The 115,343-nt window shown below is 43.5% G+C and carries 95 protein-coding genes, 4 tRNA genes and 1 pseudogene (2 of these 100 only partly in view); 59 read left to right on the top strand and 41 right to left on the bottom strand.

The genetic code is table 11. The features are described from left to right. From MUCPA_RS22610 to MUCPA_RS22550, 13 genes are all read right to left on the bottom strand, one after another. A protein-coding gene (locus MUCPA_RS22610; RefSeq protein WP_008509543.1) for a RagB/SusD family nutrient uptake outer membrane protein crosses the window boundary here: on the bottom strand, positions 1–625 show its beginning. It extends 791 nt beyond the left edge of the window; only the first 625 of its 1,416 coding nucleotides appear in the window; the start codon lies at positions 623–625; its stop codon lies beyond the left edge, outside the window. A 10-nt stretch (positions 626–635) separates the two neighbouring features. Further along, positions 636–4,073, bottom strand: coding sequence for a SusC/RagA family TonB-linked outer membrane protein (locus MUCPA_RS22605; protein WP_008509542.1), 3,438 nt, complete (start codon positions 4,071–4,073; stop codon positions 636–638). A gap of 168 nt (positions 4,074–4,241) precedes the next feature. Continuing rightward, positions 4,242–5,366, bottom strand: coding sequence for a FecR family protein (locus tag MUCPA_RS22600; protein ID WP_008509541.1), 1,125 nt, complete (start codon positions 5,364–5,366; stop codon positions 4,242–4,244). Positions 5,367–5,486: 120 nt separating this feature from the next. Next, positions 5,487–6,059, bottom strand: coding sequence for an RNA polymerase sigma factor (locus tag MUCPA_RS22595; RefSeq protein WP_008509540.1), 573 nt, complete (start codon positions 6,057–6,059; stop codon positions 5,487–5,489). A 255-nt stretch (positions 6,060–6,314) separates the two neighbouring features. After that, positions 6,315–7,370: a glycosyl hydrolase family 18 protein gene (locus tag MUCPA_RS22590; protein WP_008509539.1), complete on the bottom strand. Its 1,056-nt coding sequence runs from the start codon at positions 7,368–7,370 to the stop codon at positions 6,315–6,317. Between the two features lie 585 nt (positions 7,371–7,955). Next, positions 7,956–8,768: an N-acetylmuramic acid 6-phosphate etherase gene (gene murQ, locus MUCPA_RS22585; RefSeq protein ID WP_008509538.1), complete on the bottom strand. Its 813-nt coding sequence runs from the start codon at positions 8,766–8,768 to the stop codon at positions 7,956–7,958. 95 nt (positions 8,769–8,863) lie between these two features. Continuing rightward, positions 8,864–10,681, bottom strand: a complete 1,818-nt coding sequence (locus MUCPA_RS22580) for a serine hydrolase domain-containing protein (protein WP_040626282.1) — start codon at positions 10,679–10,681, stop codon at positions 8,864–8,866. Positions 10,682–10,739: 58 nt separating this feature from the next. Further along, positions 10,740–12,050, bottom strand: a complete 1,311-nt coding sequence (locus tag MUCPA_RS22575) for a RagB/SusD family nutrient uptake outer membrane protein (RefSeq protein ID WP_008509536.1) — start codon at positions 12,048–12,050, stop codon at positions 10,740–10,742. A gap of 19 nt (positions 12,051–12,069) precedes the next feature. Continuing rightward, positions 12,070–15,072, bottom strand: a complete 3,003-nt coding sequence (locus tag MUCPA_RS22570) for a SusC/RagA family TonB-linked outer membrane protein (RefSeq protein WP_008509535.1) — start codon at positions 15,070–15,072, stop codon at positions 12,070–12,072. 49 nt (positions 15,073–15,121) lie between these two features. After that, positions 15,122–16,315 carry an anhydro-N-acetylmuramic acid kinase gene (locus tag MUCPA_RS22565; RefSeq protein WP_008509534.1) on the bottom strand — a complete coding sequence of 398 codons (1,194 nt, stop codon included), beginning with the start codon at positions 16,313–16,315 and terminating at the stop codon, positions 15,122–15,124. A 539-nt stretch (positions 16,316–16,854) separates the two neighbouring features. Then, the gene (locus MUCPA_RS22560; protein ID WP_008509533.1) at positions 16,855–18,354 is read right to left on the bottom strand and encodes a S10 family peptidase; all 1,500 of its coding nucleotides are present in this window, start codon (positions 18,352–18,354) and stop codon (positions 16,855–16,857) included. Positions 18,355–18,438: 84 nt separating this feature from the next. Further along, positions 18,439–19,245 (bottom strand): phytanoyl-CoA dioxygenase family protein, encoded by an 807-nt coding sequence (locus MUCPA_RS22555; RefSeq protein ID WP_008509532.1) that lies wholly within the window; start codon positions 19,243–19,245, stop codon positions 18,439–18,441. A 241-nt stretch (positions 19,246–19,486) separates the two neighbouring features. Then, positions 19,487–20,269 carry an SDR family NAD(P)-dependent oxidoreductase gene (locus tag MUCPA_RS22550; protein WP_008509531.1) on the bottom strand — a complete coding sequence of 261 codons (783 nt, stop codon included), beginning with the start codon at positions 20,267–20,269 and terminating at the stop codon, positions 19,487–19,489. 209 nt (positions 20,270–20,478) lie between these two features. On the opposite strand from MUCPA_RS22550, the gene MUCPA_RS22545 reads away from it, so the two are divergent. The 10 genes from MUCPA_RS22545 (at position 20,479) to MUCPA_RS22495 (ending at position 34,457) form a co-directional block, all read left to right on the top strand. After that, positions 20,479–21,669, top strand: coding sequence for a hypothetical protein (locus MUCPA_RS22545; protein WP_008509530.1), 1,191 nt, complete (start codon positions 20,479–20,481; stop codon positions 21,667–21,669). A 562-nt stretch (positions 21,670–22,231) separates the two neighbouring features. Beyond that, entirely contained in the window at positions 22,232–25,519 is a 3,288-nt protein-coding gene (locus MUCPA_RS22535) for a SusC/RagA family TonB-linked outer membrane protein (RefSeq protein ID WP_008509529.1), read from the top strand. Positions 25,520–25,530: 11 nt separating this feature from the next. Further along, positions 25,531–27,021: a RagB/SusD family nutrient uptake outer membrane protein gene (locus tag MUCPA_RS22530; RefSeq protein WP_008509528.1), complete on the top strand. Its 1,491-nt coding sequence runs from the start codon at positions 25,531–25,533 to the stop codon at positions 27,019–27,021. 26 nt (positions 27,022–27,047) lie between these two features. Continuing rightward, positions 27,048–28,427 (top strand): arylsulfatase, encoded by a 1,380-nt coding sequence (locus tag MUCPA_RS22525; protein ID WP_157543966.1) that lies wholly within the window; start codon positions 27,048–27,050, stop codon positions 28,425–28,427. A 200-nt stretch (positions 28,428–28,627) separates the two neighbouring features. Beyond that, positions 28,628–29,548 carry a family 2A encapsulin nanocompartment shell protein gene (locus tag MUCPA_RS22520; RefSeq protein WP_008509526.1) on the top strand — a complete coding sequence of 307 codons (921 nt, stop codon included), beginning with the start codon at positions 28,628–28,630 and terminating at the stop codon, positions 29,546–29,548. Next, positions 29,532–31,289: a family 2A encapsulin nanocompartment cargo protein cysteine desulfurase gene (locus tag MUCPA_RS22515; protein ID WP_008509525.1), complete on the top strand. Its 1,758-nt coding sequence runs from the start codon at positions 29,532–29,534 to the stop codon at positions 31,287–31,289. Before MUCPA_RS22520 ends, MUCPA_RS22515 begins: the two co-directional genes overlap by 17 nt. A 1-nt stretch (position 31,290) precedes the next feature. After that, the gene (locus tag MUCPA_RS22510) at positions 31,291–32,106 is read left to right on the top strand and encodes a serine O-acetyltransferase (protein WP_008509524.1); all 816 of its coding nucleotides are present in this window, start codon (positions 31,291–31,293) and stop codon (positions 32,104–32,106) included. Between the two features lie 19 nt (positions 32,107–32,125). After that, positions 32,126–33,406, top strand: coding sequence for a cation:proton antiporter (locus MUCPA_RS22505; protein WP_008509523.1), 1,281 nt, complete (start codon positions 32,126–32,128; stop codon positions 33,404–33,406). A 36-nt stretch (positions 33,407–33,442) separates the two neighbouring features. Continuing rightward, the gene (locus MUCPA_RS22500; RefSeq protein ID WP_008509522.1) at positions 33,443–34,000 is read left to right on the top strand and encodes a TlpA family protein disulfide reductase; all 558 of its coding nucleotides are present in this window, start codon (positions 33,443–33,445) and stop codon (positions 33,998–34,000) included. Between the two features lie 13 nt (positions 34,001–34,013). Next, positions 34,014–34,457, top strand: coding sequence for a hypothetical protein (locus MUCPA_RS22495; protein WP_008509521.1), 444 nt, complete (start codon positions 34,014–34,016; stop codon positions 34,455–34,457). A gap of 166 nt (positions 34,458–34,623) precedes the next feature. On the opposite strand, the gene MUCPA_RS36335 is transcribed toward MUCPA_RS22495, so the two are convergent. Further along, a complete protein-coding gene (locus MUCPA_RS36335; RefSeq protein WP_008509520.1) occupies positions 34,624–35,370 on the bottom strand; it encodes a tail fiber protein in 747 nt (248 codons plus the stop codon). A 318-nt stretch (positions 35,371–35,688) separates the two neighbouring features. On the opposite strand from MUCPA_RS36335, the gene MUCPA_RS22485 reads away from it, so the two are divergent. The 3 genes from MUCPA_RS22485 (at position 35,689) to MUCPA_RS22480 (ending at position 36,984) form a co-directional block, all read left to right on the top strand. Next, positions 35,689–35,925 (top strand): hypothetical protein, encoded by a 237-nt coding sequence (locus tag MUCPA_RS22485; protein WP_040626278.1) that lies wholly within the window; start codon positions 35,689–35,691, stop codon positions 35,923–35,925. Next, positions 35,856–36,008, top strand: coding sequence for a putative polyvalent protein kinase domain-containing protein (locus MUCPA_RS39595; RefSeq protein ID WP_169316228.1), 153 nt, complete (start codon positions 35,856–35,858; stop codon positions 36,006–36,008). The genes MUCPA_RS22485 and MUCPA_RS39595 overlap by 70 nt, the downstream gene beginning before the upstream one ends. Before the next feature lie 454 nt (positions 36,009–36,462). After that, positions 36,463–36,984, top strand: a complete 522-nt coding sequence (locus MUCPA_RS22480) for a hypothetical protein (protein WP_008509518.1) — start codon at positions 36,463–36,465, stop codon at positions 36,982–36,984. A 150-nt stretch (positions 36,985–37,134) separates the two neighbouring features. On the opposite strand, the gene MUCPA_RS22475 is transcribed toward MUCPA_RS22480, so the two are convergent. Together MUCPA_RS22475 and MUCPA_RS22470 are read right to left on the bottom strand one after the other, a co-directional pair. Further along, positions 37,135–37,208 (bottom strand) — tRNA-Arg (locus MUCPA_RS22475). 95 nt (positions 37,209–37,303) lie between these two features. Further along, positions 37,304–38,101: a DUF4350 domain-containing protein gene (locus MUCPA_RS22470; protein WP_008509516.1), complete on the bottom strand. Its 798-nt coding sequence runs from the start codon at positions 38,099–38,101 to the stop codon at positions 37,304–37,306. Between the two features lie 320 nt (positions 38,102–38,421). Between MUCPA_RS22470 and MUCPA_RS22465 the strand changes: the two genes are divergently transcribed. From MUCPA_RS22465 to MUCPA_RS22420, 9 genes and pseudogenes are all read left to right on the top strand, one after another. After that, positions 38,422–39,153 carry a polyprenol monophosphomannose synthase gene (locus MUCPA_RS22465; protein WP_008509514.1) on the top strand — a complete coding sequence of 244 codons (732 nt, stop codon included), beginning with the start codon at positions 38,422–38,424 and terminating at the stop codon, positions 39,151–39,153. Between the two features lie 274 nt (positions 39,154–39,427). Beyond that, entirely contained in the window at positions 39,428–40,450 is a 1,023-nt protein-coding gene (gene ruvB, locus MUCPA_RS22455; RefSeq protein WP_008509513.1) for a Holliday junction branch migration DNA helicase RuvB, read from the top strand. 31 nt (positions 40,451–40,481) lie between these two features. Next, positions 40,482–42,769: pseudogene (locus MUCPA_RS22450) on the top strand (GH92 family glycosyl hydrolase). 346 nt (positions 42,770–43,115) lie between these two features. Beyond that, a complete protein-coding gene (locus MUCPA_RS22445) occupies positions 43,116–43,661 on the top strand; it encodes a transposase (protein WP_008509510.1) in 546 nt (181 codons plus the stop codon). A gap of 234 nt (positions 43,662–43,895) precedes the next feature. After that, positions 43,896–45,128, top strand: coding sequence for an IS256 family transposase (locus MUCPA_RS22440; protein ID WP_008504193.1), 1,233 nt, complete (start codon positions 43,896–43,898; stop codon positions 45,126–45,128). Between the two features lie 317 nt (positions 45,129–45,445). Next, positions 45,446–45,874, top strand: coding sequence for an OsmC family protein (locus MUCPA_RS22435; RefSeq protein ID WP_008509509.1), 429 nt, complete (start codon positions 45,446–45,448; stop codon positions 45,872–45,874). A gap of 34 nt (positions 45,875–45,908) precedes the next feature. Beyond that, positions 45,909–47,087, top strand: a complete 1,179-nt coding sequence (locus tag MUCPA_RS22430) for a trans-sulfuration enzyme family protein (RefSeq protein WP_008509508.1) — start codon at positions 45,909–45,911, stop codon at positions 47,085–47,087. 12 nt (positions 47,088–47,099) lie between these two features. After that, positions 47,100–47,633, top strand: a complete 534-nt coding sequence (locus tag MUCPA_RS22425) for a hypothetical protein (RefSeq protein WP_008509507.1) — start codon at positions 47,100–47,102, stop codon at positions 47,631–47,633. Positions 47,634–48,075: 442 nt separating this feature from the next. Beyond that, positions 48,076–49,458, top strand: a complete 1,383-nt coding sequence (locus MUCPA_RS22420) for an OmpA family protein (protein ID WP_008509505.1) — start codon at positions 48,076–48,078, stop codon at positions 49,456–49,458. Between the two features lie 112 nt (positions 49,459–49,570). Here MUCPA_RS22420 and MUCPA_RS22415 read toward each other — a convergent pair whose 3' ends face one another. Together MUCPA_RS22415 and MUCPA_RS22410 are read right to left on the bottom strand one after the other, a co-directional pair. Beyond that, the gene (locus MUCPA_RS22415) at positions 49,571–50,245 is read right to left on the bottom strand and encodes a uracil-DNA glycosylase family protein (RefSeq protein WP_008509504.1); all 675 of its coding nucleotides are present in this window, start codon (positions 50,243–50,245) and stop codon (positions 49,571–49,573) included. Positions 50,246–50,268: 23 nt separating this feature from the next. Further along, positions 50,269–50,856 carry an acetate uptake transporter gene (locus MUCPA_RS22410; protein WP_008509503.1) on the bottom strand — a complete coding sequence of 196 codons (588 nt, stop codon included), beginning with the start codon at positions 50,854–50,856 and terminating at the stop codon, positions 50,269–50,271. 136 nt (positions 50,857–50,992) lie between these two features. Between MUCPA_RS22410 and gpmA the strand changes: the two genes are divergently transcribed. Continuing rightward, positions 50,993–51,682, top strand: coding sequence for a 2,3-diphosphoglycerate-dependent phosphoglycerate mutase (gene gpmA, locus MUCPA_RS22405; protein ID WP_008509502.1), 690 nt, complete (start codon positions 50,993–50,995; stop codon positions 51,680–51,682). Between the two features lie 2 nt (positions 51,683–51,684). Here the strand turns inward: gpmA and MUCPA_RS22400 are convergent, their stop codons facing one another. The 4 genes from MUCPA_RS22400 to MUCPA_RS22385 form a co-directional block, all read right to left on the bottom strand. Beyond that, positions 51,685–52,068: a VOC family protein gene (locus tag MUCPA_RS22400; RefSeq protein WP_008509501.1), complete on the bottom strand. Its 384-nt coding sequence runs from the start codon at positions 52,066–52,068 to the stop codon at positions 51,685–51,687. Positions 52,069–52,124: 56 nt separating this feature from the next. Continuing rightward, positions 52,125–52,748, bottom strand: coding sequence for a DNA alkylation repair protein (locus MUCPA_RS22395; protein ID WP_008509499.1), 624 nt, complete (start codon positions 52,746–52,748; stop codon positions 52,125–52,127). Between the two features lie 101 nt (positions 52,749–52,849). Next, positions 52,850–53,263: a DUF3052 family protein gene (locus tag MUCPA_RS22390; RefSeq protein WP_008509498.1), complete on the bottom strand. Its 414-nt coding sequence runs from the start codon at positions 53,261–53,263 to the stop codon at positions 52,850–52,852. A gap of 11 nt (positions 53,264–53,274) precedes the next feature. After that, positions 53,275–53,745, bottom strand: coding sequence for a DinB family protein (locus MUCPA_RS22385; RefSeq protein WP_008509497.1), 471 nt, complete (start codon positions 53,743–53,745; stop codon positions 53,275–53,277). 95 nt (positions 53,746–53,840) lie between these two features. Here MUCPA_RS22385 and MUCPA_RS22380 point away from each other — a divergent pair, with 95 nt between their 5' ends. Together MUCPA_RS22380 and MUCPA_RS22375 are read left to right on the top strand one after the other, a co-directional pair. Further along, positions 53,841–55,130, top strand: coding sequence for a nucleoside recognition domain-containing protein (locus MUCPA_RS22380; RefSeq protein WP_233276781.1), 1,290 nt, complete (start codon positions 53,841–53,843; stop codon positions 55,128–55,130). A gap of 8 nt (positions 55,131–55,138) precedes the next feature. After that, the gene (locus MUCPA_RS22375) at positions 55,139–57,193 is read left to right on the top strand and encodes a S9 family peptidase (protein ID WP_008509495.1); all 2,055 of its coding nucleotides are present in this window, start codon (positions 55,139–55,141) and stop codon (positions 57,191–57,193) included. A gap of 333 nt (positions 57,194–57,526) precedes the next feature. Here MUCPA_RS22375 and MUCPA_RS22370 read toward each other — a convergent pair whose 3' ends face one another. Beyond that, entirely contained in the window at positions 57,527–58,366 is an 840-nt protein-coding gene (locus MUCPA_RS22370; RefSeq protein WP_008509494.1) for a DUF707 domain-containing protein, read from the bottom strand. 358 nt (positions 58,367–58,724) lie between these two features. Between MUCPA_RS22370 and MUCPA_RS22365 the strand changes: the two genes are divergently transcribed. Then, on the top strand, positions 58,725–59,258 hold the full coding sequence (locus tag MUCPA_RS22365) for a DinB family protein (protein WP_008509493.1): 534 nt from the start codon (positions 58,725–58,727) through the stop codon (positions 59,256–59,258). A 64-nt stretch (positions 59,259–59,322) separates the two neighbouring features. Further along, positions 59,323–59,724, top strand: a complete 402-nt coding sequence (locus tag MUCPA_RS22360; protein ID WP_008509492.1) for an OsmC family protein — start codon at positions 59,323–59,325, stop codon at positions 59,722–59,724. A gap of 77 nt (positions 59,725–59,801) precedes the next feature. On the opposite strand, the gene MUCPA_RS22355 is transcribed toward MUCPA_RS22360, so the two are convergent. Both MUCPA_RS22355 and MUCPA_RS22350 read right to left on the bottom strand, forming a co-directional pair. Beyond that, entirely contained in the window at positions 59,802–59,993 is a 192-nt protein-coding gene (locus tag MUCPA_RS22355) for a hypothetical protein (protein ID WP_040626272.1), read from the bottom strand. A 201-nt stretch (positions 59,994–60,194) separates the two neighbouring features. After that, positions 60,195–60,812, bottom strand: a complete 618-nt coding sequence (locus MUCPA_RS22350; protein WP_008509490.1) for a TetR/AcrR family transcriptional regulator — start codon at positions 60,810–60,812, stop codon at positions 60,195–60,197. An 885-nt stretch (positions 60,813–61,697) separates the two neighbouring features. On the opposite strand from MUCPA_RS22350, the gene MUCPA_RS22345 reads away from it, so the two are divergent. Beyond that, positions 61,698–62,558 (top strand): N-acetylglucosamine kinase, encoded by an 861-nt coding sequence (locus tag MUCPA_RS22345; protein ID WP_008509489.1) that lies wholly within the window; start codon positions 61,698–61,700, stop codon positions 62,556–62,558. 189 nt (positions 62,559–62,747) lie between these two features. Here the strand turns inward: MUCPA_RS22345 and MUCPA_RS22340 are convergent, their stop codons facing one another. Continuing rightward, positions 62,748–63,443 carry an NUDIX hydrolase gene (locus MUCPA_RS22340; RefSeq protein WP_008509488.1) on the bottom strand — a complete coding sequence of 232 codons (696 nt, stop codon included), beginning with the start codon at positions 63,441–63,443 and terminating at the stop codon, positions 62,748–62,750. Positions 63,444–63,571: 128 nt separating this feature from the next. Here MUCPA_RS22340 and pfkA point away from each other — a divergent pair, with 128 nt between their 5' ends. The 4 genes from pfkA to MUCPA_RS22320 all read left to right on the top strand — a co-directional run bounded on the left by pfkA (position 63,572) and on the right by MUCPA_RS22320 (position 67,307). Further along, positions 63,572–64,552: a 6-phosphofructokinase gene (gene pfkA, locus MUCPA_RS22335; protein ID WP_008509487.1), complete on the top strand. Its 981-nt coding sequence runs from the start codon at positions 63,572–63,574 to the stop codon at positions 64,550–64,552. Positions 64,553–64,556: 4 nt separating this feature from the next. Continuing rightward, a complete protein-coding gene (locus tag MUCPA_RS22330) occupies positions 64,557–65,405 on the top strand; it encodes a hypothetical protein (RefSeq protein WP_008509486.1) in 849 nt (282 codons plus the stop codon). Positions 65,406–65,413: 8 nt separating this feature from the next. Then, positions 65,414–66,409, top strand: a complete 996-nt coding sequence (gap, locus tag MUCPA_RS22325) for a type I glyceraldehyde-3-phosphate dehydrogenase (protein ID WP_008509485.1) — start codon at positions 65,414–65,416, stop codon at positions 66,407–66,409. 526 nt (positions 66,410–66,935) lie between these two features. Continuing rightward, the gene (locus tag MUCPA_RS22320; protein WP_217220316.1) at positions 66,936–67,307 is read left to right on the top strand and encodes a transposase; all 372 of its coding nucleotides are present in this window, start codon (positions 66,936–66,938) and stop codon (positions 67,305–67,307) included. Positions 67,308–67,479: 172 nt separating this feature from the next. Here MUCPA_RS22320 and MUCPA_RS22315 read toward each other — a convergent pair whose 3' ends face one another. The 5 genes from MUCPA_RS22315 to pgmB all read right to left on the bottom strand — a co-directional run bounded on the left by MUCPA_RS22315 (position 67,480) and on the right by pgmB (position 76,381). Further along, positions 67,480–68,553 (bottom strand): alpha/beta hydrolase family protein, encoded by a 1,074-nt coding sequence (locus tag MUCPA_RS22315; RefSeq protein ID WP_008509483.1) that lies wholly within the window; start codon positions 68,551–68,553, stop codon positions 67,480–67,482. 147 nt (positions 68,554–68,700) lie between these two features. Continuing rightward, positions 68,701–70,902, bottom strand: a complete 2,202-nt coding sequence (gene glgB / locus MUCPA_RS22310) for a 1,4-alpha-glucan branching protein GlgB (RefSeq protein WP_008509482.1) — start codon at positions 70,900–70,902, stop codon at positions 68,701–68,703. 336 nt (positions 70,903–71,238) lie between these two features. Then, complete coding sequence (locus tag MUCPA_RS22305) at positions 71,239–73,689, bottom strand: glycoside hydrolase family 31 protein (RefSeq protein ID WP_008509480.1); 2,451 nt, start codon at positions 73,687–73,689, stop codon at positions 71,239–71,241. Positions 73,690–73,834: 145 nt separating this feature from the next. Beyond that, a complete protein-coding gene (locus tag MUCPA_RS22300; RefSeq protein ID WP_008509478.1) occupies positions 73,835–75,559 on the bottom strand; it encodes an alpha-amylase family protein in 1,725 nt (574 codons plus the stop codon). A 165-nt stretch (positions 75,560–75,724) separates the two neighbouring features. Continuing rightward, positions 75,725–76,381 carry a beta-phosphoglucomutase gene (pgmB, locus tag MUCPA_RS22295; RefSeq protein WP_008509477.1) on the bottom strand — a complete coding sequence of 219 codons (657 nt, stop codon included), beginning with the start codon at positions 76,379–76,381 and terminating at the stop codon, positions 75,725–75,727. A gap of 138 nt (positions 76,382–76,519) precedes the next feature. Between pgmB and MUCPA_RS22290 the strand changes: the two genes are divergently transcribed. The 4 genes from MUCPA_RS22290 (at position 76,520) to MUCPA_RS22275 (ending at position 79,848) form a co-directional block, all read left to right on the top strand. After that, positions 76,520–78,970 (top strand): penicillin acylase family protein, encoded by a 2,451-nt coding sequence (locus MUCPA_RS22290; RefSeq protein WP_008509475.1) that lies wholly within the window; start codon positions 76,520–76,522, stop codon positions 78,968–78,970. Between the two features lie 2 nt (positions 78,971–78,972). Continuing rightward, the gene (locus MUCPA_RS22285) at positions 78,973–79,332 is read left to right on the top strand and encodes a hypothetical protein (RefSeq protein WP_008509474.1); all 360 of its coding nucleotides are present in this window, start codon (positions 78,973–78,975) and stop codon (positions 79,330–79,332) included. A 236-nt stretch (positions 79,333–79,568) separates the two neighbouring features. Further along, positions 79,569–79,639 (top strand) — tRNA-Cys (locus tag MUCPA_RS22280). 32 nt (positions 79,640–79,671) lie between these two features. Then, positions 79,672–79,848, top strand: a complete 177-nt coding sequence (locus MUCPA_RS22275) for a hypothetical protein (RefSeq protein ID WP_008509473.1) — start codon at positions 79,672–79,674, stop codon at positions 79,846–79,848. A 34-nt stretch (positions 79,849–79,882) separates the two neighbouring features. Here MUCPA_RS22275 and MUCPA_RS22270 read toward each other — a convergent pair whose 3' ends face one another. After that, positions 79,883–80,917, bottom strand: a complete 1,035-nt coding sequence (locus MUCPA_RS22270) for a quinone-dependent dihydroorotate dehydrogenase (protein WP_008509472.1) — start codon at positions 80,915–80,917, stop codon at positions 79,883–79,885. 86 nt (positions 80,918–81,003) lie between these two features. Between MUCPA_RS22270 and MUCPA_RS22265 the strand changes: the two genes are divergently transcribed. From MUCPA_RS22265 to MUCPA_RS22245, 5 genes are all read left to right on the top strand, one after another. Next, positions 81,004–81,765 carry an SGNH/GDSL hydrolase family protein gene (locus tag MUCPA_RS22265; RefSeq protein WP_008509471.1) on the top strand — a complete coding sequence of 254 codons (762 nt, stop codon included), beginning with the start codon at positions 81,004–81,006 and terminating at the stop codon, positions 81,763–81,765. A 33-nt stretch (positions 81,766–81,798) separates the two neighbouring features. Then, positions 81,799–82,782, top strand: a complete 984-nt coding sequence (locus tag MUCPA_RS22260; RefSeq protein WP_008509470.1) for an aldo/keto reductase — start codon at positions 81,799–81,801, stop codon at positions 82,780–82,782. 350 nt (positions 82,783–83,132) lie between these two features. Continuing rightward, positions 83,133–84,239: a DNA polymerase IV gene (gene dinB / locus MUCPA_RS22255; protein WP_008509469.1), complete on the top strand. Its 1,107-nt coding sequence runs from the start codon at positions 83,133–83,135 to the stop codon at positions 84,237–84,239. A 76-nt stretch (positions 84,240–84,315) separates the two neighbouring features. Next, a complete protein-coding gene (locus MUCPA_RS22250) occupies positions 84,316–84,711 on the top strand; it encodes a hypothetical protein (protein WP_008509468.1) in 396 nt (131 codons plus the stop codon). Positions 84,712–84,916: 205 nt separating this feature from the next. Then, positions 84,917–87,076 (top strand): TonB-dependent receptor, encoded by a 2,160-nt coding sequence (locus tag MUCPA_RS22245; protein WP_008509467.1) that lies wholly within the window; start codon positions 84,917–84,919, stop codon positions 87,074–87,076. A 79-nt stretch (positions 87,077–87,155) separates the two neighbouring features. Here the strand turns inward: MUCPA_RS22245 and MUCPA_RS22240 are convergent, their stop codons facing one another. Both MUCPA_RS22240 and MUCPA_RS22235 read right to left on the bottom strand, forming a co-directional pair. After that, the gene (locus MUCPA_RS22240) at positions 87,156–88,406 is read right to left on the bottom strand and encodes an ABC transporter permease (RefSeq protein ID WP_008509466.1); all 1,251 of its coding nucleotides are present in this window, start codon (positions 88,404–88,406) and stop codon (positions 87,156–87,158) included. 142 nt (positions 88,407–88,548) lie between these two features. After that, the gene (locus MUCPA_RS22235; protein ID WP_008509465.1) at positions 88,549–88,908 is read right to left on the bottom strand and encodes a glycine zipper domain-containing protein; all 360 of its coding nucleotides are present in this window, start codon (positions 88,906–88,908) and stop codon (positions 88,549–88,551) included. A 327-nt stretch (positions 88,909–89,235) separates the two neighbouring features. Between MUCPA_RS22235 and MUCPA_RS22230 the strand changes: the two genes are divergently transcribed. Next, complete coding sequence (locus MUCPA_RS22230; RefSeq protein ID WP_008509464.1) at positions 89,236–90,090, top strand: aldo/keto reductase; 855 nt, start codon at positions 89,236–89,238, stop codon at positions 90,088–90,090. A gap of 130 nt (positions 90,091–90,220) precedes the next feature. On the opposite strand, the gene MUCPA_RS22225 is transcribed toward MUCPA_RS22230, so the two are convergent. Then, on the bottom strand, positions 90,221–91,363 hold the full coding sequence (locus MUCPA_RS22225) for a putative sensor domain DACNV-containing protein (RefSeq protein ID WP_008509463.1): 1,143 nt from the start codon (positions 91,361–91,363) through the stop codon (positions 90,221–90,223). Positions 91,364–91,511: 148 nt separating this feature from the next. On the opposite strand from MUCPA_RS22225, the gene cls reads away from it, so the two are divergent. The 7 genes from cls (at position 91,512) to MUCPA_RS22195 (ending at position 97,656) form a co-directional block, all read left to right on the top strand. Continuing rightward, positions 91,512–92,963, top strand: coding sequence for a cardiolipin synthase (gene cls, locus MUCPA_RS22220; RefSeq protein ID WP_008509461.1), 1,452 nt, complete (start codon positions 91,512–91,514; stop codon positions 92,961–92,963). Between the two features lie 62 nt (positions 92,964–93,025). Further along, positions 93,026–93,096, top strand: a tRNA-Cys gene (locus MUCPA_RS37855). A 33-nt stretch (positions 93,097–93,129) separates the two neighbouring features. Further along, positions 93,130–93,591 (top strand): DUF4395 domain-containing protein, encoded by a 462-nt coding sequence (locus tag MUCPA_RS22215; protein WP_008509459.1) that lies wholly within the window; start codon positions 93,130–93,132, stop codon positions 93,589–93,591. 100 nt (positions 93,592–93,691) lie between these two features. After that, positions 93,692–94,498, top strand: coding sequence for a tRNA pseudouridine synthase A (locus MUCPA_RS22210; RefSeq protein ID WP_008509457.1), 807 nt, complete (start codon positions 93,692–93,694; stop codon positions 94,496–94,498). 232 nt (positions 94,499–94,730) lie between these two features. Beyond that, the gene (locus tag MUCPA_RS36330; RefSeq protein ID WP_157543965.1) at positions 94,731–95,333 is read left to right on the top strand and encodes a YdcF family protein; all 603 of its coding nucleotides are present in this window, start codon (positions 94,731–94,733) and stop codon (positions 95,331–95,333) included. Positions 95,334–95,378: 45 nt separating this feature from the next. Beyond that, a complete protein-coding gene (locus tag MUCPA_RS22200; protein WP_008509455.1) occupies positions 95,379–96,095 on the top strand; it encodes a glycosyltransferase family 2 protein in 717 nt (238 codons plus the stop codon). Continuing rightward, positions 96,076–97,656 (top strand): hypothetical protein, encoded by a 1,581-nt coding sequence (locus MUCPA_RS22195; protein WP_008509454.1) that lies wholly within the window; start codon positions 96,076–96,078, stop codon positions 97,654–97,656. Before MUCPA_RS22200 ends, MUCPA_RS22195 begins: the two co-directional genes overlap by 20 nt. Here the strand turns inward: MUCPA_RS22195 and obgE are convergent. From obgE to MUCPA_RS22175, 4 genes are all read right to left on the bottom strand, one after another. Next, complete coding sequence (gene obgE, locus MUCPA_RS22190; RefSeq protein WP_008509453.1) at positions 97,653–98,654, bottom strand: GTPase ObgE; 1,002 nt, start codon at positions 98,652–98,654, stop codon at positions 97,653–97,655. The two genes, MUCPA_RS22195 and obgE, sit on opposite strands and share 4 nt — an antisense overlap. 196 nt (positions 98,655–98,850) lie before the next feature. Further along, positions 98,851–99,426, bottom strand: coding sequence for an adenylate kinase (locus tag MUCPA_RS22185; protein WP_008509452.1), 576 nt, complete (start codon positions 99,424–99,426; stop codon positions 98,851–98,853). 54 nt (positions 99,427–99,480) lie between these two features. Then, positions 99,481–99,557, bottom strand: a tRNA-Arg gene (locus MUCPA_RS22180). 161 nt (positions 99,558–99,718) lie between these two features. Next, complete coding sequence (locus MUCPA_RS22175; RefSeq protein ID WP_008509451.1) at positions 99,719–100,180, bottom strand: redoxin domain-containing protein; 462 nt, start codon at positions 100,178–100,180, stop codon at positions 99,719–99,721. 299 nt (positions 100,181–100,479) lie between these two features. Between MUCPA_RS22175 and MUCPA_RS22170 the strand changes: the two genes are divergently transcribed. Together MUCPA_RS22170 and MUCPA_RS22165 are read left to right on the top strand one after the other, a co-directional pair. Then, positions 100,480–101,463 carry an NAD(P)H-quinone oxidoreductase gene (locus tag MUCPA_RS22170; protein ID WP_008509449.1) on the top strand — a complete coding sequence of 328 codons (984 nt, stop codon included), beginning with the start codon at positions 100,480–100,482 and terminating at the stop codon, positions 101,461–101,463. Between the two features lie 293 nt (positions 101,464–101,756). Next, the gene (locus MUCPA_RS22165; RefSeq protein ID WP_217220313.1) at positions 101,757–103,229 is read left to right on the top strand and encodes a serine hydrolase; all 1,473 of its coding nucleotides are present in this window, start codon (positions 101,757–101,759) and stop codon (positions 103,227–103,229) included. Between the two features lie 601 nt (positions 103,230–103,830). Here the strand turns inward: MUCPA_RS22165 and MUCPA_RS22160 are convergent. Both MUCPA_RS22160 and MUCPA_RS22155 read right to left on the bottom strand, forming a co-directional pair. Continuing rightward, entirely contained in the window at positions 103,831–105,171 is a 1,341-nt protein-coding gene (locus tag MUCPA_RS22160) for an SGNH/GDSL hydrolase family protein (RefSeq protein WP_008509444.1), read from the bottom strand. Between the two features lie 18 nt (positions 105,172–105,189). Then, the gene (locus tag MUCPA_RS22155) at positions 105,190–106,410 is read right to left on the bottom strand and encodes an OmpP1/FadL family transporter (protein ID WP_008509442.1); all 1,221 of its coding nucleotides are present in this window, start codon (positions 106,408–106,410) and stop codon (positions 105,190–105,192) included. Positions 106,411–106,734: 324 nt separating this feature from the next. On the opposite strand from MUCPA_RS22155, the gene atpD reads away from it, so the two are divergent. The 8 genes from atpD to MUCPA_RS22120 form a co-directional block, all read left to right on the top strand. Then, positions 106,735–108,240 carry a F0F1 ATP synthase subunit beta gene (atpD, locus tag MUCPA_RS22150; protein ID WP_008509441.1) on the top strand — a complete coding sequence of 502 codons (1,506 nt, stop codon included), beginning with the start codon at positions 106,735–106,737 and terminating at the stop codon, positions 108,238–108,240. A 116-nt stretch (positions 108,241–108,356) separates the two neighbouring features. Next, positions 108,357–108,605 (top strand): ATP synthase F1 subunit epsilon, encoded by a 249-nt coding sequence (atpC, locus tag MUCPA_RS22145; protein ID WP_008509440.1) that lies wholly within the window; start codon positions 108,357–108,359, stop codon positions 108,603–108,605. 331 nt (positions 108,606–108,936) lie between these two features. Beyond that, complete coding sequence (locus MUCPA_RS37850; RefSeq protein WP_008509439.1) at positions 108,937–109,083, top strand: hypothetical protein; 147 nt, start codon at positions 108,937–108,939, stop codon at positions 109,081–109,083. 89 nt (positions 109,084–109,172) lie between these two features. Then, on the top strand, positions 109,173–110,885 hold the full coding sequence (ilvD, locus tag MUCPA_RS22140; RefSeq protein WP_008509438.1) for a dihydroxy-acid dehydratase: 1,713 nt from the start codon (positions 109,173–109,175) through the stop codon (positions 110,883–110,885). Between the two features lie 115 nt (positions 110,886–111,000). Then, positions 111,001–112,740, top strand: a complete 1,740-nt coding sequence (gene ilvB, locus MUCPA_RS22135) for a biosynthetic-type acetolactate synthase large subunit (RefSeq protein WP_008509437.1) — start codon at positions 111,001–111,003, stop codon at positions 112,738–112,740. A gap of 45 nt (positions 112,741–112,785) precedes the next feature. Further along, a complete protein-coding gene (gene ilvN / locus MUCPA_RS22130; RefSeq protein ID WP_008509436.1) occupies positions 112,786–113,391 on the top strand; it encodes an acetolactate synthase small subunit in 606 nt (201 codons plus the stop codon). A 216-nt stretch (positions 113,392–113,607) separates the two neighbouring features. Continuing rightward, positions 113,608–114,666: a ketol-acid reductoisomerase gene (gene ilvC, locus MUCPA_RS22125; protein WP_008509435.1), complete on the top strand. Its 1,059-nt coding sequence runs from the start codon at positions 113,608–113,610 to the stop codon at positions 114,664–114,666. Positions 114,667–114,760: 94 nt separating this feature from the next. Further along, positions 114,761–115,343 carry the 5' portion of a class I SAM-dependent methyltransferase gene (locus MUCPA_RS22120; RefSeq protein ID WP_008509434.1) on the top strand. Its footprint extends 176 nt past the window's final position, so the window shows 583 of its 759 coding nt (coding positions 1–583); its start codon is at positions 114,761–114,763; the stop codon falls past the right edge of the window.

Raw genomic sequence — 115,343 nt, 5'->3', positions numbered from 1 at the left:
AGTAGTCTGCCAGTAATGAGGCTTTGGCATCGGTTAAATCACTAATAATTTGTTGGTATACCACGGCTTTTGCACTACGCGACAGCGAATTGTTAACCGCACGGTCGGGAGTTAGCGGCATGGGCACATCTCCCCATAAATTCACCAGGTAAAAATAACAAAGCGCCCTCATAAATTTCGCTTCACCCAGGGCTTCGGTTTTCATAGCATCGCTAATGCCACCTGTACTGTTATTGATACCGGCAATAATGGCATTGGCCTGGTAAACCGATGAATAGCAACTGGTCCACATAGAGGATACGGAGCTATTATCTGCCTGAACTGTATTCTGGATAAAGGCATCAAAACTGGAGCCCGAAGTAGCATATTGGGCTTCATCAGCAGAACAACCTGTTACAAATGACATGGAGAATTGCAAATCGTAAGAATTACCGATAGCAAAGGAATAGTACATACCTGCCAAAGCAGACTTTACCGTATTGTCGCTGGTGAAAACGGTAGCCGTAACTAATTGATTGCTGGGTGCATCAACATCTACGAATTTTTTGCATCCGCTGATTAACACGCACACTAACAAAACCAGTTGGCAAATGATTAGTTTATAGGTGATCTTTATAGTTTTCATATCGGATATTTTAGAATGAGAAGTTAACACCTGCAATAATTGTACGTAGTGGCGGGATATTACTTGCCGGAGTCTCAGGGTCATAACCCTTAAATTTGGTAAAAGTGAGCAGGTTTTGACCTTGCAGGTAGAAGCGCGCCGAACTCATTTTTAAACTCTTAACCCAGCTATCTTTAAAGGTGTACGAAAACGCCACATTCTTTAATCTCAAATAAGCGCCATCGCTAAGCACGGCGTCAGACTGGATATATTTAGTATAGCTGTTATAGGCGGTGCCATCTGTATTGATCCCGAAAGTGCGTGTGGCTATTTTTCCATTCGTTTGCTTAAATAAATCGTACATATAGCTCGACATATTTACCGCGTTATATCCCGGAGGGGCAGTTCCGGCATAATAATCTATACCGTATTGTGTGCTGTGCCCGGTAAATTGCAGCATTACATCCAACTGGAAGTTTTTATACCTGAAAGTATTGTTCATTCCGCCGTAATAATCCGGGTCTGTTTTACCAACCGCTACCTTATCGCCCAGGCCGTAGGCGGCCAGGCCGGTTTCGGAGGTACTTGTAATATTGGTTGAGCCACTCTTGTTGGCATCCTCAATGGTTGGCAAATTAGTAACGGGTGAAAGGCCTGTGTAATGATAAGCATAGATGGTGCTAAGCGATGACCCCACCACCAACGAACTGGTATACTGCGTACTTTCTATACCAGGGAAGGATAACAACTTACTTTGTACAAAGGAGATATTGAAATTGGTGGTCCAGTTGAAATTTTTGTTTTTGAAATTCTGGGTGGTTAAAGTAAATTCAAAACCTTTTTTCTGAATGGTTGCTGGCAAATTGCCGTAATAGGAGTTAAAACCTGTAACCGTGCTTTGGGGGATGCTCACCAGGGAATTATTCACCCTGTTGCGGAACCAGGCACCTGTTAAAAGTATCCTGTCTTTTAAAAACCCGAGGTCGAGGGCAAATTCCAGTTTTTTATTAACCTCCCATTGTAGGTCGGGGTTGGCGAGTGAGGTTGGCGCCAGGCCAGTTGTACCATTATAACCATACGATGTGGTTTTATAAGAGTCTAAATAAAGGTAATTAGGAATCTGGTCGTTACCGGTAGATCCGTAACTTGCCCTGAGTTTTCCGTAGCTCAAGGCCGGAAGCGTATTCTTAAATAGGTTCTCTTCGGTAAATATCCAGGCGCCGCCAACCGAACCGAAGTTTCCAAAACGTTTATTAGCACCAAACTTAGAAGAGCCATCGCGCCTGTAATTTACATTCAGGATGTACTTGTTTAACCAGTTGTAATTAGCACGCCCAAAAAAAGATTGATATTTATATTCGGAATTAAAATTGTAAACATTGACGGAACCGGCACCCGAAATGGAACCTAACAGTGCATCGGAGCTGTAATTAGTGGCCACCACATAGAACGGCTGGTCGTATTTATTATCCTGGAAAGTTGCGCCCGAAAGTAAATTCAGATCTCCGCGGCTTATCTTCAGCGTATAATCTACCTGTGGTTCCACATTCCATGTTTCTACGTTATTTTGCTGGCGTTTGGCCGATGGAAGCGTACCCGATAAAGGATTGATGCTTTGTGAGTAAGCAAGGTCCTGCGCATCGGCAACCAATTTATTATAAGATGTATTCAATTTAATATTCAAGCCCTTAACCGGTGTGTACTTCAGCAGGATGCCGCCGATAAGGTTATTATTTTTAGCTGAATATTTTTGGTACATGTATTTCAGCGGGTTTTCATACTGTAGCGAAAAAGTATTCAGGTTAAACCAATATAAACCTGTGCCCGCTGCATTGTATAATGGAAAATTAGGTGCCTGGCTAAAAGCCACAGCGCCCAGGTCTGTCGTATTTCCCTGCCTGGCCACGTTATTATTTTGGTCGAGCGCTAAAGTAGTAGTGATATTTGCGGTAAACTTCCTGTCTAACGAGCTGTGTTCAACCGCTAAGTGTACACTCCCCCTGCTGTAAGTATAGTCGCCGGGTATTACCGTTGTTTCGTTATGGTAAGTACCGCTCAAAAGGAAATTGGTTTGGCTGTTACCTCCGGTAAACGTGGTGGAAGCATCTGTGGCATGGGCGGTTTTCCCCATTAATAATTTTTGAAAATCGGTAGATTTGGTGGTATCCCATACCATCAGATCGGGCGCGTTGGTAGCCGTGGGCGTAGCACCCGAATTGGCAAATGCTTTGCGCCTGACTTCCAGATATTGCGCAAGCGTCATATCTGATACCTTGTGCAGGTTGGCTACATCCGATATACCGTTACTGAAATTAACGCTCAGTTTCGTTTTACCAGATTTTCCTTTTTTGGTCGTAATTAAGATCACACCGTTACCGCCCCGGCTGCCGTAAATAGAGGTAGCATCGGCATCTTTCAATATTTCGATACTTTCAATATCAGCCGGATTAATAATATTTAAAGGGTTGTTGCCAAAAGACGGCCGCAGGTAACCTACACTATTGCCACCAGCGGTGTAAATAGGTTCTGAAATAAAAGGAACACCATCAACAATATATAAGGGAGCTGTGCCCGTAGCAGGTATGGTGTTGCCATTATTATCCGAAACAGATGGCAAAGATTTAGCAGCCCTGATCTGCACATTGATGCCCGCTCCCGGTGAACCGCTGTTCTGGCTGATGAGCAAGCCCGGCACCTGGCCCTCTAAAGACTGCAACACATTGGTTACCGGTTGTTTAGCTATATCTTCGGCAGTTACCTTGGCTATAGCGCCGGTACTGATACGCTGGCTGGTTTTTTGCCCGTAGGCCACTACCTGTACTTCGTCCAGTTTGGAGTTACTTGGCTTCATCACAACGTTTACAAAAGATGTTTTACTTTCTTTTACAACCAGTTCGTACTTTTCATAACCGATGTAGTTAAAAACCAGCACATCGTTTTCATTTATACCGTTTAAATTAAACTCACCGTTCAGGTTGGTAACGGTTCCTTTCCCGGTGCGCTTATTAATGATGGTTACACCTGGTAAAGGCGCGCCTTCCCCCATTACAACACCATTGAGATGAAGAGGGGGCGCCAATAATTTGGTTACCTTTTCTATCAGCGACAATTCTTTTTTTGAAACGATGACTGATTTATTTTCGATTTTAAACTCGAGCGGCTGGTCTTTAAATATTTGCTCTAAAACATCGTTCAGCTCCATACCAGTTACATTTACAGTAACCGGCGCTGAACCTTTGAGCGTTGATGCTGTGAAAAAAAAGTCGTACCCGGTTTGCGCCCTGATCTGGTCAAAAACCACAACCAAAGGCAAATTCTTGGCCTTGAGCGTAATCCGCTGCGCATAGGAGCTCGCGCTTGCCTGTACGATAGCTGTTATTAAAATCAAGGTAGCTAACTTCATGATCAACAGTAATTTATTTACACGGCCAGGGGGCTGTATAAAATTATCGGGGTAAATTTTGTACATTTGTTATAGCAGGATTAATGCGTTGAGCCTATTTCATTGTCGAGATGGTGCAGGCGCTTCACGGTAATTTAATGATGTTAATTGTTAAGCAATCCAGCCTTAGTCATTCCGGGGTCGGATCCGGGATGACTTTTATTTGGGATTACGGCTTGTGGGGTAAGTATAAATTTATCCGGTTACAGTAATCCTCCTTCCTTCTATTGTAAAGTGTACGCCTTTGGTTTGTTGTATCATTTCTAAAACTTCGCCGATATTTTTATAGCGCGAAATAGTTCCGTAGAACCCCTCGTCTGTAACATCGCCATCATACTGAACATCAATATCATACCAGCGCGAAAGCTGCCGCATGATATTCCTTATTTTTTCGTTATTAAACCTGAAATAGCCATTTTTCCAGGCTGTGGCTTCTTCAACATTAGCGCTTTCTACACTGAGTGCGCTTCCGGATAAAGCAGCTTGCTGTCCGGGTTTCAGCAGTTTGCTTGTACCGTTGTTATTTGGCGTTACTTTAACACTCCCCTCTAACAAGGTAGTTTTAACCGCCATTTCGTCACTATAGGCGTTAATATTAAAATGGGTGCCTAATACCTCAACCACCTGTGCGTTTGATTTCACCCTGAACGGCCGGGCGGGATTGTGGGCTACCTCAAAATAAGCCTCGCCGCTTATTTCAACCTCGCGGTAGGCACCGGTAAAAGCTACAGGGTATTTAATAGAAGATGCCGCGTTTAACCAAACGCCGGTACCATCGGCCAGCGTGAGGTGGTATTGGCCGCTGCGCGGAGTTGATAAGGTGTTATATTCAGCCCGGATATCATGATGCCCGGTTTTTATAGCCTTATAAAGCACACTGCCATCTGCCGTTTTGTTAATTTCAGTATTTGCCTCGGTAAGCAACCTGCCATTTTTGGCCTGGGTTAAAATAATTTGTTTTCCGTTAGCCAGGGTTAATATCGCTTTGCTGCCGCCTGGCAAAATGCTTTTCGGCTGCGCAAGATTAGCTTTTCGGCTGTCGTCATTTTTATGAAGCAGGAAATAAGTACCCAACGATAATACCACCAGAATTGAGGCTGCGGCTACTAAGCGCGGCCATAACGGCCTGATGCCAGCGGGTTTTACCGGGAGCCTACCTTTTAAATATTCAAAACTTTCATCGAGCTTTTCGGCACTGAGCTGATGGCTGCTGTTTGCAGCTTGTCGCAAATACCAGGTTTCAAGCAGCCCTTTTTCTTCGGGGGTAAGCGCTCCCCGCTCATATTTTTTTAATAGCGCTGTGGCTTTGTCTTCTTTCATAGTATCAAGGCATCTTAACCCCTACTACTACATGACAGCTAAACCATGCTATCGTCATATACGAAATCAAAAAAAAATTAAATTAATGTTAATATAGTGTGCTTTTTAAATTAAAAGCCACTAAAAAAGCAACACAACGCTGATGAGGGAACCTAATTTTAATCTTAAGTTTTTTAATGCAATATATACTTGTTGTTTTGCGGTTTGATCTGTGATATTCAACCTAAGCGCAATCTCCTTATAAGATAGCTCATCCTCCTTATTTAAAAGAAATATTTCCCGCGTCCGCGGAGGCAGGGCGCTGATCTCTTGCTCAATTAAAGCAGATAATTCCTTTACGCGTACCTGCTCGTCGGCCAAAGCATATCCCGCCTGCATAAAATCAATAATGGAACCGGCATATTTTGCCACTACTTTTTGGTGCGACATTTTGTTGAAAACGCGGTTCCGGGTGGCCGTATAGAGATATGATGAGAATGACGCGCTTAAAGTAAGTTTAGCCCTGTTTTGCCATAACGTAACAAATACATCCTGAACAACATCGTTAGCGGCATCCTGATCGCCTAATAAACGAAAGGCATGCGCTACAAGTAAGCGGGTATAGCGCTCAAAAATATTAGTATAGGCATCATGGTCGCCTTCTTTGATCAAAGACACTAATTCGTTATCCGTAAATTTGCCATAATCCTTCATTTATACACTTCGGGATTGCAATTTAATAAATTATCCAAATATTACGGCATGTAGTTGTACCACTGACGTGGCGATTAGCCATATTGGTTAATAAAACAGCAGCATCGGCACGCGAAAAACATCGTTTTTCGACCCTCAGTGCATAAAAACTTTTAAAATCGGCAATTTATTATCTCCGACTCCCCAATCAGGATATAAAATACTTATATAAAATAAAAAAAAGTAATCCAAGCCTCCATCTGCCCAACAAATCTGTTACCTCCTCCTGGTTTCCTTCTTCAACACATCCCAAAAGGCCACATCTTCCTTACCTAAAACCCAAACGGATATACCGCGCAGTTTGTAGTTCTCTAAAATATCGAGTTTCGGCTTTAACGATTGCGCGTCCTCAATATAAATATACTCGTATACGCCATCGTTATCCCAAACCGCGTAATTGCAGCCTGCCTTTTGGTTCCATACGGGTTTTGCATCGTACTTGCCAAGCAGGTACTGTACGGCAGTATAACCAATTTGCTGCCCGTTTGAAAAACCGCCTTTTTCTTCGGTATAGTCAGGAAACCAATGCACCGAATAATTGGGAATACCGAGTGATAGTTTTTGCGACGGTACGCCCTCTGCTAAAAGGTATTTAACGATGCGCTCCATCCAGTCTACGCCAGCCACAGGTCCTGGCGGCGTGCGCCGGGTATGTTGGTCATAGGTCATGATGGAAAGAAAATCGCCTGCTTCTGCCAGTTCCTTAAAATTATACCCGGCACGCCAGTTTTCAAACAGGAAGCTGTGATATGCCGTGGGGCCACCTACATTTTCAATGGTATGCACCAACGCTGCCGAGAGTTGTAATTTTTGCTGGTGAAGGGCTGTTGCCGTTTCTTTAAAAAATGAGGTAAAGCTATCCCGGTCGGTAATATTAAGTCCTTCCATATCAAACTGCCAGCCATCAAGCCCGTATTGTTTGGCGTATAAAAGCATCATGCCGATGGCGCGTTTACGCGCCTCGGGGTTAGTTACAATATTGTGCAGCAAAACGCTGTTAAACCCCGTATTTACAATAAGAGGCATCACCTTGATATGATTGGCCTTCGCCATTTCGAGCAATCGGTGGTCGACAGAGCCTGATAAAACGCCCTCCTTACTAATTAAGAATACCTGTGGACAAACAATGGAGATCTGACTTAAGTTTTCACGAAAACTCCCGAAAGAATCCGGACTGTCCGTCATATAAAACAGGTTTTCGGAAGATACCTGCGCCGAGGCTTTAAACACCAACAAGTAAACGAATAAGACAGTTAAAATTTGCTTTTTCATGATAGGTTAAATTAGTTTTTTTAATCTGGAGTTCTGAGTCTTTGGGTTCCCTTTCGTATTGTACCAACGGGCTGCGAGAAAGGATGTTTTCGCGGATGAGCCTGTGGTCTACTTATCGCACGAAAAAGGTCCCTCGTACCTTCTAATGACGTGCCGTTAAGTCATTGACTGTCAATACTAAATTTCTTTCCATCATGTCATCCCGACGCGAGGAGGGATCTTTTAAAAGCAGTTTTCTCCGATAATCAGTATTCTTAATTTACAACATCGGCGCGCTCAATCGCCGCGCGAAAGGCTTTGTTCTTTTTGTCTTGACACAAAAAGAACCAAAAAAGTCAAGACTGCCCGATCCTTCCGCCCACAGGCCAACTCCCGGCCCGGCGTGCAGTCTGGCCTGTGCGCACTTTTCTTTTTGCGCAAAACAGCTTACAGGGGTCGAATGTCATCCCCGTTTTTTTTTCGGCTGGCCGGATCGGATACTCGGGATGACAAAATGTAAAGACATTACTGCTAACCAACTCTGAACAGACTCAAGACTCCCGACTCAGATCTCCTGACTCCCGGCTCAAGACTCAGAACTCCAGACTAACGAACACCGCTCGCCTCGTCTATCGCTTCGCGTATGTTTCCGTATTTTTCCAGCAGTTTTTTGGCGGTTTCTTCGTCAACGCCGGTTTCCTTCATAATCATACTCACCCCCCGCTTATATAACTTGGAATTATTCAGCTGCATATCAATCATTTTATTGCCCCGCACTTTGCCAAGGCTAATCATAACCGAGGTGGTTAGCATATTGAGCACCAGTTTTTGGGCGGTACCGGCTTTCATCCTGGTTGATCCGGTTAAAAACTCGGGGCCAACAACAACCTCAACCGGGTAACGTGCTTCGCGCGATATGGGTGACCCGGCGTTACAAACAATGCAGCCGGTAACAATCCCGCGGGCGTTGGCTTGCTGCAATCCGCCTAAAACATAAGGCGTAGTGCCCGATGCCGCTATGCCTACCACCACATCCTGGTTATTGATGGCATAAGCCTCCATATCTTTCCAGGCTTGTTCCATGTTATCTTCGGCATTTTCTACCGCTTTTCTGATCGCGGTATCACCACCGGCAATCAGCCCGATAACCAGGTCGGCACTTACGCCAAAGGTTGGCGGGCATTCTGAAGCATCTAACACTCCGAGCCGGCCGCTGGTTCCGGCGCCTATATAAAACAGCCGCCCTCCTGCTTTCATTTGTTTGCTAATGGCGGCGGCAAGCGCCTCAATTTGCCCGATACTTTTTTTAACCGCCAAAGGCACGGTCTGATCTTCTTCATTAATACTCTGTAATATATCACCAAGCGACAATTCGTGAAGGTTATGGTAATTAGAATCTTTCTCTGTTGTTAGTTCCATCCTGTTATATTATTCCGACTTTACCAAAACTTATGGCGCCCCCGACTGCCATAAAACGGGCAAAACGCCTTATTTGATTGTCTGTTAAACTATTTCTATTTTTTTTCCACAACTGCCCTACCGTCAACAATTGCTTTGTAGTACATATCCAGTACTTTGGGCCTTAAATTAATTTTTGATACGCCAAATGTTTTACCATCATCGGGATAGGTTTTGTTGGACAGGAAGATGTATACCAAATTGTATTGAGGATCAACCCATACATAAGTACCGGTATAGCCGCTATGCCCAAATGCCTGCTCAGAGCAGTAGTCGCCGGGCTCCCTTTTATCCGCCCTGCGATCATAGCCATAACCGCGATGACTAACCTTTGACTGGCGGGAGGTAAACGTTTTTACCGTACCCGGATTAAAATATGTTTTGCCTCCGTATACGCCCTGGTTTAACAGCATCTGGTAAAAAATAGCCAGATCATTCGCGTTAGCAAATAAGCCAGCATGCCCCTCTACCCCACCCGCCATAGCCGATCCGGGATCGTTCACATAGCCCTGTACCAACATATTTCTGAACCAGTTATCGTTTTCGGTTGTGGGTACTATCCTGATTTTATCAAAACGGTTACGCGGTAAAAACCCGGTAGCCTGCAAGCCTAAGGGGCGATAAAACTCAGCGTTTACAAAATCATTCAGTTTGGTATGAGTCACTTCCTCTACAACCTCCTTCATCATATACATGCTGATGTCGCTGTATACAAATTTACCCCTGGTATGGCCTTCTGATTTTAGCGTAACGGGCCACATCACCTCATTAAAATAATTGGCGCGCAAATAATAGCCATCGGCCACCTTGGTTGGATAAGCAGCCGACGAATCGCGGCTCATATCGGTTGGCTTAAGCTGTTCGTAAAATTTGATGTAGGGTGTAAATCCGGCCTCGTGCAGCAGCGCTTCCTTAATCTTAACATCACGCTTATCGGGCGCATCCCTCACCAGGGCTATGTATTTGCTGATCGGACTATCAATATTGATGGCCTTTTGATCATACAAGCGCATAATGGCCGGGGTTGTAGCGGTAACTTTGGTTACCGATGCCATATCAAAAATATCATCGGGCTGAGTTACCTCCGTACCATCGTAGGTATGCTTGCCATAAGCCTTTTGAAATATCACCTGCCCATCCTTAGCCAGCAGCACCACTACCGATGGGGCCGCATGCGCGGCTATCCCAGCCTTAATTAACGAATCAATACCCGCTAACCTATCGCTGTTAACAGCCACCGCTTCGGGGACTGAATAACCGAGACGTATTTTTGTGGTGGTGTAGCCGGATCCCTGCTTAAAACCGGGACTATAACCGGCGGCAAGTTTGGCTGTAGCGCCTACACCGCCGAATATGACCTGTGCGGCTATCGAGGCCCCTTCGCTTGTATTATTGGGATAATAAATTGCCGGTGCCTGGATTTTGTCCAAGCGGGTTAAATTCTTCCCATCTCCGGCAAGCACAAACACCACCTGGTGAAGAGCTGCCACATCATTTACAAAGGCTAAAAAAGCAGGTGTAAAGCGGGTATGGCCAGAGATGGTAAACACAATAAGGTTGTATAGCTTGAGCTTATCGTGCAGGGCGTTAAAGGCTTCGGTACCGGTAATACCATCGGTATTAAAACTGGTAACGGTGCTGTATTTATTGGCAATACTATCAAACACCGGGGCAAAATCAAAACCTGCATGAACGTTTGCAACCTTTAGGCCTTCCATATTTTTTACAGGCAAATACCCGCCGCTGTTATTTAAAACAACCACGCTTTGCTCCGCTTGCCTGATATTGGCTAACTTTTGCTGATTAATGGCATGGTTTTGCGCAAAAGCGGTTGCAAAACTACATACCCATAATACGACTATTAACTTTTTCATCGGCCAGAAGATTTTCAATCCGGGGGAGCAATTTACACGCTCCCCGGGATGATGATAATTAAATTGCAGGATCAACCGGTGTATTGGGATTAACATTTCTTTCCTGAGTTGGATAAGGATAGAATATGCGGTTCCGTTCGGTATTATTTGCCGGTGGCGCCGGGCGATTAAACCTGCGGGTATCCTCCCACTTTAAACCGCTTAAATACAGCTCCTCGCAACGTTGCTTGTAAATTTCGACCAGCAGAGCATCAGTTGTAGTAGCACCCGAATAGGCAGATAAACCGGCGTTAACACCAAAAGGATCGCCGGTGGTTTGTGTTCTAACGGCATTTATTAAATCAACTGCGGGGTTGGTGTCGCCACCTAAACGTACAATGGCTTCAGCCTTAATCAACTTGATCTCGTCTGTTAAATAAACCGGAATATATGCGGTTGGGGAAGTTGTAAAACCAGCCATGGAAACCACCGGATCGCCATTAATAACAGTTTTGGGTGTGGTGAAATAAAAATTATACCTTAAATCGCCAACATCATATAAACCTGCCGGAAGGCCGAAGTTATCACGAGCGCGATAGGAGATGGTTACGTTATAAAGGGTATACAAAGGATTAGGGCTAGCTGTGGTATAAGTAAACTTGGATGTTTTAGCCAGGTCGACCAAATTTGCATTATCTATTGCCTTTTGGTAATTACCCGCCATCAGGTTGATCCGCGCCTCCATTGCGTACAAAGTGTTTTTTAAATCAAAGTCAGTACCGGTAACCGAGGTGGTAAATGCCGTAGACGGCGGCGTAGCGGTAATTGTAGCAATACCCAGATCGAGCAACCTGATTGCCTCTGCAAAAACTTGCGCGCGGGGTACAAATTTAGCCGGATCTGTTATACTGGTGGCCAGGTTAGCCTGCTCAAAAGCAATAGCCAACTCTGCCAGCGACATGGCTTTAAATAAATAAGCCTGAGCCATAACTCCGCTTAACAATGCTGGCTCAACGCCAGATGCCGTAGGGGCGCTTTTTATGATACTCTCACACATCCCCATCTCGGTTTGCATGGCGGTCCAGTAAGCCAAAATAATACCATTAGTAGTGGATAAGGCTGTACCACCGGCTTCTAACTCTAAGGTATTGGTAAAGGTGGCCACACCCTTTAGCTCACGCGCGGTAACATCCGGGGCCAACATAACGTTTGATAAGCCGGTTGTTGAATAATATTGCCTTAAACCAATACTTAAAGCGATTATTCCTGACCTGGTATTTAATATCACCAGATCTGTTGCTGCATTAGGGTTAACCTGATCAAGCTTACAGGACGTAACTATAAAACTCAGCGTCAGGATAATATATTTATAGTTCAATTTTCTTTTCATAACATTAATTTTTTGATAATTAGAATGTATAATTTAAGCCAAGCGCAATAGTGCGGGGTATAGGTACCTCCGTAAAATCAAAACCACGTACAGAATTACTTTGGCCTGCCGCGTTAGTTTCAGGATCCCATCCGCTATAGTGGTCTATAGAAAGCAGATTTCTGCCCGATAATGAGATACGTAATGGCTTATTGTTTAACATTTTTAATTTCAAATCATAAGAAGCGGAAAGTTCACGTAGTTTTAAATAGGATCCATCTTCTATCCAGTTCTCAAAAATGCTGTAAAGTGCTGCCGACGTGCCTTTAGGCACTTTGCCTTCTAACTCGGGCATATAACCGGCCAGGCCTCCATAAATATCCCTGTCGCCTACACGCTTGGTAAAGTTAAATACCTTGTTGCCGTAAGAAGCATCCCATTGCATACGGAACGAAAAGTGTTTACCGATAGTAAACTCATTGGTGAATGATCCTGTCCATTTGGGGTTAGGGTCGCCAATCACCTTACTTAAAGTTGATCCTGTTGGCTGACCGGTTACAGGATCACGACCGGATTTTTCTGCTTGAGGCAGGCCCGCTGTTGTAAGTAAAAGAGAACCATCAGGCTTACGCGCAAAATACGTTGAATAAAACACGCCTAATGCATAACCATTTACCGCAGCAACCTGACCAAAACCATTAGCAAAAGAAAGTATGCCTCCAGGAACATTGGTTACCACATTTTTATTCGTTGAAAATATAACGATTGTATTCCATTTGAAATTTTGGTTTTGAACAGGAACCCCTCTTACCAGCAGTTCAACGCCTTTATTACTCATATTGCCAATATTTTGGTATTGATTTGAATAACCAGTTGAAGGGCGTAAACCAACGTACAATAGAAGATCTTTTACGGCCTTATTGTAATAGGAGAACTCAAAACCCAAGCGCCCGTTAAGAAAGCCTGCATCAAAACCAATTTCTTTTTCAATTTGGCGTTCCGGTTTAATACTGGCATTACCCAATTGTGAAGATGCAACCACTCCCGCAAGGCCAGCCAATGAAGCCGGATTGTAATTATTATACCGGTCATAAGCGCCGATGGCTGTTAAATTACCCGATTGACCGTAAGAAGCCCTTAACTTAAAGTCGGGAATAATTGATGCCAGCGACGACTTTTTCCAGAACTCCTCTTCGGACAAAAGATAGGTTCCACTTACTTTAGGATAGTACTGCCACCTGTTATTCGCTCCGAAAGAAGATGAAACATCATTCCTGATAGCGCCTGTCAAATAAATTTTATCCTTAAAGCCAATAGTTTCCTGTGCGTAAAATCCTAAAATATTTAATGTCGATCTGGCATCATTATAAACCACGGTGGCACCGCTCGAAGCAACCTGAGTTTCTGGGGGTAATTGTGTTCCGGTTATACTTGATGAGCTAATGCGTTCAGTTTGTGCAGTAGCCCCGGCGGAAGTTGTGGAGGTAAATAGTCCGAGAGTTGCCTTATAAGCTATATTTAAATCATTATTAAGTAATAGGTCGAGCTTATCAGCTCTTTTTGAGTAACCTGTATTATATGTTGGCGTTGTATTTCCTACAGGTATAAAGCCCGTGGCTAACTGGGTTGAATTGTCATAACCCAATGTGTAATTAACAGATAAATTTTTTAAAGGCGTAATGTTTAGCTGAATATCCCCAATAAAACGGCTTGTTTGCTGATGAAAATCAAACCTGTTTATCGCCTCCAGAGGATTAGTTCTGGTTACGGTGCTCGGGGAAAGCGCCGGATAAATACCCGAAGTTGGATCGGGATTAACAAAATTATTGGCAAAAATAAATCCTGTCAATGCGCCATAAGCTTCGTTGATGCCACCGTTCGGAATTTCGTCGCTACCGCTTAAAGTGTAGTTAAAACCCGCGCTCACTTTAATCCAATCGTTAAATCGTTGGTCAACACGCACGCGACCTGTCCCCCGCTGAAAATTCGATCCTTTAACAATACCCTGATTACCTAAATAGCCGCCGCTGATATAGTATTGTGTATTGTCGTTACCACCGCTCACAGAAATGTTATTTTCCGTTCCTTCTGCATTTCTAAAAATCATGCTCTGCAAATCGTAGCGTTGTACCGGTACCGTTGTTAAGTCATTGGCGTTTGTATTGGCAAAACGGAACGGCTCGGTGTTATAGGCCAGTTTTTTACGGATAGAGCTACTGCGAAACTGCGTAGAAACCGAAACTACAGGCGCTCCTGATTTACCTTTTTTGGTAAAGATCTGAACTACGCCGTTACTTGCTCTCGATCCGTATATGGCTGCACCAGCGGCACCCTTAATAATCTCAATATGATCGATATCAGCAGGATTAATATCCACTAACCTGTTTTGAGAATATCCTCCCAAATCAACCAGTTGATCATAACTATTATTAATAATAACACCATCGACAATATAAAGCGGATCGCTTGAGCCCACTATAGTTGAGTTGCCGCGCAGATGCACACTGATGCCACCAGCTGGATTACCCGAGTTTTGAGAGATTTGAGCACCGGCAATCTTTCCGGCCATAGCCTGATCTATTGAGGTAACCGGACTACCTTGTAAATCTTTGGCAGACAAGGTTGAAATGGCATTACCCAGTTGCTTTTTACTGGTTTCCACCATTGTACCGGTAACTACAACCTCACCGAGATTCAAAGCATTCTCAGAAAGTGAAGCATTTACGGTAAATACACTTTGGTCAGCCAGCGTAACCGTTTTGGTATAGGTGGTGTAACCTGTAAAGCTGACAGCCACTGTAATGGTGGGCCCTTTAACAGTTGCCGTAAATGAATAGGCTCCGTTAATATTGGTTGCGGCACCAAATTGCGTCCCCAGTATTTTGATAGAAGCGCCGGGGACGGGCTGTTTATCGCGCGCATCCGTTACCACCCCTTTGATAGTGACAGCACTTTGTGCCCGGGCACCCTGCCCATAACACATCACAACCAGTAATACCAACAGGCACCAACCTTGTTTAAACGTTTGTAACACTTTTTTCATATTGCTTGGGTTTTAAATTAATAATGCTCTTTCAAGTACTATGCCCTCATCATCTGGGGAAACAAACCTTCCCCATTGATACGGTGGGCAAGCCGGGATGATCTCCAAAGCTAATTTTACCACCTGCAACGGCCTCGTTGGCCAGCAAGGCAAACAGCACAGCTTCTTTAGCGTCGGGATGGATGCCCAGTTCTGCCGTCGATTTCAATTTACGGCCGAAATGCTTTTCAATGTATTTTACCAGTAAGGGGTTATACATGCCGCCGCCGCTCAAGTAAATCTCAAAGGGCTCATCTGCCAAAACGTTCCTTTCTATCGCCTCAATAATTCCCCTGGCAGAGAAAGCAGCCAGTGTTGCCATTACGTCAACATCGGCAATATCACCTTGCCCCGAATTCGTTATCGCGTTTTGCAAATAGCTCAAACTGAAAAGCTCGGGGCCTGTGGTTTTCGGGAAATCAGCTTTAAAAAATGGATGATTGAGCAAAGCACTGAGCAGTTGCTCATTCACCTTTCCGGCAGAAGCCATTTCGGCATTTTTATCGTAATAAGTTCCAGGCGATTTCAATTGGATGTATTGGTCCATCAGGGTATTGCCCGGCCCTACATCGGTAGAAAAAAAGCCGGTTGAATGCCCCGAAGGCAGAAACGTAAAATTGGCTATGCCGCCGATGTTCAACATAATTCGGCTTTCATCCGCGCTCGAAAAAATGAGGTAATCGCCATAAACAGCCAAAGGTGCACCTTCGCCACCCGCGGCAATGTGCTTTTGACGAAAATCACTCAATGTAATAATTCCTGTTTTCACGGCCAGGTGATCGCCATCCCCAATCTGCAAGGTTGCATTAGGATAGTTAGCTAAACGGTGCTGGTGCCTGGGCGCATGGAAAATAGTTTGCCCATGACTGGCTATCAAATCAATATCAGCGACGGCGATCCCCCATTTAGCCAGGCATTCTAAAATTAAATCGCCGTAGTAGGCGCCGATAACTTCGTTAAGAATGGTGATTTGTTCCAGGTTGGCTTGTTTTTTGGCGAAGATGGCTTTCAAATCTTCCTTAAAATCGTGCGCATATTCCACGGTGATGAAATGGGTTACTCTCACCTTGGTTTGCAGTCCCGAGCCGGTAAATTTGCATACAGCTATGTCCAAACCGTCAAAAGATGTGCCCGACATGAGTCCGATAATGGTTTTTTCGGGCTTATTGGCTATCTGGTAAAGTGCTTCAATATTTGAATTCATACTGTATATTACGAAAAACAAGATTAAATTGTTAAATCAATGAGCGCACACGCACAAAAACGCAATAAAAACAATAATTCTGAACAATGCGTTGATTAACGCGGGCGTTTCTATAAAAATAAACATTTATCTGCATCTTTTGCAAATAAAAAACGCAAATAAATGCAAATACATGCACTTATTAAGTAAAATGCGGGAACAGAGAAGCAAATCAGCGTGCCAATACACGAATAAAAGCACAAAAATTCTCGAATTCATGATGATATATGGCTAATGATCCAGCTAAATCAGTTCAATAACCTGTGCGCTGAATGGGTGCAGAGCATCCTGTATAGCCTAATGGGCCAATAAGAATGGGTTTATTTATCATAATTGGCTTTGAATGGTGGCCTATCCTCAAATAGGCAGCGGCTACTTGTTCGTCTCTTTAAAGTCTTACTCAAAGATCTTTTTAGATCATTCAGGCCACTTAACGCTGCAAAGGCCGGTAATACAATTCCTGACTTTGCTCTTCCGAAAGATGGCAGCAGCCGATAGAGTCATCGTAATTGAGCTAAAAATTTTGATCTTGCAGTTAAATCATTTAAGGCATCCTGGTAAAATTGCTTGCCATTGGCCTGTAGTTTTGTATTGGCAGCCTGGCTGATATAAACCATATGGCCCGAATCATAGCAATTGAGCTTGATGTTTTTTTGGAGGCCTTCCGGTAAACCGATATGGCTTAAAGCGCATTCGGTCGCGCTTAAAGGTGTAGCGAGGTCATAGTAACCACAAATCACATTTACTTTAAGCTCAGGGGCATTGGTGACAATAGTCTTTAGTGTTCCCAATACATTAAGATAGCCGTTAATTTGCGCTGTACCGTAGTTCCATGCTACGGTAATCGTAGCAAGATATGGAAGCGAATTATCATATTCCAGGCTCTGATGCATGTAGGTATCAAACGCTGGAATAAACAAACTCCTGATATTTACTTCACTTGGATCTATGTAGCGGCCGCCTTTCTCAGGCCCGGTAAAACGGCTGTCAAAGCATCCTACCCATTCATCTTTCGGGAGGAGTAATTCTTTCATAAAATCATTGTCCCTGATCATACCTTTATGGCGGATGATAACTTTACGCGACAGACCGGTAAAAGATGCCAATGAATCTAAGATCTTTTTTGGCAGTTCGGCAGTGGTTCGGCGGTGGCTTAAATACCGGGCATAGGTATGGGTAGCGAAAAAATATGCCTGCTTAAATAACTCCTCTTTAGTCAGGTTTTGAAGCGATGGGGCAAGCCGATGATGATATTGAGCCGTTACCGCATAAGTAGGCAGGTAATAGATGTACGGTTGATCATTTTGATGATCGAAATTGAGCAACTGATAGTTTAAGGCCGGCGATATGAGCGTTATGCCGCTTACCCGGACCTGCCGGTTTTGTAAAAATTGCGTTAATCCAACGGCGCGTGCAGCTCCATAGCTCTCTCCAACCATAAAAACCGAACTCCCGAGCCGGTTATTTTGGGTAAGATAGCTTTGAATAAAGTCGGCGATCGAGCGGATGTCCTGGTCATATCCGTAAAATTTATGGGGATCGATACCATCTCCGGCTCTGCTGTAACCTGTAGAAACCGGATCGATAAAAACAAGGTCGGTAAAACCCAGCCAGGAGTTGGAATTATCCTGATATGGGTAACCTGCCGCTGGCGGGTCGCCACGTTCGGTTTTAAATTTAACCCTGACCGGCGCAAAAGAGCCCATATGCAGCCATAGTGATGCAGAACCTGGCCCGCCGTTAAATACAAAGGTTAGTGGCCGTTGTCCTGTTTTAGCGTTCAGGCTCGTATAGGCCGTATAAAATATTTTCGCAACCAGTATGCCGTTTACGTCTGTTAAAGGTATATATCCGGCGGTAGCTTTGTAGTCAATTAGTTTACCATCGAGAAAGATGCTATGCCAGGTTACTGATTTTTGATCCGAAGGTTCAGTATGCCATGAACTGAACATAAAAAGGATCAAAAAAAGGGCAGCAATAACAAAAGTATTCCTTTTCATATCAAATTGTTGCAGTTCGGTTTCTTATAACGACTTGCCTTTTCTTCGGATCAGGTAGCCAATGAATAGCGCTATCAACATGACTTATTTAACTAAAGCGGCAAAGCGCTGATAAAAGGCTGTCGGACTATCGGCCGTCTTCGGTTCGTATTTACCGGCAATGATAGGCACGTAGATCACCCTGCGGCGGCTCTCCTCCCCTAACACCGATGACTGTGCAACGCGGTGCCATAAACGTCCGTCGTGAATAGTCAGGTCGCCTGCGGCCGGGATGATGGCCACCTCATTAGTGTCAGCTTCGTTGTCCAAAAAATATTTCTTCCTGAACAACATCTGATAAAGGCTCTGTTTATGGGTACCGGGCAGTATCCGCAAACCTCCGTTCTCGGGCTTGAGCGAGCTTAAATGAATACCTACGTTGAGCATCGGGTTCAACTTTTGACCGTGGAAGATATCCCGTAAACCATCGGTATGCCAGCCCATTTGCGTAAAGCTGCTTTGTTCGGCATTAACGTAATGATTGAAAACCATTCCATCTTTTTCATCAGTTCCAAGCCTTGCACCCGGACCGGTCAATTCCAGCAAAACCTTTAAGCGGGGGTCTAAAGTAAACTCGTGGAGTAAGTTGCTGTGTTGGTTAATAAAGGCAAAGCGTTGCACAATGGTTGAACCATCCAGGTCTTTGCCATATTTGATCGGTACCCCATTCACTTTGTCGATGGCATTGGCCAACCAGTTTTTTTGTACCTGTTCTGATGCGGCTATAATATCGCTTACTGTTTCGGGTTTGATGAAATCTTTAAAATGTATAAAGCCGTTACGGTTAAAAAAGAATTGTTGTTCTGGGGTAATAGATGACCCTAAGGTGAATTTTTGGTATTCGGTGTTCATGTTACGAGGTATAGAAATAGATAAAACAATACAAGCACCCACGGTTACGCGTTTAGCTCGAAATGAAAAGTAGAGCGGGAGATTAATAACAACAGCCACACATGACCCTTTGGGAAAGGGACATTCGCATACTGGATGCGCGTTGGGTATGTTGATTTTGGTTCAAAGTATATAAAGCCTATCTTTATAGTAGACAATACAAATGTAAAGAAATATTTACTATACAAAAATTTATTTAAAATTATTTTGAGTGCCGGTATAAACCCGCGCTTATCCGCTCTATCCAGGTTTTAAACAGGTGTTTGGCCGCGTAGGCGGATAATTTATTTAAAAAGCCAGGAACAATCTCGGCTTTCCCGTCAAAGAGGCCCTTTAAACCTATCCGGGCTACATCTTGTGGACGCATGTTAAACTTTTCCGCAAGATCTGCCAGTGCATCCAGGCCGGCGCGATGGGCAAAACCTGTGTCTGTGGGGCCGGGCGAAAGCACGCTGACAGAGACGGTGGTATCTTTCAATTCATATCGTAAGGCCCTGCTGAAGGACAGGATAAAAGCTTTACTGGCCGAGTAAAGTGCCAATGTGGGAAGTGCCTGGTAGGCTGCCGTACTGGATACATTCAACACATAGGCCTTCGGTTGTTTCTTAAGCAAGGGTAAAAGATGATAGGTGATTTCAATGGTTGCATCCAGGTTAAGCCTGAGCATATTCATTTGCCCGTCCAAACTCAATTCAGCAAAATTTCCCCATAAACCATAACCCGCGTTATTGATCAATACTGAAAGTTGAATATCCGATCTTCTTACCCATTCTGCAACCAAAACTCCCGCATTGTCCTGCGAAAGGTCTTTCACCAGATATGCCGCTTTGACGCCGTGCGCGGCAATAACATAGTTAGCCAGTTCCTGCAATTCAGTTTCTGAACGGGCAACCAAAAATAAGTTGTAGCCCGCTTGTGCCAATTGTATGGCTATGGCCCTGCCTATGCCCTTGCTTGCTCCTGTTATTAATGCGTATTTTCCCATAAAACAAATATGACTAATGATTTGCAAGGTTAAATAAAAAAGTCTACCAAATTTGTAGTCTTAATATAAAATATTATGTTTGTGCCATAATGAGATCACCTGAGCAACTTTACTATGCTATCTACGGCAGCCCCTGCTGCACTTATTGTTGTACTTAACAACATTTTTTTGCCTTAGTTCATTTTACCACACCTTATTCAATACCTTCCATGTTCCACCGTATTCAGCCCTTGCTTGGCGCAGCAATGATATGTGCAACACTATTTTTATATAGTTCGCCCGCCCAAAGCCAGTCTCTGGCATCTGTTCGTGTCAGGTCCTTATTAAAAGACTCTTCATTAAACCATTTAAATAGCGACCTGGCATTCGGTCAGGGTTATAAAGTAACTCCGTCTGCCTCAACAGGTATATCTGCTGAGGTAAACGACTATAAATTACTGGATAACCTGAACGAAAATATCAGTAAACCCCAGCAACGCAAACAACTGCTGGCCTATTTGAAATCGCTGAAAGTTGAGCATACAGCAAGTACCGCCCAGGCTAAAACAAAATTTTACTATAGCCTCGCCAATACTTTTGCGCGACTGCGGTTATATCCGCTCGCGATGAAATGCTTCCTGAAAACCATTCCAAAAACGCGAAAGGAACCTGCCAGTCAACGGGAAACATCAGGGGAAGAAACCGCTTATGCCGATACCGATCTGACGGACACTGCTGCCGAGCAATATCTGTCGATCAATAGTAAGGATGATTCGCTGATCAGCGAAAAAGCTCCTGCTATTGAAAAAAGTAATGCACCCGTTAAAAGCAAAGCAATTACCTACCAGCATATCCACCAAACCTTCGATGACGGAAAGGAAGCAGTGGCCTATGCGATGCTGTTCCATGTCAAGCAACCCCTTAGAGGTAAGCGTAAGATATTTGTTTTGAATAACGTAGGACATACCTTTATTACGCTTATCAAATACAATTCAGATTCTACCTATACCTCTGTTTCCTTTGGCTTTTATCCCAAAAAGAATAATATTTTGTCAGCTACACCCTTGATCCCATCTGCCCCCTCAGTATTTAAAGATGATTCGGGACATGAATGGGATGAAGTTTTAGGGAAGTTTATTTCAAAAAGAAAATTCGAAAAAATCCAGGGGTTAATCCTTAATTACAATGGTGTAAAGTACAACCTGAGCAAAAATAATTGCACCGACTTTGGCATTAAAGCTGCCGAACTTGCCGGCATCAGCATCCAGGAAACCTATGGTACCTGGCCACTGGGAAAGGGTAATAATCCGGCCATTACCGGACAGAGCATACTGGAAGGCAAATTTAATACGACTGAAGCAGACGGAAAAAAAGGCCTTTTTGTAGACTCTATTTCCAGCGTTCCTATAAAGAGGGATTAACAGATCTACCATTTTCATCCCATCCTGCACTATCCTGAAATCTGCTGTTTAGTGGGTCAATCACCGATTGTTTTTTATGAAGCTATTAAATTGATGTACAAAATCCAAGCGTTTTTTATAATATCTATAAAAACCATAGACATTATAGATATAATGAATTTTACCTTTAGATTTGCACCGTTCAAACAAGTTGAATAACATCGATAACTGGTAATTATGTACAATCTTACTTTCCCCTGTTTTCAAACTCCTATTTCAAACTCGGCCATCTGTTTGCGCCGGTGTTGGTTAAAATAAGGCATCAGCTTATCCAAATTGATCTTTAAGGACATTGCGACGGCGCTTCTCAACCGATCAAATAAGTGTCAAATATTCAGGAATATTCATACCGAAAAGTATAAGCCTGTTAATAGAATGAAAGGAGGAATAAACGAATAATCTTATCAATACTAATCGATAAAGAAGGGAAATACCACGAAGTATTTCCCCGATTCAAATAAACAGAACCGGTGTCAATTGGCGTTGGAGCCGGTTCTCATGTTAACCAAATCATTACAATAATATGCAAAAAAACACGAAGCAGGAACGGTATTCAAACCGCTTGCTTTTACATTTACCATTCTATTTTAAAACAGCCTTATGGCTTATCCTATTTATTGGCCCACAAGCATTTGCAAAAGTCAGTTTACCTGTAAAAGCCAGTGCTGTGCAAGGTAAAATTACCGACGAAAAAGGGCAGCCCCTACCGGGTGTGAGCATCAGGGTAAAGGCATCAACCATAGCTGTGGCCTCCGGAAATGATGGTGGCTACAAAATTAATGTACCACAGGATAACAGCACCCTGATCTTCAGTTTTATTGGCTATCAAACCCAGGAAATTAATGTCGGCGGGCGTACGGAGATCAACATTAAATTAATACCTGCACAAAGCAGTTTGGGCGAAGTAGTTGTAGTGGGCTACGGCACACAAAAGCGCGGCGATATATTGGGCGCGGTGGCTGGTTTTGACGCCAAACAGGTGGAAGAACAACCTATTAACCGGGTGGAACAAGCCCTGATAGGACAGATGCCCGGCGTACAGGTAAGGCAGCAAACCGGTATGGTGGGCAGTGCCCTAAGCATCTTGGTACGGGGTTCCGGCTCCATCACCGCCGGTAGCGAACCTTTATATGTAATTGACGGCTTCCCGCTGGATGTGGCGAGCCAGAATTCGGCAGGAGGGTTTACAACCAATCCGCTGGATAACCTAAACCCGAACGATATCGAGAGTGTACAGGTGTTAAAAGATGCGGCAGCAGGGGCCATATATGGTTCGCGGGCGGCCAACGGTGTAGTCATCATTACCACCAAACGAGGCCAGAACGGCAAAATGAAGATCAGCCTGAATGCCAATACGGGCGTGAGCCAGGTGTCGCGTAAGCTGGACGTATTAAGTCCTGATGAATGGGTGGCTATGGCTACCGAAGTAGCCAATACGGCCTGGGTGAATTCTGGAACAGGACGCACGGCAAGTCAAACAAACGATCAGCGGGCCGCCATTTTAGGATTGGCCGCCGGAACGATCAATACCTCTTACATGACGGACCCGCGCTGGGCACAACCGGGGCACCCCGGTTTGGATTACGTGGACTGGCAAGATCAGGTTTACCGCAAAGGTGTCTTTCAAAATTACGAACTGTCGGCAAGTGGGGGTACCGATAATGTGAAATACTTTATCTCTGGAAATTACCTCAACCAAAACGGAACGCTCATCAATTCCAATTATATCAATTATGGTTTAAGGGCCAATATTGAAGCTAATGCAAGCAAAAAGTTAAAATTCGGCGTTAACCTTGCACCTTCTTATTCCATCACGAATTCTCCACCTGCTGAAGGTAAAGATAACCAGTTGATGAAACTGGCACAAATGGTACCCGTAGTAGAAAGTTCGGCGGGGCTAAATACCGGTGCTTTTGGAAATGCCACTTACACCTGGGCCAGTGCCAAACTAATCAGTCCGTACGCTTTTTTACAAACTGCGGTTAACGAAATTAAATCCACACGGTTATTAAGTTCGGTTTATGCCGAGTACCAGGTAATCCCGGGCCTGGCTATAAAATCTACCGTTAATTATGACGGCCTTGATCGTAATAATAGTAAATACACCTCAGACAATGTAACCGTGGGTGCGTCCACAGCATTAACTACCAGCCCCGGTTTATATTCAACCGGCTCTTACGCCGTACTCAAAAAACAAAATTTTTTGAACGAGAATACCATTAGCTTTAACCGTACCATCGCTAAAGATCATAACATATCTGCGGTGGCCGGTATATCCTATAATATCGTTCACTCGGAGGTAGCCAGCTTAGCAACTGCCGGTGGCTTTGCCAACGACATTATCACTACCTTAAATAATGCCATCCCTAATGCGGCCGGCGTAACGTTAACCGGCACCACAACCGAAACCAATAATACGCTGTTTTCTTACTTTGGCAGATTGCAGTATGCTTTCCAGGATAAATATCTTTTGTCCGGTACTATCCGCAAGGATGCCTCCTCTAAGTTCGGTGCCCAGAACCGCTGGGGTACTTTCCCTTCGGCTTCGGTAGGATGGCGGATATCCAGGGAATCATTCCTGGCTGATGTATCCGCAATTACCGACCTGAAGCTGCGCTTTAGCTGGGGTAAATCAGGCAATAACAATATTGGCGACTACAACTCCATCCCTACGCTTACCAGTGCCAGCTATAGCTTTGGTGGTAATACGCCAGTATCGGCAAACGGACAGATCGTTTCCGGCCTGGCTAATCCGCTATTAAAATGGGAAACCTCAACAACTTACAATGCCGGTTTGGATGCCAGTTTTTTCAACAGCCGAATCAATTTAACGGTGGATATTTATAATAAAAAGAACAGCGATTTACTGCTTAACCTGCCCGTGCTTTCAGCCAGTGGTTTCGCCTCCAGCTTGCAGAACATTGGCGCCGTAGTCAATAAAGGTTTGGAGCTAAACCTCAGTACCGTAAACGTTAGAACCTCCAGGTTCCAATGGTCAATGAATGCCAATATCGCCTTCAATAACAATAAGGTAACTGCGCTTGGCCCAGATCATGCACCTATCGAAATCGCCTCGGCCTATAGCGGCAGTAATGCACCTTATTTGTTAAAAGAGGGTTTACCGGCCTTTAGCTACTATGTAACCAAAGTTGTAGGTATTTTAACCGCCGCCGATATGGCCGATCCTAAAGTGGCTAAATTAAAGAATGAAACCGTTGGGGATGAAAAATATTATGATGCTAACGGCGACGGTGTGATAGATGCGAAGGACCGGGTAATTGGCGGACAGCCCACACCCAAATATACCTGGGGATGGACCAATACTTTTAAGTACCACGATTTTGACCTGAGTGTTTTGGTATACGGCCAGCATGGCGGCTCGATATTGTCTTATTTAGGCCGAGCGATTGATTTTTCTGGAAGTACCACAGCCAACGTATTAGGCACCTGGCGCAACAGATGGACGCCTGAAAACCAAAACTACAGCGCCCCACGCGGAAAGTATGGCTCAACTTATACTGTGCCATATGTAACATCTGACTGGATCTATTCTACTGATTTTTTACGGGTGCAGAATATTACGTTGGGTTACAACCTTAAGAAGCTCTTAAAATCATCGGCAACCATCAGTTCGGCCAGGGTTTTTATATCTCTCGAAAATTATTTCAGTCATGATAATTACAAAGGTGGTGCAAACCCAGAAGCGCAGAATACCAATAACAGCGGTAACAGTAGTTACGCAGTAGCCGGTGATTATGGATCTATGCCTTTAAGTAAAACCGCATCCCTGGGTATCAATGTTAGTTTTTAAACCGATCAATCATGAAAAATAGTATATATATCATTATAGGTTTACTTGCCGTACTAAGCAGTTGCAGTAAGCAATTGAATCAGCAGCCGGTATCCAGTTTGGCAACCACCAATTTTTACAGCAATAACAATGATTTTTTGCAGGCTGTTAACGGGGCTTATTACCAGCTTAGGGCTTATCCCGACCAAACCCTGTGGCTCAGTGAGATGCGGAGTGATAACATCAATGCCGTTTCTGACGGTAATCGCGATTGGGATGGCATTAATACGTTTTCGCCAAATATCACCACCGTAGGTTTTATCTCCAGCGCCTGGAAAAATAATTTTAACGGCATTTATAATGCCAATACCGTGCTTGATGCGCTGAGTACTAAAGGAAGTGTAATTGGCAGCAGCGCCTTAGTAACCCGTTATACCGCCGAATGCCGCTTTTTGCGTGCCTTTTATTATTTCAACCTGGTTAAACTATTTGGTAAAGTGCCTTTGGTAACCAAGCCCCTTACTGCGGACGAGGTTAATACCGTACAACGCAGCCCGGTAGCGGATGTGTATACCCAGATCATCAGCGACCTGCAATATGCCGCGTCAAATCTCCCGGCATCTTACACGGGCTCAGATATAGGCCGCGCCACCTCTTACGCTGCCAAGGGAATCTTAGGGCAGGTGTACCTAACCAGGTCCGGACCAACTTATAGCGTGGAAGGGCCGGGTTTAAACAGCAATGAGTACGATAAGGCGCTGAGTGTGTTTAACGAGATCATAGCCAGCAATCAATACAGTTTCTTGCCCGATTATGCATCCATCTTCAGTTACACCAACGAAAACAACAAAGAGGTTTTGTTTGATGTGCAATATGCGAGCAGCATTGATGGCGCGAGTTTCCCGAGTGATTTGGTGCCGGTGGCCTACTGGACAAGCCTGGGCATCTCCAATACCTATGGTAATGGCTACGGGTCAAGTTCTTTCCCGGTTACCGCCAATTTAAAAAATTCGTATACCGTTGGCACCGTAAGCGGTACCGATGTGCGGTACCCCTTTAATGTGGCCACAACTTACACCAAAAGCCCGTTCATTAAAAAATATATTGATATCAGTAAAAAGGGTACTTCGGGTACAGACTGGCCTATTAATTTTATTGTGCTGCGCTATACGGACATTTTGCTGATGAAAGCTGAATGTATTTTGCATGGCGCTGCAGGCACACAGGCCGATGTGGACGGCATTGTAAACCAGGTACGGGCCAGGGCGGGCGTTGGTGCGCTCAGCAACGTTACTTTAAACACACTGATAGAGGAACGCCGCCGCGAGTTTGTTGGCGAAGGGCTGCGCTGGAACGACCTGGTAAGGGAAGGCTTGGCGGTAACTACGATGAACGCATGGATAGCGGGCGATGCCATAACGACCATAAGTGCCGTGGTGCCCAATTACATCATCTACCCGGTGCCGGCGACGGAGATTCAAACCAAAGCAGGTTTATACACACAAAACCCCGGCTATAACTGATGCCGGGTTTTGTTAAATTTGATACGATGAAAATAAGATCCTTATTTCTTTTATTTTGCTTAACAGGCGTATTAAGCGTGAAAGCGCAAACAAGGCAGCAACCAAACATCATTTTTATCCTTGCCGATGACCTCGGTTATGGAGATGTGGGTGTATATGGGCAAACAAAGATCCTGACCCCGAATATTGACTTATTGGCCAGAGAAGGAACCAAACTGACTGATTTTTATGCCGGCGCTCCTGTTTGCTCTCCGTCAAGGGGCGTATTACTGACCGGGCTCAACACCGGTCATGCCACCATCCGCGGCAATATGGCCATTAAAGGGGGGCTTGCCGGGAATAAAGGTTCGGACAAGATTCGCAGAGCCGGTTTACTACCCCAGGATTCTACTATTGGTGATTTACTACAACGATCCGGTTATACCACAGGATTGATAGGCAAATGGCACGTGGACGGGTTTGACACGCTCGCAACACCGCAACGTCATGGTTTCGATTATTTCTACGGCTGGCTTGTCAGTTACCCCCAAACCTATGCCAGTACCTATTGGCCCGATACCTGGTACCGCGATGGTAAACTGGTAGCTGTCCCTCAAAATCAAAACGGTCAAAAAAATTATTATACCAGCGAGATCATTACAGATGATGCAATAAGGTACCTGGCAAAACATAAAAAAAGTAAGAAGCCGTTCTTTTTGATGGTGAACCATTCCAACCCGCATTCGCCTTTGGACGCCCCGCATAACACGATCTATGAAGGGAAGGACTGGACATCCGATCAGAAAACCTATGCGGCCATGGTCACTTACCTGGATAGCTCAGTAGGCAAGATCCGGAAATACCTGATCGAGAGCGGCCTGGATAAAAATACCATCGTGATCTTCACCTCGGATAACGGGCCAAGATCTGAGCCGACAACCTCGCTGACGGCTGTTTCGGATTTCTTCCATTCAAGCGGGCCATTAAGAGGCTACAAACGCGATGTGACCGAAGGCGGCATCCGCGTGCCCATGATCGTTTGGAATAAAAACAGGATCAAAAGCGATGCGGTATCTCATACACCGGGATATTTTGCCGATATCCTGCCTACTTTAGCTGGTATAGCCGGCTCGCCGAAAGGCTTCAGGACGGACGGCGCCAACATGTATCCTTATATCATCAACCCCAATGCGAAAGCTCAAGACCGCTTTTTATACTGGGAGTTTTTTGAGAACGGCTATGTGCAGGCGGTACGCTACGGTAAATGGAAAGCCGTAATCGTCAAAGGAAAGTTAGCCTTATATAATCTCGATTCGGATATTCATGAAGATAAAGACGTTGCTGACGGCAATCCGGCTGTTGTAAAAAGTATCCGTAATTACTTAAGCACCTGCCGATCAGAATCGCCCTATTGGCCTTTAAACTGATCGGGGTACCTTCGCTTTCAGTGTAATTTATCAAAGCCGCCCATCACAGAGCGGCTTTTTTGTTGTGACCCGCATCATTAAACAAAGAAAAATTATTAAAATCTATATAATCTATAGAATTAATATATTATAATTGTAACGCCTTCTTATACAAAAGAGGGATCATTGACAGATTATTAACTCATTTTCCGAATTATCTTATGCCAGATCAAAAAAGCAAACAAACCGCCTTAGGCGACGTAGCCGCAAGACAATTAGCCGTAGCAACCAGAACCGTTCCTCAGTTAGCCGCTATCACTCCCCGATGGCTGACGCATTTGCTAAGTTGGACACCAGTAGAATCAGGCGTTTACCGCCTGAATAAAGTGAAAGATGCCGACAATGTTGAGGTGGATTGCTCTAACCGTGACGAACGTGAATTGCCTTCAACCTATGTTGACTATGTAGAAAATCCCCGTGAGTATAATTTGAGCGCAGTGAACACGGTACTGGATGTGCATACGCGCGTATCTGATCTTTACAGCAAGCCTTTCAACCAGATCACCGAGCAATTACGTTTAACGATCGAGATCATCAAAGAACGGCAGGAAAGCGAACTGATCAATAACGAAGAATATGGTTTGTTGAATAGCATTGCGCCATCGCAAAAGATCAAGACCAGGCTCGGCCCGCCTACGCCGGATGACCTGGACGAGCTGATCACCAAAGTATGGAAAGAACCTGCTTTTTTTCTGCTGCACCCCTTAGCTATTGCTGCGTTTGGGCGCGAATGCACACGCCGTGGCGTACCTCCGCCAACGGTATCCTTGTTCGGATCACAATTTTTAACCTGGAGAGGTATCCCGCTTATCCCTTCGGATAAATTACCTATCGTTAACAACAAATCGAAAATATTATTGCTCAGAACCGGGGAGAGCCGGCAGGGAGTTGTAGGCCTATACCAGCCTGGCTTACCTGGAGAGCAGTCTCCGGGATTATCTGTTCGTTTTATGGGTATTAACAATAAAGCCATAGCCTCGTATCTGGTTTCGCTGTACTGCTCCCTTGCAGTATTGACAGATGATGCAATTGCGGTTTTGGAGGATGTTGATTTAGGAAATTACCATGAGTACAAATATTAATGCGGAAGAACAACCCGATCTGAGCGCCCTTGCAAATCTGGCGAACCAGTTCTTTAAAGCTTTACCGGGTCAGCAGATCAAGACTGATCCGGTTGTTGGCCAGGCTCATGAACCGGTAAGACAGGATGCCTTGGTCGAAAGCTATGAACCCTGGTTATATGACCAGGGTTTACGCAACAATAGCTTTGACCATTCGCCACCATCAGCTTCGGGTGTCGGCGTTTCGCCGTCTGCGGCAAACCAGAATAATGCGGTGGATCTAAGAAACCCGCAAACAAGTTTTGCTGACCCGAATCTGGCCGGACCGAAACCTGCGGATTCCGTACAGTTGCCTTTTCAGGAAGATGAACCTTTTGAGACGCGCCTGAAAGAGATATTGAATAACGTCCGCGTTTCTTCACCGGCTGTCAGGATCCCATTCGATCAGGACACGGATGCACCGTACTACTTTTTGAAAAACAGAAATGGTGTACTAAACCCGAAAAACATCTTTGATCGCGATGCGAGCAGGGTGGGCCAACCAATCGCGCCCCCCTTTGATGTTAACCTCGTCAGGAATGATTTCCCGATCCTGCGGGAGCGGGTAAACGGCCGCCCCCTGATCTGGCTGGATAATGCTGCCACTACGCAAAAACCCCAGCAGGTGATCGACCGGATATCCTACTTCTATCAACACGAAAACTCGAACATCCACCGCGCGGCGCACCAACTGGCTGCCAGGGCTACAGATGCTTATGAGGGAGCGCGTGAAAAGGTGCGGGCTTTTATCAATGCCGCATCCGTTAACGAGATCATATTTGTGCGGGGCGCTACAGAAGCCATTAACCTGGTTGCTAAAAGCTGGAGCGAGCAAAATTTGAATGCTGGTGATGAGATTATTGTAAGCCACCTGGAGCACCATGCCAACATCGTTCCCTGGCAGCAGCTGGCGGCAAAAAAGGGTTTAAAGATTAAGGTAATACCGGTTGACGATGACGGGCAAATCTTGTTGGATGAATACGCCAAATTGCTCGGGCCTAAAACTAAATTAGTGGCTTTTACGCAGGTATCCAATGCCCTGGGTACGGTTACACCGGCGAGCCGGATTACCGAGCTGGCGCACCAGGCCGGGGCGAAAGTGCTTATAGATGGCGCGCAGTCGGTATCCCACATGAAAGTGGACGTAAGGGCGCTGGATGCAGATTGGTTTGTATTTTCGGGCCATAAGGTATTTGGGCCAACGGGTATTGGTGTGGTTTATGGTAAAGAGGCTTTGCTGAATGAGACGCAGCCATGGCAAGGTGGTGGCAACATGATCTCGGATGTAACTTTTGAGTATACCCAATACCATAAGGCACCCAGCCGTTTTGAAGCCGGTACCGGTAATATTGCCGATGCTGTAGGCCTGGGCGCGGCAATAGATTATGTAAGCCGCATCGGCATCGAAAATATATCGAGGTATGAGCATTACCTGTTAATTTACGCCACCCGGCTATTAAAAGAAGTGCCCGGCATCCGGCTAATCGGCACGGCTCCGGATAAAGCCAGCGTATTATCCTTTGTGCTGGCCGGTTACAAAACCGAAGAAATAGGTGCCGCCCTGAACAAGGAAGGCATCGCGGTACGTTCGGGCCACCACTGTGCCCAGCCTATATTAAGGCGCTTTGGGGTGGAAAGCACCGTCAGGCCGTCATTGGCCTTTTACAATACCCGCGCCGAGATCGATACGTTGGTCAATATCCTCCACAGATTGAAAAAATAACATGAAAGAACCAAAGCTCAATAGTTTTATCGAGTTACTTTTTCAGACGCATAAGGCGGAATGGGAAGCTACGCCCTCTCACGAACAGGCTATTCATTGGCTCAATGACCTGCTTGAATTTTTGTTTCCTAATAGCAGGCTGAATAAAAAGATCATTTACGAAGGACAGCTGAGAAAGAACCAGATCGAACTGGAGAATATCTTACTCAGCTACCTCGATAGCGACCAGATCAATATCGGCGACGCGGTAGACCGCTTTTACGCTTCCTTACAGGAAATATACCAAAACTTGCGTTCGGATGCGGCACGTATACACGAAAAGGATCCCGCCGCAGGGAGCGTACATGAGGTCATTGTTTCTTACCCCGGTTTTTATGCCATCGCCGTTCACCGCATTGCCCACCAACTTACGCAATTACTGATCCCTATCCTGCCGCGCATACTGAGCGAGCACGCCCATGGTAAAACAGGGGTGGATATTCACCCCAATGCGCAGATAGGCGTGCCCTTTTGTATCGACCATGGCACCGGCATCGTGATAGGCGCCACCAGTATCATCGGCAAAAATGTTACTATCTACCAGGGTGTAACCCTGGGCGCTTCGCAGGTTAGCAAGGGCTTATCAGATACCAAGCGCCACCCCACTGTAGAAGACAATGTGACCATATATGCCCGCAGCACGATATTGGGAGGTAACACGGTGCTCGGCCATGACAGCACTATTGGCGGGAGCGTTTTTTTAACCAAAAGCGTTGAACCTTATTCGCATGTTTTTAACACGCATCAATTGCGGATCGAGGTTAAATCTAATTTTTAAATTCTGAAGAAGCAATACCATGGTATCTAAACTAAGCTCGTCCGAGATCATACACTTTCTCCTGATCCTGATTGTCATCCTCATCCCGGCGAGAATATTGGGAGAAGTATGTCGCAGGTATAAGCTTCCCGCGATCATCGGCGAAATTTTTGCAGGTATTATTGTTGGCCCGACCTTGTTGGGGGCCTTCTTTCCGGAAATCTTTAAAAATCTGTTTTTAGCTGCACCGCAAGCTTATGGCGCATTTGATGGGATCTCCAATATCGGTATCATCCTGTTAATGTTTATTGCTGGATTTGAGGTGGATATGCAACAGATACGGCAGAACGGAAAACAAGCCTTAGCCATCAGTTTAACCGGTATTATCTTCCCGTTCGCTATCGGCTCCATCTCGGTATGGTTTCTATACAACAGTCATTTTGCCAACTCGGGAAGTAATCAATTAACAACATCCTTATTTTTCGGAACAGCTTTATCCATTACGGCGCTATCCGTAATCGCCAAAATATTGCTGGATCTTGACCTGTTGAAAACCAAGATCGGCAATATTGTATTGACAGCGGCCATGGTAGATGATTTTTTGGGTTGGATCTTGTTTTCGATCATCATTAAGCTGATGAATGCCGGTAAAGAAGATGCGTCTTTCTGGTCTGTGATCGAAGTGGTGCTCTTTGCCGCATTTATGCTGACAGGTGGAAGGTGGATCGTTCACCGCCTGCTTGAACTGGCGGGTAAAAGCCAAAAGATAGGGCGCGTATTTACGGTAGCGGTGTGTTTGTGCTTTATCGGCGCGGTAATTACCGAATACCTGGGCGTGCGTGGCGTGTTCGGTGCATTTTTGGTAGGTATAGCCGTAGGCGGTTCGGAATATTTTACGGCTAAGCACCGGGATATATTACATCAGTTTACCATTAATGTATTGGCACCTCTGTTTTTTGCGTCTGTAGGTTTGCGGCTTAATTTTATCGCTAACTTTAACCTGGAAATCGTGGTTATCATATTGGTCATCGCTTGTTTGGCTAAATTGATCGGCGCCGGTATTGGCGGTGCTGCAAGCGGCATGTCTAAAAACGAATCGATTGCCGTGGCATTTGGCATGAATGCGCGTGGTTCGCAGGAGATCGTTTTGGGCTTGATCGCCTTACAGGCCAAGATTATCACAGAGCCTGTATTCGAAGGCCTGGTGGTAATGACCGTAGTAACCATGGTGATCTCGGGGCCGATCATGAAATATTATTTTTTAAAAGAGCAGAACGAGGCCGGAGCCAGCATCGCTTATCTCAGCAAGATCAGGGCATAGAAAGAACAACCGAACATTATATTTAATCATCACACCATGAAAAAGACGGTTTTATTATTATTTCTCAATTTTTCAGTTATTACCATAAATGCCCAAACCGCACCAACTAAAGCAGACGATGACCGCGGCTATATCGTTAAAGTTGGCGACCTCGCACCGGATAACTTTTCGCTGAAATTGACTAACGGGAAAACAACCACGTTAAAGGAACTGCACGGTAAGGTAGTGGTATTACAATTCACGGCCAGTTGGTGCAGCGTATGCCGGACGGAAATGCCGCATTTGCAAAAAGATGTTTGGGAAGCGAATCAAAACAAAGATCTCGTGCTGATCGGTGTTGACCGCGACGAACGTTTGGATAAGGTACAAAAATTCCATGCGGATATGAAGATCACCTACCCATTGGCACTTGATCCCGGAGCTGACATATTTGGACTTTTTGCCGATAAAAAAAGTGGCGTAACACGGAACGTGGTGATCGGCCGTGATGGCCGGATTGCATTTCTTACCCGCCTATACAGTCCCACAGAGTTCACTGCAATGGTTAAAGTGATAGACGGCCTGCTGGCCAATACGAGTGCTTCCGCTAACTAAATAGTCAAATGATATGAAAAGACAACTTCTTTGCATCTTTGTTTTAGGATCGTTTATCCTGATAGGGAACCCATCATTCGCGCAAAAACCGGTGGTCGAAGCAGCGCCGATCACCATTGAGAATTATTACAAGATCAAATGGGGATATGCCGATGAGTTTATCGCTTTATGGAAGAAGAACCATTACCCGCTATTGAAAAAATTACTCGAAAAGGGGGATGTATTAAACATCAAGGCAGAATCTCCGATCATTCATAGCAGTGAAGACAGCCGTTGGGATTTTAAAGTTACGCTTACTTTCCGGACAGAACATCTGGCCTTTGACTACAGCATTACTGAGCCTTTTAAGAAGCAGCTTTTCCCAGACCAGGATACTTATCAGAAAGCAGAACAACATCGTTTTGAACTGGTTATTGCGCATTGGGACGTACCGGTAGAGAACGTCACCCTGCCCTAAAGATATCCCGATAGGTGCCCTTAAACTTATGGAATTGGTGCTATGCCTGCGTTGCTGACTGTCATCATTCATGAGGGTTTCCGGGATATTCATATAGTGGTGATCCCCGGCTGCCAGGGTCTCCCTTGTGGTAGCTCCGGTGCATAAGTTTAAGCAGTGATTAATATTACTTCTCTTTTGAAGCTTTTTCTAAAGCCAACATACGTGCATTCAATCGTTCATTCATTTTTTGCTGCTCCTGGTTAACCATCTGCTGTTGTGTTAGCTGCTTATCTTTCTCAATAAGGTATAAGGTTAACTCCTCTACTTTTTTAGTTAAAAGCTTGTTCATCTCTCCTAAATTGACACCATCTTTAGCTACTTCATTTTCCGAGGGCATTTCGGGTAAATGATGATTGGCATCTATATATGTTTTAAGAAAGGAGAGCGATGGTAAATTATAATTTGGTTTGAAAACATAATCGGGCCAGTTCAATAAATCCACCTTTACCTCTTTGGTATGAATAGTGCCATTAACCGACAGCTTTGCATCGGGTGTTGTTGTACCAATTCCGACATTGCCGTTAATATAGAGCTTATCTGAGGAATTGTAAAGGGGAGGGTTGTAACCAATTCCAATGCCGTAACCATTGGCTTGCAGAATGTTTCCTCCCTCGGTACTCGAAATATCAATAAACCTAAAATTGCTTGCATAACTCTCAGTTCCCCATGAGCCTTGATAAAATAACTTTAAAGCGGCGGTTGTATTAAGGTCATATGCATTGAAGATATGTAGTTTTGCTACGGGGGTCGTTGTGCCAATACCTACATTGCCTGTATTGGTATTGTAAATACTGGTTCCTGATGTGGTCCATTGCGCAAATGACGAGTGTGCCATCGCAAAAGCGATAATAAGTAGTAAGATCTTTTTCATGTGATAAATAGTTTGGTATTCTGCCTCTAAGATAGGTATTCCGGTACTTTATTTCGAAACCTTACTTTATATAGAGTGAAAACGAAGTATCGGAAAACAACTATTCAAAAAGTTTTCTAAGGTGGTTCAATTTGTATTTATCTATTTAATGTTATCTCGCTGTTCCTTTAAATCTTAACTTACTTACCGGGATTATCAGTATTACTCCTGGTAAGCAAGGGGCTCCCTTGCGGTAGCGGCGAGCATTTCCAGTTCGATAGGATCCATACCATTTTCTTAATTTGCTCAGAAAATCGTACTTTTGATCATTGATCATGAATGAAAAATCTTAAAGATGAACTACAAGATATCATTTTCAGAAATGAACCAGCTGGCCAAACAAGCCAACTCAAAAAAGTCCAGTGTTTCCTTAGAGGAGATGCGGAAACAAGCTTCGAAGCTGAAAAACAGCAGCGCTTCAAAAATAAAGAAACAGCAGCCCCGAGATCAGTGAAAATAATTTTATCAGCGAGTGCGCAGAACAAAGGGTATACCGGCTTGATGGCTCTCATGTGATCAAGACCAACGCGGGTGTTTTTTACGAATGCTGGCTCGATTACTTCAACAGCCTGCTCATCCCTTCGCGCCTGCTTTCCTGATTATTGTCTTTTATTAAGCCTATTACCCCCTTTGAAGTAAACGATTTAATTCCCTGATCAAATCTTCTGGTTTCTGAATAGTCGACCTGAATACCAAATGTACATGACTTGGCATGATACACCATGCGTAAACTTCCATATCTTTATCTACACCATAGTTTAAGCTTCGTACCAAATCAAAATACGACTTCGCACAAACATATCCATCCAAAACACCGTCGCAAAACTCACAAAGTATAATCCCTCCGAATTTTTGAATTTATAATGACGGCTCATTCATTAAAAATACAAAATCACGGAATAATTATAAACATCCCGGATTGCATATTCAATACTTAGCATGTGGGCCACAAGGGAGACCCTTGCGGTAGCGGCGGATAAACTCGTACTGACTGTAGTTTGTCTTTTTGTATAGCAGTTATTGTTTATTTACAACAGATGATTAACTTTAAGGATGCATTCTATTTGGTCTGATATACGATTCTATGCAGGCATAATTCTATGGCTTTTAATCACCTTTGCCGTGTTTTTAGTTGGCTGGGGAATGAGTTTCACCAGTATCGATCTATCAACTGCGCCTAAAACAACAGGAGTAATATCATCAGCAGTGGTAAAGCTGACAGATGCAGGAAAGGCGGGTGGTATCAATTCATTTGTTTTTCAAGTTAACGATCTCCCTGATGGATATTGGCTATATCGAGCCAACGGAGACTACTCAAGCTTATATAATTCGCTAAAAACAGGAACAAAAGTTACAATATATCATAGTAAGACAATTCAGTCCAATGGGTTGTATACAGTGTATCAGCTTCAAGATGGAGATCATGTTGACTACAGTAAGGACGAATATGAAGGAAAGGAAAAATGGGCTGGTCGTTTGATCGCCTTACCTGGAGCAGTCCTGTTACTTGTAATGATATTTGTTCAAATAAAAAAGCGAAGAAGGCAAGAGTCTTCGGCCAACAATGTAGAGTGAGTGTTAAAACAATCATCAACCTTTTTGTGCCATTGGACTATACCTACACTGGCAGGCAGGCTGCTACACATTGCGAATGCTTGGTCGTCATTTCTTATAGCCCTCAAAAACAACAAACCCTCCCAGGCTTACCTGAAAGGGCTTAAACGGTGGTCGCATCAGGGCTCGAACCTGAAACCTACTACTTAGAAGGCAGTTGCTCTATCCAGTTGAGCTATGCAACCGTCAGCAAAGTTTAATTTGCGGTGCAAATATGCACAAAAGCTTTCAATTTTTAAAAACAGAGTTTAATTTAATGTAAACGCTGTTCCTAACAGCCTCATTTATTGGCTTTTGCCTGTGCTATTAACCATTGGGCTAAGTCGTCGGTAGCCTTATCGTTGTCATAACCGGCAGGTAAATGGCCGTTGGTGTATTCGTTATACAGCCAGGGGTCGCCTACGGCAAAAACGGTTCCTTTACCATATTTTACGGTGGCAAAAAGCACGGCCCCATTTTTAGTATAGGCCGCCTTGGCTTTACCACTGAGCGTTATTGACGACATATCTTTCAGATATACCTTTTTTGCTGTTTTAAATATCGGGTGGTTTGGCGGTATCATCAGCGTTCCGGCTGCTATATTGTTACCTATCACATGGTTTTGTATATCATCATTAAAATGCAGCCCGAAAACAGCGGCCAGTTTATTGGTATGCGGCAACTCTACATTGGCGCTATCGTTAGCCATTAAAACTAAAACACCGCCGTCTTTTACCCAGCCGGCAATGGCTTTAATATGCGCAGCCTCGATATAGTTGGGATTTGGGCTTTCTTTTTTAGTATCCGGGTCAACAATAATATAAATATCGCTGCCTTTTAAACTGGCAGCGGTTGGAGCCGCATCCAAACTTTTTAGGGTTGCCCCATTCTTTACAAAGGCATCTCCCCAGTTAGAGTAGCCATTTAAATCCTTTTCTTCCCATAGATAATGGAAACGCTCCATTTGCCCATCCGCGTTTTTATGCGATTCGTGGTTAAAAAAGTAGTCGAGCGTAACAACGGTTTGCGCTTTAACTCCCGATACGCCCATGCCCGCCGAAGTGAGCGCTATAAAAAAGGCCGATTTAAATTTATTCATCTTGCAGGTTAAATGATTCGAACAAATATAATATTCCGCAGTTATTTTTTCAGGGGATAAATTAGTGGACTTTGGTCGATGGTCCATAGTCCATGGTCCATGGTAAGCGCGGTGAAGTTCCGGTCGATGGTAGTTAGTTGATGGATCATGAATGATGGACAAGGCACTATGGACCATCGACTATGGACCATGGACTATCCCCCCCCCAACTTTCTTTGTAATATTTCACCCTCAAATCCGTTCTGGCTGTTAAGGCTTAAAAAAACTTTTATATTTGCCGCTTAATCAAACAAAGCCATCGCTAACTTAAATATGTACGTGTGCCTGATAGTATAGTTATTGTACCCACTTATAATGAACGAGAAAACATTGAACGCTTATTGAATAAGGTGCTTTCTTTGGATCATGATTTTCATGTGCTCATTATTGATGATGGCTCTCCGGATGGCACAGCGCAAATAGTAAAAAGGATTCAGTTGGATTACCCCGACCGGCTTTTTATCGAAGAGCGCTCTGGCAAACAAGGCCTGGGCACCGCTTATATCCACGGCTTTAAATGGGCGGTTAAAAATCAATACGATTTTATTTTTGAGATGGATGCCGATTTCTCGCATAACCCCGACGACCTGATCCGCCTGCGCCAAGCCTGTGTGGAGGGTGCCGACGTAGCTGTTGGCTCACGTTATGTGAGCGGAGTTAACGTGGTCAACTGGCCCATGAGCCGGGTGATGATGAGCTACTTTGCCTCGGTTTATGTACGCTTTATCACCGGGATTGATATACAGGATACTACCGCCGGGTTTAAATGTTTTAAACGCAAGGTCCTGGAAACCATCAATCTCAATAAAATAAAATTTGTGGGCTATGCCTTTCAGATCGAGATGAAATATACCGCCATTAAGCATGGTTTTAAAGTGGTAGAAGTACCCATCATATTTACCGACCGCACGGTAGGCACTTCTAAAATGTCGACCGGTATTTTCCGTGAGGCTTTTATCGGGGTGATACAAATGAAGATCAATAGTGTCTTCAGGAAGTATCCAGAGGGATAAGCACAAGCCCGGCCCGAGCCCCCTCTAAATCTCCCCCGGTAGGGGAGACTTAAAAAAAGGATTTAAAAGCTTGCCTTGTGGGGACGCCATTCTGGATCTCCTGGTAAAGGATACTTGGAAAATGCTTCTAAAGCTTCCCTTACGGGGCATGTGCACTCTAAATCTCCGGGTAAAGGGAGACATCAAAAATACTTTCCAAGTCTCCCCAACCGGGGGAGATTTAGAGGGGGCTCTCCTTTCTCCTTTAATAAAATAATTACTAATTTCGTTGGCAATGAACGAGAATCTCGATCCTAACCTTGAAAATCTGTCGCCTGCCGAGCGTGATATCGAAAAAGTTTTGCGTCCGCAGGCTTTTGAAGATTTTACCGGTCAGCATAAAATATTAGCCAACCTTAAAATATTTGTACAGGCCGCCAAATTACGTGGCGAAGCGCTCGACCATGTGCTGCTGCACGGCCCTCCGGGTTTGGGTAAAACTACACTCTCGCACATTATCGCGAACGAAATGGGATCGGGTATCAAAATAACATCGGGCCCGGTATTGGATAAACCCGGCGACCTTGCTGGCTTGCTTACCAATTTAGAAAGCGGCGATATTTTATTTATCGACGAGATTCATCGCCTGAGCCCACTGGTAGAAGAATACCTGTACTCGGCCATGGAAGATTTTAAGATCGATATTATGCTGGAGAGCGGCCCTAACGCCCGGTCGGTACAAATTTCGCTTAATCCTTTTACACTGGTTGGTGCAACCACGCGGTCAGGCTTGCTTACCGCGCCTTTACGTGCCCGCTTCGGTATTAATTCGCGGTTGGAATACTATGATGCCAAGCTATTAACCACCATCGTGCTGCGCTCGGCATCCATCCTAAAAACCCCCATCCGCGACGAGGCCGCTTACGAAATTGCCCGCCGAAGCCGTGGTACCCCGCGTATTGCCAACTCGTTGCTGCGCCGTACCCGCGATTTTGCCCAGGTAAAAGGCAACGGACAAATAGATACCGAAATTGCCCGCTACGCCCTCAACGCCCTCAATGTAGACGAGCATGGCCTGGACGAAATGGATAATAAGATACTGCTAACCATTATTGATAAATTTAAGGGTGGCCCTGTAGGCTTAAAAACCATAGCGACGGCTGTTGGCGAAGACGAGGGTACCATTGAAGAAGTTTACGAACCATTTTTAATTCAGGAAGGCTTTTTAATGCGCACTTCGCGCGGCAGGGAAGCTACCGATAATGCATACAAACACCTGGGCCGCATCAAATTAGGCGGCAACCCGTCCTTATTTTAACGTTCATTTATTTTAAACTCTCACAAATACAATGAAAAATCTATTACTGGCCTTTGCTTTAGCCACCTGCGCTGTAGCAAAGGCGCAAACCGTTACGCCCGTATCCAGTCCGGTGGATTATATCAATCCGCTGATGGGCACTCAGTCTAAAGTCGACCTCTCCAACGGAAACACCTACCCCGCCATTGCCCTGCCCTGGGGCATGAATTTCTGGACACCACAAACCGGCCAGATGGGCGATGGATGGCAATATACGTATGATGCCGACAAAATTCGCGGGTTTAAGCAAACGCACCAGCCCTCGCCCTGGATGAATGATTACGGGCAGTTTGCCATTATGCCGGTTACCAAACATTTAAAATTTAAGCAAGACGACAGGGCAAGCTGGTTTTCGCACAAAGCCGAAACTGCCAAACCCTACTATTACAGTGTTTATTTGGCTGATGCCGATGTAACTGCCGAAATTACACCTACCGAGCGTGCCGCACAGTTCAGGTTTACGTATCCGCAAACCGATAGCTCTTTTGTGGTGATTGACGCGCTCGACAAGGGATCATACATCAAGGTGCTGGCCAATGAAAACAAAATTATAGGTTACAGTACACGCTATGCGCGCGGCAGCCTTAAAAACTTTAAAAACTACTTTGTTATTTATATTGACAAGCCATTTACCCTATCCTTTGCCACCAGTGATGATGCCCTGGTTACCGGCAAGCTGGAAGTAGCCAGTAAGCACGCGGGTGCTGTAATAGGCTTTAAAACCCATCAGGGCGAACAGGTACACCTCAAGGTAGCATCCTCGTTTATCAGCTTTGAGCAGGCCGAACTGAACCTAAAAAGGGAACTGGGCACCGATAGCTTTGATGTTACCAAACAAAAAGCAAAGGATGTTTGGAATAAAACCCTGAGCCGATTAACGGTTGAAGGTGGCACTATCGATCAAACCCGTACCTTTTACTCCTGCCTTTACAGGATGCTTTTCTTCCCCAATAAATTATATGAGGTTGATGCCAAAGGAAACATTGTACATTGGAGCCCCTACAACGGGCAGGTTTTACCCGGCTATATGTTTGCGGGCACCGGCTTTTGGGATACCTTCCGGGCGCTTTACCCCTTTCTCAACCTGGTGTATCCTTCCATCAATAAAGAAATGCAGCAGGGGCTCATCAACGATTATAAAGAAGGCGGATGGCTGCCCGAATGGTCAAGCCCGGGTTATGCCGATATTATGGTGGGCAACAATTCGGCATCGGTAGTGGCCGAAGCCTATTTAAAGGGTTTGCGCGGATATGATATCACAATACCCTTTACGAAGCTCTAAAACATGGTGCCAATAACGAGGGGCCGGTATCTGCCGTTGGGCGCAAAGGCGTTCAGTATTACAACCAGTTGGGTTACGTACCCTATAACGTTGATATTAACGAAAACGCCGCCCGAACCCTGGAGTACGCTTATGACGACTTTGCCATAGCGCAATTAGGCAAGGCACTCAACAAGTCTAAAGAGGAAGTTGACCTTTATGCCAAACGCAGCCAGAACTACCGCAACCTGTTTGATAAGCAAACCGGCCTGATGCGCGGTAAAAACAAAGATGGATCGTTCGAAACGCCTTTTAACCCTTTTAAATGGGGCGATGCTTTTACCGAAGGCAACAGCTGGCATTATACCTGGGGCGTGTTTCATGATATTAACGGGTTGATAGGCTTAATGGGCGGCAAAAAACAATTTATAGCCAAGCTCGACTCGGTATTTAGCCTGCCGCCGCTTTACGACGAAAGCTATTATGGCGAGGTGATCCACGAGATCAGGGAAATGCAGATAGCCAACATGGGACAGTATGCGCACGGCAATCAGCCCATCCAGCACATGATTTACCTGTACAACTACGGCGGCGAGCCCTGGAAAACCCAATACTGGGCCCGCGAGGTAATGAACCGCCTGTACGCCGCCCAGCCCGACGGCTACTGCGGCGATGAAGATAACGGACAGACCTCGGCCTGGTATGTATTTTCGGCCATGGGCTTCTACCCCGTTTGCCCCGCGAGCGATCAGTACGTTTTGGGTGCCCCGCTGTTTAAAAAAGTAACCCTTAAGTTAGAAAACGGTAAAAGCGTAATCATCAACTCGCCCGCTAACAGCGCCACCAACAAATACGTGCAAAGCATGACTTATAACGGCAAGCCTTACGATTTTAACTGGCTAAGCCACAAAGCGCTGCAACAAGGTGCAATTATCAATTTCAACATGTCGGCAAAGCCTAATAAACAACGCGGAATAAAAGATATTGATTTTCCTTACTCGTTTTCGAGGGGATATTGAGAGGGGGAGTTCTGAGCCGGGAGTCTTGAGTCTTGAGTTCTGAGTCTTGAGTTTTTGAGTCAATTTCAGTTGGGAATCGTTGAACCAAAGTAAATATAAGTTCACTCGGGGTTTCGGCCCCGGTTATTCATGATTTGACCGGAGCCTGCCGGAAAATACGATCCGGCTTTGTAACTTCAAGACTTATCATTTCCTCAAGACTCTGGACTCCAGACTCCCGGCTCAAGACTCAGAACTCAAGACTCCTCCGCTGCCGCAAGGGTCTCCCTTGTGGCCCGCATGCTAAGTGTAGAATATGCAATCTGCGATATCTTAATATATTTCCGCGATTTTGTACTTTTAAAACATGAGCCGTAATTATAAATTTAAAAATTCGGAAGGATTATACTTTGTGAGTTTTGCGACCGTGTTTTGGATAGATGTGTTTGTGCGACTACCCTATTTTGATGGTTTGGTACAAAGCTTAAATTATTGTGTGGACAATAAAGGCATGGAAGTTTATGCATGGTGTATCATGCCAAGCCATGTACATTTGGTATTCAGGTCGACTATTCAGAAACCGGAAGATTTGATCAGGGACTTTAAATCGTTTACTTCAAAGGAGGTGATAGGTTTAATAAAAGACAATAATCAGGAAAGCAGGCGCGAATGGCTGTTAAATTCATTTAAAAAGGCGGGAACGGCAAATGGTAATAACACAAACAACCAATTTTGGCAACAACATAACAAGCCGGTTGAATTATGGACTCCGGCTATAATTGACCAAAAAATAGATTACACGCATAACAACCCGGTTGTAGCTGGTTTTGTAGAAAATGATTATGAGTATCTGCACAGCAGCGCACGCGATTATGCCGGGACTAAAGGATTGGTGAAGGTTATAATTACATAGGTCATCAGTCTGAAAGCATAACGTATACTTAGCAAGCGGGCCACAAGGGAGACCCTTGCGGCAGCGGAGTATTGAGGGAGGAGTCGGGAGTCCGGAGTCTTGAGTTTTTGAGTCAATTTCAGTTGGGAATCGTTGAACCAACTTAATATAAGTTCACTTGGGTTTCGGGGAGACTGTAAAATGAACTGTGTCAGTTAAAAATTTGGATAGAATTTTTAACTTAGACATAGTAGAATGAACAAAAACAACAATTTCGATTTTGAAAGTTTCAAACGAGAGGCGATCAAGGGGATGTACGCTGGTAAACCCCTTAACGGAGAAAAGGGCATCTTTGCGCCTTTACTGAAACATTTTTTAGAAGCAGCGCTTGAGGGCGAGCTAGAAACCCATCTACAGGAAGAAAAAGCCGCAGGCTTATCCAATCGCCTTAATGGTAAAATCACGAAACGAGTTAAGAGCCTTTCGGGCGAATTTGATCTGCAAAGCAACCGGGACCGGTCTGGCAGCTTTGAACCTGTAGTGTTACCAAAGCGACAAGTGATTATAACCGAAGAACTGGAAGAGAAGGTAATCGGCTTGTATGGGCTTGGCCTGAGCACACGGGATATTTCCAAACATATCATGGAAATATATCAAATGGATATCTCTGCAACTACCTTATCCTCTATTACAGACAAAGTTATCCCAGCCATGAACGAATGGCGGCAGCGGCCACTGGAATCGGTTTATGCATTTGTATACCTGGACTGTATGCACTATAAAGTACGTGAAGGCAACGGCGTAATTACCAGGGCTGTTTACAATATTCTTGGTGTTTCCCTTCGTGGGCAAAAGGATCTGTTAGGCATGTATTTATCAGAAAGCGAAGGCGCTAAGTTCTGGCTATCGGTTTTGACCGATCTAAAGAACCGTGGTTTGCAGGATATGCTAATTGCATGCATAGATGGTTTAAAAGGCTTTCCCGAGGCCATAGCAGCCATCTTTCCAAAAACGGAGATACAGACCTGCGTTGTTCATCAGATCCGTAATAGCTTGCGCTATATTGCCGAGAAAGACAAGAAGAAATTCATGGCTGATCTTAAGCCGGTTTACCAAGCCATTAATAAAGAACAGGGCTACGAAAATCTGATTTCCCTGGATGAAAAATGGGCTAAAAAGTATCCGGTTCCGGTCGGGTCGTGGTACAATAACTGGGAAAACCTGTCAACTTTTTTTAAGTATGATGCACACATTCGCAGAGTGATCTACACAACTAACGCGGTTGAGGGCTTTCACCGCCAGGTACGCAAAGTAACTAAAACAAAGGGCGCATTCACATCAGATACAGCCTTGTTAAAGCTGGTATATCTGGTAGTCCAGAATATCTCTGAGAAATGGACAATGCCAATGCACAACTGGAGTTTGACTTTATCTCAACTTTACATTATGTTTGGCGATAGGATAGCTGGTCACCTAAATAACGGATAGATGTTGAAATGTGGGAAACTGAAGGAGTTTCCCACATTTCAACATCTTAAACAATAACAAGTTTATTTTTAGTTGACACAGTTTAGTTTACACTCCCGTTTCGGGCCGCGGTTATTCATGATTTGACCAGAACCTGCCGGAAAATACGATCCGGCTTTGTGACTTCAAGACTTATCATTTCCTCAAGACTCTGGGCTCAAGGCTCCGGACTCCCGGCTCAGAACTCCCTGCTCCCCACTAAAACTTACATTACGCTAACCGATTACCTTTTACATACCCTGCAAAATACATAACTTAGTCGCCTTAATATATCGTTTATGGCTACTATTGAAATATCGCGCTTAAGCGGCGATTTTGGTTTCGAGGCAAAAGATGAAAATGGGCACAGCGTATTGATGGACAGCAGTCCGGAGAGCGGCGGCCAGGATTTTGGCGTACGCCCCATGCAAATGTTGCTGATGGGTTTAGGTGGATGCAGCGGCATCGATGTGATCAGCATCCTCAAAAAACAACGCCAGGATGTAGTTGACTATAAGATGATCGTTAAAGGCGACCGCGAGGCGGGTAAAGAGCCATCGCTGTGGCAAAATGTGGAACTGGAATTTCATATTTATGGCAATGTAGATGTTGACAAAGCCGAACGCGCTGTTGAACTATCGTTAAACAAATACTGCTCTGTAGCAGCTACTTTAAAATTTGCCGGTGCCAGCGTAAGCTGGAAAACGTTTGTACACCCGGCAGCATAAGTACCCTATTTACTTCTATACAATTGATATTATAATGTCCGATAATTTAGATCCTATCAGCCAGGCTATCCGTATACAAACACCACGTACGCAGCAGGGCGAACATTCTACCCCCTTATATTTAACCAGCAGCTTTTGCTTTGATGATGCCGAAGCTATGCGCGCCGCTTTTGCCGAAGAGAGCGACGATAATATTTACAGCCGTTTCAGCAATCCCAATGTGGACGAGTTCACCAAAAAAATGGTTGCGCTTGAAGGTGCCCAAGCAGGTTTTGCAACCGCCAGCGGGATGAGCGCCGTGGTGGGTTCCATTATGGCCTTATTGAAAAATGGCGACCACCTGATTTGCAGCAGTTCCATTTTTGGCAATACCAATACGTTTATTAAAAAATACATGCCCGGCTTTGGCATTACCGTTACCATGGTGCCAGCTGGCGATAATGCAGCCTGGGAAGCCGCTGTGCAGCCTAATACCAAAATGGTTTACTTAGAAACGCCAACCAACCCGCAACTGGAAGTACTGGATTTGGAATGGATAGGGCAGTTTACTAAAAAACACAAGCTGATACTCAACGTTGATAATTGCTTTGCTACACCGCTATTGCAAAAACCTATCGACTTCGGTGCCGACCTGGTGATCCATTCGGCCACTAAATGGATTGATGGGCAGGGCCGTGTGTTGGGCGGTGTGGTAGTTGGCCGTGCCGATCTGATCCGCGAGATCTACCTGTTTTGCCGTGTTACCGGCCCGTCACTCTCCCCTTTTAACGCCTGGGTACTTAGCAAAAGCTTAGAAACATTGGATGTACGTATGGAGCGCCATTGCCATAACGCCTTAAAGGTAGCCGAAGCCTTGCAAAGCCACTCTCAGGTTGCTTTTGTAAAATATCCTTTTTTAAAGGGGCACCCGCAGTACCACATCGCTCAAAAACAAATGAAAGCCGGTGGAGGCGTATTATGCTTTGAAGTGAAAGGCGGCGTTGAGGCAGGGCGCAAGTTTTTAAACGCGCTGCAAATGTTATCGGTAACGGCCAATTTAGGCGATACCCGCAGCATAGCCTCGCACCCGGCAAGTACCACACACTCTAAACTTACCGAAGAGGAGCGCCTTGCCGTAGGCATCACACCCGGCCTGATCCGTATTTCGGCAGGGTTGGAAAAGGTTGATGATATTATTAACGACATTGTGCAGGCGCTTGAGAAGAGCGTTTAAAAGGAGTAATCAATGAGCATAAAAATTGGATTAGCTTTTTTCATGCTCATCATATATGCTAAGGCATCAGCGCAGTTAAAAGAAGATCGGATTACTCATATTAAACAGATTTTTTACGCTATTAATAACGATCATGGCCTAAAAAGGAAAATTATTCATAATGATGAGTTGGCAAAAATCGCCCCCGACACGCCAGCTTATGATGGCGGAGAAGAAATAGCCGGGTATTACAAAAACGATACCCTGGTGAAAATAACCTATTCAATTGGTATGTCGCTCTGTAACAAAACCTTCGAGTTTTACTTTGAAAATTCGAAGGTTTTGTTTGTTTACGAAAAACAGCAGAACTTTAGTTACGATCAGTCAAACTCCACAATGAACTATTCCCGTTTAACTACAACTTTTGAAGGAAGATACTACGTTGACGGGCTTATCGTACTCCGAAAAATTGAAAAAGGCACTATAAATGGTGAACGAAACGAGGCCGTCGCTATGCTAAAAACGGATATACCCCGCTTTTCGGCGTTATTCCATAAAAAACACTGACGCATAAAGTTTATCTTATCAATGCAATCCGCTATGGATGAATCGGCTATACCTATTTTAAAAGCACAAACAATTTACTTCTTCTCGTATCCCCTTGATAAGGATATTTTATTTGGTTGCTAATAGCGATCTGTTTTAAGCCCTATCACAATCACATACATTTTAACTAATTCTTAAATTTCAATCCTCCCCCCAATACAATCCATTCAGATTTGTATTCATTACAGGGCAGCTTGCTCTTTTATCTTTTTTACCCTGCAGTTAAAAAGTCAATCGTTCTAAAAAATAGTTAAAACACTTGATAGCATGCACTTTAACTAAAAAGCATTGTTATTTATTTATGTGCTACCTATGGTGTTTTTAACTATATTAACAACATGGCACCAATGTTGCCTTAAGGGGAACATGCCTGTTAACATAGGTAATTTTAACTAAAATGAATATGAAACTGAATTTTAAAAAAACATCTTTGCTCCTTTCCAGCTTAATGGCCGGAGGTGCTTTATTTGCCCAAACTCCCGACAGCACACAAACTAAAAATTACGTAGAGCCGTTTTCACCAGGCAGTGCATTCCGCACCTGGTCAATTGGCATAAACGGAGGTGTTTTAACACCATTCACCATTTTTAACGGCAAACAGGATTTTGCATCACCTCACGAACAAATTGGATACGGTGGTTTTATCAAAAAACAAATACTACCATCGTTTGGCTTACAAGCAGATTTTTTAAAAGGTAAATTAGGCGGCGGGATAGCGGCTATTGACCCAGTAACAGGCACGAGCCCATACAGCAAATACAGTACAGATCTTAACTGGTCAGCGGCTTTAAGTGCAAACTTCACTTTGGCAAACATCAACTGGAGGCATAATAAAGGTTTTATCCAGCCTTATTTAACCTTGGGTGGTGGTGCTATCGCATACAAGCCAACAGTATATAATGCTGCTACAGGAGCTTCAACAACATTTAAACCAAGTGATAAAAGCAACTACACTGAATTTTTTATTCCTGTAGGCGCCGGTTTAAAATTCAATGTTGCACCAGGTGTCAACATCGACTTAGGTTACCAGGTTAATTTTGTTAACGCTGATAATGTTGATGGTTACAGCACTGGTTCAACCAACGATAAGTTTTCATACGGCCACGTTGGTTTAGAATTTGCTTTAGGCAAACGTTCAAAACCACAGCTGGCAACACATAACCCAGTATCATCTATGCGTTATGAGTATTTAGCTAAAGTCAGAACTTTACAATCTGAAGTTGACGCTCAAAAAGCTGAAAATGACAGATTACGTTCTGACCTGAATACAACCAACGCTAATTTAGCAGCTACTAACGCTAAGTTAACTCAGGATTCTGATGGTGACGGTGTACCTGATTTGTTTGACAAATGTCCTAACACTCCATCAGGCGTAAAAGTTGATGGTGCTGGTTGCCCACTACCAAAAGCAGAAAATGTAAAGGTATATATAACCGAAGAAGATAAGAGAGTAGTTAAAGATGCTATTGCCAACCTGGAATTTGATTTAGGTAAAGCAACCATCCGCGCACATTCATTACCAAGTTTAGATAAAGTTGCCGAGTTATTGGTTAACAAAAATTTCAGCTTAAAATTAGCCGGACATACTGATAATTCAGGTTCTGCAGCGCTGAACATGCGTTTATCAAAAGAACGTGCAGAAGCTATCAAAACTTACCTGGTAAGCAAAGGTGCTAATGCATCACGTATTGAAGCAACCGGTTATGGTATGAATCAGCCTATCGCCAGCAACAAAACTGCTGCAGGCCGTCAACAAAACCGTAGGGTTGAGTTTACACTTTATTAAGATTTTCAGCTCGAAGCGAGAAGCTTTAAGCACGAAGCTTATACAAAAAAGCCACCTTATGGGTGGCTTTTTTGTGTTTAATAACTTGACATATTAACCCAAGCCAGGAATTTCATATATATTCCTTGATCTTAGACCAATCTTGTTTTTGCTCGTCCAGATTACGATTCCTGTTTACCGATGAGCTGCCACAATGATACATCGGAAACAGTAAGAGGTTTTCCTTTAACTTTATAGGTGAAGCTTCCACAAAATCTTTAAATATTCTATTCGTTGAAAGTGTTTGACCAAAAACAGACATCACTCCTGTCGTAGAAGCCCGCCCCAACGTTATTATAATTGTGGGCTTGACAACCTCAATAAGAGGCTTAATAAACTCCTCGGCAAATTCGTTTATTTTAGCCTGACTTAAAATTTTATTAAGGCCTCCTTGCATATCTCCGGTTCTTAAAAACGGAATGATATTGGCAAAATGAAATTTTTGATTTAAAGCAGGATTATTGGGGTCTCCAATTTGTATCCCCAATTCATTAAAAAGCAAACTCAAATTTCTACAAGTGGGATTCATATCCTGATCTCTACCATTATTTTTCAAATAATAACTGGTACTACCCCAATCTTGTCCTATTAACATTATATCGGCAGGTATACTGTTATGCCATTTAGCCCAAGGATCCAAGTAATTCCCTTCATCAAATAGATTATTCTCCACATCTCTTTGATTTATAAGTCCGGGAATTTGAACCTTATAATTTTTGCGTTTAGTTACTAATTCCTCGTAAGTCATGCTTATATTTAATTAACCTCTTTTCAGGCAACCGGTCCAATTGGCCACACCACACGGCCATGCAACTCATTCAATACCTGTGCAACACCTGTGTAAATAGCCGATGCCCCACAGATGATCCCTTCATAACCTGCAAACTTCGAAATACTTTCGTTCCCGGTAGCATCGCCAGCGGCCAACAAAAAGAATAATATGGTTAACGATGCAAAAACAAACTGCAATGCGCGGTTAATTTTGAATGTACCCAAAAACAACAGGAAGGTAAATATACCCCACATCACTAAAAAAGCAACCATAGAGGCTTTGGTTGGCGCAGGGAACCAACCCAGTTTAGGCATCACGATAAGTCCTACCAGGGTTAGCCAGAAAAAGCCGTAGGACGTAAAAGCCGTTAAACCAAAAGTATTATTTTTTTTGGCTTCAATAATCCCGGCTATTACCTGGGCTGTTCCTCCGTAAAAAATACCCATAGACAATATCATGGGGCTCATTTCGATAAAGCCTGCGTTGTGCAGGTTAAGCAGTACGGTAGTCATGCCAAATGCCAGCAGGCCCAGGGGCGCAGGGTTGGCGGTGTTCTCTTTTAGGGAGACAAAGGTTGTTTCGCTCATAAATTTAATACGGTTTGATTTATTAATTGGGTTGATAGTTGCGTTGGTTACCGCAATTGGTACAATTAAAAGTAAATGTTTTTAAAACAATATCAAACTAAAAAATATTGCTTAACAAATAGTAGCTTTAGCCATCATGCAGAAATTAGTTTTAATACGCCACGGTGAGAGTATATGGAACAAGGAGAATCGTTTTACCGGGTGGACCGATGTAGACCTATCGGAAGAAGGTTACCGGCAGGCAAAAAAAGCTGGGGAACTATTAAAAAAACACGATTATAATTTTGACGCGGGCTTTACCTCGGTTTTAAAAAGAGCCATTAAAACGCTGCATTGTGTTTTAGAAGAATTGGATCACCTTTGGATTCCGGAAGAGAAATCGTGGCGGCTCAACGAGCGTTTTTACGGTGCCCTGCAAGGTTTAAACAAAACTGAAACCATTGCTCAATATGGCGAAGAACAGGTAAAAAAGTGGCGTCGCGATCCTAACGAACATCCACCCGCTATTACCAAGGATGACGAACGTTACCCCGGCCACGACCTCCGCTATCAGCATTTAACCGCCCGCGAATTACCGCTTACCGAAAACCTGAGCGAAACCATGGATAGGGTTTTACCTTTTTGGCACGAAAAAATTATGCCAACCATGCGGCTTAATCAAAAGGTGATCATCGCCGCCCACGGCAACAGTTTACGCGCGCTGGTTAAATACATCGACCATTTATCCGACGAGGAAGTTACCAACCTTGAAATACCAACAGGCATCCCGCTGGTTTATGAGCTTGACGACCAGTTTAACAGGATCAGGCATTATTATTTGGAGTAGGCTTATACGGGAACGTCAGCAATGGAAACATAATAGCCATCAATATCCCGCAAGGAAAACTCCTGCCTTCCCGAATTTTCGTTCAAATGAGGTACCTCCTCAATAACGGCATATAATTCGCGGGCGTTTTCCCATACCTGCTCAAAATTGCTCACGGCAAAAACCAGGATCAATCCGTTGCCTTTTTTTACGTCCGGGCTCATTAGTGTTGAATGCGCATGGGCGCCCCATTTGTGCAGGCATAAAATAACGGTATCATCATCCTTATCTGCCAGAATCTCGAAAGTCTCTCCCCCGTGTTTGCTTTTACAGTTTAACAGTGTTTGATACCATTCTGAGCTTTTAGGCACATTCCTTACGCCTATTATTACTTCCGTTCTAATCATTATTCTTTTTGTTTTATTTCGGTATCATTCAAACCGGCATTTGCAAAGGTTTGCAATTATATTGCAACATACCTATTATTATTGCCAAAAATAAGTTGATGAACAAACATAACCTTAACATCGCTCAAATCCCACATTTTTGTTTCCTCCAAAATCAATTCAATATGCTTCTTGCCTATATCCCGCAAGGCATTCCCTACCGATTTACGCACGTATTCGCTCTGGTTTGCCTTTTGCCCGCTAATTAACTGAATGGCTATTTCGGGGTGTTGTTTAAAATAAGGCCTTCCCGTCCATATCCGCAGCCCCTCAATTACCGCCCGGTTTAAATTGGGCTGGGCATCGGTAAGCCAGATCTCAATTTCGGGCAGCGATTTTTCGTAACCTGTAGCTGCGCAGTAATAGTCAATCGCCTTAGCCAGCATTTCCTGCACCCGCCAGTTGCCATCGTGCACAACCCTGGTTTTAAGAAGGGTTAGCGCGGCGGGGCAGCTTACCGAAAGCTGCCCTAAAAGGTAAGTTGCCAGCATACGCCCCTGGTAACTTTCCTCAGTCAATAAATCTGCAGCTATTTGTAAATAGTCGGTTTCGCCAGTATTCAATAAGCCGTCTCCAGCCTCCATAATATGTTTAAAGCCGTGTTCTGTTTTCTTTAACTCATCGATAATTGCTTTCAACATAGCTTGATCAAGATAGATTATATAAAACTACATCATCTGACTGCCTACAGAGCGCATAACGAATCAAAATTATCAAATTAAAGAAAAATCTCCGGCAATAATTATTTTCTGTCCGCCAGACGGATCACCAGCTTTAAAGCCGACCAAACCTCATTAACCGCACACACTTTTACATCTACCAAACCGGTTTGCAAGGCATAATTGCGGATCACATCTTCAGTAATATCCGTTTTAATTTTGGATGCCTTTTTGGGCCATGATACCCAAATACTGCCATTCTGAACAATTTGAGTTTTGATCAGCGGAAGCTGGGCAAGGTACCCGGCTTTGTCGTCCACAAAAATATGGATCAGGTCTTTCAATTGATGCGCATCATTTACAAAAACAATATCCGGCGGCAAATCGGTAAACAGATCAGGATAATATTCGGGCGCGTTAACCAGCATCACTTTAAAGCCAGCCTTAATACCCAACTTTTTTGCCAGCGGCGTACCCGAATACCCAGCAGTTTGCATTTTTTATCGATTTAATAGTTAATCAGATTATCCCCGGTTTCCCAATCAATAATTTGCCTTAAATGATGTTCCAGATGGCGTACATAATCATTAGCCAGCCATTCAACCGTATGCAGGCTAACATCGGTTTTGCCTGTATCGCAGGTATTTTGCAACAAAGATGGCGGATAGTTTTTTAGCACCCTGCTAATCTGGCGGTTTAACAGCCGCCAGATGGTTAACAGATCATCAACCTTAGCATCCTGGTAGTGCTGGGCTGCAACCCATTCGTCCTGCGCGTAAATCAGTTTAAAATTTTGTTCGTAGGTGCAGCGTACAAACCTGTTTAAATTATTATTGGCGCTATCTATGAGGTGCCCGATGATCTCCTTCCGTGACCAGCGATCAGCCAGAGGCTTAAAATCCCAATTGACGTCGGTTGTGATTAACCGGATCAGGAAATCGTCTATCATCTGGGTGATCTGTTGTTCGGGAGTATCCATACCTGCAAATTATAAAATTATAACCTAAAAATTGCAGAATATTCCGGTATTTCAATCAGCGTAATTAAATCCAGCCCCGGGATTCTAATTAAAAAATGTATTATTGTTTCGCTAAAAACAATTATCTTCAAAGTTTAAACTTCTGCATGGCCCTTAACTATATCTGGATCGCGTTTTTTGTTATCGCTTTTATTATAGCCTTATGTAAGTTGATATTTTTAGGCGACACGGAAGCCTTTAAGTTGTTGGTTGATGGCATTTTCGATTCGAGCAAATCATCAGTGATGGATATCGCCCTGCCACTGGCCGGCACCATGGCTTTTTGGCTCGGCATTATGAACATTGGCGAAAAAGCTGGCGCCATTAATTTTTTATCGCGCATAGTTGGCCCCTTTTTTCAGCGCTTATTTCCGGAGGTACCCAAAAACCATCCGGCTACGGGCCACATGATGATGAATTTTTCGGCCAATTTATTGGGTTTGGATAACGCCGCCACCCCGCTCGGCCTAAAAGCGATGGGCAGCCTGCAAGAACTTAATCCAGATAAGGAAACCGCTACCAACGCGCAGATTATGTTTGCCGTGCTGCACGCATCGGGCCTCACTATTTTACCCATCAGCATTATAGCCCAACGGGCCATTATGCTGTCTAAAGACCCGACCGATATTTTTATCCCCTGCATCATAGCCACCTATGTAGCCAGTATTGTTGGTTTACTGGTAGTGGCTATTAAGCAAAAAATCAACCTGTTTGATAAAGTTATTTTGAGCTGGCTAACTGGCTTAACCGCTTTTATAGCGCTATTGGTTATTTACCTTACGGTTTGCCTTAATAAAGAGCAGATCAGCACTTTCTCTAAAGTGGCCAGCAACCTGATGCTTTATATTATACCGCTTATTTTTATTTTGGGCGGCCTGTTTAAAAAGGTAAATGTATTTGAGGCCTTTATTGAGGGTGCCATAGGCGGCTTCCAAACCTCTGTTAAAATAATACCTTACCTGGTAGCCATGCTGGCGGCTATAGCGGTGTTTCGCTCATCGGGAGCGCTGGGTTATGTTGGCGAAGGCTTTAAATGGATATTTGGCCATTTTAATATGGATACCCGCTTTACGGATGTATTGCCTATAGCTTTAATGCGCCCGCTAAGCGCCTCGGGAGCACGAGCCATGATGCTGGATAATATGAAGGTTTTTGGCGCAGATAGTTTTGTGGGCCATTTATCAAGCGTATTATACGGTTCTGCCGACTCTATATTTTACATTGTAGCACTTTATTTCGGATCGGTGGGCGTTAAAAATTCGCGCTATGTTATACCCGCTTCATTAATTGCCGACCTGGCAGGCGTAATTGCTGCTATATTTGTTGCCTATTTATTTTTTGGATAATTATGATCATGAAAAAATCAGTACTATTGAGCTCCTTACTGCTTACTGCAAATGTTTTAATTACAGCCGCTCAGCCCTCACAAAAAATGACACCCGAACTGCTTTGGAAACTGGGACGTTTTGGTTCCGGTATTATTACGCCCGATGAAAAAAATATCATCTACAGTGTATCTACCTATAATATGGGTCTTAATAAAGCCGAACCTAATTTGTTTAGTGTGCCGGTTACCGGTGGCCCTGTACAGCAGTTAACTAACGAGCCGGGTAGCAAAGCTATACTAAAAATAGATGCCCTTACCGGCAGGGTTACCTATTGGTACGATGGCCGCATATGGCAAATGGACAGCGATGGCGGTAACCTGGCCATGCTTACGGTTAACCAACAGGATGATTTTGATAACATCCGGATATCGCCCGATGGTAAAAAAATAATGTACACCCGCGATGTACAAATACAAAAGGTTTTAGGGAAAGACCGCTATGCCGATTTACCTAAAGCTACCGCTTATGTAATTACCGATCTTAATTACCGCCACTGGGATACCTGGTCGACGGGAAAGTTTTCGCACGTATTTCTGGCTGATTACGATAACGGAAAAATCAGCAATGAAAAAGATATTATGCACGGCGAGGCTTTTGATACGCCCCAAAAACCCGCAGGCGGGCTTGAAGACCTGATATTTAGCCCGGATAGTAAACAAGTGTTATATGTTTGCAAAAAAAAATCGGGTAAGGATTATGCCCAGAGTACCAATACAGGCCTGTACCAATATACCATAGCTACCGACGAAACCAGGGAACTTACCCAGGGGATGAATGGCTATGATACCCAACCCTCTTTTAGTCATGATGGTAACCGCCTGGCTTGGTTAAGCATGAAAGAGGATGGTTATGAGGCCGATAAGAACGACATCATTATCAAAGACATCAAAACCGGGATAAAGGTTAACCTTACCGCAAAGTGGGACGAGAGCATCAGCTCGTTTACGTTTAGCAAGGATGATTCGAAAATTTACTTTATAGCTGTACATAACGGCACCGAACAACTTTTTAGTGTGGATGTTAAAAAACCCTCGCCTTCGGGAGAATCAATTGTGCAGATCACCAAAGGGCAGTGGGATGTTACTTCCATCATCGGCCAATCGGGTAATCAATTATTGGTAACCCGTACCGACATGAACCATGCAGCTGAGATCTATTCGGTTAATTTACCGGGCGGCAATATGCACAAGCTGAGCGATATTAACGATAAAGCTTATAACAAGCTGATGACAAGCCGGGTTGACGAACGCCACATTAAAACCACCGACGGAAAAGATATGCTGGCCTGGGTAATTTATCCACCGGATTTTGATCCCACAAAAAAGTATCCCACGCTGCTTTATTGCCAGGGCGGACCGCAATCGGCCCTGTCGCAGTTTTACTCCTTCCGCTGGAATTTCCAGTTGATGGCGGCACAGGGCTACATTGTTATAGCACCTAACCGCCGCGGCATGCCGGGGCACGGTGTTGAATGGAACCGTGAGATTAGCGGCGACTGGGGCGGCCAGCCGATACAAGATTATTTAAGCGCTATTGATGATATTGCTAAAGAGCCCTTTGTGGATAAGGAGCGCTTAGGTTGCGTTGGCGCAAGTTACGGAGGATATTCGGTTTATATGCTGGCTGGTGTACACGAGGGGCGTTTTAAAACATTTATAGCGCACGACGGCTTATTCGATTTAAAAAGTTGGTACGGAACAACCGAAGAACTTTGGTTTGCCAATAAAGATATCGGCGGCAATTATTGGGACAAATCCAACATGCGGGCGCAACGGTCATACAGCAAGTTTAACCCGAGCAACTATGTTGATAAATGGAATACGCCCATCATGATCATTCAGGGCGGCAAAGATTACCGCGTACCTATTGAGCAAGGTTTGCAAGCTTTCCAGGCAGCTCAATTGCGGGGCATTAAATCCAAATTAATCTACCTGCCCGACGAAAACCATTGGGTGCTTAAACCACAAAATGCTATTTTATGGCAGCGGGAGTTTTTTGACTGGCTGAAGGAAACCTTATAACCCCTAAAAACAATTATTTTTAACCAACATATAACTCGCAATCCGGCCAAAAGAAAAGATTTAAAAAGCAAGTGTTACGACAATACCTACAAGTATTCAATCGGTATTAAGCTAAGCCGGGTACACTTTTTAGCTGTACCGATGGAATACTTGACCATGCTTATGTTTTAACGCATGGCCCCAAATTGCATCGTTATCATTGAAAGGTAATTAATATGCATGGGCGCTACATTAAAGCGGCGTATTTAACCAGGCACATGCGTTGCTTGTTAACTCCCGAAGTAAAACAGGTTTACAAATTAGGCAACAAACAGAACCTCTAACTATATAGCTTTATATTTTTATTCCTAACCTGTTTTTTATCCGGTATGACAGGCCATAATCCAGATAAGCTTGTTTTAATTTGTTCTTTTTTTCGCTCAATCTATTTAAGGTACGCAAAACGCGGTTCTTCTTGTTATTGACAATCAGGAGCCTGCCATACTCTGTAAATGAATTTTTTATCGCATCAAAATCTTTCACAGCACTATCCCAAGCCTGATGCGGATTTTCATTTATTTTTTTATAAAGTTCCCCGCCGCCCACAGGGTTAATATGCCTCATCTGTATGGCATCAACAACGGCTATTTTATCAGTTGGATAATCGAGCAATTTACTCCATACACTATCCATGCCCCACGACGAATTATTTATAGTAAAAGTTGATAAACATTGTTTAACAGCAAAACGGCTTAATACAGGCGCCATTACTTCAACCTGTCCAATAAAGCGTATAAAACAATCAGAATTATGTTTTAATATAGGCCAGCTGCAATACGAATCACTTGTTAAAGATGCCTGTCCAATCCATAGATCAAAAGCCCTTACGATATCAAACATTTTGTTAATGCTTAATGTATCAATAACAACATCATCGTCAATAAAATAAAAATATTCATATTGGTCCAACAACCCGGGCTTTATCTCGGTTAATAATTGATGGATCATTTTGTATTTAAAATCCTTTAAGTGGAAAAAATAATCAACGTCCGCATATAATGATGGATAGTCAATATTTTGATGATAAAACAATAAACACACGTCAAAATTCCGCAAATCGGCATCTTTTAACCAATGGTCTTTAAAAGTTGACAAGCTATTACCGCATGGAGCAATTATAATATTTTTTCGCATTAATTGGGGCACTTATTAATACAGGCAAGGTAATACTAAATCATTGGTCGAAAAAATTTTTAATATATTTTAGCGAAGGTGTAGAGTTAAAAATAGCTGTGATGGTATGTCAAAATTACTCACACAACCATTTAGATTATAAACAGTCTGCACAATACCGGTAACATTATCAAAATGTTAATTCAATTTTATCATTAATCTTATTCAGTAATAATTTTTGGCGATAACAAAACATCGGCATAGCTTTAAACGTTTTATCAATATAAACCAATTATGTACTAATGTATTCTGTTAACAATTAGGCTTCTGTAATTACGGATTGTGCTTGTTGTTGACACTGTTATTAAAAATTACTGAAATGAAAATACACGAGCAAACCCTTAACCGTTTGCAAAACCAGCACAAAATTATCAGGCATTATATTGATGATTTACCGCCACAGGCTTTGTATAACCGCATCGACAAAAATAAATGGTCGATACACGAGAATATTGCCCATTTGGCCAGGTATCAATACATTTTTTACAGTCGAGTGGTGCAAATACTGGAAGAATCCAATCCGCATTTTGAGCCTTATGACGGGGATAAAGATACCGAGTTCCGCTTCTTTGTATCCAAATCAACCGGGCCGCTTTTACATGATCTGTACCGCATCAGGCAAGATCTGACAAACTTATTGTCCGACTTACCCGAAGGACAATATTCGCGCACAGCAACACATGCCAAATACGGCAAAATGAATCTTTGCCAATGGGTTGAGTTTTTTGTTTTGCATGAATCGAACCACCTTTTCAAAATATTTAAATTATCGTCAAAATTCTGGCAGGCTAACCACTCGGCCATTGATACGGACCTTTACAATTCTGAGCTCGACCACGCTTTAATGCACTAAGAGTGCCTTAAAAAGCAACCCTAAACCGGTTGCTTTTTATTTACAGATTATTGTACTTTTATAAATGAATTTTAAATTACTGCCTATAGTTAGTGCCGAGGCCGAAATTAAACGTACCCATTATCAAACCACCATCCGTTCGGCAGATCATGTTATTATTGCTGACGAGCCGGAAAGCGCAATGGGTACAGACACCGGCATGAACCCTTACAGCTTACTATTGGCCAGCCTGGGTAGTTGCACAGCCATTACGCTACGCATGTACATTGACCGTAAGATGTGGATAGTAGACGAAATATTGGTGCAACTGGAGCTATACAAAACAGATGCTGGAACGCTGATTGACAGGAAGTTAATTTTTAAAGGCGATATTAACGATGAACAACATCAAAAGCTGATTAATATAGCCAATGTTTGCCCTATACATAAAATTTTAACTGGCGACATTAAAGTTGTAACCAGTTGATAGTATTTACAGCTACATTAAAAAAAGAAAAACCGCTTTACAGCGGTTTGTTTCTTATTTTTAATGAGTGCGATGGTTTATCCATTACAAGTTGAAGCATATTCAACGTGATAGATAAAATCATCCTCATTTTTAAATGTTCCTGTGCTGAAACGAATTTTGCGACCCCAATTTTCCCAATACATTTCATAATGGGTTTTGTCTTCCACATCTTCGGTTTCAATAAAATAGTTGTTAGCCAATTTGTACAGCGTTTTTTTCAATTTCATTTTAGGAACTAAATGAAATTTTTTCAAAGTTTCTGACGAGATTCTCATAGTAGTAGTTTTTTATAGCCAGCCCTTGTTTGGTTAATATTACTGTAAACATCTAAAAACAACCATTGTTTTTAGATGTTTAATTCAATTATAATAATTAAAACGAGAATTTCGGTAGCAAAAATCAAAAAACTAACGTATAAGTCATTAAATTTAACTGGTTAAGCCACGCACAAAAATATTGACTAACAGCAAACGCTTTTGGTGTATTTCTTCCAGTTGATCCTTACCCGGAAAAAACTTCTTTTTTTGAGAAACGGCCCTTACCCTCACGCCGTGTAAGGCATCCAGCAGAATATCGGCAATAGCCTCCGGATTTTCTACCGGCCTGATTACTTTCTTTTTGGCTTCTTTAACAATTGCATTCCTTAGAAGTTCAATTTCGGCAGAATGAAGCTCTTCTATTATCTCCCATATCGCGTCGGGCAAGTTTTGCTCATTTAATCTGAAGAAATCAAAGAAATTATAGTTAGTCACGATAAAATCGTGCTGGGTATCGATTTGAAAAATAAATGCCTCTTCGAGATTATGAAAGCCATCAGAATTGCTGGTAAGCTTTTTTAAATAACTATTAGCCAGCTTACGCATCACGGCAACGTATAATTGGCTTTTATCCGGAAAATAATAATAAAGCAAAGCCTTAGACATAGAAACGTCTCCTGCAATCTCATTCATGGTTGTTTTAGAATAACCATAATGTAAAAAACGGTTGTAGGCGGAATCTAAAATTCTTTCCTTCTTGATATCGTGCGGATCTATAGCAATGTTCATCAATTATTCAATTCAGTTAACCTTATGTACTAAACAACATAACGTCAATTAAGTTGCAGTTGATACAAATAGTTTTACTTTTTGAACAAATTTATCAAATTTTCGATACCTAACCGCTATTAATCAGGTAAGTATTTGGTTAAAAACCCAATGAAGCAATAAAACGAATAAAAAACAATCGAAAATGGTGTTGGTACCACCATTTTAACTTTCCAGATAAAGGCTCACATCATATATTGAACGCTATCAACAAACACATGGCGATCAATAAAAGATATCAAAAAAGCTGCTTCAATGAAATATAAAAACAGCCTTTTTGTTTTTGATTAGTGGCTGTGCCTTCTATTTTCAGCACGATAGATGCCAAGAAAAATATTACCTACTACGAGTACTATAATTAATGCTAACATGTTTGCCCCCTTTAATTTATAAATTGGTTTTATTTACGTTAACGGAACAAAGCTGATCCTTGTTTCATAACAAATGCCTAATAGGGCTCAAGTTAAGTATCGAAATGGCAACCAGTGGCTTAATTATTAGTAAATAATTTAAAGTGGAAGTGTAATACAATTCAATTCATTATGAATTTAACATTATTTCTGAAAATAAACTAATTCAATCCAATTGACCAAACTGACATTAATATGACAATAAAGAAGAGTCGTTGGTAGGGGATTAAAACAACAACAGGTCCGTTTTTAACGATAAGCGTAAAAACAACATTTTATATTTATATACTGATAATCAACAAATTAACTACCAATCGATTAATTACGCACACATATTGCAAAATAATAATAATTTCACGCTAAAATTAATCTGCTAAGTGTTTCTTTCACACTTAGTAAAACCATACTTTTAAGGTCTTATTAAATTAACGCTCATATGATCATCATTGCCGACGGCGGCTCAACCAAAACTAACTGGTGTTTAATCACCGATGAACAAAAAAAGATACTTTTCAACACGGAGGGTTATAATCCTTACTTTTCGAGTACTGCTTATATTGTTCAGTCGTTAAAGGACAATCTACCAACCGATCTGGAAATTGAAAAAATAACGGAGGTAAATTATTACGGCGCAGGTTGCTCCGTTGACGATAAGAAAAAAATAGTTGAAGATGCCATGAGCCTGGTTTTTGTTAACGCCAGGATAAACATAGGCCACGACTTACTTGCGGCAGCCAGGGCGGTATTGGGTATCAATGAAGGCTTTGCTGCTATTTTGGGCACAGGTACCAATACCTGCATTTACAACGGCAAAGAGATTACACACAACATTGACTCGTTAGCTTATATTTTAGGAGACGAAGGCAGCGGTTGTTATATAGGTAAAAAGCTTTTGGGAGATTATGTACGTGGCTATATGCCAGAACCTGTGCGTCAGCTTTTTTGGGAAACCTATAAATTAACGCCAGACGATGTTATTGACAATGTATACACCAAGCCATTAGCCAACCGGTTTTGTGCAGGCTTCAGTAAATTTGTTTACGACAATAACGTTCATATCGAGTATTCACGTAACCTTGTTAAAACATCGTTCCAGGATTTTTTCCGTAACCTGGTAACCCATTACCCCAATTACCAAAACTATACTTTTAACTGTATTGGTTCAGTTGGCTATAACTTCCGCAATGTGCTGGAAGAGGTAGTAACCGAAAACGGTATGGTAATGGGTAACATTATACGCTCGCCTATAGACAACCTGGTTAAATACCACCTGGAACTTGCCCCTACCAAATTATAAGCATCGGCCATATAAGTAGCCAGGAAGGGCTTTTATAAAACCTTACTTACAAACTTTTTAAGGCGGCGCCCCACAAAATAAAAAAGCGATGAGCAAGCCTCATCGCTTTTTTATTTACCCAAACACCGAAACGGAACTGACAGCAATTAAAGCGCTGACGATTAAAAGCCTATCTAAAATCAGTAACTATCAACTTTCCAGGTTCAAATCGTTCTGGAATATCTTAAAATATTTACGGCGATCAAATTTATAAAGCTTTGCCGCCCGGTACGAAACACCTTTTTGTTTCTCATCCAGTTCTTTTAAAAAGCCGTAGCTCAACATTTTTTTACGAAAGTTGCGTTTATCAAGCTTTTTATTCAATATGGCTTCGTAAAGCAGCTGCAATTGGGTAAGTGTAAATTTTTCTGGCAACAGCTCAAATGCAATGGGCTGATAGCCCAGCCTGCGCCTTAGTTTCTGGATGCTGCTTTCAAATATCTCATCATGGTCAAACGCGAGTTTCGGCAGCTCATTAATGGCATGCCAGCTTACCTTCTTGGCATATTGGGTAACCGGCCTGATCTCCTTTTGGCCAATTATCCTGATCAATGCATAATAAGCCACCGTAATTACCCTGCCTAAAGGGTGCCTGTTAACACTACCAAAGGTATGAAACTGCTCCATGTGCATATCACGAAAGCCCGTAAGTTCAAACAAAATACGCGTAGCAGCATCATCTAAACTTTCGTTATTCTCTACCAGGTTGCCGGGCAAAGCCCACCAATCATTAAATGGTTCCTGGTTTCGTTCAATCAACAAAACCTTCAGTTCCCCGGCCTCAAATCCAAAAATTACGAAGTCGATAGAAAACGCCGAATCAAACTTAGGTAGATCTGTTTCCAAAAGCTTTTAGTTCTAATTAAAAAAAATAAATATAGAGTGTTAATTCCATTCAAAAAAAATAAAAAATAAATTTACATAGTGTAAGTTTTACACAGTATCTTCGCTTATCTTTAATAAGCCAATTGCCCATGCAAAATATCCGGAAAATAGCTGTTTTAACGTCAGGTGGTGACGCGCCCGGTATGAACCCCTGCATCCGTGCAGTAGTACGCACAGCGATCTATAACAATAAAGAAGCCTTTGGCGTTATGCAGGGCTATCAGGGACTTATAGACAACAACATGTACGAAATGAAAACCCGCTCGGTGAGTAATATATTACATCTTGGTGGAACAATTTTAAAAACGGCGCGCTGCATGCCATTTAAAACCGATGAGGGCCAGGAAATTGCTTACCGAAATTTAAAGGAGCGCGAAATTGACGCATTGGTGGTTATAGGCGGCGACGGAACGTTTACCGGCGCATTGCGTTTCTCAAAAAGATACCCCGATATTGCTGTAATGGGCGTACCAGGTACTATTGATAACGACCTTTACGGAACTGATTATACCCTGGGCTTCGATACCGCAACTAATACCGTTATTGAGGCTTTGGATAAGATAAGGGATACCGCAGACTCGCACGACCGCTTGTTTTTTGTTGAGGTGATGGGCCGAGATGCGGGTTGCATTGCTTTAAGGGCCGGTATTGCCGGAGGTGCCGAAGCGATTATGCTGCCGGAGACCGAAACCGCGCTTGACGACCTGATCAATGATCTGGAAAGTTCACCCAATAAATCATCAAGCATCGTGATTGTTGCCGAAGGCGATCACCACGGCGGCGCATATGATATTGCCAAAATAGTTAAGGACCGGATTAAATCATATCACACTAAAGTTACTATCTTAGGCCACTTGCAACGCGGCGGAAGCCCCAGCAGCTTCGATCGTATTTTAGGCAGCAGGTTGGGTTACGCAGCAGTGAACGCCTTATTAAGGGGCGAAAGTCAGAAAATGGTTGGCCTGCGCGGCAATTCAATAGTGTTAACCGAACTGGAAGAAGCATTAACCAACCACGAATTTAAACTGGAAGACGATTTGATGGAGATGGTTAAGGTATTATCAATTTAATTAAATGATTGCAGTAGTTTACAGCGGTTCACATTTTGCTGACTGGCGCCTGGCCGTCAAGGATAAAACTGTGGCTACCTTCAAAACTCAGGGCATCAATCCTTATTTAAATGATGAAAAATTCATCCTTCAGCTACTCAATAAAAATATCAACCTCATACATCACGCCGAAGAAATAAAAAAAATATACTTTTTTGCCGCAGGAGCTTCATCTCCGGAAAGGATCGGGATGGTGAGCAATAGCTTAGCCACATTTTTTAAAAATGCTCGGATTTTTGTAGAACACGACGTATTAGGCGCGGCCATAGCTACCTGCAAAGAAAAAAAAGGCATTGTTTGTATTTTGGGAAGTGGCAGCAACGCCGCGTTTTATGACGGTAAAAAAATAAAACCAAATAACTACGGTTTAGGTTATATTTTAGCCGATGAGGGCTCGGCAAACTGGTTAGGTAAAACCTTACTCAAGAATTTCATGAACGAAACCTTGCCGGTAACCATAACAAAAAGGTTCACCCGGCGTTATGATTACGACAGGAAACAAATATTAGAGAAAGTGTACCGTCAGCCACATCCAGCACTTTTCCTGAGTTCGTTCACAGATTTCTATTCTGAAAACCGGGAAGACGTGTATATCAAAAACCAGATCAAAGCGGGATTTAAAAAATTCATCACTAATTATGTTACGCCCTTATTACAAGATGAACCCAGCGCCCCTGTATTTTTCACGGGCACTGTAGCAGCCGAATTTCAGGATTATTTGCTTGAAACTGCTGCAGAACTCAACATTACAGTAAGCAACATTATTAAAGAACCTATCAATAACTTATTAAAATATTACTCAAATAAAAATTAGAAAAAATCATGAAAATAGGAATTAACGGATTTGGCCGTATTGGTCGTTTAGCTTTTAGAGCAGCTATTGAAAGAGCCGATATTGAAATTGTTGGTATTAATGACTTAGTTGAGCCTGATTACATGGCTTACATGTTAAAATACGATTCAACTCATGGTCCTTTTAAAGGAACTATTGCTGTAGAAGGTGGCCATTTAGTTGTAAACGGTAAAACCATCCGTGTAACTGCAGAAAAAGATCCTGCAAATTTAAAATGGGGAGAAGTAGGCGCCGAGGTGATCATCGAATCAACTGGCTTATTTTTAACTAAAGAAACCGCACAAAAACACATTGACGCCGGTGCTAAAAAAGTAGTGATGAGTGCCCCTGCAAAGGATGATACCCCAACATTTGTAATGGGTGTTAATCACAAATTGTTAACTGCTGAAGATACTATCGTATCTAACGCTTCGTGTACTACTAACTGCCTTGCCCCTATCGCTAAAGTATTGAACGATAGCTTTGGTATTGAAGAAGGCTTAATGAGCACTGTACACGCTGTAACAGCTACTCAAAAAACAGTAGATAGCCCATCAGCTAAAGACTGGAGAGGTGGCCGTGGTGCTTACCAAAACATCATCCCATCATCAACCGGTGCTGCTAAAGCGGTAACATTAGTAATCCCTGAGTTAAAAGGTAAATTAACCGGTATGTCATTCCGTGTTCCGGTTGCCGACGTATCTGTGGTTGACTTAACCGTACGCCTGAAAAAAGGTGCTACCTACGAGCAAATTAAAAAAGCCATGAAAGATGCTTCTGAAGGCGAATTAAAAGGCATTTTAGGCTATACCGAAGATGACGTAGTATCTGAAGATTTTAAAGGCGATGCACGCACTTCGATATTTGATGCCAAAGCCGGCATAGCGCTGAATGATAACTTTGTAAAAGTGGTATCATGGTACGATAACGAATGGGGCTATTCAAACAAACTGATCGATATGGTTCAGGAAGTTGGTAAGTTATAATTACAGAATATATTATTGATAGATAAAGCCGGTTAATAGCCGGCTTTGTTGTTTTGGGGTAGGTAAAGTCGGTGGGGACACCGACTTGGGGAAAAAGTGGATCTGGGGAGTTTAAACTAACCTGTTGGGTAGTCGGTGTCCTCACCGACGATTTCACATCTTTCACATTTGCAAATCTTTCCCAGGCAGCTTTTCATGCCACGTATCCCCCGCCGCAGTCGGTGTCCTCACCGACGACTTCCCGTCTTCCACATTGCAGATTTTCTCAGGCAGTCTTTTCATCCCAGGTACAACACAACTCGCCGTAGTCGGTGTCCCCACCGATTACTTTCCATTCAGAAAAATTGCATTTGCCATAAGAAATCGCCATCTTAATCAGATGGAATTAGATACCGTATATTTCTACACAGCAACCATACTCCATTGGAAAAAACTTTTAGGACCTGAAAAATTCAAGCTCTTCGTTTTAAATAGCCTGAAATTTCTTGTCGAGAATAAAAAGATTAAAGTATACGGATTCGTTATCATGCCAAATCACATACACCTGCTATTTGAAAACATAGCCATAAATGGTAAAGAAATGCCATACGTGAGTTTCATGAAATTTACCGGGCACCAATTTTTACACGAGTTACGCAAAACCGACTTATTATTAGAATCATTCAAGGTTGAGCGTAATAGCCGGGATTATCAGTTCTGGCAACGTAATGCCTTGCCAATTGAAATATTCAGCCGAGAAATATGCGAACAAAAATTGGATTATATTCATCATAATCCGCTGCAAAGCCATTGGTCGCTGGTTGATGATCCAAACGACTACGAGTTCTCTTCATGCTCTTTTTATGAAAAAGACGATGATCGGTTTAACTGGTTAACGGATTATAGGGATATATTTTAAAAACCGCCGTGGTAAAGTCGGTGGGGACACCGACTTGGGGAAGGGCTTGGGAATGGGGAAACCGCCGGGCTTGAGAAACCGCCGGGCTAAAGTCGGTGGGGACACCGACTTGGGAAAAGAATATTTTGCCTCTTAGAAGCGATACAATTTCACATGAGCAATCACCCTCATTTCACAACCATCTCACAAACCAGTCAACTAACATTTTCATGTGCTCCGGTGTAGCCCGGTGGGGTTGGTTAACTGCGATATCCATTTTCAATTTCTTTTCCGCATTCACCGCCGTATAAGCTACTCTTGCCGATTCAAATGCTATTTGAGCGCCGGGCAGCGGGCAATTGGCATCTTTTTCGGTACTTAACACCAGCAGCGGCCTTGGTGCAAACAAACGGAGCATCGACGGGCAATCAAACTCTTCTGTAATTCCGGGCAGCAATTTATCCCAAACAGCTTTCACATTTTTTTGATTTAAAACCGTATCGCCCAAATCTTTTGCGGCCCTTAAATGTGTGGCTTGTATGGTACGGGCGCGCCCCTGCCAACGATTATTTTCCAGGCTCCAATTAAAACTTTGCGCGGCAATATCCAGTACGGCAACCTTTATCCGGGCATCAACAGATGCGGCCATCCAGGTTTCTATCCCACCCATGGAAATACCCGTCATGCCGATACGCTTGGGCTGCACATCGGCGCGGGTAACTAAGTAATCAGTTAAGCGCCACAGATCATAAGCGGTGTCCCACAAAAAGGGATGGGGTTGCTTAGCCGGCTCTGTATTTTCCCAGGCCTGGGTGGCTGCTTCAACATATTCTTTCGAGCCATGTGCTCCACCTGGAATACGCGCTCCATGATAACGAGCATCAATTGCCACGCCCATTATTCCTTTTCTGGTTAGCTGATAAAGTATGTTTTTTATTTCGCGGCCATCTTTACTACCTCCGGTGCTATGCAGCACAATAACCACCGGAAAATTTTTTGCTTTAGTAAGAGGCTTATAAATCAGGATAGGTACTTGCTCATCCTGCTCGCTGTAGATACTCCCTTTCTCAACTATGGCAGAGTCGGTAATTATCGACTTAAAATGTGGCCTGGGGTTCACCTTTGGTCTGTCCAACATTCGGTGAAAGTCGGTAGCCACCTGGGCTGCCGGTGGATATTGATCAGTCTGTGCAAATGTAATTGACACATATAAACACAATACCATACTTGGAAGCACAACTTTCAACCTGATTAGAAAAGGGAACATAGAGCTATAGGATTACGATTTAAAATTACGCTTTTGAGCTCATTAAATTATCCCCTTTTTACAAGGCATAAGCTAAAAATCACCATTTGATATTAGTAAACAAAAAGCCGGCATTGCCGGCTTTTTGTTTACTAATATCAAATGCCATTAAATCCTTTTAAGCACTGTAGCGCCTAAGGGTGGTATGTTTAGCACAACCGAATTTGGCTTCCATTGCCATTCGATTGTTTGTGTTTGTATTTGATTAGGATTGATGCATCCACTACCCCAGAATTTTTTATCGTCCGAATTGAATATCTCTTTCCAGGTGCCGCTTTGCGGTACGCCAATGCGGTAGTTTTTACGCGTTACCGGCGTCATGTTCAAAATAATTACCAGGTCGTCTTTCGGGTCGTTACCTTTACGGCTGTAAACCAATACCGAATCTGCGGCGTTGCCACCATCAATCCACTGGAAACCATCGGCACCAAAATTTCTCTCATATAAAGCAGGTTCACTTTTATACAGATAATTTAAAGCTTTTACCGTTTCTTTGGCACCCTGATGCGGAGCAAACTGAAGCAGATGCCAGTCGAGCGAATATTTGAAATTCCACTCTGAGCTTTGTCCAAATTCATCACCCATAAACATCAATTTAGTGCCTGGGTGGGTAAACATATAGCTGTATAACAAGCGCAGGTTAGCAAATTGCTGCCATTCATCGCCCGGCATTTTTCTTAAAATTGATTTTTTGCCGTATACCACCTCATCATGCGATAAAGGCAGCATAAAGTTTTCGGTGAAAGCGTATACCGTACTAAAGGTGATCTTGTTATGGTGATATTTCCGGTTGATAGGGTCTTCCTTAAAATATTTCAAGGTATCATTCATCCAGCCCATCATCCATTTCATGCCAAAACCTAAACCACCCAGAAATGTGGGGCGGCTTACTCCTCTAAACGAGGTTGACTCCTCTGCAATGGTTTGCACATCCGGAAAATGACTATAAACGGCCTCGTTAAATTCCTTTAACAGGGAGATGGCTTCAAGGTTAGTATTTCCTCCAAAAACGTTCGGCTCCCATTCGCCTTGTTTACGTGAGTAATCAAGGTAAAGCATAGAAGCTACAGCATCAACCCGCAAGCCATCTATGTGGTACCGGTCAAGCCAGAACAAGGCATTACTGATTAAGAATGCCCTAACCTCATTGCGGCCATAATTAAATATATACGATGTCCAATCGGGATGATAGCCCTTACGGGGATCAGCGTGCTCGTACAAGTGAGTACCGTCAAATTTGTAGATACCGTGCACATCGCCGGGGAAGTGCGAGGGCACCCAATCAAAAATAACGCCGATGCCTGCCTTATGAAATTCTTCGATCAGGTACATCAAATCCTGCGGACTGCCATATCTTGACGATGCCGCAAAGAAACCCACAATCTGGTACCCCCAGCTTGGATAAAAAGGATGCTCCATTAAAGGCATAAACTCTACGTGTGTAAAGCCCATTTCTTTAACATAAGGCACCAGCTTACCGGCCATATCGCGGTAGCTTAAAAACACATTCGGGTCTTCGGGGCCACGTGCCCAGGAGCCAAAATGCACTTCGTAAACCGAATAGGGTGCGTTTAACGCGTTATGCTTTTTGCGAATTTTCATCCATTCGCTATCATCCCATTCATAATAAGTATGGGTAACGATTGATGCAGTACGCGGCGGTTCTTCCCATCTAAGTGCGAATGGATCGCTTTTTTCCAGATCCTCACCTGTTGACGACTTGATATAATATTTATACGTTTCTCCATCGCCTACGTTCGGGATAAAGCCTTCCCAAATACCCGAACCATCCCAGCGTACATATAGCGGGTGCGAACCTCGGTTCCATCCGTTAAAATTACCAATAACCGAAATAAACTGCGCGTTAGGTGCCCAAACTGCAAAATAAGTACCTACCACATTTTTATGCGTAACCACATGCGAGCCCAGTTTTTCGTACAGCTTAAAGTGTTTACCACCCTTAAATAATCCTATGTCAAAGTCGGTCAATAAGCTGTAAGGCTCTACTGCCTTTAGCGGCTCAACCAAAGGCACATCTATATGGGTAACCACCTGTTGGGCTGGCTTAGGCACGGCCTCCTGGTTTACAGAAGCTGTAACGTTTTTTTTTGAAGACATCTTTGCCTTAACTTGCTTAGCGGGACTATCAGCCGCCTTTTGGGGAGCTGCCTTTGCTTTTACCTCTTGATTAACAAGAGCGTCAGCAACTGCCTTTTTAGGAGATGCTTTAACTTTTTGCGCCTTTAATACGGGTTCTGCAATTGGTTCAACGTTTGGATTAGTGGGTTTAGGGTTCGCTTTTTTAGCCATGGTACTCTAATATATATTGAGCTAACAACAATTCAGGTTATTTGATTTCACAATCGTAACTTTTGCACAAGTTAATGTATTAATCCCGATTGCAAATAGAGAAATGTGCAAATGAGTTGATGTGCCGATATGCAAATATTGTTTGGTAATGTGTCCATCTGCGTTTCGATCTACAATAATCAACATACTACATTGCAGGTTCAAACCCGTATCAGCTTTGACAACTTTTAAAAAGTTGTCAAAGCTTTGTGATGTTAATATCCCCCAATATAATAATCAGGTGTAATCCAAGCCCAATCGGTGAAATCAAATCTAATCGGTGAAATCCCAAAAAATCTATTTAAATATCTGTATCATCCTAAAATTTTTGTTAGCCTTAAAGCGATAACGCTCCAGTTCGTCAATATTGGTTTCGATGATTTGTTTATTGTCTACCAATACTTTAGATGGCTTAAACGGCAGGCCGATAACCTTCATCTCATAATTCTCATAACGCGGAGTGTATAATCCTTCCACTGATTGCGTGATGGTCATGGAGTTTTCGTCACCTGTGGTTACAAATTTTTTCTCTAAATAAATGTCCTGCTCGTAAGCAAAAGTTTCGCCGTAATCTTCAAAAAAGAAAGAATTTGCTTCGTAAGGCGCATAATAAACCTGGAATAGCAGTTCTTCAATCTGTTTTTCGCCAACAAACTGCATCACCGGCGATTCGGGTATTACCGATCCAGCTTTCACAAAGATCGGCATGGAATCAAGTGGTGTATCAACAACCAGTTCGTTGCCGCCCTTTATCTTTTCGTGCGTCCAGTAGTGATACCAATCCCCTTTGGGCAGATATACCTTTCGCGATTTAATACCCGGCGCCATTACCGGGCATACCAATATTTTATCGCCAAAAGTAAATTCGTCCTGGCGGTAATGATTAATCTCCACCTCCTGTTCGTGCATCACCAATGGCCTTAATATCGGGAAGCCATAGCGGTTATGCTCCCAAAAAGCCGAATAAAAATACGGCATCAGCCTGTAGCGCAACTCAATAAATTTACGATTGATGGTAGTATATGGTTCGCCAAAACTCCAGGGCTCGCGCTCGCGCGTATCGCCCGCGGAGTGCGCGCGCATAAAGGGCGAAAACACGCCCAGTTGTATCCAGCGTGTAAACAGTTCGCCATCCGGCTCCCCGCTAAACCCGCCTATATCCGTACCACAAAAAGGCACACCGGAAATGGATAAGCGCTGGCACTGGATATTACCTAATTTTAAATGCTCCCACGATGCCACATTATCGCCGGTCCAAACACAGGCATAGCGCTGCAGGCCCGAGTAACCGGCCCTGGTAATCGTAAACGGCCGTTTATTTTTCATCAATTTGCGCAGCCCTTCGTAAGTGGCACGCACCATTTGCATGCCATATACATTATGAGCCTTACGATGCGAGCCACGATGCCCATCGTATTGGTGGCGCACATCATCCGGAAAGGTACCTGCGCCAAACACTGCAGGCTCATTCATATCATTCCAAACACCGGCTACGCCCAACTGCACCAATTCGTCAAACAAACCGCCCCACCACTCGCGCACTTCAGGGTTAGTAAAATCGGGAAACTGGCAGCGGCCCGGCCAAACATGCCCTTCCATAAAATAATCATCGCTGCGGCGGCAAAAATATTTTTTTTCTTTGCCTTCCTTAAATACGCCGTAATTATCATCCACCCTGATACCGGGGTCAATAATAACCACGGTTTTAAAACCCTGGTCGCTAAGTTCCCTGATCATCTTTTTAGGATCCGGAAAGTACTTGCGGTTCCAGGTAAAGCAACGGTACCCGTCCATATAATCAATATCCAGGTAAAGCGCGTCGCAAGGGATCTGGTTATCGCGAAAACCTTTGGCTATCGCCCTCACTTTTGATTCGGGATAATAGCTCCACCGGCATTGATGATAGCCCAGTGCCCAGAGCGGAGGCATGGGGTGCGTACCCGTGAGGGTATGATACCGCTTCACCACATCCATCATATGCGGGCCGTGGATATAGTAATATTGCAGCTCGCCACCATCAGCCCAGAAGCTTGTTTTCGACGGATCTTCAGCACCAAAATCAAAATGCGATTTAAAAGTATTATCGAAGAATATACCGTGGGCTATTCCCTCGTTTAAACTGATATAGAATGGGATGCTACGGTATAGGGGATCCTGATCTTTAGCGAAAGAATAAGCATCTGTATTCCAGTTTTGCAAACGTTTGCCCTTCAGGTTAAGTTCGGTAGCCTTATCGCCCAAACCAAAAAAACTTTCTTTAGGGTGGCATTGCTTGGTTTCAAAAACATAATAGCCGCCAAAGGCAACATTCTCTTCCCAATGCATAGGTTTAGCATCGGCACAGGTAACATGGCTCTCATTATCCGAAAAAGAAATTAAAAAATCTTTTTTGCTGATATGGCAATTAACCGTGTTGGTTGATATGCGGTATTCATCGTCATTCTCAGATAAAGCGAAAACCGAAACTTTTTGGCTAATGCCTGTTACCGCGTACGAAAATTCGTCTAAAAACACGCCGTGAGGCGCCAGCCGTACCCGTATAATATCATCGCTGATGATGATCACTTCAACCTTGGCATTGCCATCTGCAAAGTAGAATTTATTCCTCTCCTGTAGCACACTTTTAACACTACCCAAATATTTTTTTACGATGGGTTTTAGCGCGGCAACGGGGTTATTTAAATGTTGTATTACTTCATCTACCACCAAACCTTGCTCTGGCAGATCGGGATCCTGTATTTTGTCCATGAATGTAAATATTGGGCTTAAAAAATAATTATAATTAGGGTATTCAAGTAGCAGGCTTTAACTATCCCTTACTTGAAGTTACCGAATAATATTCAATAAACGAACCAACGTTTTGATTTACTGCAAAACAATGCCCATCCTGAGTTTAAAAAGATAGCAGCAACCCGTTTGCAGCTGAAAATTTGATAGATAGCCCGGCATCAATATTTGCAGCGGTATAAACTGCGCCGCTCAACAAGTCGGTAAATGCTAACGTTCCGGTCAATTGCCATTGCGCCAATAATTCGGGTGGTAGTTTAACAAGCAGATTGCGGTCATGCCGGTCAAAATTAGCTACAACCAGGATACGTTGCTGATCGGTATAACGCAGGTAGGCATAAGTCCGCTCGTCAAAACCAGAACCAGGCCTCAGGTTGATCAGCATCAGCTCATAAAACCGGCCCTGCGTAATAGCGGCATTACTGCCAGATATATTCAGCAATTTACTATAAAATTCTCTTAGTTGCTTTTGCGATTCCGATAGCTGCCCGCCATCAAATTGACCTCCGTTTAACCATTTTTGATGTTCGGGCACACCCCAGTAATCAAAAATAGTGGTTCGGCCATTATCCTCGCTAAAGCCCTTTGCACCAGCCGCGGGCTCGCCTACCTCCTGCCCAAAATAGATCATTACCGGGCCGGTTGACAGCGTGGCTGTAACAATCATGGCGGCGGCAGCCAACCAGGCATTACCCACAAAGTGGGGCGAAGCGATACGCTCCTCATCATGATTCTCTAAAAAACGCAACATGTGCTGCGGAAATTCAGCACTCTCGTGAAAACATACTTTGTTAATATCCCAGATAGTGGCGTGCGGCTCATTGCGCATAAGGCGCTTTAAGCCATCGTACAAGCCCACCTTATCGTATAAATAATCAAAACCTCCGTTAAATATATAGTTATGATACTGTGACGTGTTGTAAGCTTCGCCTAAAAATATTAATTGAGGATATTTAGTTTTGATCTTTGGAATTACCCAGCCCCAAAACTCTACCGGAACCATTTCAACCATATCGCAACGGAAACCGTCAACCCCTTTGGCACTCCAATAATCCAGTATATCGTAAATTTTTTGCCACATGGGCGGGATGGGGTTAAAGTGCTGGGCTCTGCCGCCCATATAGTCAACCCCATAGTTTAACTTAACCGTTTCAAACCAATCATTGATGGATGGCGCGGCGTTAAAAACATCATTGCCGGTAGCCTTAGCAGGATTCTCATCAAAGCGGCCGTCTTTAAGCGGACTGTGAAACTCATCACCACCAGGATTATAGCCGGCAGGCACCTTGAATGGATAACCTGGCGTATAATAAAAATCATTCAAAGCACTAAACGCTTTTGTAGTATCATCATCCGCACCAAAATCGCGTATGGCGGCGGGTTTAGTGTCTGATCGATATGTCCGGGCAACATGGTTAGGCACCAGGTCGATAATCACTTTCAACTGCTGGGCGTGAGTGCGTTGAACAAGGGCATCAAACTCGGCCATCCGGTTGGGTACATCCACGGCCAGATCGGGCGCTACATCATAATAATCCTTAATAGCATAGGGCGAACCTGCCCTGCCCTTCACCACATCCGGATCATCGTTAGGGATGCCGTACTGCGTATAATCCGTCATGGTGGCATGTTCAATTACACCAGTATACCACACATGCGTAAAGCCCATGCTTTTAATTTCGCGCAGTGCAGTATCGTTAATATCGTTCAGCTTACCAACACCATTCTCCTCAACACTACCATAGTTTTTATTGGTAGTATTGGTATTGCCAAATAAACGGGGCAATAGCTGGTAAATAATTAATTTATGATTTATACCGGTATCAGCCATATCATTCTACATTATCAACCTTAAACCTTACAGCAATTATCCAAACCTTTAAAAATCGCAGTTTTAACAATCTCCAGCCGTATCGCCCTCACAACCCTAACCTTCAAACCGTCCAAATTCACCCCACAACCTTAAAACTTTTCAACTTTCAAACCTTCCAACTTCTTACTTTCCAACGTCCTCCAACTTATCCAGTGTCATTTCGCTTAAGCCGCTCACAACCAGGTTAGCCTTGCCCAACACGTCGGGCGAGCCGATGCCTACCGATTTCATACCACCAGCTATAGCGGCTTCGATACCTGCAATAGCATCTTCAAAAACCACGCATTCTTCGGGTTTCACACCTAACTCTTCGGCGCCTTTTAAAAAAACCTCCGGATCTGGCTTGGCTTTGGATACTTTGGTACCATCAATAATGGCATCAAACAGATTAACCATGTTAATTTTCTCCAATATCGTCATGGAGTTTTTACTGGCCGACCCTAAAGCTGTTTTTAGTCCTGCCGCACGGCAATCCTCTACAAATTGTTTGGCGCCGGGCAAAATCTCAGCGGGAGTCATGTGGCTGATCATCTCCACATACCATTCGTTTTTTTGAGTGGCCAGTAGCTCCTGCTCCTCAGTCGTTTTACTTACCCCACCCCAGCTCAATATCAATTCAAGCGATCGTACGCGACTTACACCTTTCAGTTTTTCATTATCGTGCTCGGTAAAATCAAATCCGAGGCTGTTAGCCAGTCGCCTCCAGGCTTTATAGTGATATATGGCGGTATCAACAATTACGCCATCCAGGTCAAACAGGCATGCTTTAATGGTGCTCATGGGTATTTATGTAAGGCTCTAAAGTATCAATTAAAAATCAGCCAGAAAACGCCTCGTAAAAAAAATGATGCATTACCTGAGCTGCGTTGTTATAGCCATAGTTTTATTTATCTTAGAGCAAAGAAATTTGGCCCCGAAATGAAATTCTTTAAAGCTTGTTTAGTATTAGTGGTAACGCTTATCCTGATAGGGGCGCTACAAACTAAATTCGGCGATCTGCCGCCTATTGGTAAATTTTTAAATCCGGTTACAGGTTTTTGGCAAAATGCCGAAAGCAGAAATATCGACGCTCAATTGAACCTGAAGATGGAAGGCCTGCAAGGCAAGGTAACTATCAGGTACGATGAGGAGATGATACCACACATTTTTGCAGATAACGACCACGACCTGTACTTTGCCCAGGGATATGTTACCGCCCACGACAGGTTATGGCAAATGGATATTCAAACCCGCTCGGCATCGGGCAGATTAGCTGAAATAGTAGGCGCTAAAGCCTTGGACGTTGACCGCTACCACCGCCGCATGGGCATGGTTTACGGCGCCGAAAACACCTTGAAGGAATGCATGAAAGACCCTCAAAGCAAACTGGTGCTTGAGGCTTACTGCGCCGGAGTTAACGAATACATTCATCATCTGCCATCAAAATATTACCCCATCGAATTTAAACTACTCGATTACGCCCCCGAAGATTATACACCCTTGAATTGCGCTCTGGTATTGAAACTGATGTCGGAAACGCTGGCCGGTGGCTCGGATGATTTTCAGCTAACCAATACCCTTAAATATTTTGGCCCCAAAGTTACCGCCGATTTATTCCCGGATTATCCTTTTAACGAAGATCCTATCATCCCCGCAGGCACTAAATGGGATTTTAAACCCTTGCCTTTACCCAAACCTTCCAAAGCGTTTTTGGATGAGATGACGGATACCATACACACTAAACCTAAAGTAGAAGGTATTGGCAGCAATAACTGGGCTATAGCAGGTAGCAGATCGGCCAACGGCTATCCCATTTTAGCTAACGACCCACACCTGCATTTAACTTATCCTTCCATTTGGTATCAAAATCAATTGGCCGCTCCCGGCGTTAATGTCAATGGCGTGTCGCTACCCGGCACTCCCGGCATTATTATTGGCTACAATCAAAAAATTGGCTGGGGCGTAACTAATGTAGATGCCGACGTACTGGATTGGTACCAGATTAGGTTTAAGGATTTGGCCAAGAACGAATATTGGTACAATAACCGCTGGGTACCTGTAAAAAAACGAATTGAAGAAATTAAAATACGTGGCCAAAAAACACTTTACGATACGGTAATATACACACATATTGGCCCGGTAGTTTACCCGGCAGCTAATCAAAAACCCCAAATGGGCAAAGCTGCTAATGTGCCGGTTGGCCATGCGCTGCGCTGGATAGCCCACGACCCATCAAACGAGTTTAAAACATTTTACCTGCTTAACCGCGGCAAAAATTACGAAGATTACCGGGAGGCCATCAAATACTTTTTTGCACCAGCGCAAAACTTTATTTACGCAGGCAATGATCAAAATATAGCCATTACACCAAACGGCAAATTCCCGCTGAAATACAAAGACCAGGGGAAATTTATCTTAGATGGCAGCGACCCGGCAGATGATTGGCAGGGATGGATCCCGATGGATCAAAACCCGACGGTGAAAAACCCGCCACAGGGATTTATTAGTTCGGCTAACCAGTCGTCAACAGATCCTACCTATCCTTATTACATCAACTGGCATTTTGGCTCGTATACCCGCGGTAAGCGAATAAACGACAGGCTGCGCACCCTGCACCATGCAACAGTTGATAGCTTACGCGTTTTACAAACTGACGATTACAGCGTTTTTGCACAAGATATACTTGCGACTATGCTGAATGACCTGGATGTTTCAAAAATGGACAACGGGCAGAAACAGGTTTACCAAATTATAGGCAAATGGGATAAACAATATTCGGCAGGCTCGATGGGTGCGAGCATATTTGAACTATGGTGGGATAACTTGTACAATGCCATTTGGACCGATGATTTTATGGTTAAAAAGCAATTGAACATCCAGCTCAAATGGCCCAGCCGCTATCGTACCGTGCAGTTACTACTTACCGAAAAGGAATCAAAATGGTATGATGATTCGCGCACGCAGGAAATTGAAACTCGTGCCAGCCTGATCAACAGATCGTTTGATGCCACGGTAGATAGTATGACTCGTAAATACGGTAAGCCGGGAACCGCCTGGCAATGGGGAGCGGTTAAAGGTTCACATATTTCGCACCTGGCTAACATTAACGGCTTTGGTTCCGGCAATTTTTCGGCGGGGGGCGCTGCGGGCGTTGTTAACGCCCTGTCGGAAGAAAACGGCCCATCCTGGCGCATGATCGTTCAGTTTGGCCCACGGGTTCAAGGTTACGGTGTACTGCCGGGAGGCGAATCGGGCAATCCTGGAAGCTATTACTATGATAACTTTTTAAAAACCTGGCAAACCGGGCAGCTCAAACCATTGCTGTTTTTGGATAGCTCTGCCGATGGTGCAGCCCATATTAAAACAACGGTAACTTTAAACAACAAATAATTATGCTGTTTTTCATCATACTCATATTAAGCCTGGTAGTTAGCTATGTATTGCCCTGGTGGATAGTAGCTATTATTGCTTTTTTAGCGGCTTTTTTTATAGCGAAAAGCTCGGCACACGCATTTTGGTCGGCATTTGCGGCTATATTTATAGCTTGGGTGATACTTGCCCTGTTTAAAAGTGTGCCCAACAATCATATTTTAGCTACGCGGGTTGCGCATTTGTTCCCATTTGGCGGGCAATGGATATGGCTTCTGTTGATCACAGGGATTGTAGGCGGACTGGTTGCAGGAATGTCGGCATTGTCGGGCGTGTTATTAAAACAGTCATTACGTAAACCAGAAGGCGAAATAAACGCATAGTGCGTCCCAATATACAGTCGAAGTTCATTAGTTAGGGTACATCTCTCTTGATTTGGCGTTCTGGATTCTCACTTCAGGCACTGGTCAGCAATCAATTGTTGGCACGACGCTATTAAAGAGACGGTTATTTCAGATCCCAGACGACCTGAAAGTAGGCAAGGAACAGATTTATTGAAAATGATTTAAATAAAAATTGTAAGGCTGTAAATAATTACTATTTTTGCAGTCCGAATAAAGGTCGGGTGGCCGAGTGGCTAGGCTGAGGTCTGCAAAACCTCCTACAGCGGTTCGAATCCGCTCTCGACCTCAAGAATTGAAAGAATTAAAAAAATTAAAGCAATGGGTGTTACACGTTTAAAAAGAAAAGATAGAAAAAACAAAACTGTTTCTCGTTTAGAGGTTCAGCATTTAAAATTAGCTACTAATTTAGAATTAGGAAGCCGTTCTAAAGAATCTGCAAAAAGCCAGATCTCTAAAAACAACGAGATTTTAAACAAGCTTTCAGCTGCAAAATAATTAAACCTATTCAGGTTTATTAAATCCTGTTGGTTTACACCGACAGGATTTTTTTATTGATCCGGCTAACCAAGCCCGGCCCTTCGTAAATAAAACCGGTATACAACTGGATTAATGATGCTCCAGCGTTCAGTTTTTCCAATGCATCTTCGGGCGAATGGATACCCCCTACCCCAATGATGGGGAAAGAACGATTGGATTTATCGGCCAGGTATTGGATAACCTCTGTAGATCGTTTGGTTAAAGGTTTGCCACTCAGGCCGCCTGTTTCGTTTTTATGAACCGATGTAAGCCCCTCGCGGCTGATTGTAGTGTTGGTAGCCACAACCCCGGCTATACCTGTTTCCTGCACAATCTCAATAATATCATCCAACTGCCCGTTAGTTAAATCGGGAGCAATTTTTAGTAATATAGGCCTGCTGATTTTATTTTTTAAATTGCGTTGCTGTAGTGTATTTAAAATTTGTTTAAGCGGCTCTTTCTCCTGCAAGGCACGCAGGTTGGGTGTATTGGGCGAGCTTACGTTAACCACAAAATAATCAACCACATCAAAAAGCCTGTCAAAGCATTTTACATAATCGCTTACGGCATCCTCGTTAGGTGTATTTTTATTTTTGCCAATATTGCCGCCTATAATTAAGCTTTGATCAGCATTTTTTGAGCTACGGTAAGCTTTGATGCGTTCGGCAACAACATCTACACCCTGGTTATTAAAACCCATCCGGTTAATCAAAGCACTATCAGCCGGCAGGCGAAACATCCTGAGTTTTGGGTTACCAGGCTGCGGCAATGGCGTTACCGTGCCTATCTCAACGGAGCCAAAACCCATATTGGCCATTTCGCGCAGCATTTCGGCATTTTTATCAAACCCTGCTGCCAGGCCTACCGGGTTTTTAAACTTCAATCCAAATACTTCTTTTTCGAGCCTGGCATTGCTAAAGCTCCAAATTGCCCTGCTTAAAGCTGCCCCACCGGGCAAACTATTAAAACGTTTTAAATTGGTTACCACCAGGTGATGCACCTTTTCGGGGTCGAATTGAAATAAGAGAGGTTTGATTAAGGAATACATGCCGCGAATTTAATAGTTTTTACCGAACGGACTTTTGCCTATTCGAACGAAAGGGCCTATCTTAGATTAAAAATATCCATAAGCCTATGTTCTCAAAATTTTCGCGACGTAATTTTATTACCAGCTCGGCCATAGCCGCAGTGGGGAGTTTAGCCTTGCCCGAAATCGTTTCGGCAGCAGCCACAGTTGCTGGGGTAAAGAAAATAGGGTTGAATAAAGATGATGTGATCCTTTTCCAGGGCGACTCCATTACCGACTGGGGCAGAAACCATAATGAAGTACCACCCAATACCAGCTCGGCCCTGGGCAATGCCTACCCTTTTGCAATTGCTACAACCTTATTAACACAATACCCAGGCAAAAGCCTTAAATTTTACAATAAAGGCGTTAGCGGTAATAAAGTTTACCAACTGGCTGAGCGCTGGGATGCCGAATGCTTAGCTTTAAAGCCCAATGTGTTAAGTATTTTAGTTGGCGTAAACGATTTTTGGCACAAGTTAAACGGCGCCTACGCAGGTACTATAGACACTTATCGCAACGATTATAAAGCGCTTATTGATCGCACCAAACAAGCCTTGCCCGATGTTAAATTAATTATTGGAGAACCTTTTGCCTTAACCGGAGTTAAATACGTAAACCAAAACTGGTATCCTAAGTTTAACGAATTCAGGTTAGTGGCGCGCGAAGTTGCCGATACTTATCACGCAACCTTTATACCTTACCAAAGCATTTTTGATGATGCTTTAAAGCTTGCACCGGCCGCCTACTGGAGTCTGGATGGCGTTCATCCTACGGTTGCAGGTTCGGGATTAATGGCCCGCGTCTGGCTTGAAACCGTAAAGGGTTGATAATTTATTTTGAACAAATAGTATACAGATAGAATGGAATACAGAAATTTTCAGGATGTTAAGATAGCAGAGGTTGGCCTGGGTACATGGCAACTGGGCAGTGCCGATTGGGGTAACGTTAATGAAGATGACGCTATTAAAATATTAAAGGCCTATGTAGAAACCGGCGGCAATTTTATTGATACGGCAGATGTTTACGGCATGGGTGTTAGCGAGCGGATTATCGGAAAATTTTTGAAGACGACTACCGAAAAGATATATGTAGCCACCAAACTGGGCCGCCGTGGCGATGGCGAAAATGGATGGCCACAAAATTTTGGATACGACGCCATGAAGAAACAGGTAGAAGATTCGCTGGAACACCTGGGCCTGTCGCGTTTATTTTTAGAACAGCTGCATTGCATACCCACCGAGGAAATGCGCGCAGGCAAGGTATTTGATAATTTACGCAAACTGCAACAAGAAGGACTGATTGAACATTTTGGCGCCAGTGTTGAAACATCCGAAGAAGCCTTGTTGTGCCTGGAACAGGATGGACTGGCCTCGTTACAGCTAATTTTCAATCTGTTCAGACAGCATGTGGCCGACGAAGTATTTGCAAAAGCTAAAGAAAAAAATGTGGCTATCATTGTACGGGTGCCTTTGGCCAGCGGCCTACTCTCGGGCAAATTTGAAGAGAAAACGAGCTTCCCCGAAAGTGATCACCGGAATTTTAATGCCAACGGCGAATCGTTTAATGCGGGCGAAACCTTTTCGGGAATTGAATTTAAAGAGGGTGTACGTTTAGCCAACAAAATAAAAGGCATGCTGCCCGACAGCCGTATGCCCCAATGGGCCATCCGCTGGATACTGGATCACCCGGAAGTTACCACCGTAATACCCGGCGCTTCGCGCGTAACACAGGTATATGCCAACATGGAGGCATCTGACCTGAGAGCATTATCGCCTGATGTTCATCAATCGTTAAGAAAGTTGTATGACGATGAAATTCATGATCAGATAAGAGGGCATTATTAAGTGATGGCTGATCAAACTCACGCGGGGGTTGCCACGGAGTAGTCATGGCGAATCAATGGCAAGGCAGGTTGGCTTGCCATCGATTCGTTTTTATACCTATGACAAGTGTATTAACTTAATGCACCTAAAAGTAAGCACTTCCGAATTTAAACAACAATCCTCTTTTACTATAAACAGGATACTCCTAACAGCATTAGCCATCTTTCCGCTCCGATAGGAGCTCGCAGAAGATTCCTCTTCGTACCTCATCGGAATGACATTTTTTTTTCAAACACCTTTCTCCAACGATATCATCCCCTGGAGTTTATCAATAACACCAAAAACATCTGATTATATTTGTATAACCAGCTATGGAAACGGAAGAGAAAAACCAGCTACGCAAAATTATCCATATTGATATGGATGCTTTTTACGCATCGGTTGAGCAGCGGGATAATGAAGAATACCGCGGCAAGCCGATAGTGGTAGGTGGCCCGCATGAGGGGCGTGGCGGCGTGGTGGCTACTGCGAGCTATGAGGCCCGGAAGTTTGGGATCCGCTCGGCTATGCCGTCAAAAAAAGCATTGCAGCTTTGTCCGCATGCCATATTTGTCCGCCCCCGCTTTGCTGTTTATAAAGAGGTATCGCAACAGATCAGGGAAATATTCAGCCGGTATACCGACCTGATCGAGCCACTCTCGCTCGATGAAGCCTATCTTGATGTAACCAACGATAAATTAAACATCGGCTCGGCTATCGAGATTGCCAAACAAATTAAGCAAGCCATCCAGGATGAGTTGCGGCTCACCGCTTCGGCAGGTGTATCGATCAATAAATTTGTGGCCAAAATAGCATCGGATATCAATAAGCCCAACGGGTTAAAATTTATAGGCCCATCCGGCATTGAAAACTTCATGGAACTGCTGCCTGTAGAAAAGTTTTTTGGTGTTGGCAAAGTAACTGCCGAAAAAATGAAAAAGATGGGCTTACATACCGGTGCCGATCTTAAAAAGCTGACCGAGGACGAGATGCACAGGCACTTTGGCAAAGCCGGACGCTTTTATTATCAAATTGTGCGTGGCCTTGACAATCGGGAGGTGCAGCCCCATCGCGAAACCAAATCCATGGGTGCCGAGGATACTTTTGCTTACGACCTCACCACTTTAGCCGAAATGAATGCCGAACTGGATAAAATTGCCGTAACGGTAGCCAACCGCTTAGAACGCTACCAACTGAAAGGCCGTACGGTTACCCTCAAAGTAAAATACAGCGACTTTAAACAAATTACCCGCAATCAATCATCCGCAGCGCCTATTGCCGACCTGGAAAGTATAACGGCCACGGCCAAACAACTCTTATTTACATCTTTTGAAGAGGGACAAAAAGTGAGGTTACTTGGTATATCGCTCTCTAATTTTGGCGAGGTAATTTTAAGGCAAAAACAGGATAAGCAAACAGGGCAACTGGAACTGTTTTAACTAAAGTTGCAATTAAAACATTTAGTATTAAGGCTGCCTTTAACTCCTTGTCAATTTTCTATCTTTGAAGTTATCAATGTACAAGTCAGCCACTGCCCTATTTTTAGCGATGTTTTTCTTAGCCGGAAGCACCTTGCTGCCATTGGGTGATTTTTCGCTGATGACCGACTTGCCCAATATGTACCGGGGCTATACTAAAATAGTAAAAGAAGAGCCGGATGTAATTGATTTTATTGGCGATTACCTTTTTAACGGAAAAGAAATTCTGGGCCACAACCGGCGCGATGCTCCTCAAAAACCAGATTCGGCCATACAGTTTCAACACCAGGCTAATTGCCTTAATATCATTTTAATACAGCTGTACCTGCCAGCTTTAAGCATTGCCGATGCCTTTAAGAAGCATATTGTATCCCAACAATTACTCCATACTTCCGATTATCAGAACGAGCTTTTCAGACCGCCCCTCGTCTAATGTAGTGTCACTAATGGATGATTCGATCAATCCGCAGTCTTAAGCCCAAGCTCAGCCTTAAAAAATGCAGAATCTGGGCTAAGGACTTCCGACCAAGTAGCCGTGACTTAAATCTGGTTAGTATCTCCCTTATTTTTTAGTTTAATTATTTAATCCGTGGCTTGCTGCATTTGTGGCCCGGCCATGCTGTCACTATATCATATTCATGAAAAAATTTTTAATAGTTTTTCTGCTGCTGCCTTATGCGCTAATGGCCCAAAATACATTCAGAGCAATTATACGCAACGACAATACCAAACAAACCTTACCAGGCGCTACAGCTACCATACAAATTTTAAATACAGGCGCTACAGCCGATAGTAGCGGACACCTTTCAATAGCTCACATCCCGAATGGAAAGGTAGAGATCAGGTTTAGTTTTGTTGGCCTGATGCCCCAGGAAAAGACGCTAACCTTTCCGTTAAAAAATCCGGACCAGGTATTTGAAATAAATCTGGAACCAACACCTGCCGAGATGGCTGAAGTTGTAATACAAAGCACCCGGACCAACCAAAATATACGCGATATACCAACCCGGATAGAAGCCCTGCCCTTAGAAGAGCTGGACGAAAAAGGCACCATGCGCCCTGGCGATATTAAAATGCTGCTTGCCGAAAGCACAGGCATTGCTACCCAGCAAACCTCGGCGGTAAGCGGTTCGGCCAATATTCGCATTGAAGGTTTGGATAGTCGCTATACGCAGTTACTTAAAGATGGCATGCCCCTATATCAAGGCTTTTCCGGAGGCCTGAGTTTGCTGCAAATTAGTCCGCTTGATTTAAAACAGGTAGAGTTTATCAAGGGATCCGCTTCAACCCTATACGGCGGCGGCGCCATAGCGGGTTTGGTTAACCTGATCAGCAAAACCCCGGTTGAAAAGCCCGAACTTACCTTTTTATTGAACGGCACAAGTGCCAAAGGCGCAGATGGCAGTGCATTTTACGCACAAAAATGGAAGCATATCGGTACAACGCTATTTAGTTCGTATAATTACAACGGGGCTTATGATCCGTCGTCAACCGGCCTATCTGCCATTCCAAAAACCAATCGGTTTACGGTGAACCCCAAAGTATTTTTATACCTCGACGATGAAAACTCGGGATGGTTTGGGGTAAACCTTACCCACGAGAACAGGTATGGTGGCGATATGCAGGTGATTAATGGCCAGGCAAATAAATTACACCAATACTTTGAGCAAAACCAGTCGCTTCGTTTGTCCACTCAATTATCGTTCACCCACCAGATTAACAAACAAAGCCAAATTAACTTTAAAAATACGGTTGGATATTTCGACCGGAAACTTTCTGAACCGGGTTCTAATTTTTCAGGCAAACAACTATCGTCTTTCAGCGAGATCAACTATGTTAATAATGGCAAAACCTTGAACTGGGTAACAGGCCTTAACACCTGGACGGATAACTTTACCGATGGTCAAAACAAACTCAACTACAACTTAACTACTTTAGGAGCTTTTGTTCAAAACACTTATAAAGCAAGTTCCTGGTTTTCGCTGGAAAGCGGCCTCCGCATGGATTATAGCACACCGGGCGCGGCTAATCATCAAAACGGTATTTTTATTTTGCCACGCGTTAACGCCCTGTTCAGAATTAACGATCAGTTAACCAGCCGTATAGGCGGTGGCCTGGGCTATAAAATGCCTAACCTGTTTAATGACGAAAGCGAGCAAGATGGCTACAAGCACATACAGCCCTTAAATATGAGCAACATCAAGGCAGAGCAATCTTACGGAGTTAATGCCGACATCAATTACAGGGGGCCAATTGGCGATGCTTTTATTAACATCAACCAGCTGTTTTTTTATACAGATGTAGATGAGCCAATTATTTTGCAAAACAACAATTTTGTAAATGCGCAGGGCCATATTAGCACCCAGGGTACCGAAACCAATATGAAGCTCAGCATGGATGATTTAAGTTTTTACTTAGGATATACCTTTACAGATACCAAACAACATTTTAATGGCCAAAGCCTTAGCCAAACCTTAACGCCCAAAAATCGTATCAATTTGGACCTTACTTACGAGATTGAAAACCAATTCAGATTTGGTGCGGAAAGTTACTATACCGGGCAACAGCTGTTAAGCGATGGCACCAATGGCAGGGCTTATATTACCTTTGGTTTGTTGATACAAAAAATGTGCCAACACCTGGATGTATTTATCAATACAGAAAACTTAACCGACCAGAGGCAAACCAGGTGGAACAGTATATATACAGGAACGATAACCAACCCTAACTTCAGGGATATTTACGCGCCGCTGGATGGGGTAGTTGTAAACGCAGGAATCAGGATAAAAGTGTTGTAAATAACAGGTGATATTTATTGAGTTGAAGATGAACCAGGCGATCAAACAACTCAATAAATATTAACCTATTAACCAATATCTAATTCGTCCTGATCGCCTCAACCGGATCCAGACGGGCGGCAAAATAGGCCGGCACTATGCCCGATATAATGCCGATGATTACCGATATAACAACACCTAAAATAATATTTTTTAAGTACAGCACAATCTCGACATCCATAGCGGCTTTAACCCCGAAGGTGCCCAGGTATACCATAGCAATACCTATCGCCCCTCCCATCAGGCACAATAAAACAGATTCGATTAAAAACTGGAACATGATGAAGTAGTTTTTGGCGCCTAACGACTTTTGAATGCCGATGATGTTGGTACGCTCTTTTACCGACACAAACATGATGTTGGCTATACCAAAACCACCAACCAATATGGAGAAACCGCCGATAATAAAACCGGCAATATTAACCACACCGAAAAGCGAATCCAGCTGGTTAGAGATAATGGTTGATTTATTTAACGAAAAATTATCGTCGGTGCCGGGTTGTAATCGGCGTATGGCCCGCATTACCCCCATCAGCTCGCTTTCCACCTCGTCGCTCGCTATACCATCTTTACCCCGGACAACAATTTGCGGGTTATATTTTTCATTTTGAATATCAATGATATTGCGGGCAAAGTTGAGCGGAACTACGATGGCTTTATCTGGCGAAATGCCCAGCATATCTTCGCCTTCTTTGGTAAAAACACCAACTATGGTAACATTGCGGCCTAAAAGTTTAATCTGCTTACCTGCGGCCAATCCAGCATCGTTAAATAAACCTTCGGCTACATCATTACCAACCAGCGCTACAGGGGCTCCCGTTCTGGATTCCATGTCGGTAAAGTAGCGCCCGTACTGATAATCATGCGACCATGTTTTATTGTAATCGGCAGATACCACACTGATGTCTACATTCTCAACAACGTTACTCAGGTACTTGATGGTTCGGCTGCTTAAATCCAGCTCGTATGATATGCCTTGCGCTGTTTGTACCCGTTTTTGCAATTCGTTATAATCACGAAGCTTGGGTACTGGCCTCTGGATATATTTCCACCAGGGATAATCGTTTCCAAAAGACCACGGCCATTTTTGCACAAAAATACTATTGCTACCTAACTTGTTAACACTGGCCTGCAAATTATCCCGCAGGGTATCTACCGCCGAAAAAACGGCTATGATAGTAAAAATACCAATGGTTATGCCCAGCAACGAGAGTACTGTACGCAATTTATTTTGCCTGAGCGCATCAAAAGCAAAAAGAAAACTTTCGCGAAGGAGCTTTAAGAATATCATACTACACATTTAGACAACAGATATTCCATTGAGTTACAGCCAGACGGAAATATAATTATGAATTGGTGTAATAATAAAAAGGGGACATAAAAAAGCCCCTCTGCAAAACAGAGAGGCCAAACTATTACACAAAAAAAAGCGCTTAATATTTTGTTGTTTTGGTAACCGTAGTTGTGGTTGTTGATCTTGGCTTAACATAAACAACCTTGGTTGTATGGCGTGGATGTGCACGTCTGTATGCTTGCCTTTTACGCAGATTAGACCTGTCTTTAGCATCGCCTATAATATAGCCACCACCAGCACCAATAGCGCCGCCAATAAGGGCGCCGCCCACATTATGCCCAATTAAACCACCTGCTACTGCACCACCTACGCCACCAATAGCAGCACCTTTAGCCCTATTACTCACCTTACGGTGAGTGGTTGTTTGCGCGTTTGCAATATTGCTCCCTGCTATCAAAAATGTTAAAAACAGGGTGACGGACATCATATACTTTTTCATATTATTCATTTTTTACTGTTTAGCAGGATTAAACTGCTCTACAAGTAGTATTATACAAAATGCTTGCCATTTGTTATTATCGAAAAAAACTATCCTGATTGATGCGCATAGCTATCAATACTATCCAATTATTAACTTTTGATTAAATAATCTACATCAGCAAGATCAGGAAAGAAAATAATTGTATATAAAACAGTGCACCATTTATTCAACCTGAGAGCCCATCAGAAGCATTACGATTCACGGCAACTATGACATTATACGGATGTTATTGGCGAACAATTTCACAACCTGCATTGTTAAACACTAACATTAAACTTATTTAACATGAGTACTATAACATTCAAAAAAACATTCACCATTGGCCACGATCTAACCGTAAACCGTTTGGGATACGGCGCTATGCGTATTACAGGCGAAGGCATTTGGGGGCCACCAAAAGATAAAGAAGAAGCTATACGGGTATTAAAAAAGGCAGTTGAATTAGGCGTCAATTTTATAGATACTGCCGATAGCTACGGGCCGTATGTATCTGAAGAACTCATAGCCGAAGCGCTATACCCTTATCCTGAAGATTTAGTAATAGCAACAAAGGGCGGCCTAACCCGCACCGGGCCAAACGAATGGCCAATTGATAGCAGCCCCGCACATTTAAAAGAAGCATTGGACGGCAGCCTGAAACGATTAAAAGTGGAGAGGATTGACCTTTATCAGCTACACCGTATTGACCCTAAGGTTCCGGCCGGAGAAACCTTCGCGTTTTTAAAGAAGGCACAGGAGGACGGATTGATTAAACACATCGGCCTATCTGAAGTTCATGTAGAAGATATTCAACTTGCCCAGGAATTTTTCAATGTAGTATCTGTACAAAATATGTATAGCGTTGATAACCGCAAATGGGAAACTGAGTTGAGATACTGCGAGGATAATGATATCGCTTTCATTCCCTGGTTCCCGCTCAATGCCGGTAATGTACAAGGACTGGAAATTATCAAAAAGGTTGCAGAGAGGCATAATGCAACCACACACCAGGTAGCACTGAACTGGCTGCTGCAACACTCCCCCAATATTTTACTGATTCCGGGTACATCAAGCGTTGCCCACCTGGAGGATAATATGAAGGCGGCAGATCTGGTGCTTACAGTTGCCGACATGGACGAGTTAGATAAAATTGCCGGGTAACAATGATAGCTTAAATCGGCGATTGCAGGATGATTTTTACATATCGTGCAGTCGCCGTTTTATTTAACTTGCATTTACAAAACATCATAGATATTTGAAACGCTATTTGGCATAGGGCTAAATAACATGCTTACAATAACAAGGTATCTATCCGGTAAGCCTGAACCATGCCATGATGTGGCGACCAGGTGAATATGGTGAACTGCCCGTCCTGAGATGCTACCAGTGCAATGGCATCATGCTGATCGTGTACAAATTGAGCTGCCGACAGGTGCCGCGTTCCGCCGTTCTGCGCAGGGTGAATAATCACGGCCTGGCCATCAATAATAGGCTCAATTAAACACATTTGCTTAACCCGGCTGCTACCTTCGCGCATCACTATTTTACTTCCAAAGGCCAATAGCTCATGTTTGGTGTTAATAATGGTGGCTCCGTCAACACCTGTTAAGCCGCCAATATTATCAACCTCACGGCTCAAGGCGCTTTTCCAAAAAATATCACTTTGGTCGGTTCCTTCGTTCATAATCAAATCCGCCAAACCAGAGAAAGCCGGTTGTATGGCGTATTTGATGGGGTGGATAATAGATTGCTTCCATTCCTCGGAACAAGCCGGTACTACCAATAATGAGCCGCCGTGCCCGTGCGCACGCATAGAAACGGCAAGCTGAATCAGCACGTTTACAGAATCGTTCCAGGATGCCGGCGAAGTATATCCCAGCAACGTAGTCACTATGGCCGGGCAATCTGTAAACGTTGCACTATGCTCATCTACAATCCTAACGTCGTCGCCTTTTAATACGGCTACGTTGGTATACTTGCCCAAGCCAAAAATGCGCCTGTGTTTGATAACCAGTAAACCTGGTTCAGAAACATCCAGAACAAAACAAAAATTAGGGATGGTAATAGTAGTTCCCCATATTACCAGTTCGTCGTTTTTAAACCATACACCAATATGGATACCCGCCCGCTCAACTCCGGGAGCAATTTTTGTAATGGTAACTGGGTTGAGTGGCAGTTCTTTTTCAAAAACCAACGCTTTCTCAGCCTGCTGCGGCGATAAAAAGGCAAGTGATATTTTAGGCGAATTACCTTCTTCTTTACGCAGGCTGGCCCAAAATGCCACATCAATAATCTGTTCAATCACATCGGCACCGGGTGCTGTTGCCAGCTTTTGTTCACCTTGTTTATGTGCTGTAGCTATGTGATGAGCAAAATGATTCCGCACCGTTTCCGATACTTTTCTGGCTGCCTGGTAGGTTGGTTCGTAAAGCATATCCAAAGTTATAATTTTAGTTTATCTGCCAACAAAAACACGCCTTGTTATATCGCTTTCTTACACTCAACTTATAATGTTTTATATTTATTGGCAACAGGCAAAACTTCAACTGAACAATAAAGATATTATAACGTTATAGCAGCAGATGAACTGGATATTGTTGTTCGAAATTTTTTATTCAATTATTGTTGTTTTAGTGTGCCTGCGCATCATTTACGATACGCGCTCAACCAGTAAAACTTCTGCCTATTTGCTATTAACGCTATTTTTGCCTGGCTTGGGTATGATTATTTATTTTGTAGTTGGTGCTAACTACCGCAAAAATAAACTATACAGTAAAAAGATAGTTAAAAACAACAGACTGTTGCACCAAATTAAGAAACAGATTTACCTCGAATCTGAAAAAACCTGGGACAGCGGCGAATCTGAAGTGAAGAGCCATAAAAAACTGGCGCGTTTGCTGCTTAATGATAGTATGAGCCCGCTGACCGGCAGCAACGAAGTAAAACTTTTGCTGAACGGCGAAAACAAGTTTCCCGAAGTACTAAAGCAATTAAAAGAAGCCAAACATCATATCCATATTGAGTATTATATTTTTGAGGACGAAGTAATTGGCAACCAGATTAAAGATATCCTGATAGCAAAAGCCCGTGAAGGTGTAACTGTACGTTTTATTTATGATGACTTTGGCAGCCGCTCCATCCGCAAAAAGTTAGTGCCCGAATTGCTGGACGCGGGAGTACAAGCCTTTCCGTTTTACCAGATCTATTTTATGGCGCTGGCCAACCGCATCAACTACCGCAATCACCGCAAAATTATCATTATTGATGGCTGCACCGGCTTTGTTGGCGGCATTAATGTGAGCGACCGCTACATTAACGATAGCAATAACACCGACAAGGTATTTTGGCGCGATACCCACGTGATGATTAAAGGCCCAGGCGTTTATTACCTGCAATACCTGTTTATATGTGACTGGAACTTTTGTGCTGAGACAGAACTTGAGCCCCAGGAAGAGCTTTTTTGTGCAGAAAAAAGCAAAACATCTGATGCAATTGTACAAATTGCCGCCAGCGGCCCCGATTCGGAAACTCCAACGATCATGTTCTCGCTCATTCAGGCCATCGGTATGGCCGAGGAGGAAATACTCATCAGTACTCCATACTTCATTCCCGGGGAAACGTTGATTGATGCTCTAAATGTTGCAGCCATGAGCGGTGTAAAAGTAAAGCTGCTTGTGCCCGGGAAATCCGATTCGGCATTTGTAGATTCGGCCGCCCGCTCCTATTACCAGGAGATTTTACGATCGGGAGTTGAAATCTATCTTTATCAAAAAGGCTTTATGCATGCCAAAACTATGGTGCTTGATGGAAGCCTGTCTATCATTGGCACCGCTAACATGGACCACAGAAGTTTTGAGCTCAATTTCGAGGTTAACAGCATGGTTTACGATAATGAATTATCCAACCAATTACGAGATGCTTTTTATCAGGACCTGGAGCATTCAACAAAAATCAACTCCAATACCTGGGCCAAACGCCCGTTATATAAACAACTGCCCGAAAGAATAACTCGCTTATTGTCGCCTCTTTTGTGATGAAAAAAATAAATACTACAAAAGCCATAGACATTATAGATTTATTAATATATTTGCATCATAGTCAAGTGACCGAGCGGATAGGTATGGGTCTGCAAAACCTTTCACGGCGGTTCGAATCCGCCCTTGACGTCGACTTATTTAACTGACTTCTTTATTTTCGCACATGAATAACGATATTTCATGCCCGGTCGACTTTGTTCTGATCAACGAGAACAGGGTACGACTGGTTGCTTCCTTCGTTTTATTATCAGGCGTAGCCTATATCATATCGGGCTTATCCATCATCATTATTTTCCTGGTTATTGATTTTTTATTACGGTCCTTCAATATGGGCAGGTATAGCCTGCTGGCAATTATCGCCGGAGTATTGATTAATTGGTTTAAAATAAAAAATAAGCCTGTTGACCAGGCACCAAAAAGATTTGCCGCCCGCATTGGGCTTGCATTTACCAGTACCATCATTTTACTGCACCTTTTTCAGTTTGGTACAGGTGCCCTGGCTTTAACAATCATCTTGTGCTTATTCGCTGCCCTCGAGTCGTTCGTCGGTTTTTGCGCCGGATGCCACGCGTATAGCATCTATCATAAGCTGGCCCGAAAATTCTCCAGCTCAAGCCAGCTATAAGTTTGCCAAACACAGGGTATACGCGAAAAGCCGTAAAAAGCATCGCGCTAACTTTCCTATCAATCCAATAGCTTAACTTCGCAATTCTAAAATAAAAAGGTTGAGGTATTTTGTACATTTAGGTTACCACGGCACCCAGTACAGCGGCTGGCAAAAACATGCCGGTGTAATGAGCATACAGCAAGTGTTAGAAAACTCTCTTAGCCAGGTATTAAAAACACCAACGGCTATAGTGGGCTGCGGACGTACCGATGCCAAGGTACATGCCAGTCAATTTTTTTTTCACGTAGATATTGATAACCCCCGGGAATTTGATCTGCTGTTTCGTTTAAATAAAATACTCCCCGCTGATATCGCTATCTTTGATATTATCCCCATGGCAGGCTTACCGCATGCCCGCTTTGATGCCACCCAGCGATCATATGATTATTTTATACATACCTATAAGGACCCTTTTTTAAACGGATTCAGCTCCTATTACAACGAGCAGTCACTTGATCTGCACGAGATGAAAAAAGCCGTGGCTTTGTTGCCCCTTTACCATGATTACAGGGCTTTTTGCAAAAGCCCCGACCGTAACGAACATACCCTATGCCATGTAACGTCGGCAGAACTGTTTGCTTGTAAAAACGCCGACCGGATTCGTTTTAACATCTCGGCTAACAGGTTTCTGAGTAAAATGATCAGAGTAATAGTGGGCAGGCTAATCAGCATCGGGACCGGAGAAATGAGCGTGGACGAATTTGAACAGAATTTGATAAAACCCCAAAACGCACAAACGATATCTCCGGCACACCCGCAAGGCTTGTACCTTTCAAAGGTTACTTATCCTTATCTTGATCTGCCAGCACGGTCTGTATTTACTAAACTATTGCAAACCGACCTGGATACATGGCAGAATGTATAAATAGTTCATTAGTTATCAAAAAACTATACTTTTGCCCCAAGTTTCAACATCTATGTTTTTTGTACTATCCAAGGTTCTTCTTTTTTTGATACAGCCCATATGTTGGATCTTCTTATTGCTGCTGACTGGTTTTTTTGTAAAAAACATCATCCTTAAAAAGCGATTGTTTTTTGCAGCTTTCGCCCTATTGTTCATTTTCTCCAATCAATTTATTTTAAGCCGGTTTGCCAAAATGTGGGATATTACACAAGGCCCGCCGCCAGAGGGTAAATATAGCTGTGCCATTGTACTCGGAGGCTTCTCATCGGCAGATCAGGATGGGAACGGATATTTCAATGGTTCGGCTGATAGATTTATAAAAACACTTCAATTAAAGGTTACCGGCAGGGTACCTTTAATATTGATGTCGGGTGGAAACGGGCAGTTAATTAAAACTTCCAACCTGAAGGAAGCAGACTATGTATTTTCGCAATTTAAAGCATTTAACATACCCGATAGCTGTATCATGATTGAAAATCAATCGCGCAACACGCTTGAAAATGCCATGTTCACTAAGCGTATCTTGATTGATAAAAAGGTGCCTGGACCTTATTTGTTAGTGACATCGGCATTTCACATGCGCCGTTCGGCTTATATATTTAAAAAAATTGGCATTAACGTAACGCCTTACCCTTGCGACTTCATAGCAGGAAAAAGCGCGGTCTCCCTATCCGATTTCATTATCCCCGATCCTCTGGCCCTGGCCCAATGGAATATCTACATCAAAGAAGTAGTGGGCTTTGTTGCCTATTATTTAAAACCTGTACCTGCTATTAATGCCCCTGGGCAATTGTAGCTGTGAATCAACAAAAATTAATTAATTTGCGATTTTTAAAAGATCTTGGAAAAACTATCTATCATCATACCCGCCTATAACGAATCGGCAACAATCAGCGTCATACTGAAACGAGTGCTCGATGCTGAACTCCCCGTTGGTATATCTAAAGAAATCATCGTAGTTGACGACTGCTCTAAAGACGATACCATATCGCAGGTAAACGCGTTTAGCGCACAACATGCTGTGAGCATCAATTTGCTTCAGCAACAGGTGAACCAGGGCAAAGGCGCCGCCATACGCAGAGGATTTAGCCAGGCCACGGGCGATTATTGCATAGTACAGGATGCCGACCTGGAATACGACCCCGACGAGTATCAAAACCTGCTCAAACCGGTTTTAAAAGCCAATGCCGATGTTGTATACGGATCGCGCTTTATGGGCGATAAACCACACCGCATCTTGTTCTTTTGGCACAGCATAGGCAACGCGGTATTAACTTTCATGTCGAACATGTTTACCAACCTCAACCTCACCGATATGGAAACATGCTACAAACTCATCCGTACATCCATACTGCAGCAAATAATTTTAGAAGAGAACCGTTTTGGCTTTGAGCCCGAAATAACCGCCAAAATAGCACGCATACCCGGCATTAAAATTTACGAAGTGGGAATTTCTTACTACGGCCGCACTTATGCCGAGGGCAAAAAAATTAACTGGAAAGATGGTTTCAGGGCAATTTGGTGTATACTGAAATACAATGTATTTAAAGGAAAATAACCGGCATCAATTTATACTGGCCGCTATAGTACTGGCTACCCTGATTTTAGGTATGCTTATCCTGATCTGCCCGCCCGCTTTATTTCCAGATCCGAGCTGGGGTTTCCAGGTTATGCGCTCCATGCAATTAGGTGGTGGCTTTAATTTAGCCATTACACCCAGCCAGGCAAATATCGCCCAAAACACCGCTACCTTTTTAACCTGGTGGTCGCCGGGGCAATATTTGGTTCCTTATTTTTTTAAAAGCATTTTTGGCCTTAATCTTGGCCAATCGGCAGCTATAACCATCTTGTTTTGTTCCCTGTCGGGCATTTGGGGTTTCTATACTTTTTTCAGGAAAATAGGCTTTTCGGCAGTCATCTCAGCGTTAAGCATCGCATTCATCGCTTGCCAGCAGTTTTATTATATCCCCTTCATCTTTTACAACGGTGGCGAAACCCTGCTATTTGGTTTTTTAGGTTGGTTTCTATACGGCTGCTTTAGCTTCGAAAAATTAAACTGGAAAGTTATTCTTTTTGTTCTCCTTACGGGATGGATAGGCTTTTGCTGTAAGTCGGCCTTTTTGTGGATGTATGCTTCGGGCCTGTTTTGCCTATGGGTTAATGTCTCGTCAGGTTTGAAAGATTGGCGCCACTGGATTAAAAACGGGTTTATTTTGGCTTTACCAGCTATCCTTTCATTAGCCACAGTTTATAAATTCTTTCTCTCCAAAGGCAGTAATCCTGCATCGGCATCGCCTGGCTTGCGCTTAAGCCTCGAAGCATTGGGCTTTCCACTGGCCTCTCCCCTGCTTTCCGGTTTTTCGGTAGACGATCTTTTCCAGGGCCTGCTCTACCACGTCGATGGGGCCATCATCGGGCCATCGCTTACCATCGTGGTATTGGTGTTAACGGCTCTGCTGAGTATAGGTTTGTTTATATCCATCATACGATATATCCCTATTAAGCCTTATAAGCTGGCCGTGACAGTTTTCTACGTCATCTCATTCCTGTTTTTTTCATCCGTTTTTTTACGGCAGCTGGATATTTCGTACGAGGGGAGGCATTTGCGCATAGTTGGCTTGCTGTTTATCCCAGGTACAATTTACCTTTTCAGCTTAATTAAACCCGGCTTTAAAGCACTGTTTATTTTAATATGGTTGGGCATAACGTTTACAAGCATCAAATACTTTGTAGTTAATTATAAATATAACGTTAAAAATAACGCGCGCGGCTCATCGGGCATAACACAGTTATTTATCGATCAACCCTCATTAAACTATCTGGCGCAATTGGATAAACAGTACCATAACGATGCGCTGTTTGCCTTTACAAGTGCCGATCTGGGTTTAGAAATTACACACAACCGCATGATTACGCTGGATGATATCAGCGAAGATAACGCCGACACTTATACCGATAATAATGTATATGAAGGCCACGCCGGGCCACTATTTATCCTATTGCCGGCCCGTTACGCTACCAATGGCTATGCAGACGTTATCCGGAAATGCTTTCCGGGTTATAGCAACTTCAGTATCAAAAAACTAAGTAAGGGATATATTTTATTGAGTGCGCTTTAAGCCCTGTTAATCTCTTTCCAAAGCAGGTCTTTCAGTTCGGTTAAACCCTTTTGGGCTACCGACGAAATAAATACCGCCTCAATCCCGGCAGGGAGCTCCTTTGCCATTTCCTGCTGTAATTCCTCATCCAGCATATCGGCTTTGGTAATGGCCAGTATCCTTGGCTTGTGAGTTAGTTCGGGGTTATACTCGGTAAGTTCGTGCAGTAATATCTGGTATTCCTCCTGGATGGTCCGGCTGGTATCGGCAGGGATCATAAACAACAATACCGAGTTACGCTCAATATGTCGCAGAAACCTGAAGCCTAATCCCTTACCTGTAGAAGCTCCTTCTATAATACCCGGAATATCGGCCATTACAAATGATTTGTTATCGCGATACGCCACAATACCCAAATTGGGAACGAGGGTAGTAAAAGAGTAATCGGCTATCTCAGGCTTGGCTGCCGAAACTACGGATAGCAGTGTTGATTTACCGGCATTAGGGAAGCCTACTAAACCAACATCGGCCAATACTTTTAGCTCCAGGATATTCCATACCTCCTGCCCCTCTTCGCCGGGTTGGGCGAAGCGCGGCGTTTGCTGTGTAGACGACTTGAAATGCCAGTTGCCCAAACCTCCGCGGCCACCGCTGGTTAATATTTTGGTTTCGCCATCCTGGGTAATCTCAAACAGTATCTCTCCCGTCTCCGCATCTTTGGCTATCGTACCTAAGGGAACTTCCAAAATCTCGTCTTTCCCGTTTTTACCGGTTCTTAACGAGCTTCCTCCCGATTCGCCGTCGGCAGCTATAATATGTTTGCGGTATTTAAGATGGAGCAAGGTCCAAAACTGAGCGTTTCCGCGTACAATGACATGGCCGCCACGCCCCCCATCGCCACCATCGGGCCCACCTTTTGAGGTTAAAATATCACGATGCAAGTGCGATGAGCCTGCCCCTCCATGCCCGGAACGGCAGCACACTTTAACGTAATCAACAAAATTTGAACCTTGAGACATTTGGATTTTGGGGTTTACGAATTACGGCTCCGGCTTGGTTAGAGGCGAAGATCGATTTTCGAATGATATTTAAATAGCATTTTAAATATATAACTAAATCTTTTGCATGCGGCACATCCTGATAACAGAAACGCCGGACGCAAAAGATTTTGATTTTTAAAATGGCACCAATAGTTTATAGGAAACTATTAGATTATTATTTGCAAAGATCAACTATAGCGCAAATAGAATGGAAGATCTCATCGATGCTGCCAATGCCGTTTATGCTTTTAAATTTATTTTGTACTTTGTAAAACTGCGCAACGGGTGCTGTTTTGTTATTATATTCGTGTATCCGCTTGCGGATAACTTCAGGATTGGCATCATCTGGTCGGCCAGACTCTTTGCCCCTCAATAATAAGCGGTGCTCCAACTCATCATCATCAACTTCCAGCGCGATCATGCTCGAGATCGATTCGCCTTTAGAAGCCAATAAATTATCCAAAGCCTCGGCCTGCGCCACGGTACGCGGAAAACCATCGAATATAAAACCACGAGCATCTTTATTGGCATCCAGCTTGTTGCTGATCATACCGATCACCACTTCGTCTGGAACCAGAAAACCCTGATCCATCAATTTTTTGGCTTCTATACCAAGTTCTGTTCCCTGTGTTATTTCGCCTCTGAGCAGATCGCCTGTTGAAAGGTGTATCAACTGATACTGGTCAATAAGTTTTTGAGATTGAGTTCCCTTACCTGCTCCTGGCGGGCCAAATAGTACTAAATTCAGCATCCTGGTGATTTAAAATTTAAAAAGTCTTTTTGCGAAATACAAAAAGACTTTAATTGGTGCACTCGAAGGGAGTCGAACCCCTAACCTTCTGATCCGTAGTCAGACGCTCTATCCAATTGAGCTACGAGTGCATATTGACTTAAAAACTCCCGTCTGCTTCCAGATCAGGATGTACTTTACAGTACTTTGTTTCCCGTTAATATCTCCCACTCTGCTTATCACAATTCGTTTGCTTTTTTAACGGACTGCAAAAATAGAGTTTTCTTTTAAAAATCCACAAAAAAATAAAAAATTACTTCACTTTTTCTGCAATAGCTTCAAAATCAGGCAAATCCCCTGCCGATTCTAATACCTCTGCATAAATAACCCGATGTTCCTCGTCTAAAACAAAGGCGGCACGTTTGGATACGCCTTTTAAACCCAACACAAAGTCGGCATATAATGCGCCATAAGCCGCCGATACCTCTTTATTAAAATCGGATAATAAAGGAAACTGGTATTGATTTTCTTCCTTAAACTTAGCCAGCGTAAAAGGCGAATCAACCGAAATACCTAAAATTTGTGCGCCAAGGCCATCATAATAGCCAAAACTATCGCGCATAGTACAAAGCTGCGTTGTACAAACTCCGGTAAATGCTAAAGGAAAGAAATGGATAACTACTTTTTTACCTTTAAAATCGGATAAGCTAACTTCTTTCAGCTCCGATGATACTAATTTAAATTCTGGCGCCTGCTGCCCGGTTACAATTAACATATTTGCTTTTTATTTAGAAGCAAAACTACTGATTAGCTTTTTAAGGTTTGTTATTTTTATGTCTGTTTTGATTCTTAAAAACGATAGCAATATGGTAAAATATTCACGCTTATTACTTGACGGAAAAATTGCAAATAAACTTCGCCGCCAGAAAGCTTTGACGACTTTTTAAATTTGTCAAAGCTAATACCGTCAGTCAATCACAAACTCAATCATATCAACTTTGAAACATTATTTCCTGCTATCAGTTATCCACAGCAATCCAAGTAAAATCAACACAATAAAAAAACAGCGACCTCATGAAAGCCGTTATCATCACCCATCCCGGCCCGCCGGAAGTACTCCAGATACAAGATCGCCCCAAACCCCAAATTTCGACCGGCGAAGTATTGGTAAAAGTTGCAGCAGCGGGTGTAAATCGCCCAGATGTGGCGCAACGCAAGGGCAACCACCCGCCACCTGCCGGTGCATCAATAGATATTCCCGGCCTCGAGGTAGCGGGCACCATAGTGGAAGTTGGCGCTGATGTTACCCGCTGGAAAATTGGCGACCAGGTTTGCGGATTAGTAATTGGCGCAGGGTATGCCGAATATTGTGTTATCCCGGCAGGGCAATGTTTACCTATACCGGGCAATTTAACTTTGGTTGAAGCGGCATCGCTGCCCGAAACATTTTTCACGGTTTGGAGCAATGTGTTCGACAGGGGAAATTTACAGCCGGGTGAAAGCCTGCTGGTGCACGGCGGATCGAGCGGTATTGGCGTTACAGCCATTCAAATGGCCCGCGCCTTAGGTAGCAAAGTATTTGTAACGGCAGGTAACGAAGAAAAGGTTAGTTTTTGCGAAAGTTTAGGGGCAGAACGTGCCATTAATTACAAAACGGAGAGTTTTAAAGAGATAATTGAAGAAGCTACACAGGGCAAAGGCGTAAATGTAATATTAGACATGATTGGCGGCGACTATACGCCTGATAATATCAAATGCCTGGCAGTGGAAGGTCGACTGGTAATGATCAACTCGATGAAGGGCAGAGAAGCTAAGGTAGACCTGGCGGAAGTAATGCGCAAAAGGTTGATTATAACCGGCTCCATGTTGCGTGGCCGCGATGTGGCTTTTAAAACCGCTATTGCTCATCAATTGGAGCAGCACGTTTGGCCCTTGATAGCAGCCGGACAGATTAAACCGGTAATTTATAGGGTATTCCCGGCAGAACAGGGAGCGGAGGCGCACGCGCTGATGGAAAGTAGCGACCATATAGGGAAAATTGTATTGAGCCCCTGGTAAGTTAAGAGTACTTAGTCCGGGAGTTAAACGTATCACAACAATCAAACGCTACTACATATCAACGATTTAACATTACCCCATATACACCAATGGTGGCCGTGCGGCTCTCTCTCTGCAACAACAAAAGGATATGATTCTACTCAAAATAAAATAAGTTTGATATTTTAGCAGAACGCGGAGCAGTAAAATATTCTGATTTATGCGCAATAAGTCAAATACGGTGTAGCCGAACCTACTGGTATCCTATACAAATAACTTCTGACTACATGTGCCTTAAAACTTTTACATTATTTTTGCTTGGTTACATTTCCCTTACGGTGACAACTGCTACCGCGCAACAATTGTCCACATCCGACAGCATCGACATTTTCATAAAGCATAAAATGCAGCAGCGCCATATTCCGGCCTTGCAGATTGCCGTTGTACACGCTGGCAAAATTATTAAAAGTACTACATACGGCACAGCTAACCTGGAATACCAGATTAAAGCGACTGATGAAAGCATATTTTCCATCAATTCCATTACCAAAGCGTTTACCGGAATCGCCATTATGCAACTGGCTGAAGAACATAAGTTAAAAATTACCGATCCACTGGCTAATTATCTGGACAGCCTGCCGGGTGCATGGAAAAATATTACCCTGCAACAGGTATTGACCCATACATCCGGGCTGCCTGATCTGCTGGATGCTGAAGAACAGGTACTTGGGCATGGCGATGAACAGGAAGCTATGCAAAAAGTAAAGATGCTGCCTATTGAGGCTCAGCCCGGTGAAAAGTTCAGCTATAATCAGACTGGTTATGTGCTGCTTGGACAGATCATCACCAAATTAAGTGGCATGCACTTTACCCGCTTTATCGAAGAGCGGCAGTTTAAAGTAGCTGGGATGAAGCTAACCCGTTTCGGCGATTCTTACGATGTTATCCCTAACTATGCTGGTGCTTATACTATGACCAGGCAGGTGGGCGACCGGTTTGTGGTGAATAGCACACCTGGTGTATCCTATATCCAGTTCCCTGTGTTTTTCAGAACGGCAGCCGGTATCTTGTCTACCGCTACCGATATGGCTAATTGGATAATTGCCTTGAAAAGTGGTAAGCTTTTAAAGCAGCAGTCCAGCATCGCTGCACTTTGGACACCGGCAGTTTTAAACAATGGTAAGATCGGCGGTTTTAATCTGCTTACCAATGGTTATGCGCTGGGATGGCCTACAGTAACACGTGATGAGCATCCTGCTGTTGGCCCGGTAGGCGGCAGGAGATCGGCTTTGTTTGTTTATTTAAAAGATGACCTATCCATAGTCATATTGACCAATTTGTTAGGTGGCAACCCTGAACAGTTCATCGATGAAATTGCCGGCTATTACATCCCGGATATGCATGAGGTAAGCGGCTTTGGTTTACCGGCAAATTTAAAAAAGTTAAGGGCAGAGTTACTAAAAAAGGGATTTGATCAGGCAATACCGGTAGTATCCCACTTAAAAAAGAACGATCCGGCATTCCAGTTAACTGAAAAAGAATTGAATGGCTGGGGCTACCAGCTGATCGCTCAAAAAAATATGCCTGCGGCATTAGCCATTTTTAAACTTAATGTTTCACTTTATCCACAAAGCGCCAATGTGTATGATAGTTTGGCTGAGACACTCGAAGAGACAGATCAAATTCCCGAAGCCTTGGTTAATTATAAAAAGTCGCTTGCCCTAAACCCGCAAAATAAACACGGGGCTATGCGTATAAAGACACTTACCGAGAAGCAAGCGAATTAAAAAAAGTATAACGGATATTATAAATAAAGCTTATCGGCAGTCAGCAGATGGCGGGTGTGTTGTGACGAACTCAAAAAAGAGGGAGTCCTGATACGGTTTAGCAGAACTCCCCGCCTATGATTTAATATTAATCAACGTGAATTAAACACACCTATTAATCTATAGCATCTTTATTCCCGATACTTCTTTCCGAATAATCGACCCGTCCAACCGAAAAAACAGAGATGACGTTTGAACCTTATAGATTACCAAACGCAGATAGGAAAAGCGGGCAATGGCCCCGACTGCACGCCGGGCCGGATTTGGCCTGTGTGGGGAAGGATCGGGCAGTCTTGACTTTTTGGTTCTTTTTTGTCAAGAAAAAAGAACAAAGCCCTTCCCGCGGCGACTGAGCGGGCCGATGTCATAAATTAAGAATACTAATTATAGGAGCAAAAATATACGCACTGATAATCAAAAAACTTAAGAAGACATCATTATAAATATCCTGTACCTATGATTTAACCCATAACCGCCATTTTATCCTTGATACCACTCACAAAAAAGCCGCCTTATTTTAACAAGGCGGCTTACATAAAAACTAAACAATCACAATTATCATTTACGGGAATACGATGCCGTTATAAGCACCTACGTTAACTATAGAAAGCGACGAACCGTATTTACTATTAATAGCCTTAATAAATTCGTTAGCAACAATGGCATAACCGCGCGGGGTTAAATGCACACCATCTAACGAGAACAAGCCGCCGCTGATATAATTTGAATTAAAGCTAATCCCATCTATTACCAGTCCGCTTGTTTTAACATTGGTTAAAAAGGTGAAGGCATCAAACACTGCTAATCCTTTGGCCGCTGCTGTAGCCTTGATTGTAGCATTGTAAGAATTAACATAATCCTTAACCAGCGCTGCCTCATTTTGATCTAAAACATATTTCGATTCGATAGCATTACGCGGATCCAAGCCATATGGGTACGGGTTACCGGTAGTGGGCTTACCTATTGCCGATAGCTGGCCCTGGAATGTTAACACCAGTAAATCGTTAGCGGTTGCCGGCCTTGGCGCATAAGTTGTGGCTGCGGCATTTGTGGCGGCGTTAATATAGATAGCCTGTATTGATGGCACTGCCTTTTGCACGCCTGCCAACACCGCGCCTACGGTTACGGTAGTAAAATATGGAATAGTGGTTACATCCGGAATGGTTGCACAAGCTCCTTTAGCACCGGTTCCACCTGTTCCGCCGGCTGTTAAACGGGTTAACAAAGTACTATATAAATTACCAAAAGTTGTTTTGTCGGTCAGTACATCACCTGCTCCACCGCTTGTTGCGTAGCCCAGTGCATCGTTATTACCTAACCAGTTGGTAAAAAATGTAAACGATTTAGCAGTTATAAAATCAAGGTATTGAGTAGTATTTGTTCCGGCATTGCCAGGCAGCAAACGTTCATAGTAAGGGTTTCCATTGCCATAAAGCGCGTTTTGAATATCATTCAACTTAATGCCAGGCACACCATAATTTTCGAGTGCACCGCTATATTTGGTGTATAGCAATATAGTACCTAACCCCGGTATGGTAGCGGTGCCCCTAACAGCCACGTTTGTTTTAACGGTATCAATCACCGGGTTGCCGCTTGCATCAAAGCTTTTAAGCCTCAGATAGCCGGAGCCGTTAGCCTGATCCGTTGTAAAAAGTGACTGAGCAAAAGAGCCGCCGCCTGCCGCCTGCATCTGCGTGGCTATCATATTGGGGTATGAATTTAATTGCCCCGACCGGTATAATCCGCCATCGGCATAACCGGCAGTTAGCGAATTACCTACTGCAATATATCTTGTAAAATCGGCAGAACCGCGACTTGGTGCCGGCGTATCAAACGATGGCTTGCAGGCAGATACCCATACCAGCGCAAGTAATGTATATATATATATTTTAAAAGTTTTCATGTTGATCGTTTTTATGTATTACCAGTGATAAGCAAGAGAGATTCCGGGGATCCAAACATCGGTTTTAAATGTTCCGGATAAACCGGACTCGATATTGGTTTGAGTTCTGTTCATCAGGTGTTCATATTCAAATGCAAAATCGATATCTAACTTTTTAGCCAGCGTATAGCCCAGGCCAACTGTTCCATAAACCCGGTTAGCATCAGGGGCTTCGGGAGTAACATATCCATCTCTAACAGATGTTGTTGCATAACCCCCTCCAAAACGCAAGGCAAAAGCCTGTGTCGCTTTATACTCGGCTCCTCCCCTAAAATCATAGGCATCCTTATAATTACGTGCCGAACTTGAAAACGTTGAGCCGCCCACACTCTGCGAAAAATTAAAGTCTAAAGACTTGTATGAACGCCACCTTACGTAGTTTAAATCAACACCTATAGTCCACTTGTTGGTTGGATAAAACCCAAAACCAACGCTGGTTGTTGAAGGCAGATCAATAGCTGCGTTAAATTTCGTCCCGTCGGGAAACTGAGTAGCCTTGATGGATGCGGGTATGGTGCCTGAATAGGTAACATCACCGTTATTGATAGACGTATTGGCGTTTGACCGATGCGTGATACCGACAGTCATGCCCACTTCTGTTTTGATATAGATACCGGCGTTCCATCCGTAGCCATGGCCGTGGCCCTTAATATCTATAGCAGCATCACTGCTAACGGGCAAGCCGCGTTGCAAATCAACACTACCATAGTCGTAAACAAAACCACCACCAATACTTAAAAAGTCGGCCAGTTTAACGCTTAAAGTAGGCTGAAAATAAATAGCTTTTAAATTAAGGCTCTCCAACGCGTACTTACCATCCCAGGTATTTCCCCAATTGGTTAATCCGCCAAAGGGAGTATAAACGCCTAACCCGATTTTCCAAAACGATGCCTTGGGTCCCCAGGCGGCATAAAAGGTAAAAGGAGTGGCTATTTCATTCTTGTTGTTAAAATACTGGCTTGAGCCTGTGCTTTGGAATGCGGATTGAAATACGAGCGGGCTGATGCCGCCTTGTATATAATTTTCGGGGAGCATAGCCACCGCTCCGGGGTTAAACAATATCGATGCACCGTCCTGTACAATACCGGTGCCGGTGTTACCCATACCTACCTGCTTTTGTCCGTGCAGATTAACTTGAAATCCTTGAGCCATAGCCATAACAGGCAATAGCGCAAGCCCTATTAGTAATACTCTTCTCATAATTTTATAATTAATCCCGGTCTACGGCAATTGGTTTATACACAAACATAACAAAATTTACTATGCTTACATAGCAATGTCGATTATTTTTTTTCATACTAAGCACCACTTTATGAGTTAAAAAAATACCACCTATTTAAGCACATACAAGTATTTTTACCTTAATTTGTTTCAATAATTATGCACTTCGTAATTACGTTATAATGATGTGCATAAAATATTAAATTGGGTGTTTGATTATCGGTTATAAACCTTATTTTTGCCACCCGTAACTAGCCTTTGATTATTAAAGGTTTAATATTATAAAGAATTACCCAAAATAGTATGCCAAACATTGGAAAAATATCACAAATCATTGGCCCGGTAGTTGACGTAAGCTTTGCTAATGACGGACAACTCCCCCGGATCTTTGATGCCTTAGAGATCACAAAAGACAACGGACAAAAAATTATCCTTGAAGTTCAACAACACTTAGGCGAAGACCGGGTGCGAGCGATTGCGATGGATTCGACGGACGGGTTATTACGCGGTATGACAGTTACCGATACGAAGTCGCCGATCAAAATGCCTGTTGGCGATCAGATCAAAGGCCGTTTATTAAATGTTGTAGGACAAGCTATTGATGGTATTGATCAATTAGATAATTCGGCTGGTGCCCCTATCCACGCTAAACCTCCGCGTTTTGATGAGTTATCAACCGAAACAGAGGTATTGTTTACAGGTATCAAAGTAATCGATTTAATTGAGCCTTATGCAAAAGGCGGTAAAATTGGTTTATTTGGTGGTGCCGGTGTAGGTAAAACCGTATTGATCATGGAGCTGGTAAACAATATTGCCAAGGCTTACGCAGGTTTATCGGTATTTGCCGGTGTAGGTGAGCGTACCCGCGAAGGAAACGACTTATTGCGCGAGTTTATAGAATCGAATGTGATTAACTACGGCGATGCTTTCAAACATTCAATGGAAGAAGGCGGCTGGGATTTAAGCGTAGTTGATAAAGAAAAATTAAAAGAATCAAAAGCGACACTGGTTTTCGGTCAGATGAACGAGCCTCCCGGTGCACGTGCGCGGGTAGCTTTATCAGGATTAACCGTTGCCGAATATTATCGTGACGGTGATGGCGAAGGACAAGGTAAGGATATCCTGTTCTTCGTGGATAACATCTTCCGCTTTACCCAGGCAGGTGCCGAGGTATCGGCTTTGTTAGGCCGTATGCCATCGGCGGTAGGTTACCAGCCAACACTGGCTACCGAAATGGGTTTGATGCAGGAACGTATCACATCAACCAAACGTGGATCGATTACATCAGTACAAGCGGTATACGTACCTGCGGATGATTTAACCGACCCTGCACCGGCAACAACATTTGCCCACTTGGATGCTACAACTTCGTTATCGCGTAAAATTGCCGAGTTAGGCATTTACCCCGCGGTTGACCCATTGGATTCAACTTCACGCATCCTTAGCGCTGCCATTTTAGGTGATGAGCATTATAATACCGCTCAACGCGTTAAAGAAATTTTACAACGCTACAAAGAGTTGCAGGATATCATCGCTATTTTGGGTATGGATGAGTTATCTGAAGAAGATAAATTGGTAGTAACCCGTGCGCGCCGTGTACAACGTTTCCTTTCGCAACCGTTCCACGTAGCTGAGCAATTCACCGGTTTAAAAGGTGTATTGGTTGATATCAAAGATACCATTAAAGGCTTTAACATGATTATGGATGGCGAAGTTGATGAGTATCCTGAAGCAGCTTTCAACCTGGTAGGTACTATTGAGGATGCTATTGAAAAAGGTAAAAAATTATTAGCAGAAGCAAATAACTAATAGTATTGAGATGTGCGTATTGCGTATTGAGACCAGAATGCTCATCGCGATACGCATTACCAAACTAACACAGTATTGAGAATATCGCAATACTCACTACGCAATACTAAAAACAAATGAATTTAGAAATACTTACTCCCGATAAAAAAGTGTTCGAAGGCGAGGTTAAATCCGTAACCGTTCCGGGCACTATGGGATCTTTCGAGATATTAAACAATCACGCTGCCATCATCTCTACTTTAGAGGATGGTAAACTCATTGTTCGTACTTCCGGTAAAGAGGAAGTTTACATAGTTAAAGGTGGCGTTGTTGAAGTACTGAACAACAAAGTGATGGTTTTGGCGGAGGGTATTATTCAACGCTAAATTTATTGCTAAAAGTTTTCGAAAAAGGCCTCTTAGCAATAAATGCTAAGAGGCCTTTTTTTTGAGCAAAAATTAAAATCCTTCCAGCCATTGAGGCATTTTACGCAGAATTTTAACTTTTTATACCAATTACGATTTCGGTATACCGTATACCAAAACTAACTTTGGTATACGGTATACCATCTATAATTTTTATATAGAAGCAAATACAAAATAAAATACCAAATAAAAACTTTATACAGAATTAAATACTAATTTAAAAAATATCACATCCCCTATTGCTACTATACAAACAAGTACCTAACTTACAGATATAGTTTTTAACCAAACAATGAACCAAGGATCAGCACAACAAACAAGTATTATAATCGCCTCCGTTAAAGAGGTGGTCATTAGTGTTGTCATTCAAATTCTGGGCATTCAAATTTTGCTTCTGGCACTGCCAGTACATACAGGGGATAAGCGTTTTAACCAGTAACACATAAAATACCACGAAGCGCCTTCCCCATCAAAAATGAGAAGGCGTTTTTGTTATAATACTAAATTGTAAATATCTATCCAAACAACATGAGTTCGACAACAGATACCCTACAGGATACAGAATTGAACAAGTACAGCAAAGTACTCACCCAAGACCCGACACAACCGGCTGCCCAGGCCATGCTTTACGGAATCGGTTTAACCGAAGACGACATGAAAAAAGCCCAGGTAGGTATTGCAAGTATGGGCTATGACGGCAATACATGCAACATGCACCTGAATGATCTGGCCGCCATTGTGAAGAAGGGTGTGTGGGATGCCAATTTAGTAGGATTGATATTTAATACTATTGGTGTAAGCGATGGCATGAGTAACGGAACTGATGGCATGCGCTATTCGCTGGTAAGCCGCGATGTGATTGCCGACTCGATTGAAGCGGTATGCGGTGCTCAATACTATGATGGCTTAATTGCCTTGCCCGGTTGTGATAAAAATATGCCAGGTACCATTATGGCTATGGGCCGTTTAAACCGCCCTTCTATTATGGTATACGGCGGTACTATTAAACCCGGCCATTATAAAGGTGAAGATTTAAATATCGTATCAGCATTTGAAGCTTTAGGCAAAAAGATAGCCGGGCAATTGGATGATTTTGATTTTAAAGAGATCATTAAAAATGCCTGCCCGAGTGCTGGTGCCTGCGGCGGTATTTACACAGCCAACACCATGGCCGCCGCCATTGAGGCTTTAGGGATGAGCTTGCCTTACTCCTCGTCAAACCCGGCACTTAGCGACGATAAAAAAGCAGAGTGTTTAGCAGCCGGTGAAGCCATTAAGGTTTTATTAGAGAAAGACATCAAACCATCCGACATCATGACGCGCGAAGCATTTGAAAATGCTATCGTAACCATTATGGTATTAGGCGGATCAACAAACGCGGTGCTCCATTTAATAGCGATGGCTAAAAGTGTGGATGTTAAATTAACCCAGGATGATTTCCAGGCGGTGAGCAACCGCATACCCGTATTGGCCGATATGAAGCCGAGCGGTAAATACATGATGGAAGACCTACATAATATAGGCGGCGTTCCGGCTGTAATGAAATACCTGTTAAAACAAGGTTGGTTACATGGCGAATGCTTAACCGTTACCGGCAAAACCATTGCCGAAAACCTGGAGAGCGTACCGGAACTGGAATTTGAAACTCAAAAAATTATCTGGCCTGTTGAGGCACCGGTAAAAGCCACTGGTCACCTGCAAATATTATACGGAAACCTGGCCGAAGGCGGCAGTGTAGCCAAGATAAGCGGTAAAGAAGGTACACACTTTGAGGGCCCGGCCCGCGTGTTTGATGGCGAATTTGAATTGATAAACGGCATTCAAACCGGCAAAGTAAAAGCTGGTGATGTTGTTGTGATTAAAAACGTTGGCCCTAAAGGCGCACCCGGTATGCCCGAGATGCTCAAACCAACTTCGGCCATATTTGGCGCTGGCTTGGGCAGCTCGGTAGCTTTAATTACCGATGGGCGTTTCTCAGGCGGTACCCATGGTTTCGTGGTAGGGCACATTACCCCTGAGTGTTATGACGGCGGCTTGTTAGGCCTGGTTAACGATGACGACAAAATTATCATCGATGCCATTAACAACAGTATTAACTTGATATTGAGCGACGAAGAAATTGCAGCCCGCAAAGCCGCATGGGTACAGCCAAAGCTCCGAGTCAGCAAAGGTTTGTTATATAAATACGCCAAAACAGTAAGCACAGCCGCCGAAGGTTGCGTTACTGACGAAGGGCTTTAGAGCCCCCTAACCCCCTGAAGGGGGAACGAACGACGGAAATAATAAATCGGTGAAATCACAAAAAAGAAACTGGTGAAATCACAAAAAATCGGTGAAATCACAAAAAAATAAAGACATGGAAGTTGCACAACAGGAAATAGCAGTTGAACCAAAGAAAAAAGAAACGGTAAACGTTTCTGGTTCAGTAGCCTTATTGGAAGCGCTGATAGCCGAGGGTACCGAAACCATTTTTGGTTATCCGGGTGGCGCCATCATGCCTATATATGATGCCTTATACGATTATAATGACAAATTGAACCACGTACTGGTGCGCCATGAGCAAGGCGGCATTCACGCAGGCCAGGGTTATGCACGCACATCGGGCCGTGTTGGCGTAGTGTTTGCTACCAGCGGACCCGGCGCCACCAACCTGATCACCGGTTTAGCCGACGCTCAGATTGACAGTACCCCTTTGGTATGTATCACCGGGCAGGTATTTGCTCACCTTTTAGGTACCGATGCATTCCAGGAAACCGACGTGATTAACATCACCACTCCTGTTACCAAATGGAATTACCAGGTAACAGATGCTAACGAAATTCCGGAAGTTATAGCCAAGGCATTTTACATCGCCAAAAGCGGCAGACCAGGGCCGGTATTGATCGACATCACTAAAAACGCCCAGATCCAGAAATTTGATTTTGAAGGTTATACCCCCTGCAACCACATCCGTAGCTACAGGCCTAAACCTATTGTTCGTCATACTTATATCGAGCAGGCTGCTGAACTAATCAACAATGCCAAAAAACCATTTATTTTATGGGGACAAGGTGTTATTTTGGGAAGTGCCGAGCAGGAGTTTAAAACTTTTGTTGAAAAAAGCGGCATCCCCGCTGCCTGGACAATTTTAGGCGCAGGAGCCATCCCCACAGATCATCCTTTAAACGTTGGTATGCTGGGTATGCATGGCAATTACGGCCCCAACGTTTTAACCAACGAGTGCGATGTATTGATCGCTATCGGGATGCGTTTTGATGATCGTGTAACGGGCCGTTTAGATAAATATGCCAAACAAGCCCAGGTAATTCACCTGGATATTGATCCGGCAGAGATAGACAAGAATGTAAAATCAACTGTTCCGGTTTGGGGCGATTGTAAAGAGACTATTCCAATGCTCACTAAATTAGTGGAGCAAAAACAACATACCGAATGGGTTAACCTGTTTTACGATTACGCAAGTAAAGAGGTTGAAGCGGTTATACACCAGGAGTTAAACCCCGGCACCGGCGAAATGACCATGGGGGAGGTAATCAACCAGCTTAACGAAATAACTAAAGGCGAAGCTGTTATTGTAACCGATGTTGGCCAGCACCAAATGGTGGCCTGCCGTTATGCCAAACTCAACAAAACCCGCAGCAATGTTACAAGCGGTGGCCTGGGCACTATGGGCTTTGCCCTACCGGCAGCTATAGGCGCTAAATTTGGCGCTCAGGACCGTACCGTAGTGGCCATTATTGGCGATGGAGGTTTCCAGATGACCTTGCAGGAATTGGGTACCATTATGCAAAGCGGCGTAGATGTAAAGATCGTGATTCTGAATAACCGTTTCCTGGGTATGGTTCGCCAGTGGCAGGAATTGTTTAACGAAAGGCGCTACTCTTTTGTGGATATTCAAAGCCCCGATTTTGTAGCCGTAGCCGCAGCTTACCGCATTGCTGGCAAATGCATCAATGAGCGCGATGAATTAGTACCCGCGCTTACCGAAATGCTCAACCACAAAGGCTCGTTCCTTTTAGAGGTAATGGTCACTAAAGAAAACAATGTATTCCCGATGGTTCCGCAAGGTTGCAGCGTGAGCGAAATCCGTTTAAAGTAAAGAGAGTCAGGAAGTAAGAATCAAGAACCAAGACAAACAGCCATCATGAGCGAGCAATCAACAGAAAAGCAGGAATATAACATCACCGTTTATACCGAAAACCAAATCGGACTGCTTAACCGTATAGCTATTATTTTTACGCGTCGTAAAATAAATATCGATAGTTTAAATACCTCTCCATCAGAAATTGAGAGTATCCATCGTTTTAACATCGTGATCACCGAATCAGAGGATGTGGTACGTAAACTGTGCCGCCAGATTGAAAAACAGGTGGAGGTATTAAAGGTATATTACCATACTAACCAGGACGTGATCTGGCAGGAACTGGCCTTATATAAAGTATCAACAGACATTATAGCCGAGAAGGTAAGTGTTGAGCGTTTGCTACGCGAGAACGGTGCCCGCGCGGTAGTGATTCGTAAGGATTATACCGTGTTTGAAACCACAGGCCATCGCGAAGAAACAGATCAGCTGATTAAAATTTTACAACCTTACGGCCTCATAGAGTTTGTACGCAGCGCCCGCGTGGCTATTATTAAAGATAGCGAAGGCTTTAACAGCAAGCTGCGCGAGTTTGAGCGTTTGGAACCAGGCGAAGATGTTTACGAAAACGAATACCTGAATAAAGGCGAGAAAGTATTCACGATGTAATTGAAAGTTAGAGGCAGGAAACAAGAGGAAAGAAGTAAGAGAAAAGGCGCAGGAAGCTGGAAGAAAAAAGAAATCGGCTAATTTGAACGCATCGGTGTAATCAAAAATAAATCGGTGTAATCATTAAACCAATCAGTGCAATCAAAAAAATAAAACAAATCAATAAATCAATCGGTGTAATCAAAAAAAGCATCGGTATAATCAAAAACAAACAAAATGGCAATACTAAATTTCGGCGGAACTGATGAGAATGTAGTAACCCGCGAAGAGTTCCCGTTAGCTAAAGCACAGGAAGTATTAAAAAACGAAACTGTAGCGGTTATCGGTTACGGTGTACAAGGCCCCGGTCAGGCACTTAACCAAAAAGATAATGGCATCAACGTAATTGTTGGCCAGCGTAAAGATTCAAAATCATGGGACAAGGCAGTTCGTGATGGTTTTGTACCCGGCGAAACCCTTTTTGAAATTGAAGAAGCCCTTGAAAAAGGAACTATCATTTGTTACCTATTGAGCGATGCCGCTCAGATAGCACTTTGGCCAACTGTTAAAAAACACTTAACTCCTGGTAAAGCATTATATTTTTCTCATGGTTTCGGTATTACCTTTAAAGAACAAACCGGCATCATCCCTCCTGCTGATGTTGATGTATTTTTGGTTGCTCCTAAAGGATCGGGCACTTCACTGCGTCGCATGTTTTTGCAAGGCCGTGGCTTAAACTCAAGCTATGCCATCTTCCAGGATGCAACCGGTAAGGCTGCAGATCGTGTTATCGCCTTAGGTATCGCTGTTGGCAGCGGTTATTTATTTGAAACTAACTTTAAAAAAGAAGTATACAGCGATTTAACCGGCGAACGTGGTACTTTAATGGGCTGTATCCAGGGTATTTTTGCCGCTCAGTACGATGTATTGCGCAGCAAGGGCCATACCCCATCAGAAGCCTTTAACGAAACTGTTGAAGAGTTAACCCAATCGTTAATGCCATTAGTTGCAGAAAACGGTATGGACTGGATGTATGCCAATTGCTCAACTACTGCTCAACGCGGCGCTTTAGACTGGTGGAAAAAATTCCGCGATGCTACTAAACCCGTATTTGAAGAATTATACGAAAGTGTTGCATCAGGCAAAGAATCACAACGTTCTATCGACCTGAACAGCCAACCAGACTACCGCGTAAAATTAGATGCTGAATTAGCAGAATTACGCGACAGCGAATTATGGCAAGCAGGCAAAACTGTCCGCAGTTTACGCCCTGAAAATCAGCCGGTAGAAGCTTAAGCCTCACCCCACCCTCTCCAAAGGAGAGGGCTTTAAAATGAAATGATAAGAAAATTGAAAACTCCCCCTTTGGGGGAGTTTTAGAGGGAGCCCAATGAAATGGAACGCTGAATTATACGATCAAAAACACGCATTTGTATCCCAATTTGGAGAAAACGTGCTTGAGTTACTGGATGCAAAAGCCGGTGAGCGTATCCTTGACCTGGGTTGCGGTACAGGTTACCTGGCCAATCAAATTCAAAGTTCAGGTGCCGATGTGGTAGGTGCAGATCTGTCTCCGGATATGATCGCGAAAGCAAAAGCAAGCTATCCGGATGTTGAGTTTATGGTTGCTAACGCATCTGATTTTCATTTCGATAAAAAATTTGATGCTGTTTTTAGTAACGCGGCATTGCATTGGGTGAAAGATCATGATGGCATGATGCTGTCTGTTTACAACAGCCTTAAACCCGGCGGCCGTTTTGTTGCCGAAATGGGTGGCAAAGGCAATGTTGGTTTACTGATAGCGGCCACTAAACAGGTTTTAGAAAAATACGGTTACCATAAACAAACCGAGATACAATTATGGCGTTTCCCGGCCCTGGGCGAATATACCCACCAACTGGAAAACCACGGCTTTAAAGTAAGCTTCGCTATTCACTTTGACAGGAAGACCTTGTTGCAAGATGGCGACGAAG

Origin of the sequence: Mucilaginibacter paludis DSM 18603 (assembly GCF_000166195.2) — a bacterium.
Classification (GTDB): domain Bacteria; phylum Bacteroidota; class Bacteroidia; order Sphingobacteriales; family Sphingobacteriaceae; genus Mucilaginibacter; species Mucilaginibacter paludis.
Note: the sequence above shows the minus strand (reverse complement) of the source record. Positions and strands in the feature narration are given on the sequence as shown.

Bases quoted from the DNA above. Each gene is read 5' to 3' on its own strand.
- MUCPA_RS22155 (WP_008509442.1), bottom strand. From the start codon at position 106,410: ATGAGAAGAGTATTACTAATAGGGCTTGCGCTATTGCCTGTTATGGCT.
- MUCPA_RS22260 (WP_008509470.1), top strand. From the start codon at position 81,799: ATGGAATACAGAAATTTTCAGGATGTTAAGATAGCAGAGGTTGGCCTG.
- MUCPA_RS22250 (WP_008509468.1), top strand. From the start codon at position 84,316: ATGTACAAGTCAGCCACTGCCCTATTTTTAGCGATGTTTTTCTTAGCC.
- pfkA (WP_008509487.1), top strand. From the start codon at position 63,572: ATGCAAAATATCCGGAAAATAGCTGTTTTAACGTCAGGTGGTGACGCG.
- MUCPA_RS22230 (WP_008509464.1), top strand. From the start codon at position 89,236: ATGAGTACTATAACATTCAAAAAAACATTCACCATTGGCCACGATCTA.
- MUCPA_RS22330 (WP_008509486.1), top strand. From the start codon at position 64,557: ATGATTGCAGTAGTTTACAGCGGTTCACATTTTGCTGACTGGCGCCTG.
- atpC (WP_008509440.1), top strand. From the start codon at position 108,357: ATGAATTTAGAAATACTTACTCCCGATAAAAAAGTGTTCGAAGGCGAG.
- MUCPA_RS22600 (WP_008509541.1), bottom strand. From the start codon at position 5,366: ATGAAAGAAGACAAAGCCACAGCGCTATTAAAAAAATATGAGCGGGGA.
- MUCPA_RS22535 (WP_008509529.1), top strand. From the start codon at position 22,232: ATGCAAAAAAACACGAAGCAGGAACGGTATTCAAACCGCTTGCTTTTA.
- MUCPA_RS22390 (WP_008509498.1), bottom strand. From the start codon at position 53,263: ATGCAAACTGCTGGGTATTCGGGTACGCCGCTGGCAAAAAAGTTGGGT.
- MUCPA_RS22160 (WP_008509444.1), bottom strand. From the start codon at position 105,171: ATGAAAACTTTTAAAATATATATATATACATTACTTGCGCTGGTATGG.
- MUCPA_RS22545 (WP_008509530.1), top strand. From the start codon at position 20,479: ATGTTCCACCGTATTCAGCCCTTGCTTGGCGCAGCAATGATATGTGCA.
- MUCPA_RS22185 (WP_008509452.1), bottom strand. From the start codon at position 99,426: ATGCTGAATTTAGTACTATTTGGCCCGCCAGGAGCAGGTAAGGGAACT.
- MUCPA_RS22415 (WP_008509504.1), bottom strand. From the start codon at position 50,245: ATGACTTACGAGGAATTAGTAACTAAACGCAAAAATTATAAGGTTCAA.
- atpD (WP_008509441.1), top strand. From the start codon at position 106,735: ATGCCAAACATTGGAAAAATATCACAAATCATTGGCCCGGTAGTTGAC.
- MUCPA_RS22215 (WP_008509459.1), top strand. From the start codon at position 93,130: ATGAATAACGATATTTCATGCCCGGTCGACTTTGTTCTGATCAACGAG.
- MUCPA_RS22530 (WP_008509528.1), top strand. From the start codon at position 25,531: ATGAAAAATAGTATATATATCATTATAGGTTTACTTGCCGTACTAAGC.
- MUCPA_RS22225 (WP_008509463.1), bottom strand. From the start codon at position 91,363: ATGCTTTACGAACCAACCTACCAGGCAGCCAGAAAAGTATCGGAAACG.
- ilvB (WP_008509437.1), top strand. From the start codon at position 111,001: ATGGAAGTTGCACAACAGGAAATAGCAGTTGAACCAAAGAAAAAAGAA.
- MUCPA_RS22560 (WP_008509533.1), bottom strand. From the start codon at position 18,354: ATGAAAAGGAATACTTTTGTTATTGCTGCCCTTTTTTTGATCCTTTTT.
- MUCPA_RS22500 (WP_008509522.1), top strand. From the start codon at position 33,443: ATGAAAAAGACGGTTTTATTATTATTTCTCAATTTTTCAGTTATTACC.
- MUCPA_RS22430 (WP_008509508.1), top strand. From the start codon at position 45,909: ATGTCCGATAATTTAGATCCTATCAGCCAGGCTATCCGTATACAAACA.
- dinB (WP_008509469.1), top strand. From the start codon at position 83,133: ATGGAAACGGAAGAGAAAAACCAGCTACGCAAAATTATCCATATTGAT.
- MUCPA_RS22285 (WP_008509474.1), top strand. From the start codon at position 78,973: ATGCTGTTTTTCATCATACTCATATTAAGCCTGGTAGTTAGCTATGTA.
- obgE (WP_008509453.1), bottom strand. From the start codon at position 98,654: ATGTCTCAAGGTTCAAATTTTGTTGATTACGTTAAAGTGTGCTGCCGT.
- ruvB (WP_008509513.1), top strand. From the start codon at position 39,428: ATGAACGAGAATCTCGATCCTAACCTTGAAAATCTGTCGCCTGCCGAG.
- MUCPA_RS22515 (WP_008509525.1), top strand. From the start codon at position 29,532: ATGAGTACAAATATTAATGCGGAAGAACAACCCGATCTGAGCGCCCTT.
- murQ (WP_008509538.1), bottom strand. From the start codon at position 8,768: ATGGAACTAACAACAGAGAAAGATTCTAATTACCATAACCTTCACGAA.
- MUCPA_RS22520 (WP_008509526.1), top strand. From the start codon at position 28,628: ATGCCAGATCAAAAAAGCAAACAAACCGCCTTAGGCGACGTAGCCGCA.
- MUCPA_RS22300 (WP_008509478.1), bottom strand. From the start codon at position 75,559: ATGGCTGATACCGGTATAAATCATAAATTAATTATTTACCAGCTATTG.
- MUCPA_RS22570 (WP_008509535.1), bottom strand. From the start codon at position 15,072: ATGAAAAAAGTGTTACAAACGTTTAAACAAGGTTGGTGCCTGTTGGTA.
- MUCPA_RS22510 (WP_008509524.1), top strand. From the start codon at position 31,291: ATGAAAGAACCAAAGCTCAATAGTTTTATCGAGTTACTTTTTCAGACG.
- gap (WP_008509485.1), top strand. From the start codon at position 65,414: ATGAAAATAGGAATTAACGGATTTGGCCGTATTGGTCGTTTAGCTTTT.
- gpmA (WP_008509502.1), top strand. From the start codon at position 50,993: ATGCAGAAATTAGTTTTAATACGCCACGGTGAGAGTATATGGAACAAG.
- MUCPA_RS22505 (WP_008509523.1), top strand. From the start codon at position 32,126: ATGGTATCTAAACTAAGCTCGTCCGAGATCATACACTTTCTCCTGATC.
- ilvC (WP_008509435.1), top strand. From the start codon at position 113,608: ATGGCAATACTAAATTTCGGCGGAACTGATGAGAATGTAGTAACCCGC.
- MUCPA_RS22565 (WP_008509534.1), bottom strand. From the start codon at position 16,315: ATGAATTCAAATATTGAAGCACTTTACCAGATAGCCAATAAGCCCGAA.
- MUCPA_RS22365 (WP_008509493.1), top strand. From the start codon at position 58,725: ATGAAAATACACGAGCAAACCCTTAACCGTTTGCAAAACCAGCACAAA.
- MUCPA_RS22350 (WP_008509490.1), bottom strand. From the start codon at position 60,812: ATGAACATTGCTATAGATCCGCACGATATCAAGAAGGAAAGAATTTTA.
- MUCPA_RS36335 (WP_008509520.1), bottom strand. From the start codon at position 35,370: ATGAAAAAGATCTTACTACTTATTATCGCTTTTGCGATGGCACACTCG.
- MUCPA_RS22595 (WP_008509540.1), bottom strand. From the start codon at position 6,059: ATGAAGGATTATGGCAAATTTACGGATAACGAATTAGTGTCTTTGATC.
- MUCPA_RS22375 (WP_008509495.1), top strand. From the start codon at position 55,139: ATGAAAAAATCAGTACTATTGAGCTCCTTACTGCTTACTGCAAATGTT.
- MUCPA_RS22605 (WP_008509542.1), bottom strand. From the start codon at position 4,073: ATGTACAAAATTTACCCCGATAATTTTATACAGCCCCCTGGCCGTGTA.
- MUCPA_RS22290 (WP_008509475.1), top strand. From the start codon at position 76,520: ATGAAATTCTTTAAAGCTTGTTTAGTATTAGTGGTAACGCTTATCCTG.
- MUCPA_RS22170 (WP_008509449.1), top strand. From the start codon at position 100,480: ATGAAAGCCGTTATCATCACCCATCCCGGCCCGCCGGAAGTACTCCAG.
- MUCPA_RS22550 (WP_008509531.1), bottom strand. From the start codon at position 20,269: ATGGGAAAATACGCATTAATAACAGGAGCAAGCAAGGGCATAGGCAGG.
- MUCPA_RS22345 (WP_008509489.1), top strand. From the start codon at position 61,698: ATGATCATCATTGCCGACGGCGGCTCAACCAAAACTAACTGGTGTTTA.
- ilvD (WP_008509438.1), top strand. From the start codon at position 109,173: ATGAGTTCGACAACAGATACCCTACAGGATACAGAATTGAACAAGTAC.
- MUCPA_RS22360 (WP_008509492.1), top strand. From the start codon at position 59,323: ATGAATTTTAAATTACTGCCTATAGTTAGTGCCGAGGCCGAAATTAAA.
- MUCPA_RS36330 (WP_157543965.1), top strand. From the start codon at position 94,731: ATGTGGGATATTACACAAGGCCCGCCGCCAGAGGGTAAATATAGCTGT.
- MUCPA_RS22590 (WP_008509539.1), bottom strand. From the start codon at position 7,370: ATGAAAAAGCAAATTTTAACTGTCTTATTCGTTTACTTGTTGGTGTTT.
- MUCPA_RS22495 (WP_008509521.1), top strand. From the start codon at position 34,014: ATGAAAAGACAACTTCTTTGCATCTTTGTTTTAGGATCGTTTATCCTG.
- MUCPA_RS22525 (WP_157543966.1), top strand. From the start codon at position 27,048: ATGAAAATAAGATCCTTATTTCTTTTATTTTGCTTAACAGGCGTATTA.
- MUCPA_RS22575 (WP_008509536.1), bottom strand. From the start codon at position 12,050: ATGAAAAGAAAATTGAACTATAAATATATTATCCTGACGCTGAGTTTT.
- MUCPA_RS22370 (WP_008509494.1), bottom strand. From the start codon at position 58,366: ATGCGAAAAAATATTATAATTGCTCCATGCGGTAATAGCTTGTCAACT.
- MUCPA_RS22315 (WP_008509483.1), bottom strand. From the start codon at position 68,553: ATGTTCCCTTTTCTAATCAGGTTGAAAGTTGTGCTTCCAAGTATGGTA.
- MUCPA_RS22320 (WP_217220316.1), top strand. From the start codon at position 66,936: ATGCCAAATCACATACACCTGCTATTTGAAAACATAGCCATAAATGGT.
- MUCPA_RS22270 (WP_008509472.1), bottom strand. From the start codon at position 80,917: ATGTATTCCTTAATCAAACCTCTCTTATTTCAATTCGACCCCGAAAAG.
- MUCPA_RS22485 (WP_040626278.1), top strand. From the start codon at position 35,689: ATGAAAAATCTTAAAGATGAACTACAAGATATCATTTTCAGAAATGAA.
- MUCPA_RS22245 (WP_008509467.1), top strand. From the start codon at position 84,917: ATGAAAAAATTTTTAATAGTTTTTCTGCTGCTGCCTTATGCGCTAATG.
- MUCPA_RS22445 (WP_008509510.1), top strand. From the start codon at position 43,116: ATGAGCCGTAATTATAAATTTAAAAATTCGGAAGGATTATACTTTGTG.
- glgB (WP_008509482.1), bottom strand. From the start codon at position 70,902: ATGGCTAAAAAAGCGAACCCTAAACCCACTAATCCAAACGTTGAACCA.
- pgmB (WP_008509477.1), bottom strand. From the start codon at position 76,381: ATGAGCACCATTAAAGCATGCCTGTTTGACCTGGATGGCGTAATTGTT.
- cls (WP_008509461.1), top strand. From the start codon at position 91,512: ATGAACTGGATATTGTTGTTCGAAATTTTTTATTCAATTATTGTTGTT.
- MUCPA_RS22470 (WP_008509516.1), bottom strand. From the start codon at position 38,101: ATGAATAAATTTAAATCGGCCTTTTTTATAGCGCTCACTTCGGCGGGC.
- MUCPA_RS22580 (WP_040626282.1), bottom strand. From the start codon at position 10,681: ATGAAAAAGTTAATAGTCGTATTATGGGTATGTAGTTTTGCAACCGCT.
- MUCPA_RS22555 (WP_008509532.1), bottom strand. From the start codon at position 19,245: ATGAACACCGAATACCAAAAATTCACCTTAGGGTCATCTATTACCCCA.
- MUCPA_RS22385 (WP_008509497.1), bottom strand. From the start codon at position 53,745: ATGGATACTCCCGAACAACAGATCACCCAGATGATAGACGATTTCCTG.
- MUCPA_RS22480 (WP_008509518.1), top strand. From the start codon at position 36,463: ATGCATTCTATTTGGTCTGATATACGATTCTATGCAGGCATAATTCTA.
- MUCPA_RS22435 (WP_008509509.1), top strand. From the start codon at position 45,446: ATGGCTACTATTGAAATATCGCGCTTAAGCGGCGATTTTGGTTTCGAG.
- MUCPA_RS37850 (WP_008509439.1), top strand. From the start codon at position 108,937: ATGAACCAAGGATCAGCACAACAAACAAGTATTATAATCGCCTCCGTT.
- MUCPA_RS22420 (WP_008509505.1), top strand. From the start codon at position 48,076: ATGAAACTGAATTTTAAAAAAACATCTTTGCTCCTTTCCAGCTTAATG.
- MUCPA_RS22265 (WP_008509471.1), top strand. From the start codon at position 81,004: ATGTTCTCAAAATTTTCGCGACGTAATTTTATTACCAGCTCGGCCATA.
- MUCPA_RS22425 (WP_008509507.1), top strand. From the start codon at position 47,100: ATGAGCATAAAAATTGGATTAGCTTTTTTCATGCTCATCATATATGCT.
- MUCPA_RS22195 (WP_008509454.1), top strand. From the start codon at position 96,076: ATGTATTTAAAGGAAAATAACCGGCATCAATTTATACTGGCCGCTATA.
- MUCPA_RS22440 (WP_008504193.1), top strand. From the start codon at position 43,896: ATGAACAAAAACAACAATTTCGATTTTGAAAGTTTCAAACGAGAGGCG.
- MUCPA_RS22240 (WP_008509466.1), bottom strand. From the start codon at position 88,406: ATGATATTCTTAAAGCTCCTTCGCGAAAGTTTTCTTTTTGCTTTTGAT.
- MUCPA_RS22355 (WP_040626272.1), bottom strand. From the start codon at position 59,993: ATGAAATTGAAAAAAACGCTGTACAAATTGGCTAACAACTATTTTATT.
- MUCPA_RS22275 (WP_008509473.1), top strand. From the start codon at position 79,672: ATGGGTGTTACACGTTTAAAAAGAAAAGATAGAAAAAACAAAACTGTT.
- MUCPA_RS22380 (WP_233276781.1), top strand. From the start codon at position 53,841: ATGTATTATTGTTTCGCTAAAAACAATTATCTTCAAAGTTTAAACTTC.
- ilvN (WP_008509436.1), top strand. From the start codon at position 112,786: ATGAGCGAGCAATCAACAGAAAAGCAGGAATATAACATCACCGTTTAT.
- MUCPA_RS22395 (WP_008509499.1), bottom strand. From the start codon at position 52,748: ATGTTGAAAGCAATTATCGATGAGTTAAAGAAAACAGAACACGGCTTT.
- MUCPA_RS22410 (WP_008509503.1), bottom strand. From the start codon at position 50,856: ATGAGCGAAACAACCTTTGTCTCCCTAAAAGAGAACACCGCCAACCCT.
- MUCPA_RS22400 (WP_008509501.1), bottom strand. From the start codon at position 52,068: ATGATTAGAACGGAAGTAATAATAGGCGTAAGGAATGTGCCTAAAAGC.
- MUCPA_RS22235 (WP_008509465.1), bottom strand. From the start codon at position 88,908: ATGAAAAAGTATATGATGTCCGTCACCCTGTTTTTAACATTTTTGATA.
- MUCPA_RS22175 (WP_008509451.1), bottom strand. From the start codon at position 100,180: ATGTTAATTGTAACCGGGCAGCAGGCGCCAGAATTTAAATTAGTATCA.
- MUCPA_RS22305 (WP_008509480.1), bottom strand. From the start codon at position 73,689: ATGGACAAAATACAGGATCCCGATCTGCCAGAGCAAGGTTTGGTGGTA.